We start from the raw sequence: 115,343 nt of genomic DNA, 5'->3' as shown, positions 1-115,343 counted from the left end.
TGTCGGCTTGAGCAGATTCGTAATCATTTTCATTATCGTCGTCTTGCCTGCCCCGTTAGGACCGAGAAATCCATAGGTTTCTCCCTTGCGCACATTCATACTGACTCCCGCTACAAGTTCGTTGCCCTTCAGGGCCTTGGTCAACTGATGTGTACGTATTACGTAAGTCATGGGTGTTCTCCCTTCGTATACTGCTGATAATTCAAGGATAAAGGGCAAAATGTTCATTTTTCTTTCGTGATTCTTACAAATTTATTAAGTTGAGCATGTTTAGTTCGACTAATAGTTGATTTTCTTCAATGTAAAAGAGAAGACCGTCCGCTCATATGGTCTACTAGTTAATTGAATTTCTCCGTTCATCGCTTCAACCAGGCGTTTGGCAATCGTAAGGCCCAGTCCGCTGCCTTGTACCGCCTTATTGCGGGAGTCCTCCAGTGTGTACATGCGTTCAAAAACCTTGTCCTGCTCAGATTCCTGTATGCCTTTCCCACGATCCCATATCTCGATACACACCGTATCCTGCTGTTCCGATAGAGCCAGACCCAGCGTCCGTCCGTCTGCCCCGTAGCGAATGGCATTCGAGATCAGATTGTTCAGTACCCGCCCAATCGCTCCTTCGTTCCCCAAGGCATGAATGGGGTGCTCTGGGATCTCAATATGCACAGTAAACCCCTGTGCGGTCAGCAGGTCATAAAACTCCAAAATACTGCGTCTGCACAGTTCTCCCACTTCTAGTCGAGTCAACGGAATATCCGTATCATTAGCCTCCAGCTTCGCCAAGCTAAAAAAGCTGCCGATCAGCTCAATCGCCTCGCTTGTCTTTTGATGAATTTTGGATAGCAGCTTTATACGTTCTTCTGGCAAAATAGTCGGATCGCCATCCAGCATCTCGGCATATCCAAGCACAACCGTAAGCGGGGTCTTGAGATCGTGGGAAATGTTCGAAATCATTTTGCGCATAGCGATTTGGCTACGGTTGTAATCTGCAGACACTCTGAGATTCAAGTCCAGTAGTCGGTTAATTTCCGTCATGAGTCGTTGCAGTTCAACGTCACCTGTGACATATAGCAGCTTTTCCGCATGATTCACCGTCACGATCCGCTCTAGTAGGGTTCGGATATCCTTTATTTTGCGCTTATAGGCCACACGCTCCCGCCAAAGCCATACTATAACGATTGACATGATGAGGACGATAATCCATTGAGAAATGTTTTCGATGTTCATATCAACCATTCTCCCATTTGTAGCCAATGCCCCATAGCGTTTTAATGTGGACAGGATGAGAGGGATCTTCTTCGATTTTCTCGCGCAGGCGGCGAATATGGACGTTAATCACGTTCTCGTCGCCCATATAATCGTCTTTCCAAATAAATCCGTATAATTGTGCTTTTGTAAATACTCGATTCGGATTGGCTACAAACAGCTTCAAAATATCGGACTCTTTGGCTGTTAGCTGAATTTCATTTTCATTGCGTATGACTGTAAAATGATCAAAATCAATGCGCAGACTGCCGTAGGTCAAAACTTGTGCTTGCGGCTGTTCCTCCTGCTGTTGCTGACGGGCATATGTAGTAGATCTGCGGATCGCGGACTGAATACGAGCGGTCATTTCCAGCATTGAAAAAGGTTTGGCAACATAATCGTCTGCCCCAAAGCCCAGTCCAAGCGCTTTATCCACATCGCTGTCCTTGGCTGACATAATCAGAATAGGTACGGCGCTGTGGGTACGGATTCGGCGGATCACCTCCATACCGTCCACCTTCGGCATCATCAAATCCACCAGTACCAGATCATAGGTATGACGTTCAAAGGCAAGAAGCCCCTCTTCCCCGTCATAGGCAGTGGTTAGACTGTATCCTTCCTTAGTGAGTGCTTTGAGTAGCATTTCGGCGATGGATAGATCGTCTTCAATAAGTAAAATATGTTGTGACATAGGTGTGGAACACCCCTAATTTTTAGATTAAGCTCGCGTGACGAACTGTACCTGAATTATATAGAGCAGTGGAGGGGATTTCCATAAAAAATATCCAAAGGGAAAATTAATGTGTCTGGTAATATATCATTCCCCTATATTATACTGAAAGAGTTTATAATCCGATGTTTGGAATACGGTGTTATAATATCCGGGACATGCCTCATGTAAGAGACTAGGTATGTCGAATCACGCTGCGGTACAGGACCGTCAATAAAGGAGAGCAACGATGTTTGTTATACGAGGAACACAAAAACTGCTGAAGGAATGGGAGACTGAACCACTTCAAGTTGATATTTATCCGCCTTTGAATAGTTGGCATGCCAGCTTGTTTTTACTTAATCGAAGAAAAAATATAGTGTTTATGCATGATATATCCCGCTTAAGCATCACGCTTTTTGGGATCAAAAAATCGCAGTACAACAACCTGCCAGTTCTTTTTGTGCAAGCTTTGAAGGAATTAATGATCAGTGAAGGCTTTGATGAGCAGATTGTAAAGGCATACACACAGGAAGGCGAGCAGATGCTGGCTACGACGACGAATAGTCATAGTGTAATGGGAACCTTGGATGAGATTATTTTTATCATGAAGGAACTGGATATGGAGCATGGGTGCGAGCTGGAAAAAAACCAGTGGAATAACCGGATTGTTTTCAAAACTGTTGAATACAAGTACCCTGTTGATGTTTTTAAAGAAATGCTAGAAAAGCATTATAAACTAGAGAGTATTTGAGAAATTTATGATTTTACCGAAATTAAGTTCCATTTATTCCCTCTGTCCTATATAATCTAATATAGTTCTAAAAGACTATATAAAGAGAGGTAAGGGGTAAATGAAAATTAAATTAAGAAATAAAACTGGAATGATCAAGGAACGCAAAGTAGGTTTTTCATGGACTACGCTCTTTTTCGGTTTTTTCCCTGCGTTGTTTAGAGGGGATTGGAAGTGGGCAGTTATTATTTTTCTGGTATCGATCCTTACGAGTGGGGCGTCCAACTTTGTATTTTGCTTCATTTATAACCGCTTACATATTAATGATCTGCTGTCCCAAGGCTATGGTCCTGCTACTAAGAAATCCCAAGCTATCCTGATTTCCAAGGGATTTATTGCTGAAAATTACGCTGCTAACTTTGCAGGTTAATTTGAGAGCTGCTTGTTAAACGAGACGTATCAAAAGAGCATCCACCAAAGTCCATGCGGGCGGGGAATGCTCTTTTTTTATAACTCACATGATAGCAACGCTTGCGATGAAATGAATCATAGCGCAATAAGCGGCACACTTTGGTAAAATAAAACGATACAGGGTTTGGCACCATCGGTCAGACTTATAAAACGGGGGGTACATAACGAAAGATGAAGAGGATTATTGATATAGCCAAAGAAGCAGGAATTGAAGAAGAACATTTGGAGACGTATGGAAAATATAAAGCGAAGCTGAATCCGTCCCTGTGGGAGCAGTTAAAGGATCGCCCGAATGGAAAGCTGGTGCTGGTTACGGCGATGAATCCCACACCGGCGGGAGAAGGAAAAACGCTGACAACCATCGGGCTGTCACAGGCGCTGAATGCGCTGGGGCATAAAACCGTTGCTGCGTTGCGTGAGCCGTCCCTTGGCCCTTGCTTCGGCATGAAAGGAGGAGCAACCGGGGGAGGACAAGCCCAGATTGTTCCGGCAGAAGACATTAACCTGCATTTTACAGGTGATATTCACGCGATTTCAGCTGCGCATAATTTGCTGGCAGCGATGATCGATAACCATTTGTTTCATGGAAATGCTTTGCGGTTGAAACCGGAGCGGATCGTGTGGAAACGCGCTGTCGATATGAACGACCGGAGTTTACGAAATATTGTGACCGGATTGGGGTCAGGTAATGGAGCGGTGAGAGAAAGTGGCTTTCTGATTACCTCGGCTTCAGAAGTGATGGCGGTATTATGTTTAAGTGAAGATATGGACGATCTTAAAGTGCGATTGGGTCGGATGGTGATTGGTTATAACGTAGATGGTGAAACGGTAACAGCTGAGGAACTACATGCGGTGGAAGGTATGGCTGTGCTGCTTCGGGAAGCATTGAAACCCAATCTGGTGCAAACGTTGGAGGGAACTCCAGTTATTGTGCATGGCGGACCTTTTGCGAATATTGCGCATGGATGCAGTAGTTTGATCGGTACGAAGCTGGCCCTGAAGCTGGGAGAGGTGGTCGTTACGGAGGCTGGATTCGGGGCTGAGCTGGGGGCAGAAAAGTTTTTTGACATCAAGTGCCGTCAATCCGGTTTGCAGCCAGATGCGGCTTTGTTGGTCGTAACCGCCAAAGCGCTGAAATATAACGGCGGTGTAGCTAAAAATGAGCTGGACGCAGAAAATCTGGAGCAATTGCAACTTGGATTAGCCAACATGAATCGGCATGTACGGAATTTGCAAAAGTTTGGCGTGCCAGTACTGGTAGCGGTCAACCATTTTGTAACAGATAGCGAGGCCGAGCTGGAACTAATATTCTCGGAATGCCGCAAGCTGGGTGTACCCGCAGAGCTGTCACAGGTGTGGGCACAGGGAAGCCAAGGGGGAGAAAAGCTAGCCCAAAGCCTGCTCAACCTGCTCCAGGAGGACAAAGCCCATTTTGCACCATTGTATGAGCATACACTTGATTTGCAAGCGAAAATTAGTGTCATTGCGAAGGAGCTTTACGGTGCGGCAGAGGTAGCTTACACTCCTGCGGCCAAACGGGCGTTGGCCGGTATGGAGCAGCTTGGTTTTGGACAACTGCCTGTATGCATGGCCAAAACGCCGTATTCTTTCTCAGATCAACCTTCTCTGCTAGGTGCACCGGAGGGCTTTACCATTCACGTGTCCCGCGTTTCTTTGTCCGCAGGGGCAGGCTTTGTGGTCGTGGAAACAGGCAATACTATGACGATGCCAGGTTTGCCCAAATCCCCAGCAGCTGAGCATATGTCGCTGGAGGCAGATGGGAGCATTCAAGGTCTAATGTAGTATCTTTAGAAAAATGGCAACTTCTTAAGATGAAGTGCCGAGCAGTTTGGGCAGTGCAGTAAGCAATTTTTGCCGGGTCATGGCATCGCTCCAGTTCCAGCGGTCAGCTTCTACGAAATATACCCGACCTTGACGTACAGCAGGAAGACTGCGCCAGAGAGGGCTGCTGATCATGCGTTCCAGCGTATGTTTGGATTCTGGAGCTGTTGGGACAAGCATAAAAATGCGGTCCCCGGCGTAATCAGGTAATTCGTTCGGATCTATTTCCGCGAAGCCTTGTTCCGCGTCGAGCACCTTTTGGATCGGCTCAACGGGCTGAAAGCCCTGTGGGTGGTAGAGGGCCGACGAGAATCCAGACATACCCATGACAAAGAGCCGATCACCATGATCGAAGATGAAGACGGAGGCCGTTTCTCCGGCTGTGATTTGCGTACCGAGCTGCTGCCACATTGCCAGATTGCGGGCTGTAAAGGTAGACAACCAGCGTTCGGCCTCCCGCTCCTTACCGAGCCAGGCGCCAAGTGTACGCATCCGTTCCTCCAGCGTGGCGAAGGAGTTGAAGGTAACGGTTGGAGCGATACTGGCAATGCGCTCATATTCCTGTTCATCCGAATTGGCGATGATAATTAGATCGGGATCAAGAGCGCTGGTCAAGCGAATATCCAGGGGAAGGCCCACATCGGCGACATTCACAAGACGATGTTTATAGACGCTGTATTCACTGAGCCGCAGACTTCCACCGATGGCTTTGGCCCCTAATGCCAATAGATCGCCCATCGTTTCTCCATGATAGATGATGCGGCTTGCTCGGCGCGGAATGTGAATATGGTGACCCGTCCAATCCTTGACGCGCACAGAACCGGAGACAGAAAGTGCGTACTTGCCAGGGGGAATCCCGGTCATTTGCCTAAACCGTCGATTAAAATAATATTCGTCAGAGAAACCAACCTGACGGGCAATTTCACGTAAAGGCCGTTTGCATTCCAGCAGCAGCCGCTTGGCATGGTTCAAGCGCAGCTCAGTGAGGTAATGCAGCGGCTTTTTGCCTGTAATTGTACGAAACAATTGGGAGTATTGCCATATGGAAACGTTCGCTTGTTTAGCGAGCTGCTTGACGGTAATGGGCTTTTCATAGTGGTTTTCCATATATGAAAGGGTACCTTCCACCGATGCTGGCAATGCCGGATTAGAGGTATTATTTTGATCAATATGGGTGTGGTCTTCCTGCCACAGCAAGAGCAACTCTTGAAACATGATTTGCTGCCGTAATACAGATGTTTGGTTATGCGGCTGTACCGTTTGTTGGGTACTATGAAATAACTCTTCAGTCAACTGAATAAGTTTGGAGGAAGAAGAGGAGGCAATGTATTCGCGCGGTCCCGGCAGGACAGGTTCATGATATAGGGATGGCATACGTGCTGCGTGTTCAGCCAAGGCCATGTCCGCTTGTGGTTCTGATGGCAAAGCGATGACCTCAAACGTGATTTTGTAGTATTCGGGTACAGTTCCATTCAGGGGAGCGATTTGATAGGATTCACCTGGAGCTAGCCAATACCCATGATCTGTATGGGATAGATACTGCTCTGGGCCAATGTCCACCATACCTGTCCCACCGATGAATATAAGAAGACAGTGATATGAATTGGGACGTGATAATAATTCATCGGTAGGCTCACCAACCAACGCAATTTCTTTAAAATGAAAAAGCAGTGAGCTGAATGGGGGAGGATATACGGACGACGGAGACTGGTTCACGGTATTGCTCCTTTTATTGAGAATGGTTATCATGTATGTATAAGTATACCTCCTTTAGGTTCAACAAAAAAGAAGCCTATCAACAAGTGTCGATAAGCTTCTCCAATTTTTATTTGATGAGCTTGGGCAATTCCTCCAGCAGCCATTCTCGAGTGGAAGCATCACTTTCAGTTTTGCCAATATCCTGAGTGTACACACGTCCCTGTTTGACAGCAGGAAGCTGGAGCCACAGCTTGCTTTTCATTAACTGTTCAGTGGATTGTTGGGCTTCTGAACTTGGTGTTCTTAGTATGAAAATCCGATCTCCAGCGTATTGTCCGATCACTTCCTGAGATATTTGTACAAATCCTTTGTCCTCATCCAGTGCTTTCTGAATAAGAGGAGTAGGCTTGAAACCATTCTTTTCATACAGTATTTGTGACAGTCCTGTCCGTCCCATTGCGAATAAACGGTCACCAGGATAGTAGGTAAACACTGAAGCAGTTTCCCCCGCCTTAACACCCTCTGCGTGAAGCTTGATCCACATCTCCGCTTCCTTTATTTTATATTGGGCAAGCCAATCTTCAGCAGCCTTTTTCTTATTCACAATGTCTCCGAGATGTAGCAAACGTTCGTTTAACGGGGCAAAGGTATCGAACATAATTGTAGGTGCAATTTTTGTTAACGCTGCGTATTGTTTTTCATCTGTATTGGCGGTAATGATCAGGTCAGGCTGAAGTTCCAAGGTTTTTTCCAAATTAATCGGGAACCCCAGATCGGCCACGTTCTGAACCTGCTTCTCATAAACCTTGCCTTCAATCATAGAAGTCGATGTACCTATAGCTTGTACGTCTAAAACCAATAGATCCCCATAGTTTTCTCCGAAGTAAGCAATGCGCCCAGGAGTCGTGGGAATGTTCACTGTATGTCCCTTATAGTCTGTGTAGTCACGAGTTGTGGCAGCTTCCGATGTTTTTGTTGATGCTGTTGTGTTGCTGCTTGCAGTCTGATTGTCAGATGCGCCGCATCCCAGCAGCAATGCCCCCATAAGAAAGAAAAGGTAGATCAGAGCAGTGTATTGTCGAGTAGAATTTTTGTTGATTGTCGAGTTCTTGTTGACCATAGCAACCTCCGTATAATAGAATGATTCAGAATTTTGTAAATGAGAATTATTATCACAAAAGCAATGATAAGCGCTGGACCCTCAATACTCAATGGACAAACTTGGTCAATGAATCCGATTTTGTACAAAATAAGTCTCATGTGTTCTTAGCTCATTTCAGGTTTTTCAAATTTTATTGATTTGTCATTTTTTATGGTATAGAATATCGTTTTTATACATTTGAAAGGGGTTTTGAAATGGCATTGTTTATTACATATGTTTTACTAGGTTTCTCTATAGCACTACCTGTAGGTACAATTACCATTGAAATGACGAAGCAAGGGCTAAAGAATGGATTCATGCATGGATGGATTGTGGGCCTTGGGGGGATGACCGTCGATTTGTTATTAATCATTGGTTTATATTTTGGTCTGGCCTCAGTTTTGTCATTATCTGTTGTACAGGTGATCATGTGGTTCATTGGAGCTATATTTTTGTGCTACGTGGGTTACGACAGCATTAAAAATGCAGATCATGATATTGCACTGGAAGGAGAAAAAAAGACGAAATCATTATTTTCTTCCTATAAAAATGGGCTGCTTGTAGCTGTTTCACCAGGAAATTTAGTGTTTTGGGTGAGTGTTTTTGGAACTGTGCTGGCAAGTTCATTTGATCGGTCAAATACAAGTCAGTTCTTGATTGTTGGCTTAGGTATTTTGTTTGGTATTCTTATCCATGATTTAGGCTTGATGATCCTTGTAGCGACAACACGAAAAGCGATGAATCGAACCGCCATCAAGTGGGTTACGATCAGTGCTGGTGTGGTCTTGATCGGTTTTTCTTTTTATTTCCTGTATGAATTTATGATCACTCTCCAAAAGATTTTATAGCATTACACAAGGATACGTTCAAGCTTGTCATGCCAGTCTGCATAAATCGAACAAGTCCTTCATAGACATGTACTAATTCATTTAAAACATGTGCTGAAGGGGTTGATGACATGCGCCGGATTTCATGGATGCTTGCCATGGTCATGTGTGTAACGCTGCTACTGGCCGGGTGCGGCAAGAAGAGCGCGGACGATGTGGTTAAAGATTTGAGTGACGTGGTGAGCGACCTGAACAGCTACCACGGTACAGCTTTGATGACGCTGCATACCGGCGACACGCCGCAGGAATACAAGGTTGATATTTCCTACCGCAAGCCGTCCTATTACCGAATTGCCATGACGAACGAGAAAAAGGATGTTACGCAAATTGTGCTTCGTAATGATGAGGGTGTATTTGTACTGACACCCAGCCTGAACAAAAGCTTCCGTTTCAAAAGCGACTGGCCAAACAATCAGGGTCAAGTATATTTATATGAAACGTTAGTTCGCAGCATTATCGGCGATGCCTCCCGTCAGTTGGCTACCGACGATAAATCCTATGTGTTTGATGTGGCAGCAAATTACAACAGCCATGCGCTGGTGAGACAAAAGATATGGCTGTCCAAAAATGACTATGCACCCACTCAGGTACAGGTGTCTGATGCGAATGCCAAGGTAGTTGTTGATCTGAAATTCGATCAATTTGCTTTTGATACGAAGTTTGACAAGGACTCCTTTGATATGGAGCGGAACATGGCTTCAGGTAAGACGAGTACGGGTAGCGAAGGGGCGCCATCTTCTGGAGCAGTGGATCCCAGCGGTCAGCTTGATCCTTCCGGTGCGATGGATGGGACGACTGGCGTGACGTCTGGCGAACCCGGACAAGAGCAGGGAACAGCAGGGGATGCAGTCCAGCAGCCGTCAGGGGAAGCGAAGGTGGACGGTACTGCCACAAACGATACATCCAAACCGGACGCAGCAGCCAACGCAGAGGCGCAGCAACAAACCCAGGGCACATCGGATGCCGCAAACGGAACGTCAGCGGGAACAGATGCGGCAGAAGCTGTGATGGGTGAGTTCGGCTTGATCGAGCCGTCCTACACGCCAGCCGGAGTACAGATCAAGGATACGCCGGAGCTGGAGGATAATGGTACACATGCGGTGATGCTGCGGTATAGTGGAACGTATAACTATACCATTGTAGAGGCGCGTCCCAAAGATCGGGCGGTCGCACTGGCCGCAGGCGAACTGGTTGATATTGGAGGGAGCTTCGCCGTTCTGACCGGAGGCGAACAGCAGACGATGACCTGGATGAATGACGGAATCGAGTTCAGAATCACCAGTGCTGACCTGCCTGTGAGCGAAATGATACAAATTGCCGCTTCTATACAGGATCAATCGGGTAAATAAAACTTTATAGACGGATGCAGACGGTCTAGAGTGTAAAAATGCTCTGCTGCCGCCCGTATCCGTCTTTTGTTCATTCGCGGTCTAGGATGTGCACCGCTTGTATGTCGTGTTCATTGTAGAGGATGCTGGCAAACGTCTCCTGCCATTGACAGCCACGTTTTTGAACATTACCATTAACCTTTGGAAGCAAGAACTTTGCCACACTCCGAATGGTAAAAGGTTATGTTACAGGCTAACAATTGAAGAAGGTGACTGGATTTGCAAGCACAATACAGATCGACCCGGGCCGAAATCAACCTGGATCACCTTGGCGCCAACTATGAAGCTTTTCGCAAGGCATTGCCAGCGGATAAGCTGATACTGGTCTGTGTCAAGGCTAATGCCTACGGACACGGTGCCGTGGAAATTTCAAAGGAATTGGAACGCCTTGGTGCGGATTATTTGAGCGTCGCTTTTCTGGATGAAGCGTTGGAGCTTCGTCATGCGGGGGTTCAGCTACCGATTCTTGTACTCGGCTATACCTCACCGGAAGCTGTACAAACGGCTTGGGAGCATGATATCTCATTGACTGTGTTCAGTGAGGAAGTGCTGGAGGGTATCCGCAGACTGGACCGCCAAGGAAACGAACGCAAGCTGAAGGTGCACATCAAAATAGACAGCGGCATGGGAAGACTGGGTTTGCTGCCTGGAGAAGAGGCTATGGCTTTTGTCCGGCAGGCTCACGAATTAGAGCAGGTGCTGCTGGAAGGCATGTACACCCATTTTGCCCGCGCGGATGAAGAAGACAAAAGCTATACACTGCTACAATATGATCGGTTTCGGGGCGTGGCGGAAGCGCTAAGGGAACAAGGTATCACCATTCCCATTATACATACGGGCAATAGCGCCGCCACCATTGATACCCCTTCTCTTTCCCCCAATATGGTGCGGATTGGTATCAGTATATACGGTCTGTATCCGTCTGATGAGGTTAATCGGCAAGCCATTGAGCTGCTGCCTGTATTGTCATTGAAGACGGCGGTGGTTTACACCAAAACGCTTCCTCCCGGCTGGGGAGTTAGTTATGGCACCAGGTATGTAACCTCCAGTGAAGAACGGATCGGTACACTGCCAATCGGCTATGCGGATGGATACTCCCGCATGCTGAGTGGGAAGATCGAAGTGTTGATACGCGGTCGCCGCGTCCCGGTACTCGGTACGATTTGCATGGACCAGTGTATGGTATCCTTACAATCTTTCGCAGAAGATGCGGAAGAAATCCAAACCGGCGAAGAGGTTGTTCTCATCGGCCAGCAGTCCGGCGAAACTATCGCGGCGGATGAGCTGGCATCCAAGCTTGGTACGATCCACTATGAGGTGATCTGCATGATCGCAGACAGGGTACCGCGTGTATACACACGAGGTCATGTTCCTGTTGTTCGAGTGAACTCGCTTCTTCCAACCCGCTGGAATTAATTTCATAACGCAAATTACCGAATAAAAGCAGGAGTTTTCGCAGAACGTCCCGAAATATGTACAAAGGAAAGAAAAGAGCGCTATAACTGTCAAAAGACGCATCAGGCTCCGCTGACACTTGTATTTCGGGGATCAAACGCCTGTACGAAAACGAACTGCGTAGTTTATAATGGAATGCAGCATAGATGATATACGAATATCATATACATTCTCTTGTATTCCGTTTGAATAAATTACCGGGAATAACGTTATAATGGTACAATGGCGACAAGGTTTTGGGGGTGGAAGAGAAGTTGGCCAATTTGCAGAACACCAAAAGAATAATGATCAGTTTGCCAGATCATCTCTTGCAGGAAGTGGACGGGATCGTAGCTATGGAAAATTCCAACCGCAGTGAATTTATCAGGCAGGCCATGAAGCTGTATGTAGGCGAACGTAAAAAACGTTACATTCGTGAAGCTATGCAGCGTGGATACATGGAAATGGCTAAAATCAACTTAACCATGGCATCCGAAGCCTTTCACGCGGAGGAAGATGCAAACAGCACCTTGGGCCGTACAGTTAGCGGGGTGTAATCCATATTGATCGTAAAGCGCGGCGACGTTTTTTTTGCAGACCTTTCACCCGTAGTCGGTTCCGAGCAAGGTGGCGTCAGACCTGTGCTGATCATTCAAAATGATATCGGCAACCGGTTTAGTCCTACTGTGATCGTAGCAGCTATCACCGCTCAGATTCAGAAGGCAAAGCTGCCTACACACGTGGAAATCGACGCGGCGACGCATGGCTTTGATCGTGATTCTGTTGTTCTTCTGGAGCAAATTCGGACGATCGACAAGCAAAGGCTTACCGACAAAATCACCCATTTAGATGAAGAAACCATGCGCAAAGTGAGCGATTCGCTACAAATCAGTCTCGGTTTGATTGATTTTTAGCGTGATGGAACGACGAGTGAAACGGGAAAAGGGCAGCGCTTGGGCGCTGCCCTTTTGCGTGTCCAATGAAAAATGCAGGTAGGGCTTGCTTTAACGTCACCTGCTGGCGCTTTGAATCTTTTTTTGTGATAATGAAAGACATGGTGTAAGACAAGAGCTGTGAGGAAGAAGGGATAGGTTTGTCTAACGAGGAAACGAAGACGGAAATCCGGCAGGAGCCGAACGAAGCAGAACGCCAAGAGCGGATTGTCAAACAAGTGGCGAGAGAGCTGTCGCTGGCACTCAAGCAAATCCGGACAACGATCAGTTTGTTGGATGAAGGGAATACAATTCCTTTTATCGCGCGTTATCGTAAGGAAATGACAGGAGAGCTGGATGAAAATCAGCTGCGTGAAATTGAAGATCGTGTGGTGTATTTGCGTAATCTGGAGGATCGTAAGGTAGAGGTCATCCGCATTATTGATGAGCAGGGCAAGCTGACGGAAGACCTGCAGACTGCTATCACCTCTGCGGTTAAACTTCAGGAAGTGGAGGATCTGTATCGTCCGTATCGGCAAAAACGCAAAACCCGCGCCAGTGTAGCGAAGGAACGGGGACTGGAGCCGCTGTCCATCTGGATCTGGAGCCAGCCGAAGCAGGGCGATGCTCTGAAAGAAGCCGAGTCCTATGTAAATGCGGAACTGGGAGTGGACAGCGCTGAGGCGGCCATCCAAGGAGCCTTGGACATTTTAGCTGAAAATATAGCGGATGATGCGGCTATTCGCCAATGGGTACGCCGATACACGCTGGACCATGGTATGTTGACCTCCGAAGCGAAGGACGCGGAGCAAGAATCCGTGTATGAGAACTACTACAGCTATCGTGAGCTCGCTAAGAAAATGCCACCTCACCGTATTCTGGCAATTAATCGCGGGGAGCGGGAAGGCATTCTTAAGGTTGGTCTTGAGGTGGCGCCAGATTCCATTTACAATTACGTGGCTGGCCAAGTGATTAAAGGATCGTCTGTCGTGCAAGATCTGCTGCGCAGTGTCATTGAGGATGCGTATAAAAGACTTATCGCGCCATCTATCGAGCGTGAAGTACGCGCTGAAATGACGGAGAAGGGCGAGCAGCAGGCCATCTCCATCTTTGCAGGCAACTTGCGCAGCCTGTTGCTACAGGCTCCGATCAAGGGCCGACGTGTGCTCGGTGTCGATCCGGCCTATCGGACAGGCTGTAAGCTGGCGGTTGTCGATGACACCGGCAAGCTGCTCGAAGTGGCTGTGACGTATCCGACACCGCCGAATAACAAGAAGCGCGAGGCTGCTGAAAAGTTCAAGCAGCTAATTGCCCAATATGGTATCGAATTGATTGTCATTGGTAACGGAACCGCTTCGCGCGAGACAGAGCAATTTGTAGCGGAAGTCATTGCGGACATTGGTGACAGCAGTCTAGCGTATCTGATCGTCAATGAGGCGGGCGCGAGTGTATATTCTGCCTCCAAGCTGGCACAGGAGGAATTTCCAGATTTGGACGTGGCCGAGCGCAGTGCAGCTTCCATCGCACGTCGTGTGCAGGACCCGCTGGCTGAGCTGGTCAAAATTGAGCCGAAGGCTATTGGTGTAGGCCAATACCAGCATGATGTGTCGCAGAAACATCTGGATGAAAGCTTAAAGGACGTTGTCGAATCAGCCGTTAACCATGTCGGTGTGGATGTGAATACGGCTTCCTCTGCGCTGTTATCCTATGTAGCGGGGATCAATGCGACGATTGCCAAAAACATCGTTAAGTACCGTGAGGAAAACGGTAAATTCAGCAACCGTCGTCAGTTGCAGAAGGTGCCGCGTCTTGGTGCAAAAACCTACGAGCAATCTGTAGGCTTTATCCGTATACCGGGTGGAGAAAATCCGCTGGACCGTACACCGATTCACCCTGAATCGTATGCTGTCGTAGACCGCCTGTTGGCGGAACTGAACATCAGCGCCCACGATCTGGGTACTAAGACTGCAATGGAAGCACTGAGCGTGTCCAACATTGACGAATTGGCTGCAAAGCTTGAAGTCGGCGTGCCAACACTGAAGGATATTCTGGACAGTCTCCAGCGTCCGGGCCGTGACCCGCGTGACGAGCTGCCGTTGCCTGTATTCCGCAAGGATGTGCTGAAGATCGAGGATCTCTCACCGGGTATGGAGCTTCAGGGAACCGTCCGCAATGTCATTGATTTCGGCGCATTTGTCGATATCGGTATTAAAAGTGACGGGTTGGTTCATATTTCACAGCTGCGCAGTGGCTTCGTAAAGCATCCGATGGATGTCGTATCTGTCGGTGATAACGTGACGGTGTGGGTGTTAAATGTTGATTTGAAAAAAGGCAGGGTTGGTCTGACGATGAAACCTCCTGCAGAGGCGCAATCGCAGGCATAATACTTTAAATAAAGCTGTACAACCTTCTTGTGAAGGTATAACAAAAGCCGGAATCTCCGAACTGCATCGGAGATTCCGGCTTTCATTTTTGGATGCCTTAGCTTCTACCCGTTGTTGGCATCGAACTCCACGCCAGGTGCTTTATGATAAAAAAACCAACAATCGTTCAACAGTTTAATTTGGCGCCGGTCCTTTTTGTAAAAGGCCCGCATGAGCTGGTTGCTGAGCCATTGAGGCAAGCCGATCTCCTCCTCTGCGTTACTTCTGTATGTTTAGCATATGGGGTGGGTACCTAAAGTGTGCTTATGAATTGGGGGTTAGACTTAGGCCGTTATTTTATAATATGCTTGTCAGTAAGGAGCAAAGGAGGAGAGACCGGAAGGATGGAGTCTAAGTCCCTGAGCAATTCAATGAACCATTCTATGAACCATTCTATGAACCGTTCTATGAGTAATGAAGAGCTTCAAGAATGGGTAGAGCGCATTTCGCTGGAGAGCTTCGGCGTGCCGTTTCGACATCAAGCCACCTTTAATGCGCGCCTGTCTTCCACAGGCGGTAGGTATTTTATGAAAAGTCATCATATTGAAATTAATCCACATCAACTCGCAGCTTACGGACGTTCTGAGGTGGAGAAAATTATTAAGCATGAGCTGTGCCATTATCATTTACATTTGCGAGGGATGGGCTATCAGCATAGAGATGCTGACTTCAAAGCATGGCTTGCCCGTGTAGGAGGGAGCAGGCATTGTCAGACTCTGCCAGGAAGAACGGAACGTAAGCCTCAGCCTTATCGTTACAAGCTAGTATGCGTTTCCTGTAAACAGGAGTATATGCGCAAGCGTAAGATGAATCCTCAGCGGTATCGCTGTGGGAAGTGTGGAGGTAAGCTTCGCCTGTTGGCACTTGACGGCACCCCCTGAATCATGGTAAATTAACCATACTGTATGATAATTTACAGTAATGTTCCCTGATAGCTCAGTTGGTAGAGCACTCGACTGTTAATCGAGTTGTCACAGGTTCGAGTCCTGTTCGGGGAGCCATGGAGAGGTACCCAAGTGGCTATAAGGGGACCCTCTGCTAAGGGGTTAGGCTGCGAAAGCGGTGCGAGGGTTCGAATCCCTCTCTCTCCGTTGGTATTTTAAGCAGAAAAAGGACGCTCGTATGCATTGTAATGATGCTTGCGAGCGTCCTTTTCGTCTATATCTGCTTTGAGAGTAACGGTGGACTGAAATCGTTTAAATGGAGAGGCGGACGTGCTTCGTACAGCATGAAGCGACGTTAGCCTGTCTTGTACGCAGCCAATAACTTCTATTTCACGCTGTCAGCCTCGACTGTCTTGAGTATGTTCAACAGAGCATGAGCAACGCCATCTTCTGCATTAGTCAGAGTCACTTCGGAGCAGACGGCCTTGATGTCGTCTTTTGCATTGCCCATGGCAATGCCTGTTCCTACCATCGTCAGCATGGAGATATCGTTGTAGCTGTCCCCAATCGCTACGGCTTCCTGCATGGGAATGCTCAGATGATTCGCCAGATAACGCAATGCATTACCTTTAGACGCATCCCTATGCTCGACTTCAAAGTTACGGTCTGAAGAGATGACCATGTTCAGGCCCTGAAAACCTCGGTAACGTTCACGGCCCCAATCCAATTTGGCTTGATCAAAGGAGAAACAGAGCACGTTATAAATCTCTACATCCAGTGGAATGTCCTCATATGAAGCGATGCGAGTATGTCCGGTCTGTTCATATTGTTTTTCAGCTGCATGTAATAAAGTATCCAGCGAAATATCCGGGTTGGAGCTCAGCAAGCGGTCCATTTCAACAGCAAGCAGCTGATGTCCGTTTTGTGGAGAATAAATAGCGCGGTCTGTCATGACCTCATAGTAAAAGTCGTTGTCATGCAGCCAGCTCAGCACTTCAAACGTTTCACTGCGGCCCATAGGAGTAGAGATTAACTGACGACGATGCACATCGTGTACGGTTGCGCCGTTTGCTCCAATGACGGGAGTTACAAGCTCTGCTTCCTCTAGCTTCGTCCAGGCGTCATAAGCAGCTCTACCAGTGGCAATTGTCACCTGAACGCCTTGCTGCTGTGCTTGGCGTATAGCCTCCGCGTTCACTTTGCTTATTTTTCCTTCCTCGTTCAGCAGTGTTCCATCCATATCAATCGCAAACAGTTTCATTTCTCTCCAGCTCCTGTCTTTCGATATCTCTGTGATAAATCTTGAGCTCTAGCTAAGCAGTTTCATATTTATGAGGGTACAACAACTTCCACATCATAATGTTGCAAAATTTCCAGCATCGCTGGTTCTGGCAATCTGTCGGTGATCACGATATTAACTTCAGACAGATCGGCAAAACGATATGGAAAATTGATTCCGAATTTCGAATGGTCCGCAAGGATGATCACCTGATCTGCCTGTTTCATCATCTGATGCTTCAGCATGCCGTCTTCTTCATGAATCAGGCTTAGTCCGTGGGCAGATATACCACCAATCCCGATAAAGGCTTTGTCTACAAAATAGTGAGACAAAGTGGCGATCACGGAGGAGCCATATACATATCGGTGTTCTTTTTGCAGGCGGCCTCCCAGCAGATGAATGGAGACACCGTCTTTTCCAGATAGCACGTCAGCCTGATTGATTGAATTGGTGATGACCGAACATTCCTGCACATTCAGTCTTTCTGCACACGCCTGTACGGTGGTAGAGGAATCCAATATAATACGATCCTTATCTCGTACCATGCTGGCAGCCAGCTGTCCGATCACTTGTTTCTCCTCGGATACAGTAAGTAGTCTTTCATTATAATTTCCAATTGGATCGTGATGAAGTGTAGGGAGAAGAGCGCCGCCGCGGGTGCGAATAATTTTTTGATGCTCTTCAAGTTTTACGAGGTCTCGACGGGCCGTATCTCGTGAAACATTAAAAAATTCACAAATATCATCCACCGAAATACGCTTATGAAGCTGTAAGTAATCAACGATTTTTAACATTCGTTCTTCCTGATACATAAAAAGCTCCTCTGATATATAATTATTTCGGTATCTCGTAAGTGATTATAAGTAAATACAAGTGATATTGCAATCATTTATCGCTGTTTTCAGGATTTTAGTGATTTTAGATAAGGTATTGTAAGTAAATGCGAATTTTGTGCTTATAAAAACTGCTTTTTTAAAAATTTTAGAAATAAGTATTGCCATTCGTTATTCTATTTGATATACTCTTTCTTGTCGCCAAGTTGGCGTATAATAATAAGGCCCGTTGGTCAAGGGGTTAAGACACCTCCCTTTCACGGAGGTAACAGGGGTTCGAATCCCCTACGGGTCATTGTTGTCTTTATAGACTACATGTTGCATGCTTAAGGGAAATTCCTGAGGTCTGGTCTAATGGCGGACAGCTTGGATGAACAGCATGAGCCATTAGCTCAGTTGGTAGAGCACCTGACTTTTAATCAGGGTGTCGAAGGTTCGAGTCCTTCATGGCTCACCATTTATATTTTGTTATGCGGTCGTGGTGGAATGGCAGACACGCTATCTTGAGGGGGTAGTGAGCGTACGCTCGTGGAGGTTCGAGTCCTCTCGACCGCATCAATGGAATAAACGGAAAAGTCTCTCGCGGTAGAGGCTTTTTTTATTTGTGTAGTGATGTAATAAAGTAATGATTATGATGAAATAATGATTCCATAGTATAATATAATGCCATAATGTTATAGAATGATAAGTATAAACTTATGAAGTGACGGTGAAAAATATGGACACTCAACTGTTAGGAAATATATCAGAAAATATTTTGGGCTTGTTTCCGATTGTGAAGAAGAAATTTTTCACCTACGGTCCGCTCGATTTCCCATTACACTTGTCGCCTAATAACTTTCAAGTGCTCATGCTTCTGCGTGAAGTGCGTTCGTCTACAGTATCCGATTTGTCCAAACAACTTAATGTCTCACGTCCAAACATGACTCCTCTTCTGGATAAGTTGGTGGAGCATGGGTTGGCTGACCGCCAATCGTGTGATTCGGATCGCAGAGTCGTGAATGTGGCGATTACACAGGAAGGCGATGCTTTTTGTGAACAGGTATTTCATACCTTCTCCAATAAAATTCAAGAAAGACTGGTGTATTTGCCAGAAGAAGATTTATTGCATCTGAGTGAAACTTTGAATGAATTGAAGCATATCTTACTTAAAATCGACAACTCTGCTACGTGATTGGCGTAAGTGAACTGGCTTAAAGACCGCCCTTTCTTCGGAAAACAGGCGGTTTTTGTTGCGTGTTGTGGTATAATGGAAACCAACATACATAATTCGGTAATTTTAGCATACGTGATCTTTGAAATGGGAACAGAGAACATGATATCGTTATTTGAGAGCCTGCTAGGGAGGAAGGAACTTCTATGCAATCTATTTACCATCGCATTGAGGAACTCATCAAGGAACGGGGAATGACGAAAAAGGCGTTCTGCCAGCAGTTAGGCATTAGTACAGGGAACTTCGGGGATTGGAAAAGAGGAAAAACGACGCCGGGCACGAATAAACTCATTGAAATTGCTTCGTTTTTTGATGCCAGTCTGGATTGGATCATGCTGGGTCGAGATGTACAGGGTGAGGTGCTAAAGGAGTCGCAAGACCCTTATTTTTTTGGCGCTTCAGGGCAACTGAATTGCCAGGGGGAACCGCTTAGTGAGGCGGAAAGAAATTTTATACTTGAGTATATTGAATTTACCCGCTTTCGTAAAGAGAAAAACCAGCGCAATTCTACTATGGGGTAATGGTTGCTTAGGATTTGATGAGGATTATTAATGAGTAAGGCTGAAAATGAAAATTATTTCAGAAAAAGTTACTGTGTCGGAGGGGAAACATTTTGGGAGATCAAACTATTTATCAGCGGATTGAAGCTTTGATTAAGGATCGCGGAATGACCAAGAAGGCATTTTGTGAAAAACTTAAAATCAGTTCAGGGAATCTCGGTGATTGGAGAAGGGGGAAAACAACGCCGGGTACCACCCATTTGATTCAGATTTCGGACTTTTTTAATGTATCGCTCGATTGGTTAATGAAAGGGATTAAGCCAGGAGAAGGCGTACTTCAGGAGCAGAAGGCTGCTTATTTTTTTGGAGTGATGGGGCCACTGAATTGCCAGGCAGAAGATCTTGAGACGGAAGAACAGAATTTTATTTTAGAATATGTTGAATTTGCGAAATACCGTAAGCAAAAAAGTGAGAAGGATAAAACAAAGCCGGAATAACTTTTTGGCTAAAGATGTCTGGGTTGAAAACCCGTAAACGAACTGGAGGGGTTCGCTTTACGGGTTTATTTGGTTTCTTGGTGATATGGAATGACCTATATGTAACTGGAATGCTTGTTAGGTTTAGAGTGCGGTGCCTCCTTATAATCGTTATCGTCGATGTTCAGAATTGCAGCAACTTGTTTTCTGTACCTTTGTGCTTTGCGGGTGCCGTGAATCAGATTGGACAAGCGTGAAGGCGGAATATTGTGTGTCTCACAAAATGTTTTCTGATCCAGTCGAAGTTCGACAAGCCGTTGTTTGATGGCCCACCCGAAGGAGGTGACAGGCATTTTGTTATTCAAGAGAAATCGCCCCTTACGGATTCTTGCGGAATAATTGGTGTGTTATAATAATCATCAGTAAACATGTTAGAATTAACCATCTGACACTATGATACACTTTTATACGTGTTTTTACAATCGTAAATGCGTCATTTTGTTGAATTAATTACTTAATTAAGTGCTAGGTGGTTCTGATAATCCGTCTAGAGTCTGCTAATGGTGTGAATTGCGATTATATGTGGATAAAAAACACTCTGCCACCTGAGGAAAGGGACAGAGTGTTTTTGGTGTTGTGACCACATTGGCGAAGCGACGCATCAGGGGGATGCTGGAAGGCGTTTGAATAGACCTGAGGAGGAAAACAGTCTAGGTTCATCCAATTGGTTATTATGGCTCATATAAAGAGGTAGAGTGATGTAGGAGCTGGACCAATGTCTGTGAAGAAAGCGACGCTGAGATGCAGTTGGCTCAGGTTGGTTAAGCTTCTTCCAGGCAGAGAGGAGCTCGCTTGTCATACGCTCCATAAGAGGGTTCTTTTCCTCATAAGGAGGATTGAGTAGTTTGAAGGCATCTTCCACACAGAAGGACACCGCTGCGCTAAGATAGCCGTGAACGGTCTGTTCTACATCGTTTCCGAGGAGGAAGTTAATCCAGGTGTGAACGGTAGCGAGTGTGCCAATCGCATTGTATTGAATGAGTATGGATTCCAACTGGTCAAATTCAAGCCAAGGATAAAGAGCCTTAGCGAGCTTGAGTAGACGCTGACCGGATAGACGAAACTCCTTCACATGCTGCCAGGAGGGACGTTGGGTATGCAGCATCTTATCAATGAGGGCGATCCGCCAACTGTCATTCTGCTGGATGGCGACATACAGACTTTTGATAGCCATGCCGTCAACGGTTGTAAATTGAGGATACAAATCATCCAGCATGTAATGTTCCAGGTCTTGTAGACTGTTCAAATGTCCGTTACGGGATAGTTTCTCCAGTCCGTTGAAACGGGTGAAGCCACCAACAGGTAGGGAAGGGTCCAACAATAATGCATAGTTCAGCAAGCGGTTGCCTTTATGCAGGGTGGTTCGCCTCCTCGAAGTGAATCCTTATGTTACGTTATTTCACTCTTTACTTGGGGGGGACGAAAGATATTCGAAATATATGTAATATATATTTACATTTAAGTAGCTTTTGTGTCAAATTAAATATTCTTATCGCTCATATATGTTAGTTAAAATAACATATAAAATAATTATTATATTTTTGTTTACAAATAGTTGATGAGAGAGTATAATAAATCTGTTGCCTCATTACATTATGATTTGCGGTCGTGGTGGAATGGCAGACACGCTATCTTGAGGGGGTAGTGGGCGTACGCCCGTGGAGGTTCGAGTCCTCTCGACCGCATTATATGCAAGACTCAGTTAAAAAAGCATCCTGACACGGTTTACGTGAAGGGATGCTTTTTTTGTTAAGCATTTTTCGTTATATCCTTTTGCCACAGAACAACGGTAGACAACCGGTCGTTTATTAACTGTGATAAAGAAGGATGTCAGTTTTGCTGCAAAAGCTTCTCTATATCTCCCGCCAGCTTATCTGGAGTGGTTTGCGGTGCATAGCGCTTAAATACGTTACCTTCTCGTGTAATTAAGAATTTAGTAAAATTCCATTTGATCGCTTTGGACCCTAATACCCCCGGAGCAGTTTGGGTCAGGTAACGAAATAAGGGGTGCGCTTGATCGCCATTGACATCTGTCTTGGCGAACATCGGAAAGGTAACACCATAATTGATCTGGCAAAACTCGGAAATCTCCTCGCTGGAACCTGGCTCTTGTTTGGCAAATTGGTTGCTGGGAAATCCCAAAATTTCGAGCCCCTGTTCATGGTACTGGTCATATAGCTCTTGTAGCGCTTTGTATTGGGGGGTTAACCCACATTTGCTGGCAGTGTTCACGATAAGCAGAACGTTCCCTTCATATGTGGATAACGGAATTTGTTTCCCTTGCAGGGTGTGCGCATCATATTCATAAACGGTCATAGTATCTCTCCTTATTCAATATTCAGCAATTAAATTGTAAGCAATTAAAATCGAGGTTGCAAGTTTTGAAAAGCTGTATCAAGCCTTTAGCCGCTGTAAAATCGTATTTTGTTCAAAACAGTAAATCGCACCGCAAATGGAGCGAATTAAGGTGTTTCTTCTTATAAAAGCGGGTTCAATCGGTGTTTAGCTGGTACATATAGCGTATTTTCTTCTCTTTTTACAAAAAAAGGCCAAAAACGCCCTACCCTACGCCAATATTGACATGCTTGTCATTTTCGAAAAGGGATGAAAAACAGAGATTGAAGGAGCTGTGAGAAGCATAGTTGCATTGTAAGCGCTATTATTAATATCCTAGGCTCTAAAGGCCGATTTATAACCCCGCAGTTGAGCTTTACAGTCTTCCATGCGCGGGTGTATGATTCAAGACGTAATTTCAAATTAACTTGAATGAAGCAACAACGAAATGTCTATAGCGCTGAATTTTGCAGTTGCAAAAGCGGGGGAACCAATCGAGATTGTACGGCTTCGGAAGCCGTGTGTCTCATGGGGTGAATTTTCAGGTCAAGTGCCAGAAATAGGGCGACTCTCACGTCCGAATCCGACAGCTAACCTCGTAAGCGTACAGGGAGAGGCAACAAACCGCCGTGTGCAGCCATGGTTTATTTTATCATGGATATGTAAGAAGCCGGAGGAAAGCCTTTTTCCTTCGGCTTCTTTTTGTTGTCTTTTTATACCGGGAGAGGAGCTACTGATGGAAGGTCGGTTAATTATTGTCACTGCACCGAATGAAGCGGGCAGAAGTTTTGTGAAATTGCTTATTTTCAAAAAATTGGCGTTTGCAGTTCTCACGAATAGCGCCCAGGAGGAACGACAGCTCAAAAAAATGGGTGTGGAGCACATTGTCCGCATCAATACCATGCAAGCGGGAAAATGGAATTTTCCAAAAAAAGAAATTGGTAGTGTGTATTTGTTCGAGAACAGCTTGAATCTGACGTGCCGTTTCCTGCAAATATGTCGGCCGCTAACATCGGAATCGATCTATGTTATTACGCACGGCTGTAATCCACAAGGAATTTATCGGGGATTGGGAGCGGATCATGTGATCTACACATTGAACGGAGAGGTGGGTTTTCTGCTGAACGGATAAGCACTTATAACATAGTTGTTTTATGATTTTATGATCAAATAAGAATGGCGATCTGAGGACCGATACGGAGGGTATAAACATGATGGATATATACATGCTGCTCGTCATGGCTGTGAGTTATGGAGTGATACTGCTGTTTGTACGCTGGTGTGATGCGCAGACCTCTAAAGGAGGACGAAGAGGATGATCGTTATACTTGGGCTTACGGCTATTGTGTTTATGTATTTAATCTACGCACTCCTGAACCCTGAAAAGTTCTAGTCAGCTATAGGGGATAGAGCGGGCGGGAACAACAGATCTGAATATTAAGCATCATAGGTAGCGGGTTTTCGCAAACGTGTGCACACAATTGGTGCTCTGGAAGCAGGTCTGTTGTTCCAAACGCAGGAGCATTTTGAAGGAGGAATAAAGGATGGAGCTGCTTCAAATTGGAATTGTGATCGTCATATTGCTGCTCTTGGTAAAGCCAGTGGGCACCTATATGTATCATGTATTCTCGAATGAACCCAATCGGACGGATCGGATTTTTGGCGGAACAGAAAAGCTGATTTATAAGATAGTAGGATTGAAGAAGCTAGAAAGCATGCGTTGGACTACGTATGTTATGAGTTTCATTGCAACGAATGTCGTGCTTGTGGCGATCAGCTACTTGCTGTTGCGTTTACAGGGAATGCTTCCCGGTAATCCGGCGGGAAACAGTAATATGGAAGCATCACTAGCTTTTAATACGGTAATCAGCTTTATGACGAATACGAATCTCCAACATTATAGCGGAGAAAGCGGGCTTACGTATCTGACACAGATGGCGTTCGTCACGATGATGATGTTCACTTCGGCTGCTTCCGGTTTTGCGGTTGCTGCGGCTTTTATGAGAGGATTGACGCGGCGCGGTGAAGGGATGGGCAATTTCTTTCAAGATTTTATTAAAGCCATTATAAGGATTTTCCTGCCGCTGGCCTTTGTGCTTACGCTGGTGCTGGTTGGATTGAAGGTACCACAGACGCTACAGCCTACGGCGGATCTTACGACGCTGAGCGGAACACAGCAGCAGATTTCTATGGGACCCATTGCTTCTCTGGAGTCCATCAAGCATTTGGGGACAAACGGGGGCGGTTATGCGGGAGCTAACTCTGCGCATCCTTTTGAAAATCCAAGTCCTTGGACGAACGTGCTGGAAATTTTGGCAATGTGGGTAATGCCGGCTTCGTTGCCGTATACCTTTGGATTGTTTGCCCGTAATCGTAAACAGGGCTGGATTATTTTTAGCTCCATGATGGTATTGTTTCTAATTTTTCTATCCATTACGTATGTGTCTGAAAAGACAGGTAATCCGTTAATCCAGACACTGGGTGTGGATGCTTCTCAAGGAAGCATGGAAGGGAAAGAGGTTCGTTTCGGCATTGGACAATCGGCTTTATTCACTGCGGTCACAACAGCGGCAACGACAGGTTCGGTCAATAATATGCATGATACACTAACCCCACTGGGTGGTATGGCTGCTTTGGGAGAAATGATGCTAAACGTCATTTTTGGCGGCAAGGGTGTCGGGCTGATGAATATGCTGATGTATGCGATTCTGGGTGTGTTTATATGCGGACTGATGGTCGGGAGAACTCCGGAATTTATGGGAAGGAAGATTGAAGGCAAGGAAATGAAGCTGATCGCGATTGCCATTTTGGTACATCCGTTTCTTATTCTCGCCCCAACTGCACTTGCATTTATGAGTCATTGGGGATACGATGCGGTCACTAACCCTGGCTATCACGGGTTGACTCAGGTGCTCTATGAATATGCGTCATCTGCCGCAAATAACGGTTCGGGATTTGAAGGTCTTTCGGATAACAACGTATTCTGGAATATGACAACGGGGATGGTTATGTTCTTCGGACGATATGTATCTATGATTGCATTGTTGGCTGTGGCGGCTTCGTTGAATGCCAAAGCACCGACTCCGGTGACGACGGGGACACTGCGCACGGACAACAAGTTATTTGGAGCTATTCTGATCGGGGTCGTGCTGCTGATTGGTGCGTTGACCTTTTTACCCGTCATCGTATTGGGACCTGTTGCTGAATTTTTGACCATGTGAAGAAGAAAATGAGAATGGATGAACGGGGTGTTTGATCATGAAGGAACAGCGCAAACACATGCTGGACAGAAGCATCTTGAAGCATGCGATCAAGGATAGCTTTATAAAATTAAATCCGATGATTATGATGAAAAATCCTGTCATGTTCGTCGTGGAGATCGGTACATTGGTCGTGCTGCTAATGTTACTGTTTCCCGGTTATTTTGGAACTGGCAAGGAATTGGGCTTTAACCTGGCCGTGTTTGTTATTCTGTTGTTTACGTTGCTTTTTGCTAATTTTGCCGAAGCGCTCGCGGAGGGGCGGGGTAAGGCACAAGCTGCCTCTTTAAAAAAATCCAAGCAGGAAACGCAAGCTAACAAGCTCATCGGAAATGACATTCAGGTGGTTAGCTCAACCGAATTGCGTAAGGGGGACGTGGTTATTGTCTCCCAGGGCGAAATGATCCCAAGCGATGGTGAGGTCATTGAAGGCCTGGCTTCGGTGGATGAATCTGCAATTACGGGCGAATCGGCTCCGGTCATCAAGGAATCGGGTGGTGACTTTTGCTCGGTAACCGGCGGGACGCGAGTGGTCAGTGACCGGATTAAGGTGCGGATTACGACAGAGCCGGGCGAGACATTTATTGATAAAATGATTTCGCTCGTGGAAGGCGCACAGCGGCAAAAAACGCCGAATGAGATTGCACTGAACACTTTGCTGATTAGCTTAACGATTATTTTTCTAATTGTAGTGGTTACGCTAGCGCCGATTGCCCGTCATTTTAATATTGATTTGCCTGTTCCTGTGCTGATTTCGTTGCTAGTCTGTCTGATTCCAACCACGATTGGAGGACTGCTGTCAGCCATCGGGATTGCCGGTATGGACCGGGTCACCCAGTTTAACGTGTTGGCCATGTCAGGCAAGGCGGTAGAAGCTTCTGGGGATATCAACACGATGATTCTGGATAAAACAGGTACAATCACCTTCGGGAACCGAATGGCGAGTGAATTCGTGCCTGTAGAGGGCGTGGAGAAGGCAGAGTTAGTGAAGTGGGCAGCGATTAGCTCTATGAAGGATGAGACGCCAGAGGGGCGCTCAGTTCTCGAATTGATGCGCAAACAGGAGCATACGTTGGATGCATCCTTGGCAGCAGGTGGAACTTTTATCGAATTCAAGGCGGAGACCCGGATGAGTGGTCTGGATCTGGCCGATGGACGAAAGGTACGCAAGGGCGCGGTGGATTCTGTTCGGCAATGGATCGTATCGCAAAACGGCAGTGTTCCAGCCGATCTGGAGGAAAAAGCGAATCAGGTAGCCTCTGAAGGAGGTACACCGCTGGCAGTCGCGCTGGATGATCAGATATACGGCATTATTTATCTGAAGGATACAGTGAAGCCAGGCATGAAGGAACGGTTTGATCAGCTCCGGGAAATGGGTATCCGTACGATCATGTGTACCGGAGATAATCCACTGACAGCAGCTACAATTGCACGAGAAGCGGGTGTGGACGACTTTGTAGCTGAGAGCAAGCCGGAGGACAAAATAGCGGTTATCCGACGTGAGCAGGAACAGGGTAAGCTGGTTGCTATGACCGGAGACGGCACCAATGATGCACCTGCGCTGGCGCAAGCGGATGTCGGTCTTGCCATGAATAGCGGCACAGTCGCGGCCAAAGAAGCGGCTAATATGGTGGACTTGGATTCCGACCCGTCTAAAATTATTGAGGTGGTCGCGATCGGCAAGCAGCTGCTTATGACGCGTGGAGCATTGACAACGTTCAGCATTGCGAACGATGTTGCCAAATATTTTGCCATCATCCCGGCGATGTTCATGCTGGCCATTCCACAAATGGGCGCTTTGAACGTCATGGGGCTTGGCTCCCCGCTGTCCGCTATTTTGTCGGCGCTGATCTTTAACGCGGTTATTATTCCGCTTCTGATTCCGCTGGCCATGAAGGGCGTGAAGTATAAGCCGATGAGCTCGGATCGCCTGCTGGGACGGAATTTGCTGATTTACGGTCTGGGCGGTATGGTCGTACCGTTTGTTGGCATTAAGGCCATTGATTTGTTGGTGCATTTGTGGATTTAGCGCAGAAAGGGTGAGCGACATGAGTGGTTTTTATCGGATGATGTCTGGACGCAGATTTGCTGCGCACGAAAAAGCCGAATCTGGCGGGCAAGGTCATAACAAACGTACAGGGACCGGGACAGTGTCGGAAGGACAACCGGAGAGACAAGAGATGCGAGGAAGTACAGTTATTGGAGTGGCTTTGCGAACTTCGGTGCTGATGATTCTCTTATGCGGTTTGGCATATCCGCTAGTCAGTACAGGAGTAGCGCAGGTTCTGTTTCCACAGCAAGCAAACGGCAGTATGCTTCGTGACGCGGAGGGGCGGGTGGTCGGCTCCGAACTGATTGGGCAGTCCTTTGCCGATTCGGCGTTTTTTCAAGGTCGGGTATCGAGCGTTGATTACAATGGGGCTGGTTCAGGCTCAAGTAACTACGCGCCGTCGAATCCAGCCTTGATACAGCGAGTCAAGGACTCTATTGCGGATTGGCAGAAGCATAACCCGGATGTACCCGTCAGTCAGGTTCCGGTGGACCTGATTACGAACTCCGGCTCCGGTCTGGACCCGCACATCTCGCCACAGGCGGCACGGGTGCAAATTCCGCGCATTAGTGGCTTGACGGGTATCCCGCAGGATCGACTGAGAGCACTGGTGCAGGAGCAGACAGAAGGCCGCAGCGCAGGGGTGTTCGGCGAGCCACGTGTGAACGTGCTCAAGCTGAATCTCGCGCTTGAGGCGCAAATGAAGGTAGAGCCTGCCAAGCGTTGAGAATATAATAAATTGATTTGTCTGATAATTAAGTTAAAATAGTACTCATATATGATCAAGGAGGCGGTCCAAATGGTAACGATGAATAAGCGGACAGACTATAGAAGGACAGCGCCTACTCGTCCATAAACTGCGTGGTTTCTTCTTGATGAGGGTAACCAATAATATGCAAGATTATAAATTTTTTAAAATGAATGATTTTTCAGATCATCAGATTGCTCGAATACGAATGTTGGAACAACTATGCAAGAATTTCGACGGATCAAGTTTAAGAGTGGGCATAGAAAGCCTTAAAGAAAACGGTGGAGATAAAGCGATCCTTTGCCAATTGGGCAACCAGTTGATTGGCTATCTCAGTTGGTATACATCAGATGAAATCGAAGCTAATATTAACGCTATGGTTCATCCTAATTATCGGCGCCAGGGTGTATTCCGCTCCTTAATGTACAATGCTGCAGCTGAGATACAATTACAAGGCATCAAAGCATGTCGCATCAGAATCCCGTCCAATTCAATACCTGGAATAGATTGTGTGAAGCACTTGGGGGCCAACTTTAGTACGTCTGAATTCTCCATGAATTTAAATCGGTTCCAATCTGATAGGTTACATCAATCCGGCTTAGTTTTGCGGCTAGAAGAAGATCAGGATTTTGATTTTATGGTTGAATGTTCATCGCAAGCTTTTGGTGATTCCGAGTCTTGGACAAAGAACTATTTTAAGCATACGAGAGAACCAGAACGTGTAACTTACCTCGCTGTAGATAGACTGACACCGGTCGGAATGATTCGAGTCAATCATGTTCATACGGATACAGCTGTTATTCATGATTTCTGTGTACATCCATTATACCAAGGCAAAGGGTATGGCCGTGAAATTCTTGCTTGTTTGGTGAAAATCTTGCTTGCCAAGCAGTACACTAAGATTCGACTAGGAGTAGTTACGCAAAATGAGCGTGCCTTGAACCTCTATCGGTCAATAGGGTTTGAGATTTCTGCCGAGTCTCATTATTATGTGAGTGCTATACAAAATTTAATTTATACAGGACAAATAAAATAGGATGAACAAAAAAAAGGTATCTCGCTGCCATTGGGGCAAGTGAGATACCTTTTTAATATATTCATATTTGGCTACCGATTAACCTGAAATCGTTTGGATGATGAGCACTACATTCAAGATGATAATGACAGCGGTCACGATCCAGGTTAATACTTTTTGCCACATTTTATTTGCGAATTCACCCATAATTTTTTTGTCGCTGGTAAAGAGAAGTAATGGAATGATGGCAAAGGGAAGCTGGATGGACAGGATGACCTGGCTCAGCACAAGCAGTTCCTCCGCACCTTTTTCACCTGCGATTGCAGTGACGATAACCGCTGGAATGATCGCGATGAGGCGGGTCACTAGACGACGCAACCAAGGTGAAAGACGAAGATTCAAAAAGCCCTCCATCACGATTTGTCCAGCTAAAGTGCCTGTTACGGTTGAATTTTGACCTGAGGCGAGTAATGCCACCCCAAATAGTATGCTCGCCAGTGTGGTTCCCATTAGTGGCGAAAGCAGATAATAGGCATCACTAATTTCGGCTACATCTGTTCTTCCTGCCGTATGGAATACAGCAGCTGCCACGATCAAGATGGCGGCATTAATAAATAAAGCGAACATCAACGCTATACTGGAATCCCAAGTTGCAAATGTAATAGCTTCCCGTTTACCTGCTGAAGTCTGCTCAAATTTGCGAGTTTGTACAATAGAAGAATGCAGATACAGGTTATGCGGCATTACAGTAGCGCCCATAATACCGATGGCAATGTACAGCATGCTTGGATTCGTCAAAATTTGCGAGTCTGGTACAAAGCCGCCCAATACGCCGCCCCATTCCGGTTGTGCCAAAAGGAGATTAATGCCAAAACAGCCGGCAATCGTCGCCATCAGCACAATGACAAGTGTTTCCAATGCCCGAAAACCTTTGTTTTGCAGCAGTAAAATGAGCATAACATCAAATGCTGTAATGATAACTCCGTATAGTAACGGTAGACCGAACAGCAGCTTCAGCGCAATGGCTGAACCGATGACCTCGGCCAAATCCATGGCTGCAATGGCAATTTCACACAATAGCCATAAGCCGATCGCGACAGGACGACTATAGGCATCACGGCACATTTGAGCTAAATCTTTACCTGTGGCGATGCCAAGCTTGCCAGATAAGGCTTGTAACAGGATGGCCATCAGGTTGGAGATTAGAATGACACTAAGCAGCGTGTAGCCGAATTTCGATCCGCCGGCGATGTCTGTGGCCCAGTTGCCGGGGTCCATATAGCCGACTGCGACCATATAGCCGGGTCCAGCAAAGGCAAGAAACTTCCGAAACCAGGTCCCGTCTTTCGGGACGCTCAAGGAACGATTCACTTCCGACAGTGAAGCGATTTCCGCGAAGTTGCCCTTTGTATTTTTCATACGCTTCACCTTCTTTATTGATGTTGAAATATATTATTAGTGACATAACGATTGTGTTATCCCTATTGTACACCCACAATAGTTTTTGTCTAGTGCAACTTTTGTGTGGTCAAGCAAGTTAATCGTATTTTTGAAGCAATATAGCCATCGTATAAAGCTGAACAATAGAAAAACCAAGCTATATCACTCTGAGGGGAGCAGCTTGGTCGTTTTGGATTTTTTTTAAATTACATCTTTTAAATATTGCGGGAGAGCCGTGCAGCCAGTTCCTCAATTTCTTCCGAGGATAGTCCTGGGGAGAACATTTCTGGCTTTTCCTCCAAATCGGGGATGGGAGCTCCTTCGGGAGGACCGTCTTTAACATACAAAGGTTGTCCATCTTCCGGGTGAACGCCGTTCCATATTTTATCAATTTCCTTGTAGTCATTCGGACTGAAACGATAAATAGCCCGGTGCAATCCTTTTTCTTTGAATTTACGCGTTTCAGAAAAGGCCTTATTCAAGTTCGGAATCGGAAGCATTTTGTTATTTCTATGCCTGTAAGCTTTTCCAACGCTTTGACCTAGGCCATCACATGGACTTCACCCCGCACCAGCAAGTAGCCTACGATCTCGCGTGCGACAGGGGTGTCAGTCATGGAAGTCTGAGCAGATACAATAAAATGATGCGAGTAAACCTTCAAGACACATGTTGACAGCCCATCAAGTTAGGGGCTTATAACATATAGTGTAAACAAGGTGAGGTGGAATTAAACGGTAAATAAATCAGTTAACTTCCATGTTTTAAATGATTCATTTTGTGTAGTTCGTTTAAAGTACATACGAGAAGGAAATCATGTATTAACATGACGATAGATTCCTGCGGAATGCAAATAATATAGAGAAGGAGAGATGAAATCATGGAAGCATTATACACAGCATCAGCAACGGTACATGGTGGAAGAGACGGTTCAGTCGCTTCATCTGATGGGGTTTTGAAGCATAAGCTCAGTACGCCGAAGGAACTGGGTGGCGCAGGTGGAGAAGCTACGAATCCGGAGCAATTGTTTGCGGCAGGTTATGGTGCCTGCTATGAGAGCGCATTGGCTAACGTGGCCCGAAAGGCTAAGGTGAAGGTGGATAATGTTGAGGTCACCAGCCACGTATCTATCGGCAAGGACCCAAGCGATGGCGGCTTCCAGCTGGCGGTACGTCTGGATGTGAAAATACCTGGTATTGAACGCGCCCAGGCCGAAGATTTGGCACGCCAAGCACATGATTTTTGTCCATACTCCAAAGCAACACGCGGTAACATTGATGTCGAGCTCAATGTCATTTGACTGCATTTCTATAACTTTTACACTCTGGCCGCCGATTTATTGGCGGCTTTTGCACATAGATCTTGATTAGCTGAGATTCGCGACCATTTGACATCATCGCCAAAATTCATTAAGATGGCTTAGGTGATTCTGGTCATCAGGTACGAAACAAATTTGAAAAATACGGGTGATATGATGTCTTACAGACCGAATATTGTTAATTTCACGCTGGCTGGCAGCAACGAAAAAGAAGGGCTTTATGAGTTTAAAATGAGTTTGGCCGATGGAACGGAGTGCCGCGTTTTTTCTCAACGTAATCCGGAGTGGACCTTGACGAATATTAGTCGACTGCTAACGACGCCTTGCCCGGTATGCCATAAGGATTTTATCTGCAAGTGTATGGATAAGTTCCATGAGGAGTTTTTAGAGCAAATTAATACGAAACAGCTGTTTGAGAAAGCATTGAGCTAGTTTTTCGAACAGGTAAAGACTATACATTTCTAAACAAGCGTCGGATACTTTCGGCGTTTTTTTGTTTATATTCATATGGTTGCGTTGCTGGTATTCATGCCGTTGATTTCTCTGGAGGTGAAATGCATTTATGAACCAGTCTGATCATGCCCATTCAGATCATTCCATTGTGTTGGTGGATGGGGTATGCCACTTTTGTCAGGGAGCGGCCCGCTTTATTATCAAGCGTGACCCTAAGGGAACATTTCATTTTGGTTCCCTGCAATCTGAGGCAGGACAAGAACTATTACGTGCAGGAGGACTATCTACAGATCAGTTGGATACGTTCGTGCTGATTGAAGACGGTACGTATTATACAAGGTCAACCGCAGCTTTGCGAATTGCCAAACGTCTTCGTTTTCCATATCCGCTGGCCTATGTGTTCATCCTGGTTCCCCGCTTTGTGCGCAATGCAGTCTATAACTGGGTGGCGCGTAACCGATATCGTTGGTTTGGCAAGGATGAAGAGGATCAATGTCAGATCCCCCCACCAGAAATTAGACAACGATTTTTTTAGAGGTTGTTCAAAAAGTCGTCTTTCCATAACGAAGCTATTCAAGAAGCGGATTCGACGTCGAATCTTGAATTCAGCCGGGCCTTCCGTTGCTCACGTAGATCTGTCTACGCTCCGCTACTCAGTCCCTAGCTTCATCCAACCTTCTCGGTCCCGAAAAGCCGACTTTTTGAACACGCACTTTTAGTTGCTTTTTTTTTAAGTTTCTTTTTTGGAGCGATGTCTACGAATTAGTAAGATCACAGCGATCACGATCAGTATCAGGCTCGTAACAGCTACATACACGATATGTCGTACATTGGGTACGTTAACAGACAATTTTAGCTCGTTAGATTCCAAAGGAGCAATGTCCCAATATAGTGTTTTTCCGTCTTCCGACACACGGTCCGCATTATTGGTAGCAGGTTGGATGGGTAAGGATAGGCTGAAGTTAAGATCCAGCTGCCGCTCCAGTAATTTGCGCGCAAACACATTCATTTGCTCAAATTTGTCACTCAGTCCTTGAGCTTCTTTAGGAAGCATCCGTGGTAGATCGAGCTTCATGGTAAGATCAATATTCGTTGTGAAAAAATGTTGACTCACAGCACGCTTTATTTCTAATCCCTCAGGTAGATTTAATCCCTGACTGGGATTTTTTTTGTTTGTGCTCCAATCTCCTTGATAATGTCCCTTGATTTGATATCCCTTTCTTCCCTGTTCAGCTAGCGGCTGTACATCTACATTGTTGCTTTGAATACGCTTGACTAATCGATCTAGCAGCCCGGGATTGTCCAACATCATCAGTGTCTGGTTGTTTACACTGAACGTTGCATCCATATCTACACTTTGATCGAGATGAACATCTACATGGATGTCACCTCGAGCACAGGAAGTTAGGGCAAGCAGACAGCACACCAGCATAAAAATGAGCAGTATTTTTCGTATCCGAACTTGCCGACGTTTGTTCCGATAAGGGCTGTATCCTGTTGGCTCCATGACCTGCACCTCTTTATATGTATTCTTTGGTTTAATGACTGGATATCTTCTATATATTACACATTGGGAGAACGAAAATCGAACGGTATAACGAAATACATAAGAATTATATTTTATAAAATGTTTCCCTAGGTAAAAACTTTAGTGTATACTCTAAAATATAGTATTGATAAAAAATAATTGAATCAAGGAAATAGTTTGTCCCAAAACGAATATTCAAAGGAGGATTTTAAAACATGAACAAGCAGTTTAAGAAGGCTTTGCCGCGATGGGTAACGACGGTTGGAGTGTTGTCTCTAGCTCTAGTTCTAGCGACTGCATGTACCGATGCTAAGAAGAAGGAGCAGGGAACTGCGAGAGAGGCGGGACAAAAAATAAAGGCTACGGCTACCATCGGTATGATCTCTGACATTGTCGGCAAGGTCGGCGGTGATTATGTGGAGGTCACGGGAATTATGAAGTCAGGCGTTGACCCGCATTTGTACAAGGCTTCTCAGGGAGATATGCGCAAGCTGGATCAGGCCGACGTTATTTTTTATAACGGGTTGCATCTGGAAGGAAAAATGCAGGACATTCTGGAGAAAATCAGCAAGCAAAAACCCGTCATACCTGTGTCCAAAAACATCGCCCAGGATCACTTGCGTGCAGGTAGCCCGGAAATGGGATCTGAGCATGATCCACATATCTGGTTTAACGTACAGAATTGGATGTCTGCGGTAGAAACCGTCAGAGATGAATTGTCGGCGCTAGACGCTGTTCATGCGGAGGAATATAAGGCCAACGCAGAAAGCTATCTTACTGAGCTGCGAGAGCTGGATGATTACACGAGAGAGCAGATTGCCAGTATACCGGAAGCCCAGCGCGTGCTTGTCACGGCACATGATGCTTTCGGCTATTTCGGAGATGCCTACCACATTCAAGTGAGAGGACTTCAAGGTATGAGCACAGAATCAGAAGCGGGTTCTCAAGATGTGACCAAGCTGCGAGATTATCTGGTCGAACATAAAATCAAGGCTATATTCGTAGAATCTAGTGTTCCGAGAAAGGCCATAGATGCGGTTATTCAGGGGGCCGCTCAGCAAGGTCATATAATTAAGGTTGGTGGCGAGCTGTATTCGGATGCCATGGGTGAAGAGGGCACAGAAGATGGAACATATATTGGAATGGTCAAGCATAACGTTAATACGATTGTTAAAGCTCTTAAATAAGGAGGCAGAGATACATGGGGCATTCACCACTTGTCGTTCGTGATTTATCGGTAGCTTATCAAAAAAAGCCCGTTTTGTTCGATGTTTCCTTTGAGGTGCCGGAAGGCAAGCTGATTGGTATTATCGGTCCGAACGGGGCTGGGAAATCTACACTGATCAAGGCAGCGCTTGGACTGATTCCAAAGCTTAGGGGCGAGGTGCTGGTCTACGGCAAGCCCTATAAGCAACAGCTACTCAAGGTTGGCTATGTACCACAGCGGGAGTCGGTGGATTGGGATTTTCCGACGAACGCATTGGATGTGGTTATGATGGGACGGTATGGCAGATTGGGCTGGTTTAAGCGTCCGGGAGCAGCAGATCGTCAGGCTGCGATGGAGAGTTTGGACAAGGTTGGAATGAGCAAATATGCAGACAGGCAGATTAGTCAATTGTCTGGCGGTCAGCAACAACGTGTTTTTTTAGCCAGAGCACTCGCGCAGGATGCTCAGCTTTATTTTATGGATGAACCGTTTGTCGGTGTGGACGCTGCAACAGAAAAAGCCATTATTTCATTGCTCAATGATCTGAAACAGCAGGGCAAAACCGTGCTTGTCGTTCATCATGATTTATCTACAGTCACGGATTATTTTGATCAGGTTATGCTGTTGAACGGGCATCTGATGGCGTTTGGAGAGACGACAGATATTTTTACCGAGGAAAATCTGCAGCGTACGTATGGCGGGCGTCTGAGTATACTCAAAACAGGCCCGGATTCCGGTACGATACTCGGAGTGAGGTGAGCAGTATGACAAGCTTGGCAACGCTTTTGACCGACCCAAACATGCAGTGGATTTTGCTGGGCTGCATTTTGCTCGGTTTAAGCAGCGGGGTGATTGGCAGTTTTATGTATTTGCGCAAGCAGTCGCTCATGGGAGATGCTTTGGCACATGCGGCTTTGCCGGGGGTATGTGTGGCTTTTATGATCACAGGTACAAAATCAGTGTTTGGATTTATGATTGGGGCCGCTATTGCGGGGATTGTTGCTACCTTTGCCATCAGTGCATTAACCCGGTATTCACGAATTAAAAGCGATTCCGCGATTGCAGCGGTGCTGTCCGTATTTTTTGGCTTCGGCATTATGTTGTTGACCGAAATTCAGCATAGTGGCGCAGGCAACCAAAGCGGATTGGATAAATTTCTATTTGGTCAAGCTGCGGCAATGGTATTGTCTGATGTCTATACGATGGCGGTAATTTCGGTGGTACTCATCGGAATATGTATATTATTTTTCAAGGAATTTAAGCTGCTCAGCTTTGATCCCGGCTTTGCCCGCGGACTTGGTTTTCCGGCAGGTTTGCTGGATAAGTTGTTGATGCTAATGATTGTCATTGCGGTGGTTGCTGGCATTCAGGCCGTGGGAGTCATTATGATGGCTGCCCTGCTGATTACCCCGGCCGTGTCGGCAAGATACTGGACAGAGAAGCTGGGTGTCATGGTATGCCTATCAGGCTTGTTTGGTGCTATAGCAGGCCTTGGTGGGACGGTCATTAGCTCTCTGGGACAAAATCTGCCTACAGGACCGTTATGCGTGTTGTGTGCGACTGTGGTGTTTGGAGTGAGCTTGATTTTTGCGCCGCAGCGCGGGATGATCTCCAAGGCTATCGTTCGGTTGAACGCCAGAAAAAATCTGGAGCAGACAGTCGGAACACAGCCAAGGGAGGAGCGTGCCCTATGAGTTCATTTTATGTAATTTTGACGGGAATGTTAGTGGCAGGGGGATGTAGTATCGTTGGGTGCTTTCTCGTGCTCCGAAAAATGGCTATGATCGGTGATGCAATCAGTCATGCGGTATTGCCGGGGATTGTCATTGCCTTTCTCATCAGCGGATCGAGGGATTCGGTGTGGATGATGTTTGGTGCGGCTGTGCTGGGTCTTCTAACGGTGTACCTGATTCAGCTATTCCAACAAAGCGGTCTGCAAAGTGATGCTGCCATTGGCGTGGTGTTTACGACATTGTTTGCTATCGGTGTTTTGCTGATCAGTGTGTTCGCTTCCAATGCCCATCTGGATATGGATCACGTTTTGTATGGGGAAATTGCTTATGTGCCGTGGAATACGTTAGAAATAGCCGGCTTCGATGTCGGTCCGAGGGCTGTGTGGATTACGGGCGCGATGTTTTTGATCAATTTGCTCGTGATAGGGGGCTTTTTCAAGCAATTTAAAATCACTTCCTTCGATCCCGCCTTGGCAGCTTCATTAGGCATTCCAGTTGTTTTATTTCATTATCTACTGATGAGTCTCGTCTCACTAACGACGGTGGCGTCATTTGAGAGCGTGGGTGCAATTCTGGTGGTTGGCATGCTCGTTGTACCGCCTCTTACCGCTTATTTGCTGACGGAGAAGTTGTCCCATATGATTGTATACAGCGTCGGATTTGGGGCGATCAGTTCGGTCGTAGGCTTTTACACAGCAAGTGTATTGGATGCTTCTATTGCAGCATGTATGCTGTGTGTATCGGGTGTGTTGCTGCTTTTAGCTTTTCTCTTTTCCCCGTCTCACGGTGTGGTATGGCAAAAGTTATTTCAACAACGGGGGATCGTTGGCGAAGATAGCAAGTGATTGTAGGAAGTGATCCCATATGAGTTACCCAAAATAGCGTGCATTCAGGCATAAGAGACCTGAATGCACGTTTTTTTGCGCTTATACTGCCCTGTGCGGCTTTTTTTGGGGCAAGCTTGATTGATCATCTTGAATTGATTGGGACACGGGAGTACATTCATTACAACCATATAAGAATGGACGGAACAAACAAGCGGCACGCTGTGGGGAGGAACGAAAGTGGAGAGCTTCAAACGTAAATCACCAGAGGAAATACTGGATTCGATTAACAAACTGCATCGAGGCAGACTCAAAATATACATGGGTGCGGTCAGTGGCTCGGGCAAGACGTATCATATGCTGCAGGAGGGACAATCGCTGCAGCATGAAGGTATTGATGTTGTGATTTGTGCGGTCTCAACCATGCAGCGGCCTGTGACCGTGGAACAGGTCGGCACGCTGGAGCGAGTGCCTAGTATTCATTGGATAAAAGATGGTGAGGAGCAAAAGGATCTGAATGTGGAAGCTTTGGTGGCACGAAATCCCGAGGTGGTACTGGTGGATCATTTGGCACATCATAACCGGAAAGACGCCCTATTTCCAACACGGCTGGAGGATATTCGGTATTTGCTGGAGCAGGGAATTAGCGTCATTACGACGGTCAATGTTTATGAACTCGAAGGAATTACGGAGTGGGTATATCAGCTGACAGGCTTTGAAGCGGAATATACGGTTCCGGTTGATACACTGGAGCTGGCGGATGAAATTCGTCTGATTGATGCCACCCCGGAGATGATTTTGGAACGGCTGGCGAAAGGCTATATGCATACGCCCAATCCTGAGATGTTTCACCGGGGAAATCTGGGTAAATTGCGTGAGCTAGCCCTGCGATTGGTAGCAGAGGATGTGAACGATTCGCTGGAACGGCACCGGGAAGAGTTAGGCTTGCACGGGGCGTCTGGAGCCGCAGAGCGTATTTTGGTACCTGTCCAATATCATTGGAATGGGTCCATTTATGTACGTAGGGGGGAACAGGTCGCCAAGCGGTTGGGTGGAGATATGCTAGTAGTCTCCTTTGTCAGCTCGAAGCGCAAGCTGTCCAAGGAATCAGCTGCCTTCAAGCGTTCAATTGAGAAATTGGCTGACAAGATCGGATCAACATTTGAAGAAATCCCGCTTTTTTCCCGCAGAAGGTTGCCTCGTCAACTGATTCATTATGCGGTGACGCACAATGTTACCCGAATTGTTATGGGGCATTCTCGGCAGACGCCGTGGCAGGAGCTGATGAAAGGATCGCTTGTGAACGGGATTTTAAAACGAATGAAAAATATGGATTTGCTGCTGATTGCGGACCGGGCCGAGCAGGAGGGTGAGCGGATTTTGCCAACAATGAGACAGGAGGAGGGAGATAACGATCCGTATCATCGTTTGAGCGTTGAGGAAGCACAGGCTGAGGCAGCCAAAATCCTGCGGGGCAAGCTCAAGGTATACATTGGCGCTGCTCCGGGGGTCGGCAAAACATACACGATGCTGAGAGAGGGGAATGATCTGCTGGAGAGTGGGATCGATGTAGTTATCGGATTGCTGGAAACGCACGGAAGAGCAGAAACACTGGCCCAGGTAGGATCTCTGAAGATGATACCCCGTCAGTCCATCGAGCGCCATGGCGCACACTTGGAAGAAATGGACACGGAATCCATTCTCAGGCGTAATCCCGAGGTGGTGCTTATTGATGAGCTGGCACATACCAACGTTCCCGGAAGTATGAGATCTAAGCGCTATGAGGATGTGCTTACCATTTTGGAACAAGGTATTTCTGTGATATCCACAATGAATGTACAGCATCTGGAGAGCTTGAATGATGCGGTAGAACAGATTACTGGCATACGAGTGAGAGAAACTGTTCCCGACCATATGATACGTCTGGCCGATGAAGTACAGCTTGTTGATGTGGCTCCTAAATCTTTGCAGCAGCGTATGCGTGAGGGCAAAATATACGATCCTGCGAAGGTGGAACAGGCACTTAGCCATTTTTTTAAACTGGGCAATCTGATTGCGTTGCGTGAACTTGCTTTGCGGGAATTGGCAGATGACGTAGATGAGCGGCTGGAATCCTGGGATCGACACGAATCACTTCGGGGACCGTGGCGCAGGGAGGAAGTGATCTTCGTAGGCGTGACGCTAAGCGAAAATGCTGAAAGGCTGATTCGCCGCGGTTTTCGTATCGCCTTTCGTCTGAAGGCTGTGTGGATTGTGACTTATGTTCATGTCGGTGAGCGTATGCCCGAGAGACTGAACCCTCGTCTGGAACAACTAAAGTTGCTGACCCACCGACTGGGGGGAACCTTTGAGGTACGGCTTGTTTCCAGCCGACGCGAGATTGCCGACATTTTGATTGCTCCAGTGGAAGGATATTCAGGTACGCAGCTCATCGTGGGGCAGTCTTCCCGAAGTAGCCGTTGGGGGAAGGCTGCGGTTGTGCCGAGGATTCTCCGTCAAGCACGTCATATGGATGTTCTAATTGTGGCGGATTATGATCCGGATATTAAGCTGGAGGTAGATCGTTAATTCGCCCAGTAAATTCATAAATAGTCATATGATGGTTACCGATGGTTCGCTGCTTCCATAGTATATTCTATCTCAAAGAAATGGAGGCGAATTAAAAATGTTTAAACATTGTCATTTGCGTAAGCCAAAAAAACGTATCTTTAAGAAGATCATTAAGGTGACTGTCATTAAGTTTAAACCTAAATTTAAACATGATCACCGGAAACATGAAGATTTTGATAAGAAATGTCATTGCCGGAAACGTCGCCATCACCGCCATCATCGCCATCATGACTGTCATCGTCGTCACCACAAATTCTACTAAGATGAAGATGCTAGGAGGCGGGGCTAGACTGCCCGCCTTCTCCTAGTACGAGGATTTTGGAAGATACTTGCACAAAAAATACTTGCTCTAATATAAGCGCTATGCTATTCTACCAGTAAATAGATTGCACGTGACGGAAGCACCGTTCACCAACCGTATGTACTTACGGATGGATGAACGGTGCTTTTTTGCGTTGTTGTGTTAGGGAAAGGGATGAGCGTTATAGTTCCAGTGAAAGTGGTATTGGCCGTAGAAAGCCGGGATTATATTGAGCCGCTGCTGAATTATGTTCACGGAAGCGAGTACGCCAGAAGGCTGAGAATCACGGCTTTTTCGCAACCGGAGGCATTTCATCAATACATGATGGAAACCAGTGGAATGAAAAGACCGGATGTGGTGGTAGGTGAAGCGGCTTTTTTGAATCTATGGACAGACAGGGAAGCTGCTGATATTCCTTGTTTGGTATTGCATGAGGGAGAACAAGTGAGCGAATATGGACAGCCTTTATTAAAGTATCAGCCTTTATCTGAGCTGGTCGGTTTTATTTTGGAAACGGCTAGACAGAGGTCGAACGGTCGGAAAAGTGTAAACAGTCGGGAAGGTGGAATGATTATCGGCATCGTAGCAGCTTCCGGTGGACTAGGCAAGACAACGGCCGCACTCAATATGTCCAAACAGCTGGGGAATGAGGGATATTCGGTATTCTATCTGAATCTGGAGACAGTGGATTCAAGCTCATTGTTCACTGGTTCAGGCAGTGCTAGCGGAGCAGAAGGAGAAGGGCTGTCCAGGTTGCTCTATGATCTCAAGGCGGAGGGGAATGAGGGCATTCCATTATCCGTGGCAGCCTATTGTGTTCGCCGCCCTGAAATTCAGGCGGATACTTTTCAGCCTGTCTATAATCGCAAGGAGCTGACGGACATGACTTGTGATGAAGCGAAAGAGCTGATTCGAACGGTTGCCGAAAGTGGGCAGTATGATGTAGTGATCGTAGATGGCGATTCTGAAAAAGGTGATCGGGCTCAAGCCGTGCTTGAAGCTAGTCATAAGCTGATTTGGCTGCTGGCAGACGATTTAATGAGCATGCACAAGTGCGGATTATGGCTGGATGTTTTAGAAACCACGCAGCCTGAAGGGCTTGAAGACATGATATGCAAAACCAGCTTTGTGGTGAACCGCTATATGGGAACTATGATCAACTCATTACCTCGTGACTTCATGGAGCTAAACGGAGCGTTACCCTATATACCTTCATGGAAGCAGATGCAGCACCATGAGCTACTGCTTAGTTCACCGATTTATCAGCGGGAAATTCGTCATCTGTGCCACGAGCTGCTGAATGTGGACAGTGTAACACATCCGCCCGCCGTTTGGTCTTAAAAGGGGCTGATGAACATGAATGAGGAACGGTTTAAGGCATTGCGAGCAGATATCCGAAACGGGCTGGACGTAACGTCTTCGGTAAAGGATGCAGATCTGGTACGGCATATTGAAAATCGAATTTTACACGATGTAGAGCTGGTGGGCTTAACTTCCCGTGAGAAGCATGCACTCGTCCGCAAGATTTTTAACTCTTTCCGTGGGCTGGATGTACTCCAGCCATTGATTGATGACCCGACCGTTACGGAAATTATGATTAACAGTCACCGGGAAATTTTTGTGGAACGGGCTGGTGAAGTGATGCAGGTACCTGATCAATTTGAGTCCCGCGAGCGGCTGGAGGATTTAATCCAGACGATTGTAGCCGGGGTGAACCGAATTGTGAATGAGGCTTCCCCCATTGTGGATGCCCGGTTAAAGGATGGGTCACGCGTAAATATTGTGTTGCCTCCAGTTGCTCTCAAGGGTCCGACGATGACAATACGGAAGTTTCCCGAGCGTCCTATGACGATGGATGACTTGATACAAATGGGTGCGCTTGATGCAGAAACCGCTGCTATGCTCAAGGACTTGGTACGTAGCAAGTACAACATTTTTATAAGCGGAGGAACGGGATCTGGTAAAACAACTTTTCTGAATGCATTATCCCAGTTTATCCCGTCGTCTGAACGGATTATTACCATTGAAGACTCAGCAGAGCTGCAAATTGTGACGGTCCCTAATCTAGTTTCCATGGAAACACGGAATGCGAACACCGAGGGGAAGGGAGAAATCACAATTCGTGATCTGATTCGTTCCTCCCTGCGTATGCGGCCCAACCGCATTGTGGTGGGTGAGGTCCGGGGAAGTGAGGCATTGGATATGCTGCAAGCGATGAATACAGGACACGATGGATCGTTGTCAACTGGGCATGCGAATAATATCCGCGATATGGTCAGCCGGCTGGAAACGATGGTGCTCGGAGGGGCAGAGCTTCCGCTTGGAGTAGTACGGCAGCAGATCAGCTCGGCCATTGATATATTCGTTCATCTGTCACGGATGCGCGACAAATCCAGACGAGTACTGGAAATTAGCGAAGTGATTGGTTTTGAAAATGGTGAGGTGACGCTTAATCCCCTTTATCGTTTTCAGGAACGAGGAGAAAGTAAGGGGCGAATCGTAGGAGGTCTGGAACGTTGTGGCGAAGGTCTGCAACATACTTTGAAGCTGCAAATGGCCGGGATCAATCCGCAAAACTGGCACAGGGGAGGAGTATCAGCGTGAAGCCAGGAAAAACGACTGCCAAACAAGTATCACATGAGGTCCCTTCTCTGCCAGATTATACGGTGTATACATTATCGACAGTACAAAAAAGTCTGTGCATATTGTTTAGTGGCGTGCTGTTTGCGATGATCGGCTATCTATTTTATCACCAATGGATATTATCGTTGCTGTGCGCTGCCGGGGCTGGGGTGACGCCTCGTTATTTTAGGCAATTTTTGCTGCATCGACGCAGGTCTGCTCTAAGCATCCAATTCAAGCAGGCTTTATATTCACTCTCGTCTTCTCTTTCAGCGGGAAGGTCGGTGGAGAATGGTTTTCGTGAGGCTGTAGAGGATTTGAGGTTGCTTAGTCCGGATGGAGATCACGACCTGATTTTTGAATTTAACATTATTACCGCCTGTCTCGAAATCGGACAGCCTGTAGAGGCTGCTTTGCAGGATTTGGCCCGTCGGGCGCAGATGGAGGATATTACGAATTTTGCGGACGTATTTGCGGCTTGCAAGCGAACCGGAGGTGATCTGGTGGAAGTCGTACGACGAGCTTCAAGTGTCATTGGTGAGAAGTTGGAAATTCAGCAGGAGATCGGAGTAATGATTGCGCAGAAACGTTTTGAATCGAGGGTTATGTTTGCAGCGCCTTTTTTGTTTGTATTGTTTATGACGATGACAGCGAGTGATTACATGATGCCCTTATACAGCGGTACAGGTATGATTTTATCAACCTTTTGTTTATTGGTGCTTGGTGGGTGTCTTGTGTGGATCAACCACATTATGAAGATTGAAGTGTAAGGAGAGATGGGTATGGTGATGTTGGTTTGTCTGGTCATGCTGGTTCTGCAAGTGGGAGGCTGGGTGGTGCTGAACCAGATGCATGGTGCTAAGTATGCGCATTTTCGCCATATGAAGCTGGAGGGACTGCGGCTGCAAAGACTTTCAGTCCCATTTGTACACATGATTCATGCTTCACGTGCTACTCACAGGCTGCCTTTGCTGATGTTCAAGCTCCAGCGTTCGGTGCAGAAGCTGTATGGTATGCGCAACAGCGGAGAAAAAACGATGCTTTTTCTGGCAGAAATGTTGGGTTACGGATATATGATGGCTGCTGGTGGAGTTATAATATCGCTCTTGATGGGTGGGGATGCGACCGGGCTGGTGCTCGGATTGGGACTTGGCATTCTGGTACCCATCGCGCTGATCAAGGATTTGCATGGGAAAGTACAGAAGCGGGATCAGCAAATTTTATTGGAATTGCCTGAACTGTTGAGTAAAATGATGCTTTTAGTAGGTGCAGGTGAGACGGTACAACGGGCATTGCTCCATTGCGTGGAACGTAAAGGGGCAGATACGGAACATCCGTTGTATCGAGAACTGAGGCAGACGGTGGCGGAATGGGAAAGTGGCTTTTCCTTTCAACAGGCATTTGAGCACCTGAGCAAACGTTGTGGTATTCAGGAAATGACAGTATTTACGACGACAGTTTTGTTGAATATGAGGCGCGGCGGGAGCGATTTTGTGATGGCTTTACGTGAGTTATCCCAGACATTATGGGGCAAGCGGACTTCAATTAGCCGCACAAGAGGGGAGCAGGCTTCATCTAAGCTAGTATTCCCGATGGCGCTGATTTTGCTAACGGTAATTGTGCTGGTGGGCGCTCCGGCTTTAATGATGATGAATATGTAGGAGGAATACAACGATGATGACATTAGTAACAGGCAGTATTCGTAAGTTGTACAAGGATGAGGATGGTCTGGGTACGTTAGAAATGATCCTGATCATTGCCATTCTGATTGCGGTGGCAATTATTTTCAAGGATCAGATCAAGAAAATTGTAGAAGGGCTTTTGAAAAAGGCGGATAAAAAAAGTAACGATTTTATGGATTCATAATGCTGCGCAAATTGGCACAAAAAGAGGACGGGAGCTTCTCCTTGGAAGCTTCCCTCGTCTTTCCCATTCTACTGCTGGTCATTTTTGTGATGTTATTTTTTTGCCTGTACATATATCAAAAATCTATATTGGTGCAGGTCGCTGCTACTGCTTCGGAAAGGGCCGCTTACAGTTGGGATAACAGCTTCAAGGACCCACGTACGGGAGCATTTACACAAGGGCAACGGGATTCTCTCTATTGGCGCCTGAAGGATGATGGTATGCTGGGAGCCCTGTTTGGCTGGACCGGAGCCAACAATCAGGAAAGTGTACAGGTTCCGGGCGGCAATGGGGGAGGCTCGTTACCTGCTCAGAAGCTGTCCAATGCAGAAAATAGAATGCCTGCGGGCATGCAGGGGCAGATGACATATGAGAACAGTATGATTCACCGTAAGGTGACCACAAAGTTAAATAAGATAGTGAAGGTACCTTTGTTGAATCAGTTTTTAGATCAGACGGATTTGCAAGGGAAAATGAGCTCTGGCGTGGTCGAACCTGTGGAATGGATTCGTACGGTGGAGTTGGTCCGTTATTATGGTGCGAAGTTTATGGGCAGAGGATCAGGTGAAAAGGTAGATTCGGCAGTTGTAGGGAAAGTACTGATGCAATATGGTCAAAACGGTCATTGAGAAGTAAGTAACGGGAATGTAACTGGAAAGGAGGAAGCGGGTGTTTGGTAAGGGACACAATACAAAGGACGGGGAATCAGGTGCTGTCATGGTCTTTTTAATTCTGATTTTGGCGGTCATGTTCGGTTTTATTGCTGTATTTATTGATTACGCGAGAATTGCTGCATTGCATGTGCAGACCGAACGTCTGACCCATGCGGCGGTTCGTTCAGTGATGTCTGCTTATGATCCGACATTACAACAGGAGTACGGTTTGTTTGCTTATGGCGAAGGCGGCGGAGAACAAATTATGGTGAAAGTGCTGAATGACAGCGCGCGGCGTACGGCACGCACAGAAACGCTACCGCTTATGAATATGAAGCTGGATTCTAGTTCCCTGCAAATGGAAAGGGAGCTTGGTAAATATGCCATATTTAACGAGCAGATCCGTGAAGAGATGAAGTATAAAGCACCTGTCGATTTTACGTTTGAAGTGCTCGAAAAGCTAAAGCCGCTCTCTCAAAATATGAAAGAGGCTTCTCATACGGTAGATTTGCTGAAAAGGCTGCAAAAGCTGTACGACAGACGAGAGGCCAAACTGGATGACATGCTGGAGAAGCAGCGTAAGGCAGGAGCTTATATGGAAGAGGTTCGCAAGCGGATTATTAAACAGAGGGGCACCTATATGCCCAATCAGTATATATGGGACCCGCTTGAGGTTGTAGCCGATATTGCCGCTCAATATAAGCATTACGTACATGTATATGAAGACAATAAGAAGAGTGTGGACGATGTTAAAATCATGCAGATGGAAAAATATGCACGTAGAGCGAGGGCATCGCTTGATCGCCTGCGTCAGATCATGGTTCAGGCTGGAGAAGAACATGACAAGCTGCTTCTGGAAGCCAAGGAACCATTAAATGAGGCTCGACAGATTAATGAAGAGATGCGCAAAGTCATTGCCCAATATAAGCAGAGGGCGGCCAATGCAGGCTACGATGAGGTTTCAGCAGCCCCTACTCCAAGCGGAGCAGGCTCCAACGCAGATCCGTCGGTAGGAAGCGCACGGCAAAAAGCAGAGGATTTGTTGATTCCAGACAAGGAATTTGAGCAATGGGAAGCAGAAATCGAAAAGCAACGGACTTCTATAAATACTGCTAACAATAGAATAACGAGCATGATGCGTACCTTATCTTTTTATACAGATCCATTTTTGAATGCAGACATGCTCAAGCAAGAAGTCGCATCAACGCTCAAAGAGATAGATAAATACTTGAATGCGTATGCTTGGGTGGGACCTGCCAATGTACTCGACGGTGAAGCCAAAATGATGGATACGCGACGTGGACCGGACAAAGAACGCAAGAAAATGGAAAAAGAGGCGAAAAACAAGCTTAAACAAGCCTATCGGATCATTGAGGTTCTTTCCAAAGGTAAAGAACAATTCCAAAATCTGGAGCGGTATTACAATGAAAGTATTTCGTTTAACCAGTCTACATCCAGTTCATCTGTATCCGCTGATTTGCCCTATGACACCTATGATGCTGCGGGAGCTTCCATGGATAGTATGGATGGTCTATACGGGTCGGCATCCAATTTACTGACTCAACTGGGAGACGAGTTTTACCAGAATGAATACGCACTTTCTTACTTCCATCATGTGGATTTTAGCCGTTTTGGCAGCTTGGCCGGATCGGGTGGAAATGTGGGAAATGCTTCACAGATTTTGGGAGATCAGCTGGAGGTGAATAATCAGGAAGTTGAGTATATCCTGTATGGCTTCCATAATCCGACGGGTAATCTGGCATCCGCCTATGGAGAAATTTTTGCTATGAGACTTGCCATTCGAACAATGGAGGGATTGGTTAAAAACAGCTCAAAAGGTAATCCGCTGGTCGTTTTGGCGGCAGCTTTGTTATATGGAGTAGAAAAAGCGATAGAAGATATGATTATGCTGGCACAAAAGGGAGACGTGCCATTGTCTGATTTTCTGAAAATTCGAATGACATACAAGGATCATTTGCGATTGTTCCTGATGCTCCATAGCAATAATGAACGAAAAATGTCCCGTATGCTTGCTCTGATCCGCCTGAATACAGATGTCAATCCTGCTGAGCGGCAAACGTATGCAACGGGTGAGGTCAAGAATGGGATGAGGCTGTGGTTTCTACCTGGGGTAATGAAGATGCTCGGGACCGCCTCAAAAGAAGGCGAGAGTATTAAGGGAAGTGTGTACTATGTCACAAAAACAGCGCATTTTTCCTATTAATCGGTGTTTACGGAAAGTTTGTGGGCAGAAGCAATGTGAACAAGGAAGTATTGTTTTAGAAGCGTCACTGGTGTTGCCAATGTTTCTGTTTTTTATTATTTTTCTCATTTATATGGTTCAGATGACGCTGGTATCCACAGCCTTGCAGAACACCGCTTCAGAAGCGGTTAAGCAGATTTCGACTAAAATCTACCCAGTTTCTCTAGCCGTGGAGGCGGCGTCCGCGAAAATAGATGCAGTCCGTGAACCGCTGGATGAATTGCCCAAGTTATCTATGAGTGAATATGCAAGCCAATTCGCTGCCCAGTTGCCACCTCCAATTGGTGATTGGGTAGAAAGCGCTGTTCAGGGCGGTCAAAAGCCGATGGAGGAACTGCGGGGGCGATTTACGGAAGCTGCACTCGATCCTGTTCTGAAGCCGATGCTAAAGCCTTTTATGGAGGAAAGCATTCTGGAGTATGACCGTATTCATATAACGAGCGTACATGTACCTGCTCTTACAGGAACTAAGGACCCTTATTTTAGAGTAGAGCTATCGTATGAACTGCCGATGAAGGTTCCCTTTCTGTATCGCAGCATTGTGCTTCAGGCAGCGGCAGAGGAACGTCTCTGGATTGGGAACACAGGGGAGGGGACAGGTACAGGAGAGGCAACAGCGGATAAGGATGCGCAGCATTCCATACAGTTGCTCGTCAAGCCTGAACCTGCTGTGAAGGGTGTGTACAATTTGATCAAGGCCAAGGTTGAGCCTGAGACGACTGCTAATCTTTCTGTACTTTATAAGTCGGGTCAAAGCACGGCCCAGCACTTGGGCTGGACCTCTGCCAATGCGGACGGGATTATTGAATGGAACTGGTTTGTGGGAACGAACACAACACCTGGTCAATGGAGCTTTGTGATTGAAACGGAGGACGGTCAACGTATAGAAGTTCCGTTTACCGTGGAAAAGCCAGCTGATGGATAGATAGGATCGACTCGACATAGACGGACAGGAATACCTACGATGGAAAGTGATTTGGTAGTCTGCTAGTTCTATTTTATAAAGGGGGAAGATCGCATTGACGTGGATGTATATTGTATGCGGAGTTCTGCTCGCGATTGCGTTAGTTACGGATTTACGTAGCATGAAAATCCCTAATAAGCTTACATTGCCCGGCATAGTGGTAGGCTTGGTGTTCAATACTCTGTTTGGAGGGTGGCACGGTTTTTTATTTGCTGTTGCTGGACTGGGTACCGGATTTGGGTTCATGCTGATTTTGTACTGGATGGGAGCTGTTGGTGCAGGAGATGTAAAGCTGTTCGGCTTGATTGGAGCATGGACAGGTGCCGCTTTTGCATGGCAGTCAGCTTTATATTCGATTTTTTTTGCAGGTATTATTGGCATAGGAATTTTGCTATGGAAGAGGGAAACCATCATGAGACTGCGGCGCGTGGCTTTTAATTTAGGAGGATTTTTTCTATTTCGCAGCGGCAAAGCGCTGACCGGTGGAAATGAAGCGCACCTCAGGTTTCCTTTTATGACCGCAGTCATTCCGGGAGCGATCAGTGCTTATCTTTACTTCTTGCCATGACATGTCCGCTGGGGGAGATCATGCTACCTCATGGAGATAGGAAATTGTTAAGGAGGTCATGAATTGTTTGGTTTAAGCAGGGATTTTGCCCGGAACGGCGGGACATTTATGATTCTGAACAAGGAAGACGGGCTCAAGACCGATGATTTAAATTCCGTACAGACCGGAATGATGACTGGTAATCGGATTCCCGGTTTGCTGGAACTTAGAATAAAGGAAGTCGATTTTCAGATAGAGTTACATTACGATATTTCGGGGCAACGCATGCTTTCCCAGTTATGGAAAGGTGGGAGCGTGTCGACTTCTGATTTCTACCGGATTCTTTTTGAAGTGGCAGATGCCCTCCATCGCAGCCCGCAATATATGTTAGATATCCGCCAGTTTATTTTGCACGAGGATTATATTTTTCTAAGTGGTTCAGGTACAAGGGAAACCGCCAGTTTAACCTATGTTCCTTTACGCAGTGTACAGTATGCAGGGCAAACAGGCAGTCAATTTAAGCAGATGGTTATTCGTTTAATGACTCGTGTGGCCCACCTTCAGGGAGAATATATACAACGCATACTCGATCTGTGTGATAGAAATGAATTTGAATTGGGATTGCTAAAGGAACTGCTATTGCAAGGAATGAAGGCTGGTACAGAGAGTGCTAGCGTGAAGGGAGAAAGTATGGAAGGGCGAGCTTTTTCATCAGCCGACCCTATCATATCTGCTCATACCTCACAGGGGAACTATACTGATCGTGGCGGAACATACGGGCAAGAGCATCGGGAGACTCTGCAGGAGATTCAGGAGCTTAAACGGATCAATCGGCTCAAACCGTCCGTGAAACCAGAGGAGAATTCTGAGCTTGTAACAGAAAACGAAGTAGAAGATGTGGAGCCTGGATTGCAAAAATATAAAACCTACATTACTCTCGGATGTCTGCTCGCTTCGGCCATCGTGTGGCGTTATATTTATCTGGATCATCCAGAGACGGTACCGTTGATCATTTCCGTGGTGCTGACCTTGGTACTTGCCGCTGTTGCTTATATAAGCTGGACGGGGAAATGGGAGCGCAATCGAGCTTCATCTCATATGTACAGCGATTCAGTACCTGTATTGGATTCGGAATGGTTAGGAACTACTTCTTCCTCAGCACAGCGGAAAAATGATCGTTATCAGGTAGATAAGCTGACCGGATTTGTAGCGGGACGTCATCATCAAGACAAGCAATCTTCCGATTCGAGTGATCAAGGGCAGGAGAGCTGGAGATGGACTTTTCCAAACTCAGAATCTAAAAGCGCGGGAAACCGAGTTACGGAAGATAGGGAGAACACTTCAGCAAACTATGACCTACACGAGCCATCGTGGAAAGGTGCGGGACGGGGAAATGAATTGGAAGCCAGTGATACCAGTGAGGCTTATTATAAGTCTCTCTCCGGGGTAACGGAGCTGCTAAATGCTGCATCTAAGCAGGAAACGATGCTGCTTCGTCCAGATCAAGAGATACAGATTTCACCTGTTCAGCAATCACCGATTGCTTGCCTGGATCGCAAGCCACCAGGTAGTGGAGGGACCGAGCGCATCCGGTTGCAGCCAGACCAATTCGTTGCAGGCAGCTTTATCATCGGGAGAGATCCGCAATTGGTCCAGTTTGTGGAGCATACGGATGGAGCTTCCCGTTCTCATATTGAGCTTTGCATAGTTACAGGAGAACATAGCCACATTGTTAAGGATTTATCCTCGACGAACGGAACTGCTCTGAATGGAGAGCCTATGGTGCCTTATAAGGAGTACATCCTGAATGAGGGAGACACTTTTAAAATTGCTGGAGTCTCTTATACTTATCGGTTGGACTCTTTTAAATCCTCCAATGCATCATAAATGAAGGTTATATGGATAGATGTCAAGAAGAGGCCTGTTATATTCAGGGCTTCTTCCTTTATGAATATTGGACTATTCATAGGAATAAAATGAGGCATCTTAAAAACTTGCAGTCTGCTCGATAGATTGTGTCTGACTTAAAAAATGAACCCTAAGCTGGTAGTGACACTACCTACCAGCCTGGAGTTCCTCTTTTTGAATTCAATGCTGTTTTTGGGAAGAATGGAGTTCCTTTAGAGCGTCCTTAAGTGAAGGATAGTTAAACTTAAATCCGTGCTCCAGCGCTTTGTGCGGGAGTACTTTTTGGCCATCCAAGACAAGGGTGCTCATCTCACCGAGCAGTTTTTGAACGAGAATGCCTGGAACGGGAAACCAATGCGGACGGTGGTATGCCTGAGCCACGGTTTTCCCAAACTGGTCGTTCGTCACTGGGTATGGTGAAGATGCGTTCACTGCCCCGACGATTTCCGTCGTATGGATGCAGTACGTGATCAGACGAACGATATCCTCAATATGAATCCAGCTCATCCATTGATGACCGCTGCCTATTTTGCCGCCGAATCCGAAGCTATAAGGTATCTTCATGAGTGGGAATGCCCCTTTTTTTCTGTCCAGCACAAGGCTAATGCGTAACTTAATTAAACGGGCATCAGAAGGGTAGGCATTGGCGGCTTCCTCCCATTGCTCAACCACCTGAGACAAAAAATCTTCCGAACGACGCGGGCTCGTTTCATCGAATGTTTCGGTCAGGGATGTACCATAGGCGGCAACAGCCGAAGCCTGAATGATTACTTTCGGTTTTTTTTGTAGAGCATTCAATGCTTGAGCCAACCGGGCAACAGATAGCAGTCGTGATTGAAGAATTCTTTGTTTGGACTTATCCGTCCAGCGCTGATTCAGCGTTTCGCCTGCTAAATTAACGACCGCATCTGTGCCTTCCAGTACTTCAGGCTTTTGTTTTAATTCGTTCCAACTCATATATTGCAAGCGGGGGCTCGCTTCGTGTCCTACCAGTGGCTTGCGGGTAACGACTTTCACGGTGTATCCGTCGTCTAGCAGGCTTTTGACCAGTGCACTCCCCACCAATCCAGTTCCTCCACATACGATGATGTTCATGGAGCCAGCTCTCCTTCCGATTCACAAAAAAATACATCTGTTATAGAATATAACCCTTTTTGAGAAAAAAACTTCATATGAATGTACCTTTATACGGTTAAGGATGTCAATCCATGATTTTATTTACCCTCGTTTGACTAACATAAATTCTGATGTGTACTTTATCTACGTGTTCCCTTAATAGAGTCATTTAAGAAAGCTGCCATAAAAGCTATGTTGTTTGATTTCAATAATCACGTTAAAATGATTAAATTAAAATAAGACAAGCATAACAGGATAAGGGGATGAATCAGGATCATGCTGAAAATTGGTTCTCATGTGTCCTTCTCGGACAAAGGTCTGCTCAGCGCTACAAAAGAAGCGTCTTCTTACGGGTCCAGCTCCTTTATGATATACACGGGAGCACCGCAAAACACGCGTCGTAAGCCGATGGAGTCCATGTATTTGGAGGAAGGCAAGCAGTTAATGGCTGAGAAGGGAATGGAAGATATCGTGGTGCATGCCCCGTATATCATCAACCTTGGCTCTTACAAAGAAAATACCTATGAGCTTGCAGTCAGCTTTCTTCAGGAGGAAATTCGACGCACACACGCGATTGGTGTGAAAAATATCGTGCTGCATCCAGGCGCTTTTACCGATAAGGATGCAGAATACGGAATCGGGCGTATTGCTGATGGTTTGAACGAGGTACTAAACGGCGTGAAGGAGACAGATGTTAACATTGCGCTTGAAACGATGGCAGGCAAAGGAACGGAAATGGGTCGTAGCTTTGAGGAGATTGCCTCCATTATAGATAAAGTAGAGCATAACGAGCGTCTTACGGTTTGTATGGACACCTGTCACATTCACGATGCGGGTTATGATATCGTAAATGATCTGGACGGTGTATTGGAGCAATTCGACCGTATTGTCGGCTTGAACCGCATCGCAGTTGTTCACATCAATGATAGTAAGAATCCGGTTGGCGCTCATAAAGACCGACATACTCCGATCGGATCAGGCTGGATTGGCTATCAGACTATTCATAATGTGGTGCATCATGAAGCACTTCAAGGACGTCCGTTTATTTTGGAGACGCCATGGATTGGCAAGGAAGCCAAAACTCAGCGTCCGATGTATGAGGTTGAAATTGCCCTGCTTCGCGGAAATGTAAAGGAACGCTTTGGGGATGAGTTTTTGGGTCAGGTAGAACAATTGCATTCGTTTTTCAAAAAACAGGATGTGGATGTCCGTAAATTTGTGCTGGACACCTGGGCTCTGCTAAAAAATGATGCCAAAGCAAGAAAAGCCGATCCACGTGAGCCGTTGGAACGTCTGTATGACATGATAACGGAAGCAGCACTATTTCCAGATTTGAGCGAAGAACACATTAATCAACGGTTGATTGCCTGGTTTGCCGGCAGTCATTTGCCAGTGACGGTATAAGCTAAGGGGGATTAATAGCCACATGGAAATTCACGTAAAACATCAGCCAAATAGCACTCTGTCTGCCCATGAAAACCGCGCGCGTATGCTTGTATCTTGTCCAGACGGACCAGGTATTGTAGCGGCCGTGTCCCGTTTTTTGTACGAGCATGGGGCCAATATCGTTCAATCTGATCAATATACAATGGACCCGTCCGGCGGTATGTTTTTTATGCGGATTGAATTTGATCTGCCGAATTTGAGTGCAACCCAGCCACAGTTGGAGCAGGATTTTGCCGCTGTTGCTGAGCAATTCCGTATGGAGTGGACGATTTCTGCGGTTAGCCGCAAGAAAAAACTGGCTATTTTCGTTTCCAAAGAAGATCACTGTTTGGTAGAACTGCTGTGGCAATGGCAGGCAGGGGATCTGGACGCGGATATTTCATTGGTGGTTAGTAATCATCCGGATATGAAGGAGTATGTGGAATCATTTGGCATCCCGTATCACCATATTCCGGTAACAGCCGATACCAAACCGGAGGCGGAGCGCCGCCAACTAGAGGTCATTGGCGAAGACATTGACGTTATCATTTTGGCCCGTTACATGCAGATTATTTCTCCCAAGTTTATTGAGCATTATCGCAACCGGATTATCAATATCCATCATTCCTTTCTGCCGGCATTCGTGGGTGGGAAGCCATATGCCCAAGCCTATAATCGCGGTGTGAAAATTATTGGTGCTACTGCGCATTATGTAACTGAAGAATTGGACGGCGGACCGATCATTGAGCAGGACGTGCAGCGTGTAAGCCACGGAGATGATGTAAATGAGCTAAAACGGATCGGTCGCACCATAGAGCGGGTCGTTTTGGCAAGAGCCGTGAAGTGGCATGCAGAGGATCGTATTCTGGTTCATGAGAACAAAACGGTCGTTTTTAACTAATCTTAAAATTTTAGAAAAAATTTGTGAGTATATATTTTTTGTTGAACAAAGCCCGCTGTATAACGGGCTTTGTTTTTTTATGTAAGGATTTTGCAAAATCCTCATGTGAGTTACTCGCCTTAATAAACAGTCAGTACATAATATTTTTTTGTGATTTTATAATTTTTTAAATGAGGTTAATACATTACGGGTATATTTATATGAGGACTCGGTACTACATTTCCACAATCATCTTTATAAACGATCTGGCAAACTTTCACGGCAGATGGTACAATACTTAAGAATGTATAAGTCATATTGAAACATTCAAGCAGATTCACTCACTTCAATAGACATCGTTTCTATATCGGACGGTGATGTTGGAGAGTATGACCGAATGCAATTGACATACTTTATACAATATGAGGAGGCAAACCATGACTGACCAGAACCAAGCGATTCAAAAGGATGAAAACTCCACGATCGACAATTTGTCCATCACAACTATTCGTACGTTGGCAATTGACGCCATCGAGAAAGCAAACTCGGGACATCCTGGGATGCCGATGGGCTCCGCGCCAATGGGATACCAACTTTTTGCTAAAACGATGAATCATAATCCCGATCAACCTACATGGGTTAACCGTGACCGTTTTGTATTGTCCGCAGGACACGGTTCCATGTTGCTATACAGCCTTCTGCACCTGAGCGGCTATGATCTTCCTATGGAAGAATTGAAACAATTCCGTCAATGGGGCAGCCTTACACCGGGACACCCTGAGTTTGGGCACACTGCTGGTGTAGATGCTACAACTGGACCTCTGGGACAAGGTCTCGCAATGTCCGTAGGTATGGCAATGGCTGAAGCTCAACTGGGTGCAACATATAATAAAGACGAATTTAAAGTTGTAGATCACTTCACATATGCGATCTGCGGCGATGGCGATCTGATGGAAGGTATTTCCCACGAGGCTGCTTCGCTGGCTGGTCGCTTACAACTGGGTAAGCTGATTGTATTGTTTGATTCCAATGATATTACACTGGACGGCAAGCTTAACCTGTCCTCTTCCGAAAGTGTTGCCAAACGCTTTGAAGCTTACAACTGGCAAGTACTGCGCGTAGAAGATGGTAACGACCTTCCAGCCATCCAAAAAGCCATTGAAGAAGCGCAAGGCGACTCGACACGCCCTACGTTGATTGAAGTGAAAACAGTCATCGGCTACGGAAGCCCGAACAAACAAGGTAAAGGCGGACACGGTGGTACTCATGGTTCCCCGCTGGGATCAGAAGAAGCCAAGCTGACTAAAGATTTCTACAAATGGGTATACGAAGAGGACTTCCACGTACCACAAGAGGTTCGCGAGCATTTTGCTAAAGTAAAAGAGCGCGGTATCGCGGCGAACAAAGCATGGAATGAACAGTTCGCGAAATACAAAGTTGCTCACCCTGATTTGGCAGCGCAGTTCGAAACAGCTGTAAACGGCGATCTTCCAGAAGGATGGGATCGTGATCTTCCGAAATACACGACTGGAGACAAAGCCGTTTCGACTCGTGTAGCATCTGGTAATGCTCTGAACGGATTGGCTCCAAACGTACCTTTCCTGACAGGCGGATCTGCCGATCTGGAGAGCTCCACGATGACACATTTGAACAACCTGACGAACTTTACGCCAGAAGACTACGCCGGCCGTAACATCTATTTCGGTATCCGCGAATTTGGTATGGCTGCTGCGATGAACGGTATGGCGTTGCACCAAGGTGTAAAAGTATTCGGCGGTACATTCTTCGTATTTACAGACTATCTGCGTCCAGCCGTTCGTCTGGCAGCTCTGATGGGATTGCCTGTAACCTACGTTCTGACTCACGACAGTATTGCTGTGGGTGAAGATGGTCCGACTCATGAGCCGATCGAACAATTGGCTTCCCTGCGTATTATCCCGAACCTGACAGTAATTCGTCCGGCGGACGGTAATGAAACTTCTGCTGCTTGGGCTTACACGCTGGAAAACAAGAAAAACCCGGTTGCTCTGGTATTGACTCGTCAAAACCTGCCAATCCTGGCTGCTAGTGCTGAGCATGCACGCGAAGGTATCAAACGCGGTGCTTATGTGGTTGCAGATGCAACAGACGGCAAACCGGTTGCTCAAATTCTGGCTACAGGCTCCGAAGTACAATTGGCTGTTAAAGCTCAGGAAGCACTGGCAGAACAAGGTATTCAAGTACGTGTTATCAGCTTCCCAAGCTGGGATCTGTTCGAAAAACAAGACAAAGCATACAAAGATTCCGTTCTGCTGCCAGAAGTGAAAGCTCGTTTGGCTGTAGAAATGGCGTATCCACTGGGCTGGGAAAAATATGTTGGCGACCAAGGCGACATTCTCGGTATCAGCACATTCGGCGCATCCGCACCTGGCGACCGCGTGATTAAGGAATACGGCTTTACAGTAGAGAATGTTGTTAGCCGTGTGAAAGCTTTGTTGAAATAAAACACAGAGCATCTAAAACAGACAGTCGTAACCTGAGAAAGGCTTACGGCTGTTTGTTTCATACAGTTGATGTTTTGCAAAAAAATCACTATTGAATTCCAGTGTATAGCATACGGTGATACAGTGTGTATTTTCATACTGAAGCTGGAATCAAATCTATGTTATGATGCACAAATATTCATTCAACCATTGAGAGCAGATGAGGGGATAACGAATGACACAGTTTGATGGAGTAAGCGTAGTTAAAAAAGCAAACGTTTATTACGATGGTCAGGTTACAAGCCGTACAGTCATCCTGGGTGACGGCAGTAAGGTTACACTGGGTATTATGCTGCCAGGAACGTATGAGTTCGGCACGGATTCCCGTGAGATCATGGAGATTTTGGCAGGGGATTTGAGAGTGTTGCTTCCAGGTACTGAAGAATGGCTGGAAATACAAGGGGCGGCAACCTTTCACGTACCTGCAAAGTCATCATTTAAGCTGGAAGTACGAAGTGTAACTGATTATTGTTGTTCTTATCCCGAATAATAAGCCAAAACGGGTAAGCACACTCAGCTTTCAAGCCAAGTGTGCTTACCCTAAAGCTATGCCATATGTACACAAGCACAGCCGTATGGTTACAAAGAAAGGTACAGCTTATTCGAGAGGTTGACCACCAATGGTGCGGCCAATCCATGCTTCGTATGTCTTCACGACAGCGGATAGATCCTCGTCGCCGTAGCCTTGCGTTTGCCCGGCTTGAAACAGGCTTTTGGCAATGGATAACATAGGTGCAGGGATGGACAGGCTGTCTGTTAGTGAGGAAGCAAGCTTCAAGTCCTTAAGCATCAAGGCAAGTGAGAACTGGTTGCTAAAATCATGTTCAATGATTTTGCGCCCTTTCAGGTCAGCGGCCTTGCTGCCTGCCGATCCGAGTTGTACCAATTCAAGGAAGCTGTCTGCCGGGATACCGGATTTAGCCGCGATAGCAAAGCCTTCAGCCAGAGCGAGGTTATGAATACCAACCATCGTATTATGAGCGAGCTTGGCTACGGCTCCGCTGCCATTAGGTCCCATATGAAGTACCTTTTTGCCCAACGTATCAAAAACATCTGATTGTGCCGCAATGGCTTCTGCATCACCGCCAACCATGAACACGAGTGTGCCGTCTACAGCGGCGGGCTTACTGCCTGTTACGGGTGCATCAATGAAGGAACAGCCCAGCTTGTCCGCTTCGGCGGCCAGTTGTTTAACCAGCTCAGGTGAAATCGTGCTGTTGTCCATCACAGTCATGCCAGCCGTAAGACCGGCAAACACGCCGTCTTCGCCGTAATAGATGTCACGAATGGAGTGATCATCGCTGACCATGGTAATGACCAAGTGCTGACCTTCAGCTGCTTCACGAGGAGTTGAAGCTGTACGTGCGCCTTGCTCTGCCAGTGGTTCGCAGCGCGAAGCGGTACGATTATAAACTGTGACTCCGAATCCCTGCTTTAGCAGATTGGATGCCATCGGGGCGCCCATGGTGCCCAGTCCGATAAATCCGATGTTTTTCATTGCTAATCACCTTTCTTGTTGGAAGTTGCCGTCCGATGCAGATTGCGAGTTCGGCTTGAATTGAATATTGAAACAGGTTGATCTCAGTTAATTGTAGCATGGGCATGCTACCCTATCTACAAGAAGGGCTGTCAAGCACAGGATACACAGGTAACGCAAGCTTGTCAGGCCCAGCAAATTAAAGTATCCTATTCCTAAGTCCTTATGTTCGTATTCATGGTCTTAGTAATACCAAACAGGAGGTTCCAAACATGTCTAAAAAAGTTATTTTTGATTACACTAAAGCACTCTCCTTTGTAGGTCAGCACGAAATTGATTATTTTGCAGAGCCTATCAAGTTGGCTCATGAGCAACTGCACAACCAAACCGGTGTAGGTTCCGATTTCTTGGGTTGGATTGACCTGCCTACTAATTATGATAAAGAAGAGTTTGCGCGCATCCAAAAGGCTGCTGCTAAAATTCAAAGCGATTCCGAAGTACTGATCGTAATCGGTATCGGCGGTTCTTACCTTGGAGCACGTGCTGCGATCGAAATGCTGTCGCATTCTTTCTACAATGCGCTGCCTAAAGATCAACGCAAGGGTCCAGCTATCTATTTTGCAGGCAACAACATCAGCTCTACATATGTAAATCATCTGTTGGAACTGATTGAAGGAAAAGACTTCTCAGTGAACGTCATTTCTAAATCAGGTACGACAACAGAGCCAGCTATCGCATTCCGCGTATTCCGTGCAGCTCTGGAGAAAAAATACGGTAAAGAAGAAGCACGCAAGCGTATTTATGCAACGACGGATAAAGAACGTGGCGCTTTGAAAAAACTGGCTAACGAGGAAGGATACGAATCCTTCATTATTCCTGATGATGTGGGTGGTCGTTACTCCGTGCTGACAGCAGTAGGCTTGTTGCCGATTGCTACTGCAGGCATTAACATCGAGGAAATGATGCAGGGGGCGGCAGACGCTTCCAAAGAGTACAGCAACCCGAATGTAGCTGAGAACGAGGCTTATCAATATGCAGCTGTTCGTAACGCTTTGTACCGCAAAGGTAAAGCAATTGAAATTCTCGTAAACTATGAGCCGTCTCTTCATTTTGTATCCGAGTGGTGGAAACAGTTGTACGGAGAAAGCGAAGGCAAGGATTACAAAGGCATTTATCCTGCTTCTGTTGATTTCTCGACAGACCTGCACTCCATGGGACAATTCATTCAGGAAGGCAGCCGCAACATTTTCGAAACGGTAATCCAAGTTGAAAATGTACCTAGTCACATCACCATCGAAGCAGATGAGGATGATCTGGACGGACTGAATTTCCTGGCAGGCAAAACTGTGGATTTTGTAAACAAAAAAGCATTCCAAGGTACATTGCTGGCTCACACAGACGGACAAGTACCGAACCTGATTGTAAATATTCCTGACTTGAGCCCTTACTCTTTCGGCTATCTTGCTTATTTCTTCGAAAAAGCTTGCGGCATTAGCGGCTACCTGTTGGGCGTAAATCCGTTCGATCAACCGGGCGTAGAAGCTTACAAGAAGAACATGTTTGCGCTGCTTGGCAAACCAGGCTTCGAAAAAGAAAAAGCTGAGCTTGAAGCGAGATTGTCTGAATAAGAGTGCTGTAATCTCTGATGCGAAACAGGATTTCGGTCAGAAGTGTTATAGTGTATAGCATCAATTAAAGTACAGGAAAGCAGTTCACCAGCTGCCAGAAGCGGGGGACTGCTTTCTTGTAAAATGAAGTAAGGAAGGTTATACGTGTATGTTGGAACAATACCGAACCGTACGCGGTGCCGGCAACAAGGAAATTGTGATCCGAAAATCCCGTTTTATCGGTCATATTCAGCCTGTTCAAACTGAGGAAGAAGCAACTGCTTTCATAGAACGTATCAAAAAAGAGCATTGGAACGCTACCCATAATTGTTCTGCTTACATGATTGGGGAAAGAGACGAAATCCAAAAGCAATCGGATGACGGAGAACCGAGTGGTACGGCTGGAAAGCCTATTTTGGAGGTGATCCGCAACCAGAAGCTGAAAAATGTCGCTATTGTTGTTACCCGTTACTTTGGTGGGATTTTGCTGGGAGCAGGCGGTCTGATTCGCGCATATTCAGATGGTGCTGTTGCAGCAATCGAGGCAGGGGATGCAATTACGCGTGTGCTGCATCGCGAAGTTTTTGTAGAATTGGATTATACCTGGTTGGGCAAAGTGGAAAATGAATTACGCAATCGCAGCATCCGCACTGGAGAAACAATGTTTACGGATAAAGTTACCTTAACCTGTCTGCCGCTGGCTGGTGATGCGGAATCCTTCAGCAACTGGATAACAGACTTGACGCAGGGGCAATCGCTTGTGTCGGAGGGAGAGCAGCTTTACTTTATTGAAGGGGAATAAATAATATGGCTAGAAGAGCAGTAGAACAGGAGTTGTCAAGAGGGCGGATTCTGGAAGCGGCCAGGCACTTGTTTATTACCAAGGGCTACCGTGCGATTTCAATGCGCAGCATTGGCCAGCATCTGGGTTACAGTCATGGTTCGTTATATTATCATTTTAAAGAGAAGGCTGAACTGTTCTATGCCATTGTGATTGAAGATTTTAATACATTGCGTGGGATTCTACTGCAAGCAGCAACAGGTACGTCTGATGATGGCTTGAGCAGACTGGAGTACTTGATGCTGGAATTTATCCGTTTTGGTTTGGAAAATCCATATCAGTACGAAATTATGTTTATGATGCACGATGAAGAACTATTTGCATACTGTCGCACAGAGCAAAATCGTTGTGTGGAACTATTTGCGTCTATGATCCGTCAAGAATTGAGTGGTCAGGGGCACTCGGAGGAAGATTGCTCAAGGGTACCGAAAAGCCTGTTTTTATCCATGCATGGCTTTGTATCCTTTTATATTCAGGACGGTTTAACATTTGAAGAAATTAGGCCCGCTGCTTTAGCACATGTAAAGCTGCTGTGCAGACACCTATGAGCGTACCTGCATTCACACGCTTCAGCCATGAACATGTAGGGCGCTTTTCTGGGTGTATGCACTTCATGACGGTAACTTATCATTACGGTACTTTGCGAAAGCGACTAAGGATTTAACAGACGATGATGCATCCAGTAGGAAAACATCATGGTCTGTTTTTTTTACCCGGTCCTTTAGCCCTCCATGATCTTTACATGGTATTGGCGTCTGCGTGGTCCGTCGAATTCACAAAAATAAAGTCCCTGCCATCGTCCGAGCAACAGCTTTCCATCATGGATGATGATTGTTTGTGAGGGGCCTGTCGTAATGGATTTTAAGTGGGACGCTGTATTTCCCTCCATATGGCGATATTGGGGATGCTCCCACGGATAAACTTCATCTAGTCTTAACATCACATCATGTTTGACATCTGGGTCTGCATTTTCATTAATGGCGATGCCGGCTGTCGTGTGTGGACAATAAACAAGTGCGGTTCCTTGTTGTACCCCGCTTTTTTCGATCAATGAAGCAACCTCTCGTGTAATATCGCGCATTTCATCTCGCCGTGTAGTGGATAATTCTAAAGTATGCAGCAATGACTCCATCTCCTTTCTTCTTAATACTTTACCCTTTTAATTCCTAAGATAATATATAGAGTTGACGAAAATTACTTTCCTTTGATAAAGTATCACATAAGAAAAAACAAAGTATATGCATTGGAATAATTAAATGTTTCAAATGAGGTACGTGCTTTGCGGTAAGCAAGGCTGCTGCTGTGCCTGAACAGGTCCAGAAGCGGAAAGGAAGTGTACGAATATGCATGTGGAAGTAAGAGGATTAAACAAGCATTTCGGTAATTTTCATGCAGTAAAGGACGTATCTTTTGATATTCAGGCGGGCCATCTTATTGGCTTACTCGGTCCAAGTGGTGGGGGGAAAACTTCCATTCTTCGCATTTTGGCGGGTCTGGAGCAACCGGATGCGGGAGAAATTCATTTTCATGGAAAAAGGGTAAACGAGCTGTCCCCGCAGGAACGTGGAATCGGATTTGTATTTCAAAACTATGCTTTGTTCAAGCACATGAGCGTCTACGACAATATTGCCTTTGGCCTGAAAGTGAAAAAAAGCTCCAAAACCCGCATCAAGGAACGGGTCACAGAGTTGGTCGAACTAACGGGGCTCAAAGGTTTTGAGCATCGTTATCCGCATCAGTTGTCAGGTGGACAACGACAGCGGGTTGCTTTTGCGCGTGCTTTGGCACCAGAGCCTCAACTGTTGCTGCTGGATGAGCCTTTTGCGGCTATTGATGCCAAGATTCGTCAGGAGCTGCGCACCTGGCTGCGAGAGTTGATTGAGCGGGTGGGCATTACTTCAATTTTTGTCACCCATGATCAGGATGAGGCGATTGAAGTAGCGAATGAAATTATGGTGATTAATCAGGGACGACTGGAGCAGAAAGGAACGCCTTGGGATATTTATAAAAAACCGGGTACCCCGTTCGTGGCTTCCTTTATTGGGGAATCTACAGTGATTGAACAGGCAGGCAGTCTTAGAGGCTTCGAAGAAGCTGCTGGAGTGGGAACACGTGCCTTGATCCGTCCGGAGTATATTGATGTCGGGCCAAGCGAGGAATTTACGCTTCTGTCGGCGACCGAGGAAGGCATAGTGAAGCATTTGCATTTTCGTGGAAGTGAGTGGATGGTTGAAGTACAGGTCGGGGATCATCGTCTCATGACATACCGCTCACTGGAGAAGTCTACGCTGGAACCTGGTCAGCAGGTGCGAGTGTTGGTGCATCGAGCCTATCTCTATAATGACCAGTCCAGCTGGATGGTGGAAAACCGCCTGAAGGAAGATCCAATGCCTATCATCATCTAAAAATAAATACGATCACGCATGAGGGGATGTCTAGCCTGATTTCACGGCTTTGGGCATGCTCCTTTTGGCGTTGGACGCTGGAAGGATTTACGCAGATGATTTACGTAGAATCGGTCTGTTCGTTATAATAGTAGTAAAAAGACCCATATAGATAGGAGTTAAACCATGAATCGGCTTATTTTTCTTGGCACGGGGGATGCAATGGGGGTTCCGCGTGTATATTGTGATTGTCTCGTATGCACAGAAGCTCGCACGACAGGGGCGAATGTAAGATTGAGATCGTCTGTGCTGATCGAAAGCGCGACGGAGGACTTTATGATTGATTGTGGCCCGGACTGGCGCAGACAGCTAGAATTGCGCGGTCTGCGTTATATCCCTACGATCCTTGTGACACATGCACATTTTGACCATATTGGAGGATTACCAGAATGGGCAGATGCCTGTCGCTGGACTGGGAACAGAGGTCGCTTGTACGCGCCACAGGAAGTGATTGACACGATCTTGTGTCAATTTTCCTGGCTCTCTGGAAACTTGGATCTTATTCCAGTAGACCAGGGAGCCCAACTTGGCGGATGGAATATCCGGGGATGGCGTGTGAATCACGGGAAGAACGGATATGCCTACGCTTATCGTCTGGAAAAGGACGGCTTCTCGTGGGCTTACTGTTCGGATTCGATTGGATTGAATGAGGCGGAAATTCTGCCCTTGCACAATCTGAATTTGCTCGTCCTGGGAACGAGTTTTTATCATGAGGAGGCCGAGTATGCCACCCGTTCCGTATATGACATGCTGGAGGCTCAGGAGCTTATAGGAAGGCTTAAACCCGAAAGCACAGTGTTTACACATATGTCCCATGATGTGGATGTCACACGCAACTATGGGCTTCTGGAAGGGATTAGCTTGGCACACACCGGCATGAGTTTGCCGTTAGAATAGCCTTTACATCGTTTGACTGATACGTAGAAGTGTGGAGATTCCTTCTTTGATTTGTAGCTCGTTGGCGTATGAATAAGACAGCCGTATATGCGTTTTACCCTCTGCGCCGATGGGATCAAACACATTGCCGGTGACAAAGGATACGGACTCTTGTATACCTTTGGCAAGTAATTCATTAGGTTTCAACGTAGAAGGCAGCTGGAGCCACAGGTTGAGTCCCCCTGCCGGGCTGGTCCACGTCCAACCGGAATCGCGGAGACTGTCTTCCATCGTTTCCTTACGAATCTGGAGCGCGATACATAGCTTTTTAATATGCTGCTGCATACGTGGAGATTGAAAGTATTCTAAAAACAGCTTTTGATTCAGCAGTGGCGATCCATTGTCCACTAACGCTTTGACGTTCAGCAGGCTGTTCATGAGCTGTGGTCGGCAGGTCACGGCTGCGATTCGTAGACCGGGTGCGACATATTTACTGTAACTTCGAATGTAGACGACGCTTCCCGAAACATCATAGGCGAAAATCGGAGAAGGGGGCTTTTGCCCAAAGCTAATGTCATAGGTGCTGTCATCCTCAACAATAAGGCAGCCATAGCGCTCGGCTAGTTCAGGCAGTCGTTTGCGCTGCTCATCGGGGACCGTAAAGCCCGTCGGGTTGTGGAATGTTGGATTCATATAAAAGAGGCGTGGTTTTTCCGTTTTCATGCACCACTCAATCTGGTCCATATCATAACCTTCTGGTCGAATATCAGTCATAGTCAGACGTGCGCCTAGTCTACGGAATATTTCCATAGCGGGGCCATAGGCAGGGCGTTCGATTAATACACGGTCTCCTGTACGGAGCAGAGATCGGGCAATTAAATCAATGGCTTGCTGTGCTCCGGAGGTAATCAGCACTTCATCCGGTGATAAAGCAAAATGCTTATCCACGCTAAAATGCTGCGCCATGGCCTCCCGAAGCTCGGCATCACCTTGCACAGCGGAATAGGTGGCCGCTACTTTCGGATGCTTTTCAAATACCTGTATCATCAGCTCTCCCCAAAATCGATTGGGCAGGAGAGAGGGGTCAATCAGCGCTTTGGAAAACTGGAAATTCGCATTTACCGATTGAACGCGGCTAAGTCCATCCATTCCTCTCCAGGCTGAAACTGACGGATCATCTGCCGCATGGGCAGATTCGGAGTGAATCGTGAGGTCAATGGACGAATGTCCCGAGTAGCCAGCATATTTTGCATGCCCAGTCGCTTGGGAAGCATGAACGTAATATCCTGATTTGTCCTTTACATAGACCAGTCCCCGTTGCTTCAACTCCTGATATGCCCGGAAAACAGTTAGCCGATGTACACCCAGCTCCTGAGCCAAGCTTCGTACGGACGGCAGCTTCATGTCTGTTTGCCAATCCCCGCGATCAATCCGCACAGTTACATAATGGATAACCTGCTCATACAGCTTTAAGGCATGATCGGCTGGAAAGAGTAGTTCGCTGTTGTTCTTCCCCATGCTATCCACGCTCCTTTCTGTGTATTGTACTATATAGCACTTCAAAAACATATACAACTGTTCTGTAGTTATACATCTGTTCTGTTCGTCCCCCTGTATGCTTAAAAGCAACTGAAGGGAGAGGGACGTATCATGATAGGTATCGCGTTTACAGTAATGTGTCTTATTTTTGGCACAACGTTTTTGGCCATAAAAGTGGGAGTGGAAGCCGGACTTCCACCATTCCTATCGGCAGGTGTACGTTTTTTCGCGGCAGGGGCGATATTGTTCATTGCTATGAAGCTGACCGGAAAAGTACGATGGTCGTTATTATGGCGTAAGGAAATGTTGCTGATTGGAGCAGGAACGACCTTCGGTACATTTTCGGCCTTGTATTGGGCAGAGCAATATGTCAGCTCGGGGATCGGAGCTATTTTGTCAGCTACCGGGCCGATGATGATCGTCATTTTGCAATCTGTACTGCTACGGCAAAAAACGTCACGGATTACGGTCGTTGGCTGCATGATCAGCTTTCTTGGTGTGGTGCTGGTTGTGCTGCCCGGATTGGCGGTTCAGATCAGTGGTCTGTGGCTGGCGGGATGCCTTGTCATTTTGCTGGGGGAGCTGTGTTATTCCGGGGGAGCTCTTTATTCCAAGCGAGTGATGGATGTATTTCGTGAAACGAACCCAATTGCCCTGAATGCGGCGCAAATGATCCATGGGGGATGGATGCTGCTGTTACTGTCTGCGATCACGGAACCGTGGAGTTCTGAGGGGTGGCAGTACCTTCCTGCCATGGGGTCTTTACTTTATCTGATCCTGTTTGGTTCAATGATTGCACATACACTGTTCTACTGGCTCATGGAGCGTACAAATCCCCTGTTTCCGACGACGTGGCTGTATATATCACCGCCGATTGCGGTGGGCTTGGGAGCGTTGTTGTATGGAGAGCATGTAAGCTGGTGGATGCTGGCTGGGGTGCTGCTCATTGTGACCGGACTAATCCTTATGAACAATGGAATTATCCGTCTGGTGAACAGGCGCAAGGTACGTTCTGCTGCCTGATATTTTATAGCGGTCAGGTTATTATATGATCTGACAGAAAAGGCCTCCAAACTGTCGTATGTTACTGATCATGCGACGTTTGGAGGCTTTGTTGTTGTATTACTTTATTCAAGTATTATGGGAGCAGGCACTTTTTGCTTATTCAACATTGAGTACGAATTTGTCGATGGCGTGCTTAACACCGTCTTCGTTATTGCTACGAGTGATGTAATCAGCCAGCTTTTTCAAATCAGGAATGGCATTCTCCATCGCTATGCCGAGACCAGCACATTCAAGCATTTCATGGTCGTTCCAAGAGTCGCCGATAGCAATCGTTTCCGACAGTTCACAGCCAAAATGGTTTGCAAGGAAGGTAAGCGCATGGCCCTTGGTGCCTTCATGATGCATAATTTCCAGAAAATGAGGCTTGGATTTTGTAATGTGAACTTCATTGCCAAGCAGTTCGCGAAGTTCAGGAATTAATTCATCCAACACTTCCGGCTCGTCGATGATCAGCAGTTTAGGAGCCGGCTGCTCTATAACTTTACTGAATACAGGCTCTACAAAATATTCCGTGTTGTTCAGTTCCGTGTAATCTTTGATTTTCTGATTATCTTCACGTGTGTACAATTTGTCATCTATATACGTTTGCAGATGCAGATTGCGTTCTACGCAGAATTCATACAGGCGACGTGCAGCCACGAGTGGAACATAACGCTCATACAGCACGTTTTCGTCCAGCAGGTTTTTAACCAAAGCTCCTTGGTACGTAATGATTGGCACGTTCAAACCAGTCTGACGAGCAATTTTATGTGCAGAGGCATAAGCTCGTCCAGTAGCGAGGGTAACCACCACACCTTTCGCTACAGCAGCTTCTAATGCCTGTTGTGTCGCCGGTGTAACTTCTTTCTGGTCGTTAATGAGTGTATCATCAATATCAATGGCAATTAATTTATACATATCGGTATTCTCTCCTTTATCTCTATCATGGGGCAATGTTAAAATTGTATCTTATAATATTCAAAATGACAATATCGCAATGAAAAGGGGACGGCCCCTATAAGAGCCTGTCCCCTTATAACCACTGAAGTATTGGCTTGAAACGATGGGAAAAAGTAACGGTTAGTCTTCCAAAAATACAAGTCCAACAAAATCGTCCAGCTCAATATTACCAAAATAGTGCTTCAAATCGAGAGAGGATAAGGCTTGACGTACCTCACCTCCATCATAGCGCTTGCCACGCAGGATATTTTCAATATCAGCAACGTCACCCACGCCGAAGAAATCCCCATAGATTTTAATATCACGGATATAGCCTTCCTTAAGATCCATGCGGATATCAATAATGCCGACCGGAAATTTACGTGTGTGCTTGATATTGCTCTCGGGGGATAGACCGTAGTTCCAATCCCACGATTGGTAGCGTTCTTTGGATATTTCATGGATTTTGGCCCAATCGGTATCGGTGAGCTTATATTGAGGTACCTGATCCAATTCTGCACCGAATATGAAACGCAGCAGTTCCTCGCGAAATTGCTCTATGGTCATCTCACGGTCCATCAGTTCGCTGATGTTAGCCACGCGACTGCGGACGGATTTAGTGCTTTTGGATTTGAATTTTTCGGGATTGGCATGCAACGATGCAGCCACATTGTCCAGATTCAGGTTAAACATCAATGTACCGTGGCTGAACATCCGTCCGCGTGTGGCAAATTGGGCGTTTCCTGAAATTTTACGTTCTCCGACCTGTAGATCGTTGCGGCCTGTCATTTCAGCTTCTACTCCCATTTGGCGCAGAGCATCAATCACGGGTTGCGTAAATTTGAGGAAATTATGAAAGGATTCCCCGTTATCCCTAGTAATGAAGCTGAAATTTAAATTACCGAGATCATGATATACAGCCCCACCGCCGGACAGGCGACGAACGACTTGAATATTGTTATCTCTGACAAACTCGGCGTTGATTTCTTCAATAGTGTTTTGATGCTTGCCTATAATAATAGAAGGCTGATTAATGTAAAACAGCAAATAGCTGTCGTCCAGCGGTAGATGCTTGAGCGCGTATTCCTCAATGGCAAGATTAATGGCTGGATCGTGTATCCCCTGGTTGTCGATGAACAGCATGTCCATTCCTCCGTATATAAACTGTGTAATTTATGTGTGCCTCCTTCTATTGTAACCCAAGTGAGCCATGTACAAAAGCTCATTTGCATTGACGGGACGCAAAAAGCAGCCTCATAATGGAGCTAAATGATTGGAAACGGCCGGAAAGGATGAGAGGTAATGATAGAGGTTTACGGTCATGGCGGGGACAGGGAAACAGCTGCGGCGACATTCGGCGGAGCTGCTGCGGATTTTGTAGATTTTAGTGCAAATATTAATCCGCTTGGTCCACCACCGGAGGTGCTTGAGGCGCTGCAACACTCATTTGACACTGTGATTCGCTATCCAGATCCTGGGCATCGGAATTTTAAAAATATGCTCGCACGGCGACTGCATGTTCCACCGGAGTCGTTAAGTATCGGAAACGGAGCGGCTGAAAGTATGGCGCTCCTGCTATTGGGACTGGCTCCTAAGCGTGTGGGTACAGTGGAGCCGTGTTTTTCAGAATATGCGGAGCTGGCTGGCAAATTCGGAGCTGAGATCAACCGGGTGTACGGGAAGGCCTCGCTTCAATGGAAGGCGGACGTGGAGGACATCCTTCAGCTCATGGAGCAGGTAGATGTTTTGTTTCTTGGGCAGCCGAATAATCCAAACGGTGTGCAATATGGTAAGCAGGAGCTGTGCGAACTGGCAGAAGCGGCTGGCAAAACGGGTACCGTGCTGGTGGTGGATGAAGCATTCATTGATTTTATCCCGCTGGAACGGCGAATCTCACTACTGCCTGTGCTGGATCGTTATCCTCATGTGATTTTGATCCGGTCAATGACCAAATTTTATGCCATTCCTGGCTTGCGATTGGGCTATGCGATTGCTCATCCAGATTATATCCGGCGAATGACGGCCAAACAGGTGACCTGGAGTGTGAATGGATTGGCGTTGCTGGCTGGGGAGGCGTGTTTGAGAAGTGGGCAAGCATATGAGCACCAAACACAGGAGCTGATTGCTACGGAGCGCAACCGCCTGTTGACCGCCTTGGCGGAATGGGGCTGCGGTGTTGTTCCCGGCGAAGCCAATTACGTGCTGGCAAGGGCGCCGGGTACGTGGAGCGCATCGGCGATTCAGCAGGCGCTTGGACAACGCGGAATTCTTATACGTAGCTGTGCTATGTATCCGGGGCTGACGACGAGCCATTTTCGGATTGCGGTCAAGGATGCAGAAGCCAACGACAGGCTGCTGTCTGTATTGGGTGAAGTGCTGGAGGAGGAGCAGCGGCGTGACAGTTAGCTTGATTATCCTGGCAGCCTATCTTTTGGACAGGCTGATCGGTGACCCGAGGTGGTTGCCACATCCAGTCATCGGTATGGGACATGCCATTTCAGCATTGGAAAAAGCGATTCGCCGCCAGGCCCGAAGTGACCGGGGGTTGAAACGTGCGGGTATACTGCTTCCACTCATTGTGGCGGGAGGCTCCTTTACGCTCGCCTGGGCGCTATTGCACTTGCTTGCCTGGATTCATCCGTGGTTGTCTGTCGGCGTAGAAATGGTGCTGATTGCGACCACGATTGCTTCCAAAGGACTAAAGGACGCAGGAATGGCAGTATACCGAGCGTTGCAGGCGGATGACCTGGCTGCGGCACGGCGGGAGCTGGGCATGATAGTTGGGCGGGATACGCAACAGCTTGATGAGCCTGAGATTGTACGCGGTACCGTCGAAACGGTCGCTGAAAATATCGTGGACGCGATTATTTCCCCGCTTTTTTATGCCTTGATCGGGGGAGCACCCTTGGCGCTGGCTTATCGTGCTGTGAATACGCTCGATTCCATGGTTGGCTACAAAAATGAAAAGTATCTGCATTTAGGCTGGGCTTCAGCACGTCTGGATGATGTCGCTAACTACATTCCGGCACGCCTGACAGCGGCAATGCTTGTGGTAGCGGCGTGGATGTACAAGCGAGATGCTGCAAGAAGCTGGCGCACAGTCAAGCGAGACGCTCGTCTGCACCCAAGCCCGAACAGTGGCTTCCCGGAATCGGCTGTTGCCGGTGCACTGGGGATTCGTCTTGGAGGCTATAATGTGTATCATGGCGTGCGCTCCTTTCGTGCATACATGGGCGATTGGATACGACCGCTAGAGTCGAAAGATATACGGCATACGATCCAGCTGATGTTCGCCGTGTCCAGTATGTTTGTAGGATTGTGTTTGTTAGGAGCCGCAGGTTGTTTTGCCTTGGGATGGGTGCGGTGAGGAGTGACACACTGAATAATGATCGAGCAGGAAGTGACATGATCTTGAAACAAGATATAGCAGCAAAAAGGACAGTAGAATACGCACAAAGTCCGAACTCACAGGAGGATAAGGTGCCGTATGATGCTAAAGAAGATCTGCATTGGGACATGGAACTCGTGTTAGTTCGTCACGGCACAACCTTATGGAACAAGGAACGTCGATATCTAGGACACTCCGACTTAGGTTTGCTACCGGGAGCAGAGCAGGAATTAAAGCCTTTGCAAGAAAAATTGCAAGGGCAGTCCTTTGCTCGAATCTATTGCAGCGATTTAATGCGATGTCGCCAGACCTTGCAGATCATTGTGCCGGAATCAGAATTGACGTCTGGAGGTTCCCTATCTACTATGTCTCCTATGATGGAACCACGTCTGCGAGAGCTTCATTTTGGTGAGTGGGATGGAAAAACGTATGACATGCTCAAGGATGTGTCGTTGTATCGCGCTTGGATTGATGAGCCGCAACGGATAACCCCTCCTGGAGGAGAGTCTTGGGCAGATTTTGTGAATCGTCTACGGAAATTTCTTGACTCTCTGTATGAATGGCGTGTTGCTATGGAAGTTCAACCCATGGATTTGACTGCTGCGCCACCCTCTGTTTTGGTCGTTACGCATGGTGGCGTAATTCGTCAGTTAGCTTGCATGCTGATACCGGGCCATGATTTTTGGAGTTTGAATCCGAAGCCGGGAGAAGCATTTAGGATTCAATTGAGGCTGGCAGGACGGCACAATTACATAGCAGAAATGCTTCCTCATTAGGTTAGACACCAGCGGATAAAGAGGCTGTTTGGGTTGTAAGCCGCCTCTTTTTAACCTATAATCATCAAGTAAAAGAACGGCTTGACTACCACTACATCAAATATCCAGCAGACGAGGTCGGCGCAGCGTGATGAAACTATGGTTTCCCTTGCCTGCGCTGTTAAAAGGGAAGTCGGTGTGAGTCCGGCGCGGTCCCGCCACTGTAAATGGAAACATGCCCGTTAGTCCTGCTTTATGTGCTACTAAGCATATGAAAGAATTTCAGGACATGCATTTTACCATAAGTCAGGATACCTGCCCGTCCGCCTGTCACCATAATCCTTCGAGGAAAGGATGACGTGTTCGCAGTGACTGTCCATGCGGAAAGAAGCTGCCGCCTGCGCACGATCTGCGCTAACGTGACCCCTGTGTCCTGATATGAGGATGCGGGGTTTTTTTGATAGGAAAAGAAGGCTGGATTTAGAAGATATCTGATGATGTTCAAGTAACGCTCTTAACGATTTTTTATGAAGGGGTGCAAATCATGGCAGGAAAAAAAATAAAGGTTTGGACAACAGGTCTATTGGTTCTGATTTTGGCAGTTGTGCTGAGTGCATGTGGAGCTAATGGGAAAAATGCTGAAAATAAAGAGAACCAGAATTCTTCACAGCAGCCGGGACAGACCGTAACCGCACAAGAGCCTCCGGGCAAAACAGTTTACCCACTCACGGTTAAGGATACAACAGGACAGGAATTTACATTCAAAAAAGCGCCGGATAAAATCGTTTCCGTCTCCCCGGCAGAAACCGAGGCGCTGTTCGCCATCGGGCTGGATAAGGAAATTGTTGGCGTCTCCGACTACTCTGATTACCCGGAAGCAGCTACGAAAAAGCCTAAAGTGGGCGGTATTATGAAACCGAACGAAGAGGCGATCATTGCTGCTAACCCGGAAGTCGTTTTTGCAGGGATATCACTTAGTGAACAGGCTACGACCAAGCTGCGCGACATGGGAATTATGATTTTTAAAACGGAACCGAAGACAGTTGAAGATGTCATGGCTAACATCGAATTGTATGGGAAAATCACCGATCATCAGAAAGAAGCGAGAGCGGTGACTGACAAGATGAGAGCAGATGTAGCTGAAGTGAAAGAAGGAATTAAAAATATCGGTAAAGGTCAGAAGCTGCGGGTATACGTCGAGTTTTCACCAGGCTGGACAGTTGGTAAAGGCGAGTTTATGGACGAGCTGATCACGTTAGCGGGCGGCGAAAATGTAGGTGCCACGCAGAAGGGGTGGTACCAAATTAGTGAGGAAAATATTATTGCTGCGAACCCTGACGTGATTTTGTACAGCAAAAGTGTCAAGGACGACAAAACTGGTCAAACGCTCGGCGAAATCATTAAAGCTCGCAGTGGATGGGATCAAATATCGGCTGTTCGCCACAACCGGGTATTTGCCGTGGATGATAATTTGATTAGTCGTCCGGGTCCACGCGTAACGGAAGGTCTCAAGGAAGTGGCCAAGGGCGTGTATCCTGAAATTTTCAAATGAACCGTAAACTGATCGGCTTTGGAGGAACAGGTCTTGTCCTGCTGTTACTGACGCTACTGCTCTGTCTTGGCATCGGCTCGGCCAAGCTTCCGGTCAGCCAGATCACGGGCATTCTGGTTAACCACCTTCCATGGTTAGGCGATACGTTTACACCGGATTGGAATACATCCTCAGAGCAGATTATTTTGAAGGTTAGATTGCCACGAGTGTTACTGGGAATGTTGGTAGGAGCAGCGCTGGCGCTGGCTGGAGCCGGATTTCAGGGTGTGCTGCGTAATCCTTTGGCTGATCCGTATACACTGGGGGTATCCTCGGGGGCTTCGGTAGGAGCGGCAGTACTGATTTATTGGGGCCTTCAATTTTCATTTGTTGGCATATGGACGCTGCCGTTAGTGGCATTTACGACCGGAATGCTGACGCTGTGGATGGTGCTGACGTTGGCACGGGAAGGTAGAAAAATCCCGACACAAAGTCTCATTTTGTCGGGTGTGGTGATGCAATCCTTTCTGGGGGCGGTTGTTTCCTTTCTGACAGCCATGTCGAAGGAGACGGTCAATGAAATATTGTACTGGACGATGGGAAGTCTTAGTCTGCGCGGTTGGTCATATACAGGAATCCTTTTACCTTATGTGGTCATAGGACTGGTATTTCTATGGAACCGGGCACGTGTGCTGAATATTTTGGCTTTGGGTGAACGTCAGGCGGCTCACATGGGAGTTCATGTAGATGCGACGAAGCTATCTGTTCTGATCATTTCCACGCTGCTGACAGCAGCCGCTGTCTCGGTATGTGGAGTGATTGGCTTTGTGGGACTCGTTGTACCGCATATCATTCGTCTGGTGACAGGGCCTGATTACCGGATGATTGTTCCATTATCTGCGCTCGGTGGAGCTATTTTTATGGCTTGGGCAGATACGGCGGCTCGCACGTTGTTAGCCCCCACGGAAATTCCTCTGGGCGTGATGACGGCCTTTGTTGGGGCACCGTTCTTCGCATATCTCCTGTACCGGAACAAGAAACTGCGCAGGGGGGAAATGCTGTGACAGAACAAAGTGAATCACAGAAGGTACGTGATCGGGCGTTAGAGGTATCGGGTCTAACACGTGCCTATGGAGAGTTCCATGCGTTAAAGAATATAAGCTGGAGCGTCGACGAAGGAACTTGGTGGGGGATTATTGGTCCGAACGGCAGTGGAAAATCCACCTTGCTGCATTTGCTTTCCGGTGTAGATCAGCCAACTTCGGGAAACGTTCATATCTATGGCAAAAAGGTCGGTAGCTACAGCAGAAAAGAGCTTTCCCGACTCATAGCCGTACTCCAACAGGAAGGGCTTCCTCCAGTGGGATACACCGTCAGGGAAGTCGTAGAAATGGGACGTTTTCCTCATCAGGACTGGCTAGGCAGGGAAAAGGGTGTTGATGTGGAGGCGATCACGGATCGCGTGCTAGAGCGATTGGGTCTTACCACGCTGGCGGACAGAGCATTGGACCGCTTGAGTGGGGGACAGCGACAGCGTGTAGCTTTGGCAAAAGTAATGGTGCAGGAGCCACGAATATTGCTGCTGGACGAGCCTACGACCTATCTGGACTTGCGCTATCAGCTTGAATTTATGGAACTGCTGGCAGATTGGCGCCAAGAAACGGGTGTGACGATTATTGCGGTCTTGCATGATCTTAACTTGACAGCCCAATTTTGCGAAGATTTGCTTGTACTCAAGGATGGAATGGTTGAAGGATTGGGAGCTTCATCGAAGTTATTAACCGAGGATCGGATTCGACGAGTATACGGTGTTGAGCCTGTGATGCTTCCGCATCCCGATAGCGGTGTGCCGCAGCTCTTGCTGCGCAGGAGTGCTTCGGATACAGCAGATTAAATAAACGATGAAACACACTTAAAAAGAGCAGGGAGTGGAAGTTATGAACAACAAGCTGCGTCAGCTGATCGATAGCATTGCCCAGCCGGATGTGGTGGCGGCCTCGGCAGCTTCAGCCCATTTGGACCAATTAACAAAGCCACCGGGAAGTCTTGGAAAGTTGGAAAGTGTGGCCATCAAGCTAGCAGGAATTACAGGAGTGGACAAGCCTGAATTTGATCGTAAAACGGTTATGGTCATGGCTGCGGATCACGGGGTGTGTGAAGAGGGAGTCAGTGCCTTTCCGGCTGAGGTTACACAGCAAATGCTGTATAACATGCTGTCAGGTGGCGCGGCAATTAATGTGCTGGCACGCCATGCGGGCGCAGATGTCAAGGTGGTAGATGTTGGCGTGAATGCGGATGTCGCTCACGCGAATCTGGTGGACCGTAAGGTACGCATGGGTACTTCGAATATAGCTAAAGGGCCAGCGATGCTGCGTACAGAAGCGGAACAGGCGGTTTTGGCCGGAGCAGAAGCCGTAGCAGAAGCGGTCAAAGGTGGCACACGGCTATTCGTTACCGGAGAGCTGGGCATCGGGAATACGACAGCCAGCGCTGCGGTCGTATGTGCTCTCACCGGACTGGAGCCGGAAGTTATCGTAGGCCGGGGGACGGGTGTAGATATGGCTGGGCTTACCCGTAAAATATCGGTTGTCTGCCGCGCATTGGACGTGAACCAGCCAGATGCAAATGATGCGCTCGACGTGCTCACTAAGGTCGGCGGTCTGGAGATTGCCGCCTTGGCAGGAGTCATCCTCGGGGCAGCCGCACATCGCTGTCCAGTCGTGTTGGACGGCTTTATTTCAGGCGCAGCCGCCCTCGCAGCGCGTGCACTTGCGCCTGCTAGCGCTGCGTACATGCTCGCTTCGCACGCCTCGGACGAGCGCGGGCACGCGGCGGTGCTCCGCCAGCTCAAGCTGGAGCCCATGCTTTATTTGGACATGCGGCTCGGGGAGGGCACAGGCGGTGCGCTTAGCTTGCACCTGATTGATGCGGCGTGCCGCATTATGCGCGAAATGGCGACCTTTGCCGATGCAGGCGTATCGGACGGTCAGGGAGCCGCGCAGCGATGAAAGCGCTCGTGACTGGCGGGGCACGCAGCGGGAAAAGCGGCTTTGCCGAGCGATTATGCATGTCGCGCGCGCCTGGCGCCTGCTACATTGCAACGGCACAAGCCTATGACATGGAGATGAAGGAGCGCATCGCCCTTCATCGGGTCCAGCGCGAGTCTGCCGGATACGACTGGCAGACGCTGGAGGAAGCGAAGGCGCTGCCGGAGCTGCTGCGACGGCTTGGCGGCGATCAAGCGTCGCAGCCATCACCCGCGCCTTTGGTGCTAGTCGACTGCCTGACCCTGTGGCTGTCGAACGTGCTGCTGGCCGCAGGCGAGGACGGCGAAGCTGCGTCCAGAGCTGCCATTAATGAACTGGCGGCAGCTGTGGAGCAGTATCCGGGGCAGCTCGTCATCGTGACCAACGAGGTTGGTGACGGTATTGTGCCCGAATATCCGCTTGGTCGGCTGTATCGGGATTTGAGTGGGGTTATGAATCAGCGGATTGCCCGTCTTTGTGATGAAGTATTTTTGGTGACGGCGGGCATTCCCGTAGAACTCAAACAGTTGGAATATAAGCTATGAGCCGCGAACGTCAGGCTGTTGCTGCGGCTTTTCAATTTTTAACGCGTCTTCCGGTGAAGGCGGAATTGGATTTTTCCCCGGATTTGCTTAAACGCAGTGCAAGTTATTATCCGCTGGTCGGAGTGGTTATTGGCATCATTGTCTGGGGCTTTGCGGCGCTTACTTCTATGGTGTTGCCGCCGTTGCCGTGTGCGATTCTTACGCTTGTTGTCTGGGTTTGGTTGACGGGCGGATTGCATTTGGACGGGTGGATGGACGCGGCTGATGCCTTGTTCAGCTACCGATCCCGTGAGCGGATGCTGGAGATTATGAAGGATAGCCGTGTAGGAGCAATGGGCGTTATTGCTTGTGTGTTGCTACTCATGCTCAAGGCTTCTTTGCTGTATACAGTGTTGGTTGAACGGAATGTGTCTGGCTTACTGCTGCTTCCGATGGTTTGGAGCCGCTGGTTTATGGTACATGCAATGAAGCGCTGGCCTAAAGCCCGTAATGATGATGGGCTGGCTGCGCGTTTTGCTGATATGAGTGGTGGCCGCGTAGGGTTAGCCGTATTCTGGGCTGTATTAGTGACCCTGAGTGCTGCCGTAGGACAATATCTTCTGGCAGGTTTGGCTACAGCAACAAGGGATACTGGGAATCTGTCGTTGGCAGGATCAACCATACAGACGTTCCTTTCATATTCTGAGAGCCTTCCAATCTCGATAGGTTTTGTGTTGATTCCGGTCTTGGCTTACGGTGTTGGAACCTTCACGGCAAACCGTATTAACCGCCGCTTGGGTGGACTTACGGGAGATATATACGGAACTTTAAACGAATTGCTGGAGACTGTTTTATTGTTGTTTATTGTAATTTTGTACGGGTTGTGACCAGATTTGAAATGAATTCGTTAAAGGGGAAGAGGCAATTGTCAACTTTCGAACCGTCCTGCACGAACCCGGCAGCCGTATTGATGCTTCAAGGAACAGCGTCGGATGTGGGCAAAAGCGTGGTGACAACTGCGCTTTGCCGTATTTTTACGCAGGACGGATATCGTCCCGCACCGTTTAAGTCGCAAAATATGGCGTTAAACTCTTATGTTACTGAGGACGGCAAGGAAATTGGACGCGCTCAGGGGGTGCAGGCTGAGGCCTGCGGTATTGAGGCCACGACTGACATGAATCCGATTCTGATTAAGCCAGTCAAAGATATGCACTCACAAATTGTTGTACACGGTGTACCTTATGCCTATATGAGCGCCTCCGATTACCGGAAGGATTTTTTGCCAAAAGCCAAACAGACCGTTATGGATGCTCTGAATCGGTTGCGTGATACCTATGATATTGTCCTTATGGAAGGGGCAGGCAGCCCGGCAGAGATTAATTTGAAGGACCGAGATATCGTAAATATGAATTTGGCAGGTTGGGCGGATGCACCAGTGTTGCTTATTTCAGATATCGACCGGGGGGGTGTTTTTGCCTCTCTCGTAGGAACCATCGAGTTACTGGAACCCCATGAAGTACAGCGTATCCGCGGATTTATCATTAACAAATTCAGAGGTGATCTGTCTCTGCTTCAACCGGGATTAGACTGGCTGGAAGAACGGACGGGCATTCCTGTACTCGGTGTATTGCCCTATCTACCAGACATTCGCATTGAAGCAGAGGATTCGGTAGTACTGGATAAGAAGCCCAAGCGATCAGCAGAGGATAAAGAACTGGATATTGCAGTGATACGATATCCGCGGATTTCCAATTTTACGGACACGGATGCTCTGGCCGCAGAGCCGGATGTGAGTGTTCGTTATGTCACAGAATCCGGACAGTTGGGCGTACCGGACGCCATTATCTTACCGGGGACCAAAGACACCATTGGAGACCTGCTGGAATTGCGTGAGAGAGGTCTGGAGAAAGACATTCGGCAGGCTATGAATACTGGACGCACACAGCTAGTTGGCATTTGTGGAGGTTATCAGATGCTGGGTACAGCGCTATTTGATCCCCAAGCCGTCGAATCTGGGTTGCCGCAGCAGGCAGAAGGGTTAGGTTGGCTGGCTCTATCCACGACCTTTTTAAAGGAAAAGCAAACCGTACGCGTACAGGGAACCCTGTCTAATCATTGCCCGCTTTTGCTTAGCACTGCGCCTGATTCGGGTTCTGCCTTCAAGCCAAGCATTGAAGGCTATGAAATACATATGGGCGTTACGGAGTATGTTACGGAACCATACGCACCTACAGATATAACTTTTAACCTAAGCGAAATGAAAAGGTTATTCCATATCCGGCGTGGCGAAGGAACAGCTTTTGAGGAAGGCTGGGGTACGACAGACGGTAAAGTATGGGGAACCTATTTGCACGGTGTGTTTGATAATGACCGTTTTCGTCGGTGCTGGCTGGATGGATTGCGACAAACCAAGGGCTTGGCACCTTTAGAAAGCACTTTTACTGTACGTGAAGCCAAGGAACGAGAGTTTGACCGTGTCGCAGAGGTGGTACGGGCTCATTTAGATATGGAGCAAATTTATCGTATTATGGGAATGAATTCATAAACTTCATGGATGATTATTAAAATCGCTTTTAAAAAATAAAGAGGTATCTCTACAGCCATTTTCAAGACTGTGAGATACCTCTTTTTATTCAGGATTTTGCAAAATTCGATTCCAGTCGCTCTGAAGTGCAAGATATAGACGAACTAAACCATTTCGATCTACATCTTGTCCATTGGAAGTCGTTTATGGGATTTTTGCAAAATCCTCTATTGTATCGGCTTACGTAATTTTAAATTTTTGAACTGCCTTTTGCAGCTCGGTTGCTTGTTTGCTTAATTGGCGAACAACCTCGCTGTGGCTTTCCATTTCATTTAGTTGCTCATCGGCGTTAAAACCGATTTCTTGAATCATATGCTGTGCATTGGCAGCGATGAGAGCTGTCTCTTCCACGGAAGCAGATACTTCCTCCGAGCTGGCGGATACTTGCTCCGTTGCTGCAGATACCGTTTGAATCGTAGCATTGATCTTTTGCATAAGCTCACTTAGCTGGTTAAAGGCTGAGCTCGCTTGTTGAACCATTTCCGTTCCCGAATGAATTTCACGGCTAACCTGGGTCACAGAGTCCACAGATTGTTGCGATACTTCTTGAATGGTAACCAAATAGTCAGAAATTTCTTGTGTGGCTTCTTTAGATTGCTCGGCAAGCTTGCGTACTTCTCCAGCTACTACGGCGAAGCCCCGTCCATGTTCGCCCGCACGGGCAGCTTCAATGGAGGCATTCAGGGACAACATTTGAATTTGCTTCGTAATATCGAAAATAGCCGAAACGATACTGCCAATGGCTTCTGAGCGCTCATTCATACTATGGATGTATCGAAGCGATTCATCGGCAGCATGTCCTACCTGTGACATTTGAGCTACAGCTTTTTGAGCGAGCGTATTACCGTTAACCGTTTCTTTCGTTGCTTCACTGATTTGATCGGATACATCATTGGCAGAGGAGGCGATATGCTGAACACCTTGAGCGATTTCCTCCATAGCCTGTGCATTTTCAGCAGCAGTTGTAGCTATGCTGGTACTGCCCTTTGCTACTTCCTCTGCGGCAACTGTAGAGTCCTGCACTTTTACACTCATAGCCTCAGTCCGACGAAGCAGCTCGTCCGATCCTTCAACAACCGCACCGGATGTAGAAAGCACATGGCCGATCATTTCTTTCAAGTTATGAGACATTGATTGGAAGCTGCGGGCAAGTTGGGCAATTTCATTGACTCCATGAACTTTCGCTTCTTGTGAAAGATCACCTTGAGCGATTTTTTCGCTATGACGAACCAATTCAGCAATGGGTTCTACAACTTTACGTATCACGAGGGTAGAAATAATTCCCCCCAGCAGGAGCGTTGCCACTGTAATACCTATGCAAATCCATAAAATTTGTTGGGATTTTTCCTGTACGAATCCGACATCTTCGTTCACACCCAGAACTAGATTACTACCCGATATAGCAAAGAAGGCGGTTTTGTGTACTCCGTACGAATCGCTGTAAATTTCACTGATATTCATCTCGCCTTGTTTTGCTTTTTTAATATCCTCTACAGGAATGAGTGCATCCTTGACCTTGTATACTGATTTTACATTCCGTGCGACGACTTCGGCTTTACCATCCTTTACTACTGCGATATATGCCGATTCTAATTTGAGAGTATCGACCTTCTCCTGAAGATAGGATTCCATCTGTATAGCGGAGCCGGAATCAGAACCGCTTCCTTGTTGGGCCTGAACGGCTAAGGAAATATTGAGATCCTGATACACATTTTTAGCTCCAGTTTCTAGCAATTGGTCTACCTGAGGCATGACACTGTTATTAATGATACTCATGGATATTGCATAGAAACTGATGCTGAACAAAAGGGATGCAAAGAGCTGAATCAGCAAAAACATAATTCGTAATTTCGCGCCAATGGAACGATTAAAACTCTTCATGAAAATTCTCCTCTCACATGATGGTAATAAAATCAGACGAATTCCCCTGCTTGATGTAGGCCGCTTGTCCAATAAGATACTAGGCACGCCATGATCTACTTGTTTTCCTTTCCTTGCTTGAAGAAAAGACTGAAAATGTTCGGATTCTATGTATATTTCAGCTGTATTCAAGGGACAAGAATGTGAAAGGGAAGTAATCCATGATTTACTAAAAAGTAGGTTAGACCTATTTTACATAATTAACAGGCGGTTGAATAGTCATATTTGCCCAAAAACAAACAAAAAATATATAACTATGGTCTTAGGTGTTTAGATGTAAGTTAGATGTGAATTATCAGGTGCATAAAAACGAATAGATTACTCCTTCTTTAAAACTATTGTAAAAAAGAAGTAATATAAGTAGCATAAGGAATACCGCTTTTATTACAATATTCTTCTAAGCTTGGTTTGGTAAGTTCGAAAGTGGTCTTCAATATACATATAAAAAGGGGAAAAGGTAGTTATGAATCGGGATTTACTTTCCAAAGAAATGATTTCGCAGGTCAGGGGAGAAGATGAACAGGAGCAGACTTCCGGAAGTTACAGAGCTGCCACAGGGAGAAATCCGATAAGTCGTCTATTAGATTATGTATCAGGCGTATTCACTCCGATCTTGCCGGCAATGATTGGGGCGGGAATGATCAAGGTATTAATATCTATTTTCATGTCCTTAGGTTTTTTGTTTTCAGACCAACAGGTATTTACTAGTTTGTTATCTGATCAACAGGCGTATACCATTTTATTGGTTATCAGCGATGGGGTATTCTATTTTTTGCCCATTCTATTTGCGGCAAGTGCGGCAAGAAAGCTGAACAGCAATATGTTTGTTGCGGCTGCCATCGGAGCATCAGTATTGCATCCCCGCCTGACAGAGTTGTTCCAGTCTGGTGAGGAGGTTCGCTTTGGCGACTTGTCAGTCATAGACGGGCAGTCTGCTTCTTCCATAATACTAATGCTTGTTGTCGTTTGGATGGCGTCGTATGTGGAAAAATGGTTAGACAAGCATACCCCCTATTGGCTTAAAGTAGTGGCTGTCCCGACTTTGACTCTGATGATTTTTATACCTTTGATGATGTTCGTTCTTGGCCCGTTGTGGGGGTATCTCGGTCAACATTTATCGGATGGACTCGCATGGTTATTTGATAATGCAGGAGTGTTTGCAGGGCTGCTGCTCGGGGGCGCGATGTCTTTGCTTATTATGGCAGGTATGCAATATATAATGGTACCGATTATGATCAGCTCGCTTGCAACACTGGGCTACGATCATGTCTTTCCTGTGGTAGTGGCAGCGGTACTTGCCCAGGCAGGTGCAGCATTTGGCGTGCTTTTTAAATCCAAAAATGTCAAAGTGAAAACGCTGGCCTTTTGGACAGGCTTGCTTGCCATGATGGGGGTGGTTGAGCCGGCGATGTATGGAGTCACAATGCGCTTTAAGAAGCCTTTTGTTGCGGCGTTGATCGGAGGGGCTCTCGGTGGTGCATTTATGAGTTTATTTGAAACTGAAGCAACGGCTATTGGTGGTATATCAGGTCTGCCCAGCTTGGGATTATTCGTCGGTCCTACATTTATATATGCTATTTTGGGAATGTTAATCTCACTAGTTACAGCTGGCGTAATTACGTATTTTATGGGCTTTGTGGATGAAAAAGATGAGCATTCGCAAGTAGTGTCCACATCTGGCATGAATGCTTCTCCGAACTCGGTTGTGGAAAAGAGCCCTGGCAGCTAAGGCGTGCCAATGCCCAAAAGCCTCATGAAAGTGTTTACAAAAAAACTTGTCACCTCAGTCTTTATATGATATTATGGTGTCAGTTATTCAAAACTGCACAATCGTGGATTGTTACTGAGCGTATCGGGCAAAACCATAAGCAGGCACTATGTGTCAGTTTTGGTATTGCCTTTTTTTACTACTCCAAGCGGCTTAAGGTGATGGAATGAAGATAGCAAAGGTGCTGAATAATAACGTCGTAACGGTCATTGATGAACAGCAGAAAGAATTAGTCATTATGGGAAGAGGAATTGCTTTTAAAAAAAACACAGGCGATGAGATTGAAGAAGAGAAAATCGAGAAAATTTTCAAACTTGAAAGTACCGAGGTTTCCCGCAAACTCATGACCCTGATGTCTGATATCCCTATTGAATATGTTGAAATTTCTGATGAAATCATCCAATATGCCAAAACGATACTTGGTGTAGAGTTGCATGACAGCATCTATATTTCGCTGACGGATCATATCCATTTTGCCATAGAGCGTTATCGCTTGGGTATGGATATCAAAAATGCACTTTACTGGGAAATTAAGCGAATGTACCGCAAGGAATTCACGATTGGGACCAAAGCACTGCACATGATTCAGGACAAGCTGGGAGTTACACTTCCAGATGATGAAGGAGCATTTATCGCCTTACATTTGGTGAATGCACAGCTTAATAGCGAAATGCGCGAAACGATAACCCTGACTAACATTGTCAAGGATATCATAAATATTGTAAGTCGCTTTTTTGTAATGGATCTGGATGAAGAGTCGTTAAGCTATTACCGCTTTATTACACATCTCAAATTTTTTGCTCAACGGGTAATGAATGGGACCCCTGTACAAAATACAGATAATTCCCTTCATGATATGGTTAAGGTTCAGTATAAGAATGCTTACGCCTGCGCGGAAAAAATAAGAGATTATACCACTAAAATCTATGGTCGAAGCTTGTCCCAGGATGAGATGTTGTATCTCACCATTCATATCGAGCGTATCATTAAAAATCAATGATTTCATGTATGATCAGGGATTTAGGATTGCTACTTCTAAACCAGAAGGCAAAACCTGAATGCTGAAAGAAGATTGGCTTTTTATTAAGCTGTCTGCTTTCTGTATTCAGGTTTTTTTATTGCCCATTTGCGCATTTTATTTTATACCTTAAAAGAAAAGAGGAACACCTCATGGATCGAAATCAATTATCCAAAGAGATACTTACACTAGTTGGTGGTGAAGAAAACGTAGAGCAGGTCATTCACTGCATGACCCGCTTGCGCTTCAACCTTCATGATGATAAGAAAGCTCAGAAAGAGCAGTTGCAGAAAACGGATGGCGTCATGGGAGTCATGGAGAGTGGCGGCCAGTTTCAGGTTATTATCGGTAATGATGTAGCTAACGTGTACAAATCGTTGGTGAGCAACATGTCCAAGGCTCCGCAAAGTGACTCAGGAGCAAGTACTGCATCTAAGAAAAAACAAAACCCGATCAGCAAACTGTTCGACTTTATTGCGGGTATGTTTACACCGATTTTGCCAGCGATCACCGGCGCAGGTATGATCAAAGGGATCATTGCTCTTTTAGTGGCCATGAACTGGATGTCCGATAAGAGTCAAACCTATACGATTTTAGCGGCAATAGGTGACGGTGCGTTCTACTTCCTGCCTATTATTCTGGCTGTCAGTGCTGCTAGAAAACTCGGCAGTAATATGTTTATTGGTGCGGCGATTGGTGCTTCCATTTTGCACCCGACGATTACAGCTTTACTGGCATCTAACGTGAAGGTTAGCTTTATTGGTCTTCCGGTGACAGCGGCCACGTATTCTTCGACCGTTATTCCAATCGTTATTGCGGTCTGGCTGGCATCTTATGTTGAAAAATTCATTGATAAGTATACACATGCATCACTGAAGTTGCTCGTTGTTCCGACATTGACTTTATTGATTATTGTACCTTTGACTTTGGTTGCTGTAGGGCCGCTCGGCTCCATTATTGGTAATGGCCTGTCAGGCGGTATCTCTTGGTTGTTTGAAAATACAGGTGCACTTGCAGGTCTGCTGCTAGGCGGTACCTTCTCCCTGATCATTATGACAGGTATGCACTATGCGTTGGTTCCTATTATGATTGGATCGATTGCAACGTTGGGCTTTGACTACATGATTCCAATTATGGGAGCAGCCAACTTGGCACAGGCTGGTGCTGCACTGGGTGTATTCTTAAAATCAAAAAATGCCAAAGTCAAAACAGTGGCTTTCTCTACGAGCTTGACAGCTATTATGGGTGTAACCGAGCCTGCAATGTATGGTGTAAATATGCGGTTTAAAAAACCATTTACTGCTGCGTTGATCGGCGGAGCCGTCGGCGGGGGCTTCATGAGCTTGTTTGGTACAAAAGCGTATGTCATGGGTGGATTGGTTGGTGTGCCTGGTCTGGCGATGTTTATTGGACCGACTTTCTTATACGCAATCCTGGGTCTTATTATTGCATTTGTGGTTGCTACGATTGTTACCTATTTGATCGGCTTTACAGATGAAAAGAACGAAGAAGCACCACAAGCAACAACAGACGCTGGCGGAGACATCTCCACTGATGAAATAGCACAATCTGCTGTGTCCTCACTGCCGAAAGGTGAGAAAATCCCGGTATACAGCCCGATTATGGGTGAAGTTAAGCCGCTCAGTGAAGTCAATGACCCTGCATTTTCTCAAGAAATCATGGGTAGAGGTTGGGCTATTGAACCATCCGAAGGCCGGGTTGTTTCCCCAGTGGATGGCACAGTGTTCTCCATTTCCAAAAGTGGGCATGCTGTTGGATTGGTGAGTGATTCAGGACTTGAAATGCTCATTCACGTTGGGATGGATACGGTTAAACTAAAAGGACTTCATTTTACGCCTCATCTTAAAGCAGGAGATCGCGTGAAGGTAGGAGACCTCGTGCTGGAGTTTGATCTGGTGGAAATCCGCAAGGCTGGTTACGAAACGATAACGCCTGTTATTGTTACGAATGTAGCTCAGTTTAGCGAGTTGGAGTCCGCTGATAATCAGCATAAAGTGGTTAAGGAACAGGAACTGCTATACACAGTGATCGTCTAACGGCTGATAAAAATTTTACGCCTAAGTTGAATACATGTCGTTGTGTTCAGGACAAAAAACAGCAAGTCTTCGAAAGATGAAGGCTTGCTGTTTGGCATTTTTAATAAAACCCAAAGTGGAAGTTGCTTAACTATTTTATTGTTAGAAAACCTACAAAAATAGTTGGTTTTGTGATATAGTAATCTTCGGATTGAAGGATCACCTTATAAAACATATTAAGTATAAGTTTGGAGGAAATAATAATGGATACCTTCTTTATTATTTTAAATGTAATCGTGCTGCTTTTGCTGCTAGGCGTATTGGTCTGGATGCAGAAAAAGCACATCTCCTTTACAAAAAGGGTATTTGCCGGACTTGGCTTCGGACTGATCTACGGGGCTGTTCTACAATATGCCTATGGGGCAGGCTCAGAGGTCATTACAAAATCAGTTGATTGGTTCAACCTCGCAGGTAATGGTTATGTCCGTTTGCTGCAAATGGTAGTTATTCCGCTTATCATGGTGTCGATTATTTCGGCTATTATGAATTTGAAGGGAAGACAGAACCTTGGCAAAATCAGCGTGTCCATTATTGCAGTACTACTGATTACAACGGCAATTGCTGCTTCAGTTAGTATTGTAACCAGCTTGTCGTTTGATCTAAAGGCAATTGAGATTCAAGGTGGGGAGAAGGAACAAGCACAGGGGTTGAAGATGGAAGAGCGCCTTGGAACAGTTCAGGACATGACCATTCCACAGCAGGTGCTGGAATTTATTCCTTCAAATCCTTTTGAGGATATGACGGGAGCACGTCGTACGTCGACGCTGGCGGTGGTCATTTTCTCGGCCTTTATCGGTGTGGCTGTGCTTGGATTGGATCGTAAAAAACCAGAACAGGCGCAAACCTTCCGTAAAGTGATCGATGCAGTGTACGCTGTAGTGATGCGGATTGTAACTCTGGTGCTGAGATTGACTCCTTACGGCATTTTAGCACTGATCACTAAAGTAGTAGCTACGACCAATCCAGATGAAATTTTGAAGCTAATCAAGTTTGTGCTCGCTTCTTATGTGGCTCTGTTGGTCATGTTTATCATTCATCTTATTTTGCTGGCCTTGTTCGGCTACAATCCGGTGACGTATGTGAAAAAGGTATTGCCTACACTGGTTTTTGCTTTTACTTCTCGTTCCAGTGCGGCGACCATTCCGTTAAATGTTGAAACACAAACGAAAAAGCTTGGTGTGTCCGACGGCATCGCGAATCTGTCTGCGACCTTGGGAGCGACTATTGGGCAAAACGGCTGTGCTGGTATTTATCCGGCAATGCTGGCGGTCATGATTGCTCCAACCGTGGGTATTGATCCAACGAGCTGGGATTTTATCCTCACGCTTATTCTGGTCGTTACGGTCAGCTCGTTTGGCGTGGCGGGTGTAGGCGGTGGTGCCACTTTCGCTTCCCTGATCGTGCTTTCCACCATGAATCTTCCAGTGGCATTGGCAGGATTGCTCATCTCAGTCGAACCGTTGATTGATATGGGACGCACAGCGTTAAATGTCAATGATTCTATTACCGCAGGTCTCATTTCAGGCAAGGTGCTCAAGGAGAACGATCAAGACGTGTTCAACAATCATGGCATGGATTTGGATGCAACGGCACACTCCTAAGTAAATGATAAACGAAAGGTGTACGATGCATTCCCCTATCGCATCTGTAGCCTATATAACACACGTACAGAATGTACTCAATACAAAGAGCCGGCCATAAGGTCGGCTCTTTGTATTGAGTTTAGGACAGTGTAAATTATAGCTGTTCACGAATCCTAATCTATGATACATTAAAATAATGTTTTTCCGGCTTGCTTCGGATGAACCGCGGTTCGCAACCATCCCGCGCTATCAAAACTAGGAGGATTTCATGTTTAATCTGTTATGGGGGGCAGCTTTTGTCCTCGTCAATTTTATGTTCTTTTTGTTATGTTTTCGGTTGTTCGGTAAAAAAGGGCTGTACGCCTGGATTGGTGTTGCTACTGTACTAGCCAATATTCAGGTAACCAAAACGATTGATCTGGTCGGCATTACCACTACATTGGGAAATACGATGTATGTTTCTATGTATATGGCCAGTGACTTACTGAATGAAAAATATGGGCCTAAAGAGGCGCGTAAAGCTGTGTGGTTCGGCTTTTTCACTCTGATTATGACGACGATAACGATGCAAATGGTGCTGCAGTTCCAGCCTACTGCAACGGATTTTGCCCAGACACCGATGCAACAGCTGTTTGGATTGTTGCCAAGGCTTGCGCTTGCCAGCTTGACAGCCTATGCGGTCAGTCAATTGCTGGACGTGCGTCTGTATGCCTGGATTCGCAAGTTTTTTCCGGAACGTCATCAGCTCTGGATTCGCGGCAATGGCAGCACGATGATCAGCTCGTTTATAGATACGCTCATTTTCTGTACTATTGCCTTTTACGGTTATGCGTGGGGGATATGGCTCGAGATATTATTCACCACCTACATCTTAAAATTTGTACTGACCGCGGCGGGTACACCCATTTTGTACATCGCACGCAATTTCCGCTTTATAGAAGAGGAGGAGCAAACCCTCAAGCCATGATGGCTTGGGGTTGCCCCTCCTTTTTTTGTATATAAGAATCTTTTATTTGTATACATAGCAGGGGTTCAATTCAAATCTCATTTACTTATATTGAGATAGAGAGGGGTCGTATGAAGTGTGATTGTAGAAGGTATGTAACGCAGCAGGCACGGATGCTTTTGAAGATTTACAAGTCTAAGGAGAATGTATGCATTTATTGTTTGGCTGAACAAAACCATGTTTGTTATTCCGAGCTACTAGACAAATATATGGGAATCTACGATTGCCGAAGCTGTATTCAGGATAAGAATAAAGAGCGATTACGCAGAAGATTACTGGGGTTAGGAGATTAAACCTTTTGCTATAAGGGGGTTATGATAATGGCACAATTTAGCCAATGCGTACGATGTGAATTTCGCTATGTAACACAAAGAGCACGAGAAAGTTTTATGGAGGAGAAAATGATAGGTGAACCGTTACTATGTCTATATTGTATTGGTGAACTTACAGGTAAAGTAATGGATCGATGGGGTCAGCTTGTTTATCCGCATGACGTGGAACAGTCTAATCGGCAGGAGCATATTCCCAGATCGTCTATAGAGGGCTGTAGATCCTGTATGAAGAAACGAGGACGATGAAAGGAAATGACATTGAGCAGCGAAATTTTATCAGAATTTGCTCATCGAATGGGAGAAGATACAGAGCTTATTTATAATGCCCGTCATAAAGGCGTAACTATCATTGTGGGAAATATGGGCTATGGCGATGTTTATGTGAGTACGTCTTCGAGCCGAAAAAGTCATCATCGTGTTCAATTTAAGGGTAAAGTAGCATTCGAGGATACTAGTAAACTCTATTTAACCTCTTCAAGCCAACCTGTTATATCTATTCTTGAAATCATTTAAATGAAGTACGTAGGTACAGTTAAAAAATTCATTGAATCACTTATATTAATACTGTCAGGAAGGTGGTGAATAGAACTGATTCATATTTTGGATATCTACGAATCTATTTTCTCCGTGCTACAAAAAGATGCTGAGCTTCACACATTATTAGAGAATTCCGGAACTACTCCTTCCAAGATCATGATGGAAAAAATTCAGAAAAGGAGACATCCTAAAGGACTGCAACAGGACCAACTTCCGCTGATTTCATTTTATAAAAGTGCAGGTGGGCGTGGAGAGAATTATCTCGATTATTGGTCCATATTTAATTTTGATATTTATACGCGGGAGAATGTAGATGTGGCCTTGCGTATAGCGGACCGGATCACAACCTTATTTGACGATGAGTACCAAAGTTTAACTCAAGGTGGCTTGCTCAAAGGTCAATATATCACGGGTTCGGACCATGACACTGACCTTGAGAACACATACAAATACTCCATTCAAATTGGAATAACTATTGGAATGGAATAACAAATTGGAGGTTATTAGGATGGGAATTACGAAGAATAAGAAAATGCTGATTAAAGGTGCAGGTAAGTTTATGGCAAAAATTCCGAATTGTGATGACCTTATTACAATCGGAACACTTAATAACATGCGTTTGGATATCCAGCTTGATATGCAGGATATTGAGGGCGGAGATTCCAGTGTACCGTTGGATACATTGCTTCGCAAAAAAACAATTGATATTACGGCTCAAGATGCCAAATTTGATTTGAATCTGGTACGTTTGGTTCTTGGTTCCAAGCTTCGTGAGGGAGTTAGTGGTGCTCCTTACAAGCTGACAACGGAAACGGTAGCGGTTCCTATCGACTCCCCCTATCAAGTGCCGCTGACAGAATCTGCTGTGGCTGTACCTGCTATTAAAGCATACGATGGCATTATTACAGGCCCGGATGTAACTACGGAAGTTACTGTGACAGGCAACACAGCGGTGTTCGATGCTACCTTAGCTGGAAAAAAAGTTGTGATCGTCTATCCTGTTGCCTTAAGTGGAATTAACCAATCTGATGATGGATTTATTTGGGAATTGGAAGAGAAACATGTGATTAAAGAAGTGAAAGGGAAATTTGAGGTAGAACTTGTCTTCGGTTCCTCTCTGCATAAAACTCCTGAAATTTCAGTACGTACACTTAAAGGAAACAAACTCCTTAAACGTTTGCTTACAGGCACTCCTACAGAGGAACAATACCTTGTTGATGGAGGTAAGCTGATTTTCAATTCGGCCCTGAAAGACGTAGACATTTATGTAAACTACAAACGTAATGAAGTGGTTGATATTCTGGATATTACGAGCAAGGATATGCCTTTGACAGTGCACTTGGTTCATGACGGCCGTTTTGAACAAAAGGATGGATCGGTACAAGGATATCAAACAGAGTTGTATCAATGTCGTGTAAAATCAAATTTCACTATTGATGCTCAGCGCCAGCAGGCATCTACTCATAGCGTAACCTTGACAGTTATTGATCCTGAGCGATTTGACAATAAACTAGGCACGATTAAGCGTTATGAGGTTGGAAGTAATCAAAGAGACATCTGCTAACAACCTTAGTATAAGTTTTGGATGAGCTATAAATAAATATGGAAATCCCCCGATGTTATTTTAGCCTGTGACGTGAGCTTATTCGGGGGAAATAAACATTGGGGGAACTTCCAAAATGAATGAAAGAGAATTAACCATTCCATCATTGCAGTTTGTGATTGCTGACCGTGACAGTATCTCAGAAGTGTCAACGGTACAGTTTGAAAAAGAGCCAGCCAATTCAAAAGAAGCTGTAAAAGGTTCGAAGAAGATTCCGACAGAAGAAGAAACACAGATTAAGGAAAAAGCTTTTTTTGAAGAAGATGAAAAGGTACGCTTACGAGATGGTAAAACCTACCATTTGCCCCCGTTAGGATTGAAAGATGCACGTAAGCTGATCAAAAAGCTGAATTCAATTGATTCCGGAATTATCATTGCCAATCTGATTCCAGTTGACCTGGAAGGGGAGGATCGTTATCCTGAGCTGATTGATGTGCTGCTGATGGGCTTCAAGCCATATTATAGCTGGATGACACCTGAACATTTGGAAGAGTATGTTGACCTGGAAACAGCCAAACAAATCATAGATGCCATGATCGGTTTGAATGGAATAAAAAAGTCCATGTAGCCTCTGAGATTGAAGAATCGGAGTATGATCGGCGGGCTTCCATTGACTGGGCCAATATCTTTTTTAAGCTGGCGCATTATTGTCATCTGGATAAGTATCAGGTCTGGGAGCTCACGCTTCCTCAGTTGGGCTACTATCTGGAGCAGTGTCATGACCATATTGAATTCACAATTAAAGTATCATCCCTGTCTTTTGACGGACTTTTCAGGGGGACTGGTGAAAGTGTTTCGGATGCTCCTACAGGTCGCGAAGAAGTACGGGAAGATGGTAACTATTTGGATGGCTATAAAATAGCCGACGAAGAAGATATGGAATTTTTGGCCAATATGCTTGGATGAAAGTCACTCCTGCTCTGCTCCGTAAGGGGTGGGTGGGAGTTTCATTTTATAAAAGGCGGTGAATGTATGAACAATATGCAAGCTGACGTGCTTTCAGAGCTACAAAAATCCATCCGTACGATAAAGCATTTTAGTGAAGAAATGCAAGGACTGGATTCTCGCTTTCGGCGTTTAAATGAACATACGCGTACGTTAAATACAATACTGGGTTCTACAGGGAAAGAAGGAGGAGGCCAGCAAGGATTGGGTCGAAATCTTCAAAATCATTTGAGCCGCGAGATGAGACAACTTGATCGGAGAATTACTGAAAAAGTAAAAGAGCTATTGAATGAGCAGGTCAATCGTTTGCTGCGTGAAATTTCACGTACTAAAGCATCTGTCAAAACTAGCAGATCCAATTCTATCAAAGAACACGGAATGGGTGGTGTCGAACCAGGAGGCTTTAATCAAAATATAGGCATGGAGGGCTTAATAAGAGCGCTTCTTAACTTCCAGAGCACCATTAGCGAAACTAGTAATATGACTCAGATCATGAATCTTTCCTTTCAAACACTACAAAGAACTATAGATAACTCAAAAGGAAATAATGGAGGAGAGAAATCTGTCTCATTGCCAAATAGTGGAGCCAAAAGTGAAGATAAAGAGGACTCCCTAAAGGGGATGAAAAGTATATTCAAAGGTTCCTCCGATGGAATGATAAAAGAAATAAAAGAGAAAGTAGGTCAATTCCAAGGGCCGGCAGGACCTTCGTTCAAAACTTTGCTCCAAGTGGGGAGCAAGGCAGGATTAATAGGTCTGGCTGCGGGAGCTGCAGGTGCCGTTGCACAAGTTGTAGGAGATATTGCATTGGATGAGGGACAAAAGTCGATTGAGGAGATAACTCAATCAGATGAAGAGAAAAAGAATGCTGCTGCTGATGCGAGGGATAAAAACCTTGCTGACTTTACTAAATCTTTTAAAGCCGATAATTCTGGGAATTTTATGGTTAAGCTCGTAAGTGAATACAATCAGACAGAGGCCAGTCTTAGAAATGGCGTCAGGAGTTTGTTTGGTTTAGAACCTAAACATATGGGTCAAGGACAAGCTGACGATTTTTACGATTCAATGGTTACTTATTATCAGAAAAAAGATTCTACGATTCGTAATCGTGATGATATGAACAGATATTTAGAGAAAAATGGAATAAGTACAGAAGACGCGGTTAAGGAATGGTCTGAAAAATCTGGTTATGCTAAAAAGACTGAAAAGGAACGTGAGGAAATTTTCATTAAAAATTACGAAAAAAAATTACAGGAGGAAGAAAAGCAAAAGAAGCTGGTCAAAAAGGCTCAAAAAGCTTACGACGAAAAGTACAACAAGGGGGAAACAGATTCGCTTGATACAGATAAGATTACAACCCAAGTGAATGAGAAACTGAACAAAGTTCAGAGTGGTCACAACCTGGAAATACTTAAAGCTGAAATGGCAGGTGTACGTACAGACTCTACGGAGTATATAAATCTACGTAAACGTCAAAATCAGGAATTAAAAGATGTTCTGAACGAACAACTGAAAATTATGGATAGATCCATCCGTAATTTGAAGGAGAGTATGAACAAGCTGGACCCCAATTCCGATGAGTGGAAGGAAAAGAAGGAGGACCTCGATGAGCGTAGAGAGGCCCGGCAAAAAATGGGGAATCAATTTGAGGAAACAGCTTTGCAAAGTGATGTGGATACAAAACGTATGGCTTTTCAATCCTCATTAAGTGGCATTAACAATCAATTAGCACGTGTAGATTCCTCTTCGCAAGGCAAAGGGCTTGTTGCAGCTCTGGGTATGGATAGAGAATCCAAAGTTTATTTGGACAAAATGAGTGAGATAACAAGAAGCAGAAGCAGACAGCTACAAGAGCAATTAACCATCTTGAGAAGCACTCCGGCTTCAGGGGACGATGCTGTACGATTACAGCAAGAGATAATGAATTTACAAAATAATATTTCAAGTAATAATCTTCAGCTTAAGGAACTCTTCCTCTCCAAAATCGGCATTGAGCGTCGGCAACTGGAGGTCCATAGCAGTGACCGTAACAATGCTTATCTTGCGGAGCGCGTTAAGCGTGGCGGGGCTGAGGAAGATTCGCCTGCCATGCGCACATTACGAGTATCCAATATGAAGCAGGAAGTTTACGAGATGAACGCTCTAATTTCCAAGTATAAAAAAGACCTGAATGGAAAAGAGCCGGAAACTCAGCGGAAAATACAAGAGCAGATCAGAGAATTGACCAATCAGTCGCTACAAACTCAATTAGGCATCCTGGATGAGATGAAGTCGTCAGCGGGAACATTTAATATGCCCGAGGGAGTGACGGCGATGACAAGATATGAATATTTAACACGAGGAAACACGCATCAATCCTATACGATCGGCTCAGGCGATGTGGTTGTAAATGTTACCTTGCCTAATGTCACAAATGGTGTAAGTCCATCCCAATTAGAGACGATCGGCAATGGACTTGGAAGAGGCCTCGCATACGGCAAAGCCGGGAGTTTAAGGGACCAACTTCTTATGAATCCGACGACGGCTTATCGTAGCAAGACATCATAGATTGTAATGATCCGCCGCAAATAAGCACTATTTTAATGACAGGAGGTATACATTTTGACTCAGCAAAGTCCATACAAATCTGAAGAAGCAATTTATAAAAAACGACTATTCTACGATAATGGAATCCGCTTCGTGGAGGTCAAGGCCAAGCTTATTAATGAATACAAGCCGCCAGCTCCTAGTCTAAAATCCCATGTTAATGAGACACTGTCATCATCGGCAGGTTTGGTTAATCGAGGAACTTCGCATTATACAGCTAGCCTGACACTTCTATTTTATAGCAAAAAGGAGTATGCGGACTGGCTTTCTTTTATAAGCTCAGAGCATAAATACTATGACGAAAAAGGCACAATTTATTTAGGAATCGTGACAGGAGAGCCGGATATTCGAACGGCTGAGATGGAGACTAAATATATCATCACTGTCAATATGACGTGTATCCGCAAGCAGGATCATGAATACCGATATAGGAATCAATTCATCGACCTTAAGGATCATTGGGCCTCCAGCTTTATAGAAGAAATGGAGCAGCGTGGTATTGTTACGGTAACAGAGGATGAAGGGGATTCTATTCCTTACTTCAGACCGAACCAGGCCTGCACCCGTGCAGAGGGAATTACATTTATAATGAGATCTTACAGATATCTGGATCGGATTCTTAGGGGGTATTGATCATGGAGCGCTGGATTGATGTAGATCCTTTAGATTGGTATTACAGAGATATTTTAGATGCGACACGGTTAAGTCTCGATGCTCACGGAGAGAACAGTTTTATAGAAGGGATATCCTATGATATTTTTGAAAAAGGATATGAACGAATCGTTAAGCGCTTCATAACTGTCGATGGACAACTGGAGTTTCCTATTCCGGGTTATCAGGTGAATGCCGAAAATCCTATCTTTGTTCTCGTTAGTGGCGTACAGGTACAGCCTGAAAAAGTAGAAAATGGAAAAGTAACGATGTCAAATCCTTTATCTGGCGGACTTGAGATTGTATGTATTGCATATGGTAAACCTGCTTATAAACAGGAGGGTTGTGTTAACGGACCTTATAGTGGGACGGCCGAAAGCTCTATTTCTCTACCTTCTGCAACTTTGTCTATGGCAGCTAATTATCAAGCTAAGACGAAATATCAGCCGGAGACAGTCACGGTTCTTGGAACCAAGCTCAAACGGTTGCTAGTTGAAATCAAAACAGGAGAAGACCCGAAGACTTCCATTAAGAACGCTGTTGGTTTTAGGCAGGATGTATTTGTGATTCATAAAGGAGAGGTCTATCTTCCCTTTAGTTATAATGGGTTTCCTGCAACTGTTGGATATAATTACTGGGCACCGGGCGGTGTGAAATTTAAACAGGAGACGGTTATTGTAAGTACAACACACGCCCGTTACAATGACCGATTTTTTCCGAATGTACGTATGAAAAGGGCGCAGTTTCTCGTATTTCTTCAGCGTATTCGAATGAATATCTATAATCGATATACTGATCGGGTATTTGAGAGAAACACATATTCGTTGAGAAACATACAAGATCGCAGCTCCTTCTCAGGGAAATGGTACGAACAAGATGTTGTTGACTTGATGGGTGAGCAGTTTCTGGATGGATGTTATGTGTTTCCACTCTATGAGAACAATACTCTAGAACCGGAAGAATGTATTACTCGCGCTGAAGCCGTTGTTTTTTTAAACAGATTCATAGAATGGGCAATAGAACGATTTAGGTAGGTGATAAAATGACTTTTGTATCTGATGTAAGTTATCCTTCTGACCGATTACTGGAATCCATGATGAAGCGTGTCCAAGCACATGGTCATCAGCCGCGCGTTGTTGTAGAACTGGATAAAATGTCTTATGTTAGAGGGCTGCGTCAGAAATATGATGTGGTTCAATATGTGAAAGATACCGTAGTGGGAGAATTCTTATCTATTGATGGAGTGACCGAACTAACCAGTGAAAAAGAGGAAACAACGATTAGTCAGACAGCTCGGCTCTCTAATATGCCCATGTCCATGCCTATTCTTTCGAGCCCTACGATGCACGGACATGTAACTGACTCCAATCACATTCAGGGTATGCTGATTACCAGTCGTCACCGTTCAGTGAATCCAAAACGCTCCAGACATAAGGGAATAGATTTTGATTGTGTCAAGGGGGATACCATCTATGCCGTGTGGGACGGGAAGATTACAGTAGCTGGTGCTGTGAAAGGCTACGGATACGCCGTATATATTAATCACGGTAATGGTTGGGAAACCCGCTACGGACATTTGAAGCCCAATGCCATGATGGTCAAGGTCGGAGATTATGTAAAGGCTGGAGATCCGATTGCGATCGGGTGGAACTCCGGCCACATCATTACCAGTGGGAGCGGAGACGGATCACATCTTCATTTTGAGGTTCGGAAGGATGGAGCCGATCTAAATCCCGAAGCATTCTTACGTGGAGAAAAATCCATACAGCTACCAATTCGAACTTCCCAAGTTAAAGGAAGAATGGTAGCGGATCTGGAGACTGGCGCTCGGGATAGCGAAACTTTCATGACAAGAATGGAAGACAACGCCACTAATTCCTATACAGAATATAGTATGGAGGCCACGGCTTATCATGCTAAATGTGTAGGTTGCATAGGGATTACAAGAGGCGGTACAGACGTCCGTGTGTGGAAGGATTACAAGATTATTGCTGTAGATCCGTCCATAATACCACTGGGAAGCAAGGTAGACGTGATTGTAGATGGTAGCAATTGGGGCGAATATTTGGCGGATGATACAGGTGGCGCTATTAAAGGCAATCGTATTGATATCTTAATGGAAAATGAGCAGAAATGCCTACAATTTGGTCGAAAGCCTGTTGTAGTGAGGGTCAAGCAATGGGGGGACGGAAGGGCTCGAACGGTGACCTCAGAAGTAAATGAATCCATTGTTTCCTATCAGATGAACCGTTCAACGGAGAAGGTATCCTATAACAAGGATTTTACAGTTAAAAAAACAAGCCTGGACTCTTCAAAATATGTAGATATAGTGGGTGCTGCACAATTTTTGGCGAATGAAACTTCTAATCAGGTCCGTAATGTTTTGGGTTTTCAGGGAACAGGCGGTGCAGGCCAGGTAAAGAAATTCGCGTTTGTTCACGACTGGTTCAAGGCGGGATGTTTGAGCTGGGCCTATATCGCCGATTTGGATGTGCAAGACAAAGTAGAGGTTAAGGTGGACGGTTATGTAGTTACTACTATTGAAGGCGTCAATGCCAAAAATGGACTTGCTTATCCACCTTCCATTCCGATACCGAGTGGACACCATAAGATTGAGTTTTCTTTATCCAATTCTTCGCAAGCATCTAAAGGTAATTTTGGACTGACTTTTTTGAAAGCAAGAGAATTTGATGTAGAATCGGTATCAGCCAAAACGGTTTGGACGTTCGAAGACGCTATGAGTACGACGAATCAATGGATACGCTACCAGCAAGTAGCGATCAAGGATTTGGGCGATCAACAGATGATATCCTCTGAAGGTGGAGAGGCTGGTATTGAACGGGTAGGTAAGATAAATAAGTTTCCTTTTACGATGCAGTTCCGCATCAAGACGGATAAGGGAACACAAGGGAAAATTATAATTTCCAATGGATCGAAAGCATTTATTATTAAAATTACAGAAAAAGGAATATCAACCAATAATGCTTCTTATAATCATAGCCATTTGAGTGAGTACACCGATTATGTTGTCACTTGTCACAACGAGACGGATATGGATGTGTATATCAAGAGCATGCTTCCGGGCGGAATTGAAAAATGGGAGAATACTCGAGTTCGCGGCGTTTCCGAGGATTATACAACTAATAGATTGTTGTTCTCTGTATCCAGCGGACGACTATATATTGCAGAGGTTAAATATGCTTTTAATGATTATGCCATTGAGCAATTTGCCACCCATATTGGCGATACGTATAAAGAGAAATGGTATGACATTGGTGGGTTTCAATATGAGGATACCTTTTCATTAGAATTGGATGTGATGAACTGGGAAGTTAATTCTCATATGGACATGTCCTCGTCCTCGGCTACAGTTACCTTGAACAACGCAAAAGGGATTTATTCCCCATCATTCGAGTGTACACCTCTATTTCCCGATACCATGAACCAACCGTCTAACGAATTCACCTACTGGGAAGAAGGGGAGCGACGTCACCTAATTAGTGAAGGGACTCCTGTCCGTATTTATGCAGGTTATGGTGATGAAATCGTTCGAGTATTTACAGGGATGGTCAAAGGTGAGGTGGAGGAGGATGCCGAGAAAAGAACACTTACGTTCCATTGCGTAGACCGATATGATATGCTAGAGGAATTTGTTTTTTATAAGGATATGGCCTATCCTCCAGAGGAAGCGTACGCAGGGGACAGCGGGGCTTTTGCCTGGATGAAATCCAGTATTATAGAGGATATTGTAACCACAGCAGGACTTAGTTCATGGCGTGTGCACCGTGAGGATCGTAAATATCCTGATTATGAGATTGATGATACGGTATACATTGATGTGAGGAAAGGCAAGAACTCCTACATGAAGTTTGATCAAAAGACAGGGGAATTGCAAGCTATATCTCAGGAAAGTGTTAAAACTGTAGGAGGTTGGGAAAATCCTTTTGTAGCAAATGTATCATTCAAAACGGGCACAAGGGCAGCCGATGCCATCCAATCGCTCATACAGGATATGCCTTATGATGTTAGGTGTGATCGTTACGGAACTTTTAAATTTAAACGAATGGATTTTCTGAATACTCCCGATTGGGAGCAAGTTATGCGTTCCAAGTGGAACTTTGCAGATGATGATAATCTACTTGAAATGACATCCTCTACAGACTACTCACGTATTCGTAACCATCTGATGATTTCTGGATCCGCAGGTTTAACAGAGCATTTTTTTGATAAAAGCTTGATTGTCGCCACCAAAGGGAATATGAGAACCGCAGGATTACAGTTACCATGGATTGAAGAGAAGGATGGGGCATCCATGCGTGATCTTAAGGAGCAAGTGGCTAATAAAGTATTTTTTGATATGAAAAGACAAGCCCGCACCAAAAATATTGTAATCCGAGGCAATCCTCTCATAGAACTTCTCGACGGATGCTATGTGTATGATAAAAACACCTTTACTGCGGGATATTATCTGATTAAAGGTAACAGATTGATTGGTAACGAAAGTGGCATTGTTAATTATTTAGAGCTTACATGGCCATCTACTTCCGCAACATCCTAATTCATTATTCATTGAATATAAAAAGGGAATGACATTACGCAAGTAGCGTTAATTGTCGTTTCCTTTTTCTTATATTGTAGGGGAAGGTGAGGTGTGAACTTTGAATAATCGGAATTTTACGAACTCCAATGAGGTATTTCCGATCATTGATCTGATCCGACGCGAGATGCGTAAGGAAGGATCCTACTTCGGGGATTCGGGCAACTTGTTAATGAATAGGGAGCATGAGGAACCTAATGTTATTAACATAGAGGTTGCACGTGAAATGCTTGAACATCCTGTATTAGTTACATCTATGATATATACCTACGATAGCGGACTTCTGGAACGATTAACGCTAGAACGGGACGAGAGCTTGCAGGTGACTGGATTTCTAATTGAATTTGAGGCGTCATCCATTCTGAATTCAGATATGGAAGAAGAAGCTGACATTCCTTCATTAAGCGCTATACACGGAAATATTATTCGGGAAAACGGTTTATTCAAAAATCTTACACTTGATTATGTAAGGGCGGTGTAGTTGTTGTCTAGTGGTGCTAATTTTGCAAGCTATATAGTAGGTGGACGTTTTGATCCTCCTTTTATGCCGACGAAGACCCAGCCTTACATTGTAGGTACTCGGATTGAATCCAGAGGAATTGGTAAAGTAGAGAGCAAAATGCAGGTCAGTGATGATTGTGAGCTCCTCTCAGTAGCTGTGGGGGCATCCTATTATGAATCTCGTGATTACTGGAACTTGTACGTGGGAGGTAAGCTGGTCTGCCAACGTATTTTCACAAAAGATCTGCCTGAAGGAATGTACTTTACTGCTATTATTCCTTGCCCGATAGGGACGGAATTTCATTTTGAATTTATGAATGAAGGTGGCAAGAACAAAGATATATGGGTGAATTATCAAATGCTCCGATAGAAAGGAGGTTAAATATGGTGGCAGAAGATAATCCCTGGCTCGAAATGCTCGTCAATGAAGACCAACTGCTGAGTGGAATCGCTGGAATTTGCTCCAAATATGGTTGGGACATCGTGGATGAATTTCATAAAGTAGTTTATGCGAGTCGGCTTGCCAAACCAGCAATTAAACGCTTTTATCTACCGTTGACAATGTCCTATGTGGATATCCCCAAACTTGCACATAAGGAAGACTATTATATTTATTTAGATGGGACGCTGATGCCTTCCTCTTACTATTCGGTAGAAGAGAAGAAGGATGGAGGACAACGTATTATCTTTGAACGAGGGGTTACAGGACAAGGGGCTATTTATTACAGTGATCTGGACGGAACCGAGGAATTCGAATTTGTCGTAGCCAAGCATTACATTGTACGAAATATATCCGGGCACCTTTTTGGAATGGCTATGCTAGGCAGTGTGAAGGAGAAAGTGCTCAATACAGGTGCAAGAATTCCCTTTGCGATTTATAAACCGCGTGCAGGTTGGGGAACGCAGCTCGAACCACAATCAGATAGCATGTTCGCTTGGGCTATCCGGAAGATCGAAGAAGATAATCTATTCGAACGCCACACGTTATATTTCTACCAATTGGACAAATTTGTGAATATAGGAAAGATGATTGTTGGTTGGGATAAGACTGCTGATTTCAAGAGACTTGCTCTAGATGTGGAAATCCAATCGTCTATGTGGAGTCTACAGGATCAAACTCAGGCGCTTCAATTTAAGGTTACTCATCAATTTCCTCAATTTTTTCAGTCACCTTTCGTTACTTCACGAACACGGATTCCACAGTTGGAGAGCCATGAGAAGGTAGCTTCTCTGGATGTGAAATTTACGAATTGGTGGGAGGATAGCAAGGTTCAGATTAGAGGTTACGTTGATGGGAAGTCATTAGTGCTAGTCTTACTAGCTGATACGGCACCTGCCTGGGAGAGTAACTCAGTACCTTCCATTCCAATCTATATGGGTGATTTTGATGTCAAGAGTGGTAGAGATGTAATGGTCAATGGGAGTAGGATTTTTGATATGAATGGTGGAGAATCCCGAAAAGAAACCATTCTTTCCACTAGTCCTATGGTCAGTGCCGGTTCTACCATTAAAGTGTGGTTATCAGGAGATGTAGATGCAGAGTCAGAGTATATTTCTCTACGTGTTGCAGGATATGAGCTTGTAAAGTTACGGACTTCAAAGTCTCAAACACCCGTAAATTCCAAGGATCAGGCAGAGTACTGCGGAGAGATTTCTTTACAGGGATTAGACGGTAAGAGTTCATTTGATCTTGAAGTGTTTGCTTCTTCTGGAGTTAATGGATTCAGTCCGACTTCTGTGAGGATTTGGTTAGACTATCATATCAATACGGAAAATGCAGGGGTAGCAACTGCTCTATTCGCGGGAACAGCGTTTTCCAAAGACGGAGCAAGTATGGAAAATGCACTTAGCCAATCTGCCCGATTTGACTATGATGACCCTGACGAAAAACGTCATCAGGAAGTTCTAATGCCTATTTTAAAAGATTATCCCACACATCCGAGTAACGGTATTGATTCTGTAATGGTGAAGAGGACGAAGTATGGAGCGCGTTATCAATCCTATTATTTTGTCTGGGCTGTTCCTCCGAACACAATGCCACCATTGCGGGATTCGGATGGAGCCAAGCACCCGAGAGCTTGGAATAACTATATGAGCAATGCGTATAAATATCAGTTCAATCCGTCTCGATACAGTGATCAGGCACACTCTGCGAGGGCTTTATTGATGCATCCGGAAGATGGTACGCATGGAACACTGAGAAATGTTATTTTATTATCGCCCTTAACTATAATGAACGGGGATGAGTTGGAGGCGGTTGATGAATATTGCACCGATGGAGCAGGTCATAAGTACAGGACCTATGCTTATTATCTGACAGAGGGTATATCACCACTGACTAAACGAGTAGCTACATCTTATCGTCCAGCGGGAATCGGTATTTTGAAAGCAGGAAATCTCAGAAGACCTGAAATACCAGTATCACCCTCGCTGCCTCCACTTGTTGTAACCATAGCTCCGTCTACGATTTCAGTCAATATCGGTGAAGGGGTAGAATTTAAGTCTTCCTACAGTAAGCATTCTCCGGCATTGATCTACGATTGGTTCGCTTCAAATGACGCGATCAGAGAAAGAGACACCGTAGACAACGCCAAATTCACTTTCAAAAAGGAAGGGGATTATACAGTAACCTTTACCTTAACGAATGAACAGGGACAGACGGGAACGGCGCAAGCGAACATTACTGTAATCAAACCCACACCACCGCCACCGCCACCACCACCACCACCGCCGCCAAATACTTTACAGTGCGGTCAGATCAATGATACGGGGGGAGGACGCAGAACAGAGAAAAACCATGAGATGGGCTCTAACCCGGGCAGAGTGGCCATTGAATACAACATGATGTCCCAGCCAGATCAGATGGATGTATATTATCAAAATCAAATGCTAGCTACCACAAAAGGATTAGTCTCTGGTACAGGAAAATTGGAGTTTAACTATAATCCCGTAGGTGGAGACACAACGATTAAAGTAGTCGTGAGTTCCAATACAGACTCCACACAATGGACATACTTGGTCAAATGTCCAATCTAGTAAGAAAAACAGGCATCGTTTATAGAAAGGGGAGAAACAAATGTCATTTATTGATACAACAGCCGCCGGATTTACTCCAAAAGTAACGGAATCGGATCTGCAACTCCGTCTAGGAGATTTGCTGGCCACAGCAGACTGGAAAGTCTCAGCCAATTTTAAGAAGGTTATTTTTGATGCTAATCTTACTAATCCTAATTATAATAAGACCGCTCAAACCAAATTCCGCATTACTGTAGCAGAACATTTTATATACACTAACAAAGAGAATAGAAGCTTCGGTATAGCAATCTCGGGTAGCTGGAATCCTAAATTTGGTGAATATGATAAAGGGAAAATTCCAGATATAGAGCAAAAGAATTTGGTTGAATTCGGAAAATGGGCTACCCAAGAATTTACTAAATATCGTTCGCCACAAACTTTATATGTGTATATGATCGAGAAACTAGAGGGGCTAGAAATGAATACACCAGATATTGTGCTGGGATGGAATGATAGTTCTGAATTAGGCCAACTTAGGGCGGCGTTAGATATAGAGGTTGAACATTCATTCTGGAATAAAGATTTAGGGAATAACCCTGTATTTACGGTTGACGGAGCAAAAGGAGGGCGTATGCAGTCTCCTATTATGCAGGCAGGACTCCGCTCTAAATTAATGGAGTCTTATTACAGTAACGAGTTCAACTTCCCTATTCAAAATACAAACTGGTGGGCAGATTCAGAAATTTCTATTAAAGGAACACTTTCAGATACAGGATTTTTCTTTATTATTCAATGCGATAATGTACCTGCCCCAGAAGGTAATTTAGTCCCGATCATCCCACTGTACTTTGGTAAAATTGATTCCATTGAGGACGGGGACAATGTCTATGCCTTATTTGCTGGCAGTGTTCCGATTATGGATACAATTGATGACGTTGCTACTTATGATTTTGACGATACTACGACCAGACAGCCACATATTATGCCATTGTTGAAATCATACCCTAAATTCCCGGCAAATGGTCTGGATAATGTTATGGTGCACCGCTCCAAGCTTGGGGCAAGATATCAAGCCCATTATCTTTCTTGGAACTCTCCGCCTAACCTTATGCCACCTACTAGATCAGCAGGTGATGGAAAAAAAGACAAAGACTATCCACGTGCATGGAATAACGCAGAAAATCCTTTATACAAATATAATTTCAATCCTTCCCGTTACAGTGGTAAAGTACATACTTCCAAGGTGTACATTATTCATCCCGAAGAAGGTGTTCGTGGTACCTTAAAAGATACCATCTCATTAGCTGCATTCTCATTTAATGCGAATAAATTGAGAGTTAAACGCACCCACTGTCCAGATGAATTCGATGTTTATCGTTACTTTTTAGTAGAAGGGATCTCCCCGCTGACTAAAAAGCCAGGAACTCAATTTCGACCAGCAGGCATTGGACTATATGTAAACACAGTTAATGAAGAAGGAATTGAAATAAAACCAACTACTCCATAATGTAGCTTGGAATCATAATAATAGAGGTGATTATTGTGTCATGGTTTGATGGAGATGCAACTATTCAACTGTTTCCGCAAGAATTGGAGAAACAGTTCAATACTCATGGTTGGGAAACGTTTATTAAATACCGAGCAATTAGCGGTGATCCTAAAAAATTAACAACCCAATTTGCGGATGTCCGGTTGTTCAGGTCTAAAGGTAGTGACGGACAAACACGTAATTTTGGTATGGTATTCGGTTATGGAGGAAAGCCTAGACAGGCAGGTGAAATGGATTTCATCTCTCAAAACTCTGTACTTGGAGAGGTACAGCGGGTTAAGAATAGTGATACTGCATTGCAGATTATCGTGCGGCCCGTAGAGCCGGATTCTGAAATGCTGTATAGGAACGGCGCTTATGTAGAGAAATCGGAATACAGCATCGAGCCATATAGTGGAGTTATTACGTTGAATGAAGCTGCACAAGCAAGCGATCAATTTACAGTTTCCTACGCACCTTCAGTTATTGCTCCTAACATGCCTAAACGTCTATTTTTCTTTAGCTTTGATGACGTACGTTCCGAGAAGATTGTTGAAGGTAAAGGGGATGGAGCAAGAGTACCAGATCCTGAATCTATTCTTCCTGATGGGACCGGAACTCGTCGAGAATTTAAAATACCTACGAATATGACGATAAAACCTGATTCGGTGCGCTTGTTTATTAATCAGATTGAGGTTTCTCCTGAAGATTATATGGTTGACTATACTACTAACATGATAAAATTCCCCTCTAATGTGAAGGCGCCAGAGCCAGGAAACGAACTTCATGTTTCTTATACCAGAATATTAGCGGGGACTGGAACAGGTACCATTAACTATGGAGACATTCCAGCACGTAAATTTGACCCGGATGCCGGAACAAGCATTATGGATGCCGTATATTCTTGCATGTACTATATCTATCCATCATTACCTACAGCTTTGTCTTTCACACCACTGGACAATTTCACGCGAGGCTGGCAACGTGATTCCACCATGTATTATTGGGGGAACTTCAACAAAGACCGGATTGTCATGTTCCTACGTCCCGATCCAACGTCTGGACCAGAGAATACTTACTATGCACCACTGTACATTGGCAGAATGACAACGCTTGGAAAATCGCCGAGAAAAAATCATGTTCTGGTTTCTGGCTGCCGGGAGAAGGACGAAGTAAAATGGAAAAAAGATATGAAACTTGGTGCCACATACGTAGACTATGGCAATAATACCTCGAACGGCAATAGCTCGGTACAACTTCAACAGTCTATTGGGGGGACGTATTACCAGCAGCATTATCTTGCTTTCATTACACATGACAAATTGGTTGATGCAGGTGAATCACGGTTTAGTCCTTCGGTGTATAGCGGGAAATATCATATTTCCCCAATGTATGTTGTGCATCCGAATGATGGTTTTGTAGGCAAGCTGGACGAATGTTATGCCATTCATCCCAAAAACATTGCACAGCTCGACGAGCTAGAGGTTGTAGAAACGGCAGATCATGAGAATCTTGGCAAGGGTGATGGAAAGAATAAAGTGTTTCATTTATCCCATCAACCTTCATTAACAAATGGAGGGGCGCCATTTAAGCTGGTAGTCAAGGTCGACTGTAACGAGGTTAAATTGGGTACGGACTACACTCTTGATCTGGATGCCAAGCGAATTGTGTTTGTGGAAGGCAAAGCACCGAAAGTAGATAAGGAGGTTCTGGCCACCTACGAGTACAAACAGATTTATCGCTATACCTTGGCGGATACACCGGTAAGCCCGTTCACGTTGGCTACTATCAGCCCATTCGCTCCAATCGGTTTGGGTATTCTGAAGGAAACGCTTATTAAGAACAGTTAACTTGTAGTGTTAAAGGAGGTCGGCGGTGACATGCTGGACGGTAAAAAATCTTACCTGATCAGTATCACCGCCCTTTTTTCTAAAAAGGGCTATGAACTGGCATTTGGTACAGATACGATCTTTGATACACAGCGGGATACACGTTATCATCTGTCTGCTCCTGTAAATAGCACTTACCGAACGCTGAAAGAGGACACGTTAAAAAATGCGTCCAAACCTCCATACTCTGCTACAAGTATATTGGGGAGAGATTGGAAAGAGGCGGAGATCGCTAGTGAGATTGAGGGTCAAAGCGTGGAAGCCGTTCACACGACCATTGTATCTTACCTTTCAGATATTCACAGGCATTTTAGTGGAGAGATTAGGCAGGGGGTGCAGCAACCTTCGCATTCTCTAAAGCCAGATGCTAGCTGGAGAACGGGAAACCAGTCCGATCAGATTAGCCATGCAGATTCTATAAAAGAAGGACAACAAAATCCTACCATTCAGGCTGATCTCTCGTTTAATGTCGAACAGGAGCAAGGAACAGATTCCAAAATTAGGCAATATATAGAGAATTCAATTTCACTTTATGAATACGGAAAAATTTCTAACATCTTGGATGGCATTCCCGATAAACTATTGGCATCTGAGCAGGACATAAGGAAAGGAATACTTTTTTCCGAATCTGCAATTCTCGGAGAAAACGTAAAACGGGGAGATTCGGTTGAACGGCATTCTATTATTCACCATCTGTTTCAGGATAAAAAAGCTATAACTGAGGAGCAAGCTACGGCTGAACTCTTTGATAATGATGTTCTTTCCCAGCATGCAAGCCAGGCATTACGTTACATCACAGATACTCGGGAGATCCTGGTTGAAGCATCAGAGTCTGGTGTGAAGGAGCAGATATTTGATATAAGTGAAACCAGCTGTTTTGAAGAGGCAGGGAAACTTGAGAATTTGAATGATCTTTTTGTGGATAACTTACTGGTAACAGAGGTAAGAGTTAAGGATGATGTCATTCCTGAAAAAGTACAAACAGCTGAGCCTAGACAAAGCGATGAAGCTATCATCACTCAGCAGAAGTATGTCAGACAACGTAAGGATTTTAAGGATTCGGCTAATGAGCAGAGTGCTGCCGCATACAAGTATTCTGCGAAAGATACCGAATATGAACAAGTAAGTGCATCTACGTGGAATGATTACCTCCCTATAACAGTACAGGAATCCTCGAAAGTTGATCATTTATATCGTCAGGATGGTATGCAGCCTCAAGGTATGCTAATTGTGAATCAGAATGTATCCTCTATTGAGCTTGAGAATGTAGAATCCACTATAGCAGAAGCATGGAGAGGAATTCTGGTGCAATCACCCGAGCTCAGCAAAATGGCTCAGGAGCTTAGCGTGTTGTATGGCGAACAAATCATGGAACAACTTGAGACAGAAATGAAAGATGATCTCCTGGAGTGTTTACAGCAAGGTAGTGTACAAGCAATATCAAGCTTGATTAGGGAAAGTATGGTTTACCGAATGCAAGAGGTATTGAACGGTAGTTCAATTGAGGGTATCCAGAGTTATCCTGTGGTAGTTCGCATTGAGCAAGGTGCTAATACAATACGTGTTCTGGCTGAAACTGCTACAAGTGATTCCTCCTCCCCCAACAATTATAGTCTAATCGAACCTGTGGGCGTGAATGCATATAAACATGAACAGGCTCACCATGCAGCTCTAAATCAGTACAGGGCGGCTTCACCATATCAAAGGTCTAGAATTCTGCAAGAAGAACAGAGTAGCACAGGCGACAGCCATTCCTCTACAGAGATTATCTATGAACATATGAGTTCGGGTATTATTGAAAATTACACGGATACAAATTTGGATGATTCAATGCCTGCCGAGTTTATATACGTCGGTGAAGGCGAGGAATTAAAAAAAATCAGTTTTTCTGATTTCAGTGAACCTCATTTGGAGGGACAACAGGGAGAGTCTTTTACGGCAGAGATATTAAGAGAAATGATTGGAGAATCACCCGAAATCAGCAGGATGTCCAGAATGATAAGAATTATGTACGGTGAGCAAGCCATGGAACTGATCAAAGTAGGGATTGAGAATATAGTAACAGAGGCTGCCAAGGAAGGCACGGTTCAGGCAGTATCGGCTTTGATTACAAACAATGTCATCCATCAGCTGGAAAAAGCATTGGACAGCAGATCAGTGGATGCCGTATCTATACAATCGGATAGGGGAAATAGGGAGCATAGTGGAGGAGCATTGGAAACTAACGCGGAAAAAGGCCTCAAGACCTTCATCGAAGATGGGCAACTTTTGGTATCGGAATGGGGAAGTTACTCCGCTACTGAGGAAGGAATACACCATACAATGGACCATGCGGAGCGTCATATGTCTACGGAATCAGATGTCCAAGCGGTGAGTAATGCACTTGTGAGCTCTGATATTACCCATGTAATGTTACACAGCATGGAAAATGGTAGCATCTTCTTCAGTTATAGAGGAGCGACGGGCTCCATGGAACAAGGGATTTCTCAATCTGTCACGGAGGGGGAATTCAGTGGTTTAGAGAATTCAACAAATACCAGTATTCCAGATGCGGACAGGACAGAAGCACTTGAAAGCGGGAAATATATTCAACAATTGGAAACTGAGGAAGCTGCGACAGTTGAGTCGGAATATAGAAAAAACATGGGAGTCTGGCGGCATGATATTGAAAAGGCAAAGCTTTCAGAATGGATTAGCGGGGTAGACAAATCTCTATTGGAGCGTGCTTCAGATCATTCAACAACCCAGACGGGTACCACGCTAAATGGTACTTTGGCCGACAACCATATGCATGCATTTGAGTCTATCCATCTTCATGGAGAGCAGGCAACACATGAGCCCATTCAGGAGACTATTACAGATTGGGTCAATCAAGCCAATAGCGTAAGTCTTAATGAAGCTCTTATCGAGCAAGTGAATGGACAAAGCAACGCTGAGAATATGCTTGAAGCTATCCAGGATGAAGAGGAAGGCTTCAGCGGTGATAATGTATACACTGGGGGCAGAGATAATTTTGAGGCTGCCGATATCGCAGATATAAACAGGATTGTGGACATACAGGAGCAGATACAAGGTGGATCTGATGCAGGAACGATTCAATCGTTGATGGCTGAGGACATAGATGCGGAGTCTATTTTAAAAACAGACGGTGCCGAGATCGATGGTCCATCTGAAGGCACTCGCAAGAAGAAGGTCATTTCTATAAAAATTGAAGATGATCAGGAAGCCTTCAGAAAGAAAAAATTGTTAAAGACACAGACCATAGATGCTCAGGAGGGTACGCGTTCGAAAAAAACGGTACCAGTTCATATGGAAAGCTCAGAGTCAGCCACACGGCATAAAATTCTGAAGACGGTTATTGAATCTCCATCTGAAGGTACCAATGAAACGATACCAGTCATGCCTAAACGCAAGATTTGGATGATTATGGGCAAGATCGCTTCTTGGAACATCTGGAACTGGAAGAAGACAAGGTAGGTGATAGATATCCTATGGGGATTTATAAAAAATGGAGTGGATTGATATTTGATGATGCGTTCAATTTGGGAGAAATTCATTCCCGATTTCAATTATCTCCGGCAAAGTCTTGTATCTTAGATACAAATTTGCATCAGCTGATAATGTGTCATACAGAATTGGAAACAATGCTTTTGGTTGATATACCTGATGAGGAGCCTGCTCTAATGCTTGAAGTTACCGCAGACTATGTCCCTAAGGTATTAGGTGATGAAGGGGGGATTGTCATCTGGCAGGATGGTTACCATCGGCTGGAATTTTTGGAGAGCAAGGATACGACAACCCGAGAATATAGTAGATGGCGGGCAGAGAAGAAGGGGAATCGATGGACCTTTTATGCTGATCGAGGCTTGGGATGGGAGCTATTTGATTCGGATGATCTTGTAGCTGGAAAAATAGGAGTCCTCTTAAAAAATCAATATCGTGATGAGTATGAAAATCTTGGTTTAGACAGAATCGTGCTATGTAAAAGCAATAAAATAACCATGGGAAATTTGCCAGAAGGCTACTCGGTATTTTTATGCGATTCCGATGGTTATACCATTGCTTCCTCCAAGGTACAGCCCATGTGGACAGGGGTTGAATTTGAGCTTCCCACGATGCCTTATAGCGGGATGTTAAGAGTTTACGATGAAAATGGGATTCTTTTATCAAGTCTTGGCGCTACAGATATGTACGGTGGTGATGTGTATCTGTATGGTACCGACCTTCGTGTGCTGTGGAAAGACAAAGAACTTAGTTTAACCGGGGAAACCTATCTGGGTACTATGTATGACGGTGTGATTCAGGTCCAGATGGAGTTATATAATCCCTCGAAAAATAAGAAAGCAGAAAATATTTCGATGGGTATCCTTAAACATTTAAAGGAATTTGGTTATGAATGGGCAGATTTGTGCCATGACGACGGATTGGATCATCCGCAAGGAGATTATATGCAGCGTCTTGATATGGATTCTCTGTTGCCAGATGGCAAGGTGAAATTCTGGATGAAGGTGGAGCGCAAGCAAGAGTATTTTGGAATTAAGCCTATTCACTTTATTTTGGATATTACTCATGTATAAGGAGGTGTTGGATTTTGGCTGGTACGAAGATGACGTTACGCAGGTATGGAAATGAAATTATATACTGGCATGAGCAGGAAGTTATTGTAGATCAGGCTTACCTGGACACGAATAAGGACCTATACATCCGTCTGACACATCCTTATATTTTGGGGACAAGGATGCTAGACGTATATCTGAATGGGCAGCATTTACTTGTTCAGGGTGGATATGAAGAAGTAGATGAGTATAAGATTCATTTGGATTTAGGAACATATCCAGTTGAGCATCCATTGGCAGGCAAGCCCATTTCTCTAGTGGTAGGCGACGAGATTTATATCCGTACATGGAAGCAAGAGTATCGTCAAGGAAACGGAAGTGGTATTGATGATCTCAGGTTTAAAAAATTGGAAGAGGAGATCGTCTCTGCCCGTAGATATACGGATCACGATGTCCTGTATCACCGATTGGATGATCGGCTGGATTATATTCAGGAACGAGCCGAGGTCAAAACCATGGTTTTTGTGATGGAACGAGTTCCATTGGGACCGTGCAAATATGAAATGAGATTCCCCTTTGAGGGAAAAATCAGGGAAGTATATGCTTCTTGCGGAGTTTACGGCACAGGGAAAAGTGAGTTTTCCATTGAGAAATGCTCACAGTGGGACTATGAAACACTACCGAGTTGGAGCAATATTTTCAGTCGAAATCTGTCAATTGACGCAGGTAAGAAGTCAAGTAATACGAGTGACACACCATATATTCTATCCAATCCTATTATTGATAAAAATGATCATTTTCGAATCTATACCCATACAGTGGGTGAAGGCTTAAAAGGCTTTACGCTGGAGATTGTCGTTACTCTATAAAGTTTAAACACTAAAAGGTTACCAAACTATCGGATATAATGCCGGGTAACAGACTTATATTGTACGTGAAATAAACATAAAAGAGGATTTTTTAAAATCCCGAAAAGGAGAGATGCTTAATGGCAGGAACAAGAGGTATTGCGAGATTCCGAGGTGAGCAGCTAAATAATAAGTTGTTACGGAATAATCATTTTGATGAGTCTAATCGAATCGGAGAAAAGTACATCGACATCCAGTTTCATAATCACCGTGAAATTCTGGAAGATACTAAGATTGACGTATTTGTACAAGTGAACGAAAAGTCGGTAAGCGGTAGTGCGCATTTGGATGTTTCGAGCGATATTGGAACAAGGATCGTCTCTACCGGAGACAAAGTTGAAGGTGTTGTGCTAACTGAGAAGGTTCAGATTCGTACCGCTGGTACAGATAGCCCGATCAGTGATAGTGATTCCGATGTGGTATATGGTCGTCTTGAAGAAAGTGCGGGCAGCTTTCTCTTGAAATTTTATAGTGTAGAAGCTGGTAAAGAGCAACCTTATACATTTGATGCTAAGGCAGGTAAGATTGATTATCGTTTCGTGATTCGCACGAATCTGTCTGTTATTCCTTCTGATGCAATTATTCAGGGGGGTGGTGGATTCGTCGAAGGTGCTACCGATGCTAAAGCATATATGAACCTGATTCAGTTAATGAAGGATTTATATGGTTCAGCGGGAACACTGGATAATGACGGTAATGCAAATCTGGGTATTTCTATTCAAGGACAAATTAATCAGGAGATTCAAGATCGTAAAGCTGAAAGTCAGGCTATTCGGGATGATTTTTCTGCGACTACGGGAGCACAACTTATCGGGGTTTCGACAGATCCGAATTATAGTGGACTTACTTTACAGGAAGCACTCAGCAATTTGGCGCAGCGTTTAAAAATGTCTGAGGATTTAATGAATGGAATTAGTGATCGGGATGCTGATTCCGCCAATGGTTATTTCAAAGCAGGGAATTTTGGTAATGCAGAAGGCCGAATTGTGGATTTGGAGAAGGCTGCTGATTCCGCTTTTAAAGTGTTAAATGTAAAGGTGGATTATATTGAAGTAGCGGACGAAGAAGAGGTATTTGAAGCTGCTGGCGGTGAAACAGAGTTCATCCTGAAAAAAGGAAAGGCCAAAGATAAAACTATACGCTTGGCCATTAATGGGCAGCTTCAAACACCAGGAATTAACTTTACCTATATTAAGGACGCTGGTGGAGCTATTACAGGCTTTAATTTTACGCCGGATACGTTGAAGGTGGTCGAGGGCATATCTGATGTTTTATTCATCCAGTATAAAAAAGCAAATTAAAAGGTCGTGTTGTATTCTATAGAAAGCTAGTCGTTAATTCTTCATTTTATAATATTTCAGCCACCCTTTAGTTAGATATTGGACGAGCTTATGCTCATCTAATACCAGCTAAGGGGTGTATTTGTGTAATACGTTAATTTTGAGAATTTGACAGGCTTTATTCTCACAGGTTGTTAGATTCTCCTCTTAGTGACTTATATTGAGTGTGCCATGAAGAGAATGGCGTAGGATTTCAAATTATCTTTTTTATAAATTAAGGGGGAAAAAACATGCCAGCACCAGCAGTATCATGGCTTAAAACGGACAATGTAACGACCTTATCAAAATGGGAGATTGGAACGATTGACGCGGGGTCTTCTTCTCCATCCCTAGGCGTACTTATTTGGAACAACCGGGGAAATGCCAATAACGATTTCTCTACGATGACCAATTGCACTATTACGACCAAAGATAGTGCAGGGGGAGACAGTGGAGAATTGGTCTTGAATACATGGATTCAGGTACGTGTAGATAGTATGGGGGAATCAAGCTTTACCCCAATCGGAGGTACAGCTACTAAAGTTATTCAGGCCGGTGGTAATACAGTCAATTCCAAGGGGACCTTTTCGCCAAGTAATAAGGAAATTTTAGGGGTAATCAATGATGGCTCCGTAGGGAATT

General features: G+C 45.6%; 102 protein-coding genes, 6 tRNA genes and 2 riboswitches (2 of these 110 only partly in view). Of the genes, 87 read left to right on the top strand and 21 right to left on the bottom strand.

All coding sequences use genetic code 11. The features are described 5' to 3' along the window. From MHB54_RS06380 to MHB54_RS06370, 3 genes are all read right to left on the bottom strand, one after another. Positions 1-171: the 5' portion of an ABC transporter ATP-binding protein gene (locus tag MHB54_RS06380; protein WP_264454051.1), read on the bottom strand. It extends 753 nt beyond the left edge of the window; 171 of the gene's 924 nt are visible here — the first part of the coding sequence; its start codon is at positions 169-171; its stop codon lies off the left edge, out of view. 108 nt (positions 172-279) lie between these two features. Next, the gene (locus MHB54_RS06375) at positions 280-1,224 is read right to left on the bottom strand and encodes a sensor histidine kinase (RefSeq protein ID WP_049828512.1); all 945 of its coding nucleotides are present in this window, start codon (positions 1,222-1,224) and stop codon (positions 280-282) included. 1 nt (position 1,225) lies between these two features. Next, positions 1,226-1,933, bottom strand: coding sequence for a response regulator transcription factor (locus MHB54_RS06370; protein ID WP_023987588.1), 708 nt, complete (start codon positions 1,931-1,933; stop codon positions 1,226-1,228). Between the two features lie 268 nt (positions 1,934-2,201). Between MHB54_RS06370 and MHB54_RS06365 the strand changes: the two genes are divergently transcribed. The 3 genes from MHB54_RS06365 to MHB54_RS06355 all read left to right on the top strand — a co-directional run bounded on the left by MHB54_RS06365 (position 2,202) and on the right by MHB54_RS06355 (position 4,958). Then, entirely contained in the window at positions 2,202-2,705 is a 504-nt protein-coding gene (locus MHB54_RS06365; protein WP_023987589.1) for a DUF6933 domain-containing protein, read from the top strand. A 100-nt stretch (positions 2,706-2,805) separates the two neighbouring features. Then, entirely contained in the window at positions 2,806-3,114 is a 309-nt protein-coding gene (locus MHB54_RS06360; RefSeq protein ID WP_013309242.1) for a hypothetical protein, read from the top strand. 212 nt (positions 3,115-3,326) lie between these two features. Continuing rightward, positions 3,327-4,958: a formate--tetrahydrofolate ligase gene (locus MHB54_RS06355; RefSeq protein ID WP_023987590.1), complete on the top strand. Its 1,632-nt coding sequence runs from the start codon at positions 3,327-3,329 to the stop codon at positions 4,956-4,958. 24 nt (positions 4,959-4,982) lie between these two features. Here MHB54_RS06355 and MHB54_RS06350 read toward each other — a convergent pair whose 3' ends face one another. Continuing rightward, positions 4,983-6,713: an ABC transporter substrate-binding protein gene (locus MHB54_RS06350; protein WP_071559654.1), complete on the bottom strand. Its 1,731-nt coding sequence runs from the start codon at positions 6,711-6,713 to the stop codon at positions 4,983-4,985. Positions 6,714-6,822: 109 nt separating this feature from the next. Then, a complete protein-coding gene (locus MHB54_RS06345; RefSeq protein ID WP_071559020.1) occupies positions 6,823-7,815 on the bottom strand; it encodes an ABC transporter substrate-binding protein in 993 nt (330 codons plus the stop codon). 236 nt (positions 7,816-8,051) lie between these two features. On the opposite strand from MHB54_RS06345, the gene MHB54_RS06340 reads away from it, so the two are divergent. The 6 genes from MHB54_RS06340 (at position 8,052) to MHB54_RS06315 (ending at position 14,861) form a co-directional block, all read left to right on the top strand. Then, the gene (locus MHB54_RS06340; RefSeq protein WP_023987593.1) at positions 8,052-8,684 is read left to right on the top strand and encodes a LysE family translocator; all 633 of its coding nucleotides are present in this window, start codon (positions 8,052-8,054) and stop codon (positions 8,682-8,684) included. 110 nt (positions 8,685-8,794) lie between these two features. Next, positions 8,795-10,072, top strand: a complete 1,278-nt coding sequence (locus MHB54_RS06335; protein WP_071559019.1) for an outer membrane lipoprotein-sorting protein — start codon at positions 8,795-8,797, stop codon at positions 10,070-10,072. A 258-nt stretch (positions 10,073-10,330) separates the two neighbouring features. Beyond that, positions 10,331-11,527, top strand: a complete 1,197-nt coding sequence (gene alr / locus MHB54_RS06330) for an alanine racemase (RefSeq protein WP_028543050.1) — start codon at positions 10,331-10,333, stop codon at positions 11,525-11,527. 293 nt (positions 11,528-11,820) lie between these two features. Further along, positions 11,821-12,102: a CopG family ribbon-helix-helix protein gene (locus MHB54_RS06325; RefSeq protein ID WP_007429334.1), complete on the top strand. Its 282-nt coding sequence runs from the start codon at positions 11,821-11,823 to the stop codon at positions 12,100-12,102. A gap of 6 nt (positions 12,103-12,108) precedes the next feature. After that, positions 12,109-12,459 (top strand): type II toxin-antitoxin system PemK/MazF family toxin, encoded by a 351-nt coding sequence (locus MHB54_RS06320; protein ID WP_007429335.1) that lies wholly within the window; start codon positions 12,109-12,111, stop codon positions 12,457-12,459. A 179-nt stretch (positions 12,460-12,638) separates the two neighbouring features. Beyond that, positions 12,639-14,861 carry a Tex family protein gene (locus tag MHB54_RS06315; RefSeq protein WP_071559018.1) on the top strand — a complete coding sequence of 741 codons (2,223 nt, stop codon included), beginning with the start codon at positions 12,639-12,641 and terminating at the stop codon, positions 14,859-14,861. A gap of 104 nt (positions 14,862-14,965) precedes the next feature. Here MHB54_RS06315 and cmpA read toward each other — a convergent pair whose 3' ends face one another. Next, the gene (gene cmpA / locus MHB54_RS06310) at positions 14,966-15,100 is read right to left on the bottom strand and encodes a cortex morphogenetic protein CmpA (RefSeq protein WP_007429337.1); all 135 of its coding nucleotides are present in this window, start codon (positions 15,098-15,100) and stop codon (positions 14,966-14,968) included. 144 nt (positions 15,101-15,244) lie between these two features. On the opposite strand from cmpA, the gene MHB54_RS06305 reads away from it, so the two are divergent. From MHB54_RS06305 to MHB54_RS06295, 3 genes are all read left to right on the top strand, one after another. After that, positions 15,245-15,781, top strand: a complete 537-nt coding sequence (locus MHB54_RS06305) for a SprT family protein (RefSeq protein ID WP_264454050.1) — start codon at positions 15,245-15,247, stop codon at positions 15,779-15,781. Between the two features lie 44 nt (positions 15,782-15,825). Then, positions 15,826-15,901, top strand: a tRNA-Asn gene (locus MHB54_RS06300). 1 nt (position 15,902) lies between these two features. Beyond that, positions 15,903-15,991: transfer RNA gene (locus MHB54_RS06295), tRNA-Ser, on the top strand. 178 nt (positions 15,992-16,169) lie between these two features. On the opposite strand, the gene MHB54_RS06290 is transcribed toward MHB54_RS06295, so the two are convergent. Continuing rightward, positions 16,170-17,045 carry a Cof-type HAD-IIB family hydrolase gene (locus MHB54_RS06290; protein WP_340981479.1) on the bottom strand — a complete coding sequence of 292 codons (876 nt, stop codon included), beginning with the start codon at positions 17,043-17,045 and terminating at the stop codon, positions 16,170-16,172. A gap of 68 nt (positions 17,046-17,113) precedes the next feature. Continuing rightward, positions 17,114-17,875 carry a DeoR/GlpR family DNA-binding transcription regulator gene (locus MHB54_RS06285; protein WP_013309250.1) on the bottom strand — a complete coding sequence of 254 codons (762 nt, stop codon included), beginning with the start codon at positions 17,873-17,875 and terminating at the stop codon, positions 17,114-17,116. A gap of 244 nt (positions 17,876-18,119) precedes the next feature. On the opposite strand from MHB54_RS06285, the gene MHB54_RS06280 reads away from it, so the two are divergent. The 6 genes from MHB54_RS06280 (at position 18,120) to MHB54_RS06255 (ending at position 20,106) form a co-directional block, all read left to right on the top strand. Beyond that, a tRNA-Glu gene (locus MHB54_RS06280) sits at positions 18,120-18,191 on the top strand. 86 nt (positions 18,192-18,277) lie between these two features. Next, positions 18,278-18,353 (top strand) — tRNA-Lys (locus MHB54_RS06275). Between the two features lie 15 nt (positions 18,354-18,368). Then, positions 18,369-18,451: transfer RNA gene (locus MHB54_RS06270), tRNA-Leu, on the top strand. 163 nt (positions 18,452-18,614) lie between these two features. Continuing rightward, positions 18,615-19,070 carry a MarR family winged helix-turn-helix transcriptional regulator gene (locus MHB54_RS06265; RefSeq protein ID WP_023987598.1) on the top strand — a complete coding sequence of 152 codons (456 nt, stop codon included), beginning with the start codon at positions 18,615-18,617 and terminating at the stop codon, positions 19,068-19,070. A 185-nt stretch (positions 19,071-19,255) separates the two neighbouring features. Beyond that, positions 19,256-19,630: a helix-turn-helix domain-containing protein gene (locus MHB54_RS06260; RefSeq protein WP_028543045.1), complete on the top strand. Its 375-nt coding sequence runs from the start codon at positions 19,256-19,258 to the stop codon at positions 19,628-19,630. A 92-nt stretch (positions 19,631-19,722) separates the two neighbouring features. Next, positions 19,723-20,106, top strand: coding sequence for a helix-turn-helix domain-containing protein (locus MHB54_RS06255; protein WP_013309253.1), 384 nt, complete (start codon positions 19,723-19,725; stop codon positions 20,104-20,106). Between the two features lie 95 nt (positions 20,107-20,201). Here the strand turns inward: MHB54_RS06255 and MHB54_RS06250 are convergent, their stop codons facing one another. Both MHB54_RS06250 and MHB54_RS06245 read right to left on the bottom strand, forming a co-directional pair. Then, positions 20,202-20,450, bottom strand: coding sequence for a hypothetical protein (locus tag MHB54_RS06250; protein WP_013309254.1), 249 nt, complete (start codon positions 20,448-20,450; stop codon positions 20,202-20,204). Positions 20,451-20,746: 296 nt separating this feature from the next. Continuing rightward, a complete protein-coding gene (locus MHB54_RS06245; protein WP_028543043.1) occupies positions 20,747-21,484 on the bottom strand; it encodes an urease accessory protein UreF in 738 nt (245 codons plus the stop codon). A gap of 263 nt (positions 21,485-21,747) precedes the next feature. Here MHB54_RS06245 and MHB54_RS06240 point away from each other — a divergent pair. After that, positions 21,748-21,830: transfer RNA gene (locus MHB54_RS06240), tRNA-Leu, on the top strand. A gap of 145 nt (positions 21,831-21,975) precedes the next feature. Here the strand turns inward: MHB54_RS06240 and MHB54_RS06235 are convergent. Next, a complete protein-coding gene (locus MHB54_RS06235) occupies positions 21,976-22,461 on the bottom strand; it encodes a glutathione peroxidase (RefSeq protein WP_023987602.1) in 486 nt (161 codons plus the stop codon). Between the two features lie 466 nt (positions 22,462-22,927). Next, a riboswitch (cyclic di-AMP (ydaO/yuaA leader) is annotated at positions 22,928-23,100 on the top strand. A gap of 115 nt (positions 23,101-23,215) precedes the next feature. Here MHB54_RS06235 and MHB54_RS06230 point away from each other — a divergent pair. The 6 genes from MHB54_RS06230 to MHB54_RS06210 all read left to right on the top strand — a co-directional run bounded on the left by MHB54_RS06230 (position 23,216) and on the right by MHB54_RS06210 (position 29,573). Further along, positions 23,216-23,611, top strand: coding sequence for a hypothetical protein (locus MHB54_RS06230; RefSeq protein WP_023987603.1), 396 nt, complete (start codon positions 23,216-23,218; stop codon positions 23,609-23,611). Positions 23,612-23,794: 183 nt separating this feature from the next. Further along, on the top strand, positions 23,795-23,872 hold the full coding sequence (locus tag MHB54_RS28685; protein WP_071559652.1) for a potassium-transporting ATPase subunit F: 78 nt from the start codon (positions 23,795-23,797) through the stop codon (positions 23,870-23,872). A 151-nt stretch (positions 23,873-24,023) separates the two neighbouring features. Beyond that, positions 24,024-25,700 (top strand): potassium-transporting ATPase subunit KdpA, encoded by a 1,677-nt coding sequence (gene kdpA, locus MHB54_RS06225; RefSeq protein ID WP_165176322.1) that lies wholly within the window; start codon positions 24,024-24,026, stop codon positions 25,698-25,700. A 37-nt stretch (positions 25,701-25,737) separates the two neighbouring features. Beyond that, positions 25,738-27,768, top strand: coding sequence for a potassium-transporting ATPase subunit KdpB (gene kdpB, locus MHB54_RS06220; protein ID WP_028543041.1), 2,031 nt, complete (start codon positions 25,738-25,740; stop codon positions 27,766-27,768). Between the two features lie 19 nt (positions 27,769-27,787). After that, on the top strand, positions 27,788-28,516 hold the full coding sequence (gene kdpC / locus MHB54_RS06215; RefSeq protein WP_340981477.1) for a potassium-transporting ATPase subunit KdpC: 729 nt from the start codon (positions 27,788-27,790) through the stop codon (positions 28,514-28,516). Positions 28,517-28,682: 166 nt separating this feature from the next. Continuing rightward, on the top strand, positions 28,683-29,573 hold the full coding sequence (locus MHB54_RS06210; protein ID WP_068939866.1) for a GNAT family N-acetyltransferase: 891 nt from the start codon (positions 28,683-28,685) through the stop codon (positions 29,571-29,573). Between the two features lie 78 nt (positions 29,574-29,651). On the opposite strand, the gene MHB54_RS06205 is transcribed toward MHB54_RS06210, so the two are convergent. Together MHB54_RS06205 and MHB54_RS06200 are read right to left on the bottom strand one after the other, a co-directional pair. Next, a complete protein-coding gene (locus tag MHB54_RS06205) occupies positions 29,652-30,971 on the bottom strand; it encodes an Nramp family divalent metal transporter (RefSeq protein WP_340981476.1) in 1,320 nt (439 codons plus the stop codon). A gap of 236 nt (positions 30,972-31,207) precedes the next feature. Next, positions 31,208-31,492, bottom strand: a complete 285-nt coding sequence (locus MHB54_RS06200; protein ID WP_053324901.1) for a manganese catalase family protein — start codon at positions 31,490-31,492, stop codon at positions 31,208-31,210. A gap of 377 nt (positions 31,493-31,869) precedes the next feature. Here MHB54_RS06200 and MHB54_RS06195 point away from each other — a divergent pair, with 377 nt between their 5' ends. The 3 genes from MHB54_RS06195 to MHB54_RS06185 all read left to right on the top strand — a co-directional run bounded on the left by MHB54_RS06195 (position 31,870) and on the right by MHB54_RS06185 (position 33,295). Further along, entirely contained in the window at positions 31,870-32,289 is a 420-nt protein-coding gene (locus MHB54_RS06195) for an organic hydroperoxide resistance protein (RefSeq protein WP_013309264.1), read from the top strand. Between the two features lie 123 nt (positions 32,290-32,412). Further along, positions 32,413-32,739: a hypothetical protein gene (locus tag MHB54_RS06190; protein ID WP_025722703.1), complete on the top strand. Its 327-nt coding sequence runs from the start codon at positions 32,413-32,415 to the stop codon at positions 32,737-32,739. Positions 32,740-32,869: 130 nt separating this feature from the next. Continuing rightward, entirely contained in the window at positions 32,870-33,295 is a 426-nt protein-coding gene (locus tag MHB54_RS06185) for a thiol-disulfide oxidoreductase DCC family protein (RefSeq protein ID WP_023987611.1), read from the top strand. 195 nt (positions 33,296-33,490) lie between these two features. On the opposite strand, the gene MHB54_RS06180 is transcribed toward MHB54_RS06185, so the two are convergent. Then, positions 33,491-34,267 (bottom strand): DUF3153 domain-containing protein, encoded by a 777-nt coding sequence (locus MHB54_RS06180; RefSeq protein WP_075153921.1) that lies wholly within the window; start codon positions 34,265-34,267, stop codon positions 33,491-33,493. Between the two features lie 236 nt (positions 34,268-34,503). Between MHB54_RS06180 and MHB54_RS06175 the strand changes: the two genes are divergently transcribed. The 15 genes from MHB54_RS06175 (at position 34,504) to MHB54_RS06105 (ending at position 51,804) form a co-directional block, all read left to right on the top strand. Next, positions 34,504-35,475, top strand: coding sequence for a metal ABC transporter solute-binding protein, Zn/Mn family (locus MHB54_RS06175; RefSeq protein WP_076264360.1), 972 nt, complete (start codon positions 34,504-34,506; stop codon positions 35,473-35,475). A gap of 14 nt (positions 35,476-35,489) precedes the next feature. After that, positions 35,490-36,254 carry a metal ABC transporter ATP-binding protein gene (locus MHB54_RS06170; protein ID WP_023987614.1) on the top strand — a complete coding sequence of 255 codons (765 nt, stop codon included), beginning with the start codon at positions 35,490-35,492 and terminating at the stop codon, positions 36,252-36,254. 5 nt (positions 36,255-36,259) lie between these two features. Further along, positions 36,260-37,189 (top strand): metal ABC transporter permease, encoded by a 930-nt coding sequence (locus tag MHB54_RS06165; protein WP_023987615.1) that lies wholly within the window; start codon positions 36,260-36,262, stop codon positions 37,187-37,189. After that, the gene (locus tag MHB54_RS06160; protein ID WP_023987616.1) at positions 37,186-38,073 is read left to right on the top strand and encodes a metal ABC transporter permease; all 888 of its coding nucleotides are present in this window, start codon (positions 37,186-37,188) and stop codon (positions 38,071-38,073) included. The genes MHB54_RS06165 and MHB54_RS06160 overlap by 4 nt, the downstream gene beginning before the upstream one ends. Before the next feature lie 219 nt (positions 38,074-38,292). Continuing rightward, entirely contained in the window at positions 38,293-40,620 is a 2,328-nt protein-coding gene (locus MHB54_RS06155; RefSeq protein ID WP_340981474.1) for a histidine kinase, read from the top strand. A 517-nt stretch (positions 40,621-41,137) separates the two neighbouring features. Further along, positions 41,138-42,304 carry a ParA family protein gene (locus MHB54_RS06150; protein ID WP_340981473.1) on the top strand — a complete coding sequence of 389 codons (1,167 nt, stop codon included), beginning with the start codon at positions 41,138-41,140 and terminating at the stop codon, positions 42,302-42,304. Positions 42,305-42,319: 15 nt separating this feature from the next. Beyond that, the gene (locus tag MHB54_RS06145) at positions 42,320-43,567 is read left to right on the top strand and encodes a CpaF family protein (protein WP_340981472.1); all 1,248 of its coding nucleotides are present in this window, start codon (positions 42,320-42,322) and stop codon (positions 43,565-43,567) included. Next, positions 43,564-44,355 (top strand): type II secretion system F family protein, encoded by a 792-nt coding sequence (locus MHB54_RS06140; RefSeq protein ID WP_340981471.1) that lies wholly within the window; start codon positions 43,564-43,566, stop codon positions 44,353-44,355. Before MHB54_RS06145 ends, MHB54_RS06140 begins: the two co-directional genes overlap by 4 nt. Before the next feature lie 12 nt (positions 44,356-44,367). Beyond that, positions 44,368-45,246, top strand: coding sequence for a type II secretion system F family protein (locus tag MHB54_RS06135; RefSeq protein WP_340981470.1), 879 nt, complete (start codon positions 44,368-44,370; stop codon positions 45,244-45,246). Between the two features lie 13 nt (positions 45,247-45,259). Further along, a complete protein-coding gene (locus MHB54_RS06130; RefSeq protein WP_013309278.1) occupies positions 45,260-45,451 on the top strand; it encodes a Flp1 family type IVb pilin in 192 nt (63 codons plus the stop codon). Next, complete coding sequence (locus MHB54_RS06125; RefSeq protein ID WP_340981469.1) at positions 45,451-46,119, top strand: TadE family protein; 669 nt, start codon at positions 45,451-45,453, stop codon at positions 46,117-46,119. Before MHB54_RS06130 ends, MHB54_RS06125 begins: the two co-directional genes overlap by 1 nt. 40 nt (positions 46,120-46,159) lie before the next feature. Next, positions 46,160-48,367: a hypothetical protein gene (locus MHB54_RS06120; protein ID WP_340981468.1), complete on the top strand. Its 2,208-nt coding sequence runs from the start codon at positions 46,160-46,162 to the stop codon at positions 48,365-48,367. Then, positions 48,336-49,331: a TadE/TadG family type IV pilus assembly protein gene (locus MHB54_RS06115; protein WP_068939888.1), complete on the top strand. Its 996-nt coding sequence runs from the start codon at positions 48,336-48,338 to the stop codon at positions 49,329-49,331. Before MHB54_RS06120 ends, MHB54_RS06115 begins: the two co-directional genes overlap by 32 nt. Positions 49,332-49,425: 94 nt before the next feature. After that, positions 49,426-49,938: an A24 family peptidase gene (locus MHB54_RS06110; protein ID WP_028543024.1), complete on the top strand. Its 513-nt coding sequence runs from the start codon at positions 49,426-49,428 to the stop codon at positions 49,936-49,938. 63 nt (positions 49,939-50,001) lie between these two features. Beyond that, positions 50,002-51,804 (top strand): DUF6382 domain-containing protein, encoded by a 1,803-nt coding sequence (locus MHB54_RS06105; RefSeq protein ID WP_068939890.1) that lies wholly within the window; start codon positions 50,002-50,004, stop codon positions 51,802-51,804. A gap of 201 nt (positions 51,805-52,005) precedes the next feature. Here MHB54_RS06105 and MHB54_RS06100 read toward each other — a convergent pair whose 3' ends face one another. Continuing rightward, positions 52,006-52,920: a TIGR01777 family oxidoreductase gene (locus MHB54_RS06100; RefSeq protein ID WP_340981466.1), complete on the bottom strand. Its 915-nt coding sequence runs from the start codon at positions 52,918-52,920 to the stop codon at positions 52,006-52,008. Positions 52,921-53,217: 297 nt separating this feature from the next. Between MHB54_RS06100 and MHB54_RS06095 the strand changes: the two genes are divergently transcribed. The 4 genes from MHB54_RS06095 to ppnP all read left to right on the top strand — a co-directional run bounded on the left by MHB54_RS06095 (position 53,218) and on the right by ppnP (position 58,258). After that, on the top strand, positions 53,218-54,345 hold the full coding sequence (locus MHB54_RS06095; protein ID WP_025722686.1) for a deoxyribonuclease IV: 1,128 nt from the start codon (positions 53,218-53,220) through the stop codon (positions 54,343-54,345). A 22-nt stretch (positions 54,346-54,367) separates the two neighbouring features. Next, entirely contained in the window at positions 54,368-55,267 is a 900-nt protein-coding gene (gene purU, locus MHB54_RS06090; RefSeq protein ID WP_023987631.1) for a formyltetrahydrofolate deformylase, read from the top strand. Positions 55,268-55,683: 416 nt separating this feature from the next. Then, the gene (tkt, locus tag MHB54_RS06085; protein WP_340981465.1) at positions 55,684-57,729 is read left to right on the top strand and encodes a transketolase; all 2,046 of its coding nucleotides are present in this window, start codon (positions 55,684-55,686) and stop codon (positions 57,727-57,729) included. Positions 57,730-57,943: 214 nt separating this feature from the next. Then, the gene (ppnP, locus tag MHB54_RS06080) at positions 57,944-58,258 is read left to right on the top strand and encodes a pyrimidine/purine nucleoside phosphorylase (RefSeq protein ID WP_023987633.1); all 315 of its coding nucleotides are present in this window, start codon (positions 57,944-57,946) and stop codon (positions 58,256-58,258) included. Positions 58,259-58,366: 108 nt separating this feature from the next. Here ppnP and MHB54_RS06075 read toward each other — a convergent pair whose 3' ends face one another. After that, a complete protein-coding gene (locus MHB54_RS06075; protein WP_028543020.1) occupies positions 58,367-59,266 on the bottom strand; it encodes an NAD(P)-dependent oxidoreductase in 900 nt (299 codons plus the stop codon). 251 nt (positions 59,267-59,517) lie between these two features. On the opposite strand from MHB54_RS06075, the gene MHB54_RS06070 reads away from it, so the two are divergent. The 3 genes from MHB54_RS06070 to MHB54_RS06060 all read left to right on the top strand — a co-directional run bounded on the left by MHB54_RS06070 (position 59,518) and on the right by MHB54_RS06060 (position 62,241). Further along, the gene (locus tag MHB54_RS06070) at positions 59,518-60,873 is read left to right on the top strand and encodes a glucose-6-phosphate isomerase (protein WP_013369975.1); all 1,356 of its coding nucleotides are present in this window, start codon (positions 59,518-59,520) and stop codon (positions 60,871-60,873) included. A gap of 148 nt (positions 60,874-61,021) precedes the next feature. After that, a complete protein-coding gene (locus MHB54_RS06065) occupies positions 61,022-61,654 on the top strand; it encodes a YigZ family protein (protein WP_023987635.1) in 633 nt (210 codons plus the stop codon). 5 nt (positions 61,655-61,659) lie between these two features. Continuing rightward, a complete protein-coding gene (locus MHB54_RS06060) occupies positions 61,660-62,241 on the top strand; it encodes a TetR/AcrR family transcriptional regulator (protein WP_023987636.1) in 582 nt (193 codons plus the stop codon). A 173-nt stretch (positions 62,242-62,414) separates the two neighbouring features. Here the strand turns inward: MHB54_RS06060 and MHB54_RS06055 are convergent, their stop codons facing one another. Then, a complete protein-coding gene (locus MHB54_RS06055) occupies positions 62,415-62,816 on the bottom strand; it encodes a secondary thiamine-phosphate synthase enzyme YjbQ (protein ID WP_023987637.1) in 402 nt (133 codons plus the stop codon). 220 nt (positions 62,817-63,036) lie between these two features. Here MHB54_RS06055 and MHB54_RS06050 point away from each other — a divergent pair, with 220 nt between their 5' ends. Next, positions 63,037-64,098, top strand: a complete 1,062-nt coding sequence (locus MHB54_RS06050; RefSeq protein WP_340981464.1) for a sulfate/molybdate ABC transporter ATP-binding protein — start codon at positions 63,037-63,039, stop codon at positions 64,096-64,098. A gap of 165 nt (positions 64,099-64,263) precedes the next feature. Beyond that, entirely contained in the window at positions 64,264-65,034 is a 771-nt protein-coding gene (locus MHB54_RS06045; protein WP_339201653.1) for an MBL fold metallo-hydrolase, read from the top strand. Between the two features lie 3 nt (positions 65,035-65,037). Here the strand turns inward: MHB54_RS06045 and MHB54_RS06040 are convergent, their stop codons facing one another. Continuing rightward, on the bottom strand, positions 65,038-66,531 hold the full coding sequence (locus MHB54_RS06040) for an aminotransferase-like domain-containing protein (RefSeq protein WP_339201654.1): 1,494 nt from the start codon (positions 66,529-66,531) through the stop codon (positions 65,038-65,040). A 132-nt stretch (positions 66,532-66,663) separates the two neighbouring features. On the opposite strand from MHB54_RS06040, the gene MHB54_RS06035 reads away from it, so the two are divergent. Further along, on the top strand, positions 66,664-67,575 hold the full coding sequence (locus MHB54_RS06035) for a DMT family transporter (RefSeq protein ID WP_013309297.1): 912 nt from the start codon (positions 66,664-66,666) through the stop codon (positions 67,573-67,575). Between the two features lie 138 nt (positions 67,576-67,713). On the opposite strand, the gene MHB54_RS06030 is transcribed toward MHB54_RS06035, so the two are convergent. Then, on the bottom strand, positions 67,714-68,514 hold the full coding sequence (locus MHB54_RS06030) for a Cof-type HAD-IIB family hydrolase (protein WP_023987642.1): 801 nt from the start codon (positions 68,512-68,514) through the stop codon (positions 67,714-67,716). A gap of 162 nt (positions 68,515-68,676) precedes the next feature. Continuing rightward, complete coding sequence (locus tag MHB54_RS06025) at positions 68,677-69,678, bottom strand: lipoate--protein ligase (RefSeq protein ID WP_340958500.1); 1,002 nt, start codon at positions 69,676-69,678, stop codon at positions 68,677-68,679. A gap of 159 nt (positions 69,679-69,837) precedes the next feature. Here MHB54_RS06025 and cobD point away from each other — a divergent pair, with 159 nt between their 5' ends. From cobD to MHB54_RS05975, 10 genes are all read left to right on the top strand, one after another. Continuing rightward, on the top strand, positions 69,838-70,941 hold the full coding sequence (gene cobD, locus MHB54_RS06020) for a threonine-phosphate decarboxylase CobD (protein WP_076158160.1): 1,104 nt from the start codon (positions 69,838-69,840) through the stop codon (positions 70,939-70,941). Next, on the top strand, positions 70,931-71,902 hold the full coding sequence (gene cbiB, locus MHB54_RS06015; RefSeq protein ID WP_209941358.1) for an adenosylcobinamide-phosphate synthase CbiB: 972 nt from the start codon (positions 70,931-70,933) through the stop codon (positions 71,900-71,902). Before cobD ends, cbiB begins: the two co-directional genes overlap by 11 nt. Before the next feature lie 38 nt (positions 71,903-71,940). Beyond that, positions 71,941-72,699, top strand: a complete 759-nt coding sequence (locus MHB54_RS06010; protein WP_370671146.1) for a histidine phosphatase family protein — start codon at positions 71,941-71,943, stop codon at positions 72,697-72,699. Between the two features lie 122 nt (positions 72,700-72,821). After that, positions 72,822-73,015: riboswitch (cobalamin riboswitch) on the top strand. Between the two features lie 207 nt (positions 73,016-73,222). After that, on the top strand, positions 73,223-74,230 hold the full coding sequence (locus tag MHB54_RS06005; RefSeq protein ID WP_023987647.1) for an ABC transporter substrate-binding protein: 1,008 nt from the start codon (positions 73,223-73,225) through the stop codon (positions 74,228-74,230). Then, on the top strand, positions 74,227-75,273 hold the full coding sequence (locus MHB54_RS06000; protein ID WP_264454043.1) for a FecCD family ABC transporter permease: 1,047 nt from the start codon (positions 74,227-74,229) through the stop codon (positions 75,271-75,273). Before MHB54_RS06005 ends, MHB54_RS06000 begins: the two co-directional genes overlap by 4 nt. Next, the gene (locus MHB54_RS05995) at positions 75,270-76,103 is read left to right on the top strand and encodes an ABC transporter ATP-binding protein (protein WP_071559000.1); all 834 of its coding nucleotides are present in this window, start codon (positions 75,270-75,272) and stop codon (positions 76,101-76,103) included. The genes MHB54_RS06000 and MHB54_RS05995 overlap by 4 nt, the downstream gene beginning before the upstream one ends. Positions 76,104-76,146: 43 nt before the next feature. Continuing rightward, on the top strand, positions 76,147-77,217 hold the full coding sequence (gene cobT / locus MHB54_RS05990) for a nicotinate-nucleotide--dimethylbenzimidazole phosphoribosyltransferase (protein WP_264454042.1): 1,071 nt from the start codon (positions 76,147-76,149) through the stop codon (positions 77,215-77,217). Continuing rightward, positions 77,214-77,780 carry a bifunctional adenosylcobinamide kinase/adenosylcobinamide-phosphate guanylyltransferase gene (gene cobU / locus MHB54_RS05985; protein ID WP_264454041.1) on the top strand — a complete coding sequence of 189 codons (567 nt, stop codon included), beginning with the start codon at positions 77,214-77,216 and terminating at the stop codon, positions 77,778-77,780. The genes cobT and cobU overlap by 4 nt, the downstream gene beginning before the upstream one ends. Next, positions 77,777-78,646, top strand: coding sequence for an adenosylcobinamide-GDP ribazoletransferase (cobS, locus tag MHB54_RS05980; protein ID WP_023987652.1), 870 nt, complete (start codon positions 77,777-77,779; stop codon positions 78,644-78,646). The genes cobU and cobS overlap by 4 nt, the downstream gene beginning before the upstream one ends. A 38-nt stretch (positions 78,647-78,684) precedes the next feature. Next, on the top strand, positions 78,685-80,304 hold the full coding sequence (locus MHB54_RS05975) for a cobyric acid synthase (RefSeq protein WP_076294978.1): 1,620 nt from the start codon (positions 78,685-78,687) through the stop codon (positions 80,302-80,304). Positions 80,305-80,523: 219 nt separating this feature from the next. Here MHB54_RS05975 and MHB54_RS05970 read toward each other — a convergent pair whose 3' ends face one another. Continuing rightward, entirely contained in the window at positions 80,524-82,224 is a 1,701-nt protein-coding gene (locus MHB54_RS05970) for a methyl-accepting chemotaxis protein (protein ID WP_028543010.1), read from the bottom strand. A gap of 502 nt (positions 82,225-82,726) precedes the next feature. On the opposite strand from MHB54_RS05970, the gene MHB54_RS05965 reads away from it, so the two are divergent. The 24 genes from MHB54_RS05965 to MHB54_RS05850 form a co-directional block, all read left to right on the top strand. Then, entirely contained in the window at positions 82,727-83,992 is a 1,266-nt protein-coding gene (locus MHB54_RS05965) for a PTS transporter subunit EIIC (RefSeq protein ID WP_264454040.1), read from the top strand. A 205-nt stretch (positions 83,993-84,197) separates the two neighbouring features. After that, the gene (gene licT / locus MHB54_RS05960) at positions 84,198-85,031 is read left to right on the top strand and encodes a BglG family transcription antiterminator LicT (protein ID WP_023987656.1); all 834 of its coding nucleotides are present in this window, start codon (positions 84,198-84,200) and stop codon (positions 85,029-85,031) included. Positions 85,032-85,201: 170 nt separating this feature from the next. Beyond that, positions 85,202-87,106: a beta-glucoside-specific PTS transporter subunit IIABC gene (locus MHB54_RS05955; protein WP_053324917.1), complete on the top strand. Its 1,905-nt coding sequence runs from the start codon at positions 85,202-85,204 to the stop codon at positions 87,104-87,106. 242 nt (positions 87,107-87,348) lie between these two features. Next, the gene (locus tag MHB54_RS05950; RefSeq protein WP_025724316.1) at positions 87,349-88,746 is read left to right on the top strand and encodes an L-cystine transporter; all 1,398 of its coding nucleotides are present in this window, start codon (positions 87,349-87,351) and stop codon (positions 88,744-88,746) included. A 250-nt stretch (positions 88,747-88,996) separates the two neighbouring features. After that, positions 88,997-89,695: a queuosine precursor transporter gene (locus MHB54_RS05945; RefSeq protein ID WP_023987659.1), complete on the top strand. Its 699-nt coding sequence runs from the start codon at positions 88,997-88,999 to the stop codon at positions 89,693-89,695. Positions 89,696-90,318: 623 nt separating this feature from the next. After that, a complete protein-coding gene (locus MHB54_RS05940; protein ID WP_023987661.1) occupies positions 90,319-90,579 on the top strand; it encodes a hypothetical protein in 261 nt (86 codons plus the stop codon). Between the two features lie 87 nt (positions 90,580-90,666). Further along, complete coding sequence (locus MHB54_RS05935; RefSeq protein ID WP_034094998.1) at positions 90,667-91,092, top strand: hypothetical protein; 426 nt, start codon at positions 90,667-90,669, stop codon at positions 91,090-91,092. A 19-nt stretch (positions 91,093-91,111) separates the two neighbouring features. Next, positions 91,112-92,167: a hypothetical protein gene (locus tag MHB54_RS05930; protein ID WP_023987663.1), complete on the top strand. Its 1,056-nt coding sequence runs from the start codon at positions 91,112-91,114 to the stop codon at positions 92,165-92,167. Positions 92,168-92,282: 115 nt separating this feature from the next. Continuing rightward, positions 92,283-92,774, top strand: a complete 492-nt coding sequence (locus MHB54_RS05925; protein WP_023987664.1) for a hypothetical protein — start codon at positions 92,283-92,285, stop codon at positions 92,772-92,774. A gap of 125 nt (positions 92,775-92,899) precedes the next feature. After that, a complete protein-coding gene (locus tag MHB54_RS05920) occupies positions 92,900-93,112 on the top strand; it encodes a hypothetical protein (RefSeq protein ID WP_023987665.1) in 213 nt (70 codons plus the stop codon). A gap of 66 nt (positions 93,113-93,178) precedes the next feature. Next, the gene (locus tag MHB54_RS05915; RefSeq protein WP_023987666.1) at positions 93,179-95,698 is read left to right on the top strand and encodes a hypothetical protein; all 2,520 of its coding nucleotides are present in this window, start codon (positions 93,179-93,181) and stop codon (positions 95,696-95,698) included. A 54-nt stretch (positions 95,699-95,752) separates the two neighbouring features. Next, positions 95,753-96,370 carry an S-layer homology domain-containing protein gene (locus MHB54_RS05910; RefSeq protein ID WP_023987667.1) on the top strand — a complete coding sequence of 206 codons (618 nt, stop codon included), beginning with the start codon at positions 95,753-95,755 and terminating at the stop codon, positions 96,368-96,370. 2 nt (positions 96,371-96,372) lie between these two features. After that, entirely contained in the window at positions 96,373-97,422 is a 1,050-nt protein-coding gene (locus MHB54_RS05905) for a hypothetical protein (protein ID WP_023987668.1), read from the top strand. Between the two features lie 8 nt (positions 97,423-97,430). Next, entirely contained in the window at positions 97,431-100,946 is a 3,516-nt protein-coding gene (locus MHB54_RS05900) for a peptidoglycan DD-metalloendopeptidase family protein (RefSeq protein ID WP_023987669.1), read from the top strand. A gap of 100 nt (positions 100,947-101,046) precedes the next feature. Continuing rightward, positions 101,047-101,466 carry a hypothetical protein gene (locus MHB54_RS05895; RefSeq protein ID WP_023987670.1) on the top strand — a complete coding sequence of 140 codons (420 nt, stop codon included), beginning with the start codon at positions 101,047-101,049 and terminating at the stop codon, positions 101,464-101,466. A 3-nt stretch (positions 101,467-101,469) separates the two neighbouring features. After that, positions 101,470-101,856, top strand: coding sequence for a hypothetical protein (locus MHB54_RS05890; protein ID WP_023987671.1), 387 nt, complete (start codon positions 101,470-101,472; stop codon positions 101,854-101,856). A gap of 17 nt (positions 101,857-101,873) precedes the next feature. After that, a complete protein-coding gene (locus MHB54_RS05885) occupies positions 101,874-104,522 on the top strand; it encodes a PKD domain-containing protein (protein WP_023987672.1) in 2,649 nt (882 codons plus the stop codon). A 40-nt stretch (positions 104,523-104,562) separates the two neighbouring features. Continuing rightward, a complete protein-coding gene (locus tag MHB54_RS05880; RefSeq protein WP_023987673.1) occupies positions 104,563-106,008 on the top strand; it encodes a hypothetical protein in 1,446 nt (481 codons plus the stop codon). Between the two features lie 35 nt (positions 106,009-106,043). Then, positions 106,044-107,879, top strand: coding sequence for a major virion structural protein (locus MHB54_RS05875; protein ID WP_023987674.1), 1,836 nt, complete (start codon positions 106,044-106,046; stop codon positions 107,877-107,879). A gap of 30 nt (positions 107,880-107,909) precedes the next feature. Next, positions 107,910-111,395: a hypothetical protein gene (locus MHB54_RS05870; RefSeq protein ID WP_023987675.1), complete on the top strand. Its 3,486-nt coding sequence runs from the start codon at positions 107,910-107,912 to the stop codon at positions 111,393-111,395. A gap of 206 nt (positions 111,396-111,601) precedes the next feature. Continuing rightward, positions 111,602-112,495, top strand: coding sequence for a cell adhesion protein (locus tag MHB54_RS05865; RefSeq protein WP_235322384.1), 894 nt, complete (start codon positions 111,602-111,604; stop codon positions 112,493-112,495). A 14-nt stretch (positions 112,496-112,509) separates the two neighbouring features. Next, positions 112,510-113,343: a hypothetical protein gene (locus MHB54_RS05860; protein WP_023987677.1), complete on the top strand. Its 834-nt coding sequence runs from the start codon at positions 112,510-112,512 to the stop codon at positions 113,341-113,343. 119 nt (positions 113,344-113,462) lie between these two features. Beyond that, entirely contained in the window at positions 113,463-114,683 is a 1,221-nt protein-coding gene (locus tag MHB54_RS05855) for a hypothetical protein (RefSeq protein WP_023987678.1), read from the top strand. A gap of 269 nt (positions 114,684-114,952) precedes the next feature. Further along, positions 114,953-115,343 carry the 5' portion of a hypothetical protein gene (locus MHB54_RS05850; protein WP_023987679.1) on the top strand. Its footprint extends 104 nt past the window's final position, so only the first 391 of its 495 coding nucleotides appear in the window; its start codon is at positions 114,953-114,955; its stop codon lies off the right edge, out of view.

It is taken from the genome of Paenibacillus sp. FSL M7-0802 (genome assembly GCF_038004945.1).
Classification (GTDB): Bacteria; Bacillota; Bacilli; order Paenibacillales; family Paenibacillaceae; genus Paenibacillus; species Paenibacillus polymyxa_B.
This window is presented reverse-complemented; position numbering and strand designations above follow the sequence as displayed.

Excerpts from the sequence above, each read along its gene's own strand:
- MHB54_RS05865 (WP_235322384.1), top strand. The coding sequence starts at position 111,602 with ATGCTTGAAGTTACCGCAGACTATGTCCCTAAGGTATTAGGTGATGAA.
- MHB54_RS05905 (WP_023987668.1), top strand. The coding sequence starts at position 96,373 with ATGGAGCGCTGGATTGATGTAGATCCTTTAGATTGGTATTACAGAGAT.
- MHB54_RS06285 (WP_013309250.1), bottom strand. The coding sequence starts at position 17,875 with ATGTATCAGGAAGAACGAATGTTAAAAATCGTTGATTACTTACAGCTT.
- tkt (WP_340981465.1), top strand. The coding sequence starts at position 55,684 with ATGACTGACCAGAACCAAGCGATTCAAAAGGATGAAAACTCCACGATC.
- MHB54_RS05870 (WP_023987675.1), top strand. The coding sequence starts at position 107,910 with ATGCTGGACGGTAAAAAATCTTACCTGATCAGTATCACCGCCCTTTTT.
- MHB54_RS06065 (WP_023987635.1), top strand. The coding sequence starts at position 61,022 with ATGTTGGAACAATACCGAACCGTACGCGGTGCCGGCAACAAGGAAATT.
- MHB54_RS06010 (WP_370671146.1), top strand. The coding sequence starts at position 71,941 with ATGATCTTGAAACAAGATATAGCAGCAAAAAGGACAGTAGAATACGCA.
- MHB54_RS05900 (WP_023987669.1), top strand. The coding sequence starts at position 97,431 with ATGACTTTTGTATCTGATGTAAGTTATCCTTCTGACCGATTACTGGAA.
- kdpC (WP_340981477.1), top strand. The coding sequence starts at position 27,788 with ATGAGTGGTTTTTATCGGATGATGTCTGGACGCAGATTTGCTGCGCAC.
- MHB54_RS05855 (WP_023987678.1), top strand. The coding sequence starts at position 113,463 with ATGGCAGGAACAAGAGGTATTGCGAGATTCCGAGGTGAGCAGCTAAAT.
- MHB54_RS06335 (WP_071559019.1), top strand. The coding sequence starts at position 8,795 with ATGCGCCGGATTTCATGGATGCTTGCCATGGTCATGTGTGTAACGCTG.
- MHB54_RS06290 (WP_340981479.1), bottom strand. The coding sequence starts at position 17,045 with ATGAAACTGTTTGCGATTGATATGGATGGAACACTGCTGAACGAGGAA.
- MHB54_RS06060 (WP_023987636.1), top strand. The coding sequence starts at position 61,660 with ATGGCTAGAAGAGCAGTAGAACAGGAGTTGTCAAGAGGGCGGATTCTG.
- MHB54_RS05965 (WP_264454040.1), top strand. The coding sequence starts at position 82,727 with ATGAATCGGGATTTACTTTCCAAAGAAATGATTTCGCAGGTCAGGGGA.
- MHB54_RS05950 (WP_025724316.1), top strand. The coding sequence starts at position 87,349 with ATGGATACCTTCTTTATTATTTTAAATGTAATCGTGCTGCTTTTGCTG.
- MHB54_RS06345 (WP_071559020.1), bottom strand. The coding sequence starts at position 7,815 with ATGGTCAACAAGAACTCGACAATCAACAAAAATTCTACTCGACAATAC.
- licT (WP_023987656.1), top strand. The coding sequence starts at position 84,198 with ATGAAGATAGCAAAGGTGCTGAATAATAACGTCGTAACGGTCATTGAT.
- cobS (WP_023987652.1), top strand. The coding sequence starts at position 77,777 with ATGAGCCGCGAACGTCAGGCTGTTGCTGCGGCTTTTCAATTTTTAACG.
- MHB54_RS06035 (WP_013309297.1), top strand. The coding sequence starts at position 66,664 with ATGATAGGTATCGCGTTTACAGTAATGTGTCTTATTTTTGGCACAACG.
- MHB54_RS06210 (WP_068939866.1), top strand. The coding sequence starts at position 28,683 with ATGCAAGATTATAAATTTTTTAAAATGAATGATTTTTCAGATCATCAG.
- MHB54_RS06265 (WP_023987598.1), top strand. The coding sequence starts at position 18,615 with ATGGACACTCAACTGTTAGGAAATATATCAGAAAATATTTTGGGCTTG.
- MHB54_RS06340 (WP_023987593.1), top strand. The coding sequence starts at position 8,052 with ATGGCATTGTTTATTACATATGTTTTACTAGGTTTCTCTATAGCACTA.
- MHB54_RS05880 (WP_023987673.1), top strand. The coding sequence starts at position 104,563 with ATGTCATTTATTGATACAACAGCCGCCGGATTTACTCCAAAAGTAACG.
- MHB54_RS06365 (WP_023987589.1), top strand. The coding sequence starts at position 2,202 with ATGTTTGTTATACGAGGAACACAAAAACTGCTGAAGGAATGGGAGACT.
- MHB54_RS06130 (WP_013309278.1), top strand. The coding sequence starts at position 45,260 with ATGATGACATTAGTAACAGGCAGTATTCGTAAGTTGTACAAGGATGAG.
- ppnP (WP_023987633.1), top strand. The coding sequence starts at position 57,944 with ATGACACAGTTTGATGGAGTAAGCGTAGTTAAAAAAGCAAACGTTTAT.
- kdpA (WP_165176322.1), top strand. The coding sequence starts at position 24,024 with ATGGAGCTGCTTCAAATTGGAATTGTGATCGTCATATTGCTGCTCTTG.
- cobD (WP_076158160.1), top strand. The coding sequence starts at position 69,838 with ATGATAGAGGTTTACGGTCATGGCGGGGACAGGGAAACAGCTGCGGCG.
- MHB54_RS06050 (WP_340981464.1), top strand. The coding sequence starts at position 63,037 with ATGCATGTGGAAGTAAGAGGATTAAACAAGCATTTCGGTAATTTTCAT.
- cobU (WP_264454041.1), top strand. The coding sequence starts at position 77,214 with ATGAAAGCGCTCGTGACTGGCGGGGCACGCAGCGGGAAAAGCGGCTTT.
- MHB54_RS05930 (WP_023987663.1), top strand. The coding sequence starts at position 91,112 with ATGGGAATTACGAAGAATAAGAAAATGCTGATTAAAGGTGCAGGTAAG.
- MHB54_RS06195 (WP_013309264.1), top strand. The coding sequence starts at position 31,870 with ATGGAAGCATTATACACAGCATCAGCAACGGTACATGGTGGAAGAGAC.
- MHB54_RS06200 (WP_053324901.1), bottom strand. The coding sequence starts at position 31,492 with ATGCTTCCGATTCCGAACTTGAATAAGGCCTTTTCTGAAACGCGTAAA.
- MHB54_RS06045 (WP_339201653.1), top strand. The coding sequence starts at position 64,264 with ATGAATCGGCTTATTTTTCTTGGCACGGGGGATGCAATGGGGGTTCCG.
- MHB54_RS06135 (WP_340981470.1), top strand. The coding sequence starts at position 44,368 with ATGGTGATGTTGGTTTGTCTGGTCATGCTGGTTCTGCAAGTGGGAGGC.
- MHB54_RS06370 (WP_023987588.1), bottom strand. The coding sequence starts at position 1,933 with ATGTCACAACATATTTTACTTATTGAAGACGATCTATCCATCGCCGAA.
- MHB54_RS06150 (WP_340981473.1), top strand. The coding sequence starts at position 41,138 with ATGAGCGTTATAGTTCCAGTGAAAGTGGTATTGGCCGTAGAAAGCCGG.
- MHB54_RS06095 (WP_025722686.1), top strand. The coding sequence starts at position 53,218 with ATGCTGAAAATTGGTTCTCATGTGTCCTTCTCGGACAAAGGTCTGCTC.
- MHB54_RS06145 (WP_340981472.1), top strand. The coding sequence starts at position 42,320 with ATGAATGAGGAACGGTTTAAGGCATTGCGAGCAGATATCCGAAACGGG.
- MHB54_RS06375 (WP_049828512.1), bottom strand. The coding sequence starts at position 1,224 with ATGAACATCGAAAACATTTCTCAATGGATTATCGTCCTCATCATGTCA.
- MHB54_RS06115 (WP_068939888.1), top strand. The coding sequence starts at position 48,336 with ATGTCACAAAAACAGCGCATTTTTCCTATTAATCGGTGTTTACGGAAA.
- MHB54_RS06305 (WP_264454050.1), top strand. The coding sequence starts at position 15,245 with ATGGAGTCTAAGTCCCTGAGCAATTCAATGAACCATTCTATGAACCAT.
- MHB54_RS05970 (WP_028543010.1), bottom strand. The coding sequence starts at position 82,224 with ATGAAGAGTTTTAATCGTTCCATTGGCGCGAAATTACGAATTATGTTT.
- MHB54_RS06170 (WP_023987614.1), top strand. The coding sequence starts at position 35,490 with ATGGGGCATTCACCACTTGTCGTTCGTGATTTATCGGTAGCTTATCAA.
- MHB54_RS06165 (WP_023987615.1), top strand. The coding sequence starts at position 36,260 with ATGACAAGCTTGGCAACGCTTTTGACCGACCCAAACATGCAGTGGATT.
- MHB54_RS06235 (WP_023987602.1), bottom strand. The coding sequence starts at position 22,461 with ATGACCGTTTATGAATATGATGCGCACACCCTGCAAGGGAAACAAATT.
- cobT (WP_264454042.1), top strand. The coding sequence starts at position 76,147 with ATGAACAACAAGCTGCGTCAGCTGATCGATAGCATTGCCCAGCCGGAT.
- MHB54_RS06000 (WP_264454043.1), top strand. The coding sequence starts at position 74,227 with ATGAACCGTAAACTGATCGGCTTTGGAGGAACAGGTCTTGTCCTGCTG.
- MHB54_RS06360 (WP_013309242.1), top strand. The coding sequence starts at position 2,806 with ATGAAAATTAAATTAAGAAATAAAACTGGAATGATCAAGGAACGCAAA.
- MHB54_RS06180 (WP_075153921.1), bottom strand. The coding sequence starts at position 34,267 with ATGGAGCCAACAGGATACAGCCCTTATCGGAACAAACGTCGGCAAGTT.
- MHB54_RS06205 (WP_340981476.1), bottom strand. The coding sequence starts at position 30,971 with ATGAAAAATACAAAGGGCAACTTCGCGGAAATCGCTTCACTGTCGGAA.
- MHB54_RS28685 (WP_071559652.1), top strand. The coding sequence starts at position 23,795 with ATGATCGTTATACTTGGGCTTACGGCTATTGTGTTTATGTATTTAATC.
- MHB54_RS06125 (WP_340981469.1), top strand. The coding sequence starts at position 45,451 with ATGCTGCGCAAATTGGCACAAAAAGAGGACGGGAGCTTCTCCTTGGAA.
- MHB54_RS06185 (WP_023987611.1), top strand. The coding sequence starts at position 32,870 with ATGAACCAGTCTGATCATGCCCATTCAGATCATTCCATTGTGTTGGTG.
- MHB54_RS05940 (WP_023987661.1), top strand. The coding sequence starts at position 90,319 with ATGACATTGAGCAGCGAAATTTTATCAGAATTTGCTCATCGAATGGGA.
- kdpB (WP_028543041.1), top strand. The coding sequence starts at position 25,738 with ATGAAGGAACAGCGCAAACACATGCTGGACAGAAGCATCTTGAAGCAT.
- MHB54_RS06355 (WP_023987590.1), top strand. The coding sequence starts at position 3,327 with ATGAAGAGGATTATTGATATAGCCAAAGAAGCAGGAATTGAAGAAGAA.
- MHB54_RS06175 (WP_076264360.1), top strand. The coding sequence starts at position 34,504 with ATGAACAAGCAGTTTAAGAAGGCTTTGCCGCGATGGGTAACGACGGTT.
- MHB54_RS06040 (WP_339201654.1), bottom strand. The coding sequence starts at position 66,531 with ATGGGGAAGAACAACAGCGAACTACTCTTTCCAGCCGATCATGCCTTA.
- MHB54_RS06230 (WP_023987603.1), top strand. The coding sequence starts at position 23,216 with ATGGAAGGTCGGTTAATTATTGTCACTGCACCGAATGAAGCGGGCAGA.
- MHB54_RS06070 (WP_013369975.1), top strand. The coding sequence starts at position 59,518 with ATGTCTAAAAAAGTTATTTTTGATTACACTAAAGCACTCTCCTTTGTA.
- MHB54_RS05915 (WP_023987666.1), top strand. The coding sequence starts at position 93,179 with ATGAACAATATGCAAGCTGACGTGCTTTCAGAGCTACAAAAATCCATC.
- MHB54_RS06160 (WP_023987616.1), top strand. The coding sequence starts at position 37,186 with ATGAGTTCATTTTATGTAATTTTGACGGGAATGTTAGTGGCAGGGGGA.
- MHB54_RS05955 (WP_053324917.1), top strand. The coding sequence starts at position 85,202 with ATGGATCGAAATCAATTATCCAAAGAGATACTTACACTAGTTGGTGGT.
- MHB54_RS06005 (WP_023987647.1), top strand. The coding sequence starts at position 73,223 with ATGGCAGGAAAAAAAATAAAGGTTTGGACAACAGGTCTATTGGTTCTG.
- MHB54_RS06260 (WP_028543045.1), top strand. The coding sequence starts at position 19,256 with ATGCAATCTATTTACCATCGCATTGAGGAACTCATCAAGGAACGGGGA.
- MHB54_RS06030 (WP_023987642.1), bottom strand. The coding sequence starts at position 68,514 with ATGTATAAATTAATTGCCATTGATATTGATGATACACTCATTAACGAC.
- purU (WP_023987631.1), top strand. The coding sequence starts at position 54,368 with ATGGAAATTCACGTAAAACATCAGCCAAATAGCACTCTGTCTGCCCAT.
- MHB54_RS06100 (WP_340981466.1), bottom strand. The coding sequence starts at position 52,920 with ATGAACATCATCGTATGTGGAGGAACTGGATTGGTGGGGAGTGCACTG.
- MHB54_RS06025 (WP_340958500.1), bottom strand. The coding sequence starts at position 69,678 with ATGCTGTTCATCGACAACCAGGGGATACACGATCCAGCCATTAATCTT.
- MHB54_RS06075 (WP_028543020.1), bottom strand. The coding sequence starts at position 59,266 with ATGAAAAACATCGGATTTATCGGACTGGGCACCATGGGCGCCCCGATG.
- MHB54_RS05925 (WP_023987664.1), top strand. The coding sequence starts at position 92,283 with ATGAATGAAAGAGAATTAACCATTCCATCATTGCAGTTTGTGATTGCT.
- MHB54_RS05945 (WP_023987659.1), top strand. The coding sequence starts at position 88,997 with ATGTTTAATCTGTTATGGGGGGCAGCTTTTGTCCTCGTCAATTTTATG.